Source organism: Streptomyces africanus (assembly GCF_030816955.1).
Taxonomy (GTDB): Bacteria; Actinomycetota; Actinomycetes; order Streptomycetales; family Streptomycetaceae; genus Streptomyces; species Streptomyces africanus.
This window is the reverse complement of sequence record NZ_JAUSYP010000001.1, coordinates 1,700,946-1,807,500: the sequence shown is the minus strand read 5'-3', so window position 1 is coordinate 1,807,500 and position 106,555 is coordinate 1,700,946. Positions and strand designations below refer to the sequence as shown.

The 106,555-nt window shown below is 72.0% G+C and carries 90 protein-coding genes, 2 rRNA genes and 3 pseudogenes (2 of these 95 only partly in view); 60 read left to right on the top strand and 35 right to left on the bottom strand.

Annotated elements, in window-relative coordinates; genetic code table 11:
- The 4 genes from QF034_RS08480 to QF034_RS08465 form a co-directional block, all read left to right on the top strand.
- Positions 1-2,487 (top strand): 23S ribosomal RNA (locus QF034_RS08480) (it extends 638 nt beyond the left edge of the window).
- A 105-nt stretch (positions 2,488-2,592) separates the two neighbouring features.
- Positions 2,593-2,709: ribosomal RNA gene (gene rrf / locus QF034_RS08475) — 5S ribosomal RNA — on the top strand.
- Positions 2,710-2,933: 224 nt separating this feature from the next.
- The gene (locus QF034_RS08470) at positions 2,934-4,085 is read left to right on the top strand and encodes a hypothetical protein (protein WP_307180116.1); all 1,152 of its coding nucleotides are present in this window, start codon (positions 2,934-2,936) and stop codon (positions 4,083-4,085) included.
- Positions 3,977-4,732 carry a tetratricopeptide repeat protein gene (locus tag QF034_RS08465; RefSeq protein ID WP_307179833.1) on the top strand — a complete coding sequence of 252 codons (756 nt, stop codon included), beginning with the start codon at positions 3,977-3,979 and terminating at the stop codon, positions 4,730-4,732. The genes QF034_RS08470 and QF034_RS08465 overlap by 109 nt, the downstream gene beginning before the upstream one ends.
- 63 nt (positions 4,733-4,795) lie before the next feature.
- Here the strand turns inward: QF034_RS08465 and QF034_RS08460 are convergent, their stop codons facing one another.
- On the bottom strand, positions 4,796-6,088 hold the full coding sequence (locus QF034_RS08460) for a DUF1015 family protein (RefSeq protein WP_307174338.1): 1,293 nt from the start codon (positions 6,086-6,088) through the stop codon (positions 4,796-4,798).
- Between the two features lie 72 nt (positions 6,089-6,160).
- On the opposite strand from QF034_RS08460, the gene QF034_RS08455 reads away from it, so the two are divergent.
- The 4 genes from QF034_RS08455 (at position 6,161) to QF034_RS08440 (ending at position 10,273) form a co-directional block, all read left to right on the top strand.
- A complete protein-coding gene (locus QF034_RS08455) occupies positions 6,161-7,192 on the top strand; it encodes an HAD hydrolase-like protein (RefSeq protein WP_307174337.1) in 1,032 nt (343 codons plus the stop codon).
- A 131-nt stretch (positions 7,193-7,323) separates the two neighbouring features.
- Positions 7,324-8,367: a FecCD family ABC transporter permease gene (locus tag QF034_RS08450; protein WP_307174336.1), complete on the top strand. Its 1,044-nt coding sequence runs from the start codon at positions 7,324-7,326 to the stop codon at positions 8,365-8,367.
- Positions 8,364-9,404: a FecCD family ABC transporter permease gene (locus tag QF034_RS08445; RefSeq protein WP_307174334.1), complete on the top strand. Its 1,041-nt coding sequence runs from the start codon at positions 8,364-8,366 to the stop codon at positions 9,402-9,404. Before QF034_RS08450 ends, QF034_RS08445 begins: the two co-directional genes overlap by 4 nt.
- On the top strand, positions 9,401-10,273 hold the full coding sequence (locus QF034_RS08440) for an ABC transporter ATP-binding protein (RefSeq protein ID WP_307174333.1): 873 nt from the start codon (positions 9,401-9,403) through the stop codon (positions 10,271-10,273). Before QF034_RS08445 ends, QF034_RS08440 begins: the two co-directional genes overlap by 4 nt.
- Here QF034_RS08440 and QF034_RS08435 read toward each other — a convergent pair.
- On the bottom strand, positions 10,257-10,604 hold the full coding sequence (locus QF034_RS08435; RefSeq protein WP_307174332.1) for a sterol-binding protein: 348 nt from the start codon (positions 10,602-10,604) through the stop codon (positions 10,257-10,259). The two genes, QF034_RS08440 and QF034_RS08435, sit on opposite strands and share 17 nt — an antisense overlap.
- Positions 10,605-10,646: 42 nt before the next feature.
- Between QF034_RS08435 and QF034_RS08430 the strand changes: the two genes are divergently transcribed.
- The 5 genes from QF034_RS08430 to QF034_RS08410 all read left to right on the top strand — a co-directional run bounded on the left by QF034_RS08430 (position 10,647) and on the right by QF034_RS08410 (position 15,932).
- Positions 10,647-10,943 carry a hypothetical protein gene (locus tag QF034_RS08430; protein WP_307174331.1) on the top strand — a complete coding sequence of 99 codons (297 nt, stop codon included), beginning with the start codon at positions 10,647-10,649 and terminating at the stop codon, positions 10,941-10,943.
- Between the two features lie 7 nt (positions 10,944-10,950).
- The gene (locus QF034_RS08425) at positions 10,951-11,766 is read left to right on the top strand and encodes a TlyA family RNA methyltransferase (RefSeq protein ID WP_307174330.1); all 816 of its coding nucleotides are present in this window, start codon (positions 10,951-10,953) and stop codon (positions 11,764-11,766) included.
- Entirely contained in the window at positions 11,763-12,668 is a 906-nt protein-coding gene (locus tag QF034_RS08420; RefSeq protein ID WP_086562948.1) for an NAD kinase, read from the top strand. Before QF034_RS08425 ends, QF034_RS08420 begins: the two co-directional genes overlap by 4 nt.
- A gap of 168 nt (positions 12,669-12,836) precedes the next feature.
- Entirely contained in the window at positions 12,837-14,555 is a 1,719-nt protein-coding gene (gene recN / locus QF034_RS08415; RefSeq protein ID WP_307179832.1) for a DNA repair protein RecN, read from the top strand.
- A gap of 231 nt (positions 14,556-14,786) precedes the next feature.
- Complete coding sequence (locus QF034_RS08410; RefSeq protein ID WP_307174329.1) at positions 14,787-15,932, top strand: glycosyltransferase family 4 protein; 1,146 nt, start codon at positions 14,787-14,789, stop codon at positions 15,930-15,932.
- A 16-nt stretch (positions 15,933-15,948) separates the two neighbouring features.
- Here the strand turns inward: QF034_RS08410 and QF034_RS08405 are convergent, their stop codons facing one another.
- The gene (locus tag QF034_RS08405; protein ID WP_307174328.1) at positions 15,949-17,592 is read right to left on the bottom strand and encodes a PucR family transcriptional regulator; all 1,644 of its coding nucleotides are present in this window, start codon (positions 17,590-17,592) and stop codon (positions 15,949-15,951) included.
- A gap of 92 nt (positions 17,593-17,684) precedes the next feature.
- On the opposite strand from QF034_RS08405, the gene QF034_RS08400 reads away from it, so the two are divergent.
- Positions 17,685-18,641, top strand: coding sequence for an LLM class F420-dependent oxidoreductase (locus tag QF034_RS08400; RefSeq protein ID WP_307174327.1), 957 nt, complete (start codon positions 17,685-17,687; stop codon positions 18,639-18,641).
- Here the strand turns inward: QF034_RS08400 and QF034_RS08395 are convergent.
- On the bottom strand, positions 18,628-20,010 hold the full coding sequence (locus QF034_RS08395; RefSeq protein ID WP_307174326.1) for an FAD-binding oxidoreductase: 1,383 nt from the start codon (positions 20,008-20,010) through the stop codon (positions 18,628-18,630). The two genes, QF034_RS08400 and QF034_RS08395, sit on opposite strands and share 14 nt — an antisense overlap.
- A 69-nt stretch (positions 20,011-20,079) precedes the next feature.
- Positions 20,080-21,882, bottom strand: a complete 1,803-nt coding sequence (locus tag QF034_RS08390; RefSeq protein WP_020275048.1) for a glycoside hydrolase family 15 protein — start codon at positions 21,880-21,882, stop codon at positions 20,080-20,082.
- A 519-nt stretch (positions 21,883-22,401) separates the two neighbouring features.
- Between QF034_RS08390 and pyrG the strand changes: the two genes are divergently transcribed.
- The 10 genes from pyrG to QF034_RS08340 all read left to right on the top strand — a co-directional run bounded on the left by pyrG (position 22,402) and on the right by QF034_RS08340 (position 34,652).
- Positions 22,402-24,060: a CTP synthase gene (pyrG, locus tag QF034_RS08385; RefSeq protein WP_086562941.1), complete on the top strand. Its 1,659-nt coding sequence runs from the start codon at positions 22,402-22,404 to the stop codon at positions 24,058-24,060.
- A gap of 96 nt (positions 24,061-24,156) precedes the next feature.
- Positions 24,157-24,783, top strand: a complete 627-nt coding sequence (locus QF034_RS08380; RefSeq protein ID WP_307174325.1) for an NUDIX domain-containing protein — start codon at positions 24,157-24,159, stop codon at positions 24,781-24,783.
- A gap of 183 nt (positions 24,784-24,966) precedes the next feature.
- A complete protein-coding gene (locus tag QF034_RS08375; protein ID WP_307174324.1) occupies positions 24,967-27,051 on the top strand; it encodes a tetratricopeptide repeat protein in 2,085 nt (694 codons plus the stop codon).
- 136 nt (positions 27,052-27,187) lie between these two features.
- On the top strand, positions 27,188-28,312 hold the full coding sequence (gene ald / locus QF034_RS08370) for an alanine dehydrogenase (protein WP_307174323.1): 1,125 nt from the start codon (positions 27,188-27,190) through the stop codon (positions 28,310-28,312).
- Positions 28,313-28,725: 413 nt separating this feature from the next.
- Complete coding sequence (locus QF034_RS08365; protein WP_082319718.1) at positions 28,726-29,853, top strand: ParA family protein; 1,128 nt, start codon at positions 28,726-28,728, stop codon at positions 29,851-29,853.
- Positions 29,838-30,425, top strand: a complete 588-nt coding sequence (locus QF034_RS08360) for a hypothetical protein (protein ID WP_307174322.1) — start codon at positions 29,838-29,840, stop codon at positions 30,423-30,425. The genes QF034_RS08365 and QF034_RS08360 overlap by 16 nt, the downstream gene beginning before the upstream one ends.
- A 462-nt stretch (positions 30,426-30,887) precedes the next feature.
- Positions 30,888-31,814, top strand: coding sequence for a segregation and condensation protein A (locus QF034_RS08355; RefSeq protein ID WP_370880936.1), 927 nt, complete (start codon positions 30,888-30,890; stop codon positions 31,812-31,814).
- Positions 31,811-32,497: an SMC-Scp complex subunit ScpB gene (gene scpB / locus QF034_RS08350; RefSeq protein ID WP_307174321.1), complete on the top strand. Its 687-nt coding sequence runs from the start codon at positions 31,811-31,813 to the stop codon at positions 32,495-32,497. Before QF034_RS08355 ends, scpB begins: the two co-directional genes overlap by 4 nt.
- Positions 32,497-33,561 (top strand): pseudouridine synthase, encoded by a 1,065-nt coding sequence (locus QF034_RS08345; protein ID WP_307174320.1) that lies wholly within the window; start codon positions 32,497-32,499, stop codon positions 33,559-33,561. The genes scpB and QF034_RS08345 overlap by 1 nt, the downstream gene beginning before the upstream one ends.
- Positions 33,562-33,632: 71 nt before the next feature.
- The gene (locus tag QF034_RS08340) at positions 33,633-34,652 is read left to right on the top strand and encodes an ADP-ribosylglycohydrolase family protein (RefSeq protein WP_307174319.1); all 1,020 of its coding nucleotides are present in this window, start codon (positions 33,633-33,635) and stop codon (positions 34,650-34,652) included.
- A gap of 183 nt (positions 34,653-34,835) precedes the next feature.
- Here QF034_RS08340 and QF034_RS08335 read toward each other — a convergent pair.
- Positions 34,836-34,943, bottom strand: a pseudogene (locus QF034_RS08335) (nucleotidyltransferase); the annotation flags it as partial.
- Between the two features lie 16 nt (positions 34,944-34,959).
- A complete protein-coding gene (locus tag QF034_RS08330; RefSeq protein WP_307174318.1) occupies positions 34,960-35,373 on the bottom strand; it encodes a Rieske (2Fe-2S) protein in 414 nt (137 codons plus the stop codon).
- 188 nt (positions 35,374-35,561) lie between these two features.
- Between QF034_RS08330 and aroH the strand changes: the two genes are divergently transcribed.
- From aroH to der, 5 genes and pseudogenes are all read left to right on the top strand, one after another.
- Positions 35,562-35,924: a chorismate mutase gene (gene aroH, locus QF034_RS08325; protein WP_307174317.1), complete on the top strand. Its 363-nt coding sequence runs from the start codon at positions 35,562-35,564 to the stop codon at positions 35,922-35,924.
- Entirely contained in the window at positions 35,921-37,006 is a 1,086-nt protein-coding gene (locus QF034_RS08320; protein WP_307174316.1) for a prephenate dehydrogenase, read from the top strand. The genes aroH and QF034_RS08320 overlap by 4 nt, the downstream gene beginning before the upstream one ends.
- A 116-nt stretch (positions 37,007-37,122) precedes the next feature.
- Positions 37,123-37,804, top strand: a pseudogene (gene cmk / locus QF034_RS08315) ((d)CMP kinase).
- Positions 37,801-38,451, top strand: coding sequence for a lysophospholipid acyltransferase family protein (locus QF034_RS08310; protein ID WP_307174315.1), 651 nt, complete (start codon positions 37,801-37,803; stop codon positions 38,449-38,451). The pseudogene cmk and the gene QF034_RS08310 overlap by 4 nt, the downstream one beginning before the upstream one ends.
- Before the next feature lie 79 nt (positions 38,452-38,530).
- Positions 38,531-40,024 carry a ribosome biogenesis GTPase Der gene (gene der / locus QF034_RS08305; protein WP_307174314.1) on the top strand — a complete coding sequence of 498 codons (1,494 nt, stop codon included), beginning with the start codon at positions 38,531-38,533 and terminating at the stop codon, positions 40,022-40,024.
- Positions 40,025-40,095: 71 nt separating this feature from the next.
- Here der and QF034_RS08300 read toward each other — a convergent pair whose 3' ends face one another.
- Together QF034_RS08300 and QF034_RS08295 are read right to left on the bottom strand one after the other, a co-directional pair.
- Positions 40,096-40,482 (bottom strand): hypothetical protein, encoded by a 387-nt coding sequence (locus QF034_RS08300; protein ID WP_307174313.1) that lies wholly within the window; start codon positions 40,480-40,482, stop codon positions 40,096-40,098.
- 85 nt (positions 40,483-40,567) lie between these two features.
- Entirely contained in the window at positions 40,568-41,350 is a 783-nt protein-coding gene (locus tag QF034_RS08295) for a DUF8842 C-terminal domain-containing protein (RefSeq protein WP_307174312.1), read from the bottom strand.
- A 546-nt stretch (positions 41,351-41,896) separates the two neighbouring features.
- Between QF034_RS08295 and QF034_RS08290 the strand changes: the two genes are divergently transcribed.
- Entirely contained in the window at positions 41,897-42,544 is a 648-nt protein-coding gene (locus QF034_RS08290; protein ID WP_307174311.1) for a LysM peptidoglycan-binding domain-containing protein, read from the top strand.
- Positions 42,545-42,613: 69 nt separating this feature from the next.
- Here QF034_RS08290 and QF034_RS08285 read toward each other — a convergent pair whose 3' ends face one another.
- The 3 genes from QF034_RS08285 to QF034_RS08275 are packed head-to-tail and all read right to left on the bottom strand — an operon-like array spanning position 42,614 to position 46,413.
- Complete coding sequence (locus QF034_RS08285; protein ID WP_307174310.1) at positions 42,614-43,255, bottom strand: ATP-binding cassette domain-containing protein; 642 nt, start codon at positions 43,253-43,255, stop codon at positions 42,614-42,616.
- Positions 43,252-45,927, bottom strand: coding sequence for an ABC transporter permease subunit (locus QF034_RS08280; RefSeq protein WP_307174309.1), 2,676 nt, complete (start codon positions 45,925-45,927; stop codon positions 43,252-43,254). Before QF034_RS08280 ends, QF034_RS08285 begins: the two co-directional genes overlap by 4 nt.
- A 9-nt stretch (positions 45,928-45,936) precedes the next feature.
- Positions 45,937-46,413 (bottom strand): hypothetical protein, encoded by a 477-nt coding sequence (locus tag QF034_RS08275; RefSeq protein ID WP_307174308.1) that lies wholly within the window; start codon positions 46,411-46,413, stop codon positions 45,937-45,939.
- A 142-nt stretch (positions 46,414-46,555) separates the two neighbouring features.
- Between QF034_RS08275 and QF034_RS08270 the strand changes: the two genes are divergently transcribed.
- The 3 genes from QF034_RS08270 to QF034_RS08260 are packed head-to-tail and all read left to right on the top strand — an operon-like array spanning position 46,556 to position 49,498.
- Positions 46,556-47,122, top strand: coding sequence for an MTB12 C-terminal domain-containing protein (locus QF034_RS08270; RefSeq protein WP_307174307.1), 567 nt, complete (start codon positions 46,556-46,558; stop codon positions 47,120-47,122).
- Positions 47,097-48,383, top strand: coding sequence for an ABC transporter substrate-binding protein (locus QF034_RS08265; RefSeq protein ID WP_307174306.1), 1,287 nt, complete (start codon positions 47,097-47,099; stop codon positions 48,381-48,383). Before QF034_RS08270 ends, QF034_RS08265 begins: the two co-directional genes overlap by 26 nt.
- A 38-nt stretch (positions 48,384-48,421) precedes the next feature.
- Entirely contained in the window at positions 48,422-49,498 is a 1,077-nt protein-coding gene (locus tag QF034_RS08260; protein ID WP_307174305.1) for a helix-turn-helix transcriptional regulator, read from the top strand.
- Here the strand turns inward: QF034_RS08260 and ctaD are convergent.
- Positions 49,497-51,068: pseudogene (gene ctaD / locus QF034_RS08255) on the bottom strand (aa3-type cytochrome oxidase subunit I); the annotation flags it as partial. The gene QF034_RS08260 and the pseudogene ctaD sit on opposite strands and share 2 nt — an antisense overlap.
- Before the next feature lie 428 nt (positions 51,069-51,496).
- Between ctaD and QF034_RS08250 the strand changes: the two are divergent.
- The gene (locus QF034_RS08250; RefSeq protein ID WP_307174304.1) at positions 51,497-51,712 is read left to right on the top strand and encodes an I78 family peptidase inhibitor; all 216 of its coding nucleotides are present in this window, start codon (positions 51,497-51,499) and stop codon (positions 51,710-51,712) included.
- 99 nt (positions 51,713-51,811) lie between these two features.
- On the opposite strand, the gene QF034_RS08245 is transcribed toward QF034_RS08250, so the two are convergent.
- Together QF034_RS08245 and QF034_RS08240 are read right to left on the bottom strand one after the other, a co-directional pair.
- A complete protein-coding gene (locus QF034_RS08245) occupies positions 51,812-52,804 on the bottom strand; it encodes a phosphatase PAP2 family protein (protein WP_307174303.1) in 993 nt (330 codons plus the stop codon).
- A gap of 227 nt (positions 52,805-53,031) precedes the next feature.
- Positions 53,032-54,201, bottom strand: a complete 1,170-nt coding sequence (locus QF034_RS08240; RefSeq protein ID WP_307174302.1) for a putative hexosyltransferase — start codon at positions 54,199-54,201, stop codon at positions 53,032-53,034.
- A 263-nt stretch (positions 54,202-54,464) separates the two neighbouring features.
- On the opposite strand from QF034_RS08240, the gene QF034_RS08235 reads away from it, so the two are divergent.
- Both QF034_RS08235 and QF034_RS08230 read left to right on the top strand, forming a co-directional pair.
- Positions 54,465-56,069: an MFS transporter gene (locus QF034_RS08235; RefSeq protein WP_307174301.1), complete on the top strand. Its 1,605-nt coding sequence runs from the start codon at positions 54,465-54,467 to the stop codon at positions 56,067-56,069.
- Between the two features lie 332 nt (positions 56,070-56,401).
- Positions 56,402-57,592 (top strand): acyl-CoA dehydrogenase family protein, encoded by a 1,191-nt coding sequence (locus tag QF034_RS08230; protein WP_307174300.1) that lies wholly within the window; start codon positions 56,402-56,404, stop codon positions 57,590-57,592.
- Positions 57,593-57,629: 37 nt separating this feature from the next.
- On the opposite strand, the gene QF034_RS08225 is transcribed toward QF034_RS08230, so the two are convergent.
- Complete coding sequence (locus QF034_RS08225; RefSeq protein WP_114251168.1) at positions 57,630-58,067, bottom strand: cell division protein SepF; 438 nt, start codon at positions 58,065-58,067, stop codon at positions 57,630-57,632.
- Positions 58,068-58,356: 289 nt separating this feature from the next.
- Here QF034_RS08225 and QF034_RS08220 point away from each other — a divergent pair, with 289 nt between their 5' ends.
- From QF034_RS08220 to QF034_RS08200, 5 genes are all read left to right on the top strand, one after another.
- A complete protein-coding gene (locus QF034_RS08220) occupies positions 58,357-59,592 on the top strand; it encodes a DUF5685 family protein (protein WP_307174299.1) in 1,236 nt (411 codons plus the stop codon).
- A gap of 196 nt (positions 59,593-59,788) precedes the next feature.
- Positions 59,789-60,694 (top strand): S1 family peptidase, encoded by a 906-nt coding sequence (locus QF034_RS08215; protein WP_307174298.1) that lies wholly within the window; start codon positions 59,789-59,791, stop codon positions 60,692-60,694.
- A gap of 367 nt (positions 60,695-61,061) precedes the next feature.
- Positions 61,062-62,144 (top strand): S1 family peptidase, encoded by a 1,083-nt coding sequence (locus tag QF034_RS08210; protein ID WP_307174297.1) that lies wholly within the window; start codon positions 61,062-61,064, stop codon positions 62,142-62,144.
- 571 nt (positions 62,145-62,715) lie between these two features.
- Entirely contained in the window at positions 62,716-66,165 is a 3,450-nt protein-coding gene (locus tag QF034_RS08205; RefSeq protein WP_307174296.1) for a DNA polymerase III subunit alpha, read from the top strand.
- A complete protein-coding gene (locus tag QF034_RS08200) occupies positions 66,162-67,154 on the top strand; it encodes a DNA polymerase Y family protein (protein ID WP_307174295.1) in 993 nt (330 codons plus the stop codon). Before QF034_RS08205 ends, QF034_RS08200 begins: the two co-directional genes overlap by 4 nt.
- Positions 67,155-67,170: 16 nt before the next feature.
- Here the strand turns inward: QF034_RS08200 and QF034_RS08195 are convergent, their stop codons facing one another.
- Positions 67,171-67,545, bottom strand: a complete 375-nt coding sequence (locus QF034_RS08195; RefSeq protein WP_307174294.1) for a cupin domain-containing protein — start codon at positions 67,543-67,545, stop codon at positions 67,171-67,173.
- A 79-nt stretch (positions 67,546-67,624) separates the two neighbouring features.
- On the opposite strand from QF034_RS08195, the gene QF034_RS08190 reads away from it, so the two are divergent.
- The 3 genes from QF034_RS08190 to QF034_RS08180 all read left to right on the top strand — a co-directional run bounded on the left by QF034_RS08190 (position 67,625) and on the right by QF034_RS08180 (position 69,818).
- Positions 67,625-68,071 (top strand): MarR family winged helix-turn-helix transcriptional regulator, encoded by a 447-nt coding sequence (locus QF034_RS08190; protein ID WP_307174293.1) that lies wholly within the window; start codon positions 67,625-67,627, stop codon positions 68,069-68,071.
- A 171-nt stretch (positions 68,072-68,242) separates the two neighbouring features.
- Positions 68,243-69,103, top strand: a complete 861-nt coding sequence (locus QF034_RS08185) for an esterase/lipase family protein (protein WP_307174292.1) — start codon at positions 68,243-68,245, stop codon at positions 69,101-69,103.
- Between the two features lie 265 nt (positions 69,104-69,368).
- The gene (locus QF034_RS08180; protein WP_307174291.1) at positions 69,369-69,818 is read left to right on the top strand and encodes a GNAT family N-acetyltransferase; all 450 of its coding nucleotides are present in this window, start codon (positions 69,369-69,371) and stop codon (positions 69,816-69,818) included.
- 30 nt (positions 69,819-69,848) lie between these two features.
- Here the strand turns inward: QF034_RS08180 and QF034_RS08175 are convergent, their stop codons facing one another.
- Complete coding sequence (locus QF034_RS08175; RefSeq protein WP_307174290.1) at positions 69,849-69,983, bottom strand: hypothetical protein; 135 nt, start codon at positions 69,981-69,983, stop codon at positions 69,849-69,851.
- Between the two features lie 140 nt (positions 69,984-70,123).
- On the opposite strand from QF034_RS08175, the gene QF034_RS08170 reads away from it, so the two are divergent.
- A complete protein-coding gene (locus QF034_RS08170; RefSeq protein WP_307174289.1) occupies positions 70,124-70,795 on the top strand; it encodes a class I SAM-dependent methyltransferase in 672 nt (223 codons plus the stop codon).
- Here QF034_RS08170 and QF034_RS08165 read toward each other — a convergent pair.
- Together QF034_RS08165 and QF034_RS08160 are read right to left on the bottom strand one after the other, a co-directional pair.
- Positions 70,754-71,254, bottom strand: a complete 501-nt coding sequence (locus tag QF034_RS08165) for a ribonuclease FAU-1 family protein (RefSeq protein ID WP_307174288.1) — start codon at positions 71,252-71,254, stop codon at positions 70,754-70,756. The two genes, QF034_RS08170 and QF034_RS08165, sit on opposite strands and share 42 nt — an antisense overlap.
- Complete coding sequence (locus QF034_RS08160) at positions 71,235-72,161, bottom strand: GNAT family N-acetyltransferase (RefSeq protein WP_307174287.1); 927 nt, start codon at positions 72,159-72,161, stop codon at positions 71,235-71,237. Before QF034_RS08160 ends, QF034_RS08165 begins: the two co-directional genes overlap by 20 nt.
- A 71-nt stretch (positions 72,162-72,232) precedes the next feature.
- Between QF034_RS08160 and QF034_RS08155 the strand changes: the two genes are divergently transcribed.
- Entirely contained in the window at positions 72,233-72,601 is a 369-nt protein-coding gene (locus QF034_RS08155) for a GntR family transcriptional regulator (RefSeq protein ID WP_307174286.1), read from the top strand.
- Positions 72,602-72,612: 11 nt separating this feature from the next.
- On the opposite strand, the gene QF034_RS08150 is transcribed toward QF034_RS08155, so the two are convergent.
- The 6 genes from QF034_RS08150 to QF034_RS08125 form a co-directional block, all read right to left on the bottom strand.
- Positions 72,613-73,386 carry a DUF72 domain-containing protein gene (locus tag QF034_RS08150; RefSeq protein ID WP_307174285.1) on the bottom strand — a complete coding sequence of 258 codons (774 nt, stop codon included), beginning with the start codon at positions 73,384-73,386 and terminating at the stop codon, positions 72,613-72,615.
- A gap of 20 nt (positions 73,387-73,406) precedes the next feature.
- The gene (locus QF034_RS08145) at positions 73,407-74,501 is read right to left on the bottom strand and encodes a DUF5925 domain-containing protein (protein ID WP_307174284.1); all 1,095 of its coding nucleotides are present in this window, start codon (positions 74,499-74,501) and stop codon (positions 73,407-73,409) included.
- Between the two features lie 74 nt (positions 74,502-74,575).
- Positions 74,576-75,376 carry a polysaccharide deacetylase family protein gene (locus QF034_RS08140; RefSeq protein WP_307174283.1) on the bottom strand — a complete coding sequence of 267 codons (801 nt, stop codon included), beginning with the start codon at positions 75,374-75,376 and terminating at the stop codon, positions 74,576-74,578.
- Positions 75,369-76,358, bottom strand: a complete 990-nt coding sequence (locus QF034_RS08135; protein ID WP_307174282.1) for a glycosyltransferase family 2 protein — start codon at positions 76,356-76,358, stop codon at positions 75,369-75,371. Before QF034_RS08135 ends, QF034_RS08140 begins: the two co-directional genes overlap by 8 nt.
- Positions 76,355-77,176, bottom strand: coding sequence for a glycosyltransferase family 2 protein (locus QF034_RS08130; RefSeq protein WP_307174281.1), 822 nt, complete (start codon positions 77,174-77,176; stop codon positions 76,355-76,357). The genes QF034_RS08135 and QF034_RS08130 overlap by 4 nt, the downstream gene beginning before the upstream one ends.
- 477 nt (positions 77,177-77,653) lie before the next feature.
- Positions 77,654-78,862 (bottom strand): S8 family peptidase, encoded by a 1,209-nt coding sequence (locus QF034_RS08125; protein ID WP_307174280.1) that lies wholly within the window; start codon positions 78,860-78,862, stop codon positions 77,654-77,656.
- 336 nt (positions 78,863-79,198) lie between these two features.
- Between QF034_RS08125 and QF034_RS08120 the strand changes: the two genes are divergently transcribed.
- A complete protein-coding gene (locus tag QF034_RS08120; RefSeq protein ID WP_307174279.1) occupies positions 79,199-80,005 on the top strand; it encodes an SGNH/GDSL hydrolase family protein in 807 nt (268 codons plus the stop codon).
- 17 nt (positions 80,006-80,022) lie between these two features.
- Here QF034_RS08120 and QF034_RS08115 read toward each other — a convergent pair whose 3' ends face one another.
- From QF034_RS08115 to QF034_RS08100, 4 genes are all read right to left on the bottom strand, one after another.
- Positions 80,023-81,660, bottom strand: a complete 1,638-nt coding sequence (locus tag QF034_RS08115; RefSeq protein ID WP_307174278.1) for a serine/threonine-protein kinase — start codon at positions 81,658-81,660, stop codon at positions 80,023-80,025.
- 79 nt (positions 81,661-81,739) lie between these two features.
- Complete coding sequence (locus QF034_RS08110) at positions 81,740-83,320, bottom strand: HoxN/HupN/NixA family nickel/cobalt transporter (protein ID WP_307174277.1); 1,581 nt, start codon at positions 83,318-83,320, stop codon at positions 81,740-81,742.
- Complete coding sequence (locus tag QF034_RS08105; protein ID WP_307174276.1) at positions 83,317-85,149, bottom strand: tetratricopeptide repeat protein; 1,833 nt, start codon at positions 85,147-85,149, stop codon at positions 83,317-83,319. Before QF034_RS08105 ends, QF034_RS08110 begins: the two co-directional genes overlap by 4 nt.
- A gap of 101 nt (positions 85,150-85,250) precedes the next feature.
- Positions 85,251-86,819 carry a DUF4331 domain-containing protein gene (locus QF034_RS08100; RefSeq protein WP_307174275.1) on the bottom strand — a complete coding sequence of 523 codons (1,569 nt, stop codon included), beginning with the start codon at positions 86,817-86,819 and terminating at the stop codon, positions 85,251-85,253.
- Between the two features lie 227 nt (positions 86,820-87,046).
- On the opposite strand from QF034_RS08100, the gene QF034_RS08095 reads away from it, so the two are divergent.
- From QF034_RS08095 to QF034_RS08085, 3 genes are all read left to right on the top strand, one after another.
- Positions 87,047-87,589, top strand: coding sequence for a sigma-70 family RNA polymerase sigma factor (locus QF034_RS08095; RefSeq protein ID WP_307174274.1), 543 nt, complete (start codon positions 87,047-87,049; stop codon positions 87,587-87,589).
- Positions 87,586-88,398, top strand: a complete 813-nt coding sequence (locus QF034_RS08090; protein WP_307174273.1) for an anti-sigma factor — start codon at positions 87,586-87,588, stop codon at positions 88,396-88,398. The genes QF034_RS08095 and QF034_RS08090 overlap by 4 nt, the downstream gene beginning before the upstream one ends.
- Before the next feature lie 126 nt (positions 88,399-88,524).
- Positions 88,525-88,791: a hypothetical protein gene (locus QF034_RS08085; RefSeq protein WP_037671693.1), complete on the top strand. Its 267-nt coding sequence runs from the start codon at positions 88,525-88,527 to the stop codon at positions 88,789-88,791.
- Positions 88,792-88,946: 155 nt separating this feature from the next.
- Here QF034_RS08085 and QF034_RS08080 read toward each other — a convergent pair whose 3' ends face one another.
- Together QF034_RS08080 and QF034_RS08075 are read right to left on the bottom strand one after the other, a co-directional pair.
- The gene (locus tag QF034_RS08080) at positions 88,947-89,729 is read right to left on the bottom strand and encodes an ABC transporter permease (RefSeq protein ID WP_307174272.1); all 783 of its coding nucleotides are present in this window, start codon (positions 89,727-89,729) and stop codon (positions 88,947-88,949) included.
- A complete protein-coding gene (locus QF034_RS08075) occupies positions 89,726-90,706 on the bottom strand; it encodes an ATP-binding cassette domain-containing protein (protein ID WP_307174271.1) in 981 nt (326 codons plus the stop codon). Before QF034_RS08075 ends, QF034_RS08080 begins: the two co-directional genes overlap by 4 nt.
- 63 nt (positions 90,707-90,769) lie before the next feature.
- On the opposite strand from QF034_RS08075, the gene QF034_RS08070 reads away from it, so the two are divergent.
- A complete protein-coding gene (locus QF034_RS08070) occupies positions 90,770-91,486 on the top strand; it encodes a TetR/AcrR family transcriptional regulator (RefSeq protein ID WP_307174270.1) in 717 nt (238 codons plus the stop codon).
- Here QF034_RS08070 and QF034_RS08065 read toward each other — a convergent pair.
- From QF034_RS08065 to hmgA, 3 genes are read right to left on the bottom strand one after another with little or no spacing between them, the layout of a single operon-like run.
- Entirely contained in the window at positions 91,483-92,655 is a 1,173-nt protein-coding gene (locus tag QF034_RS08065) for a type ISP restriction/modification enzyme (protein ID WP_307174269.1), read from the bottom strand. The two genes, QF034_RS08070 and QF034_RS08065, sit on opposite strands and share 4 nt — an antisense overlap.
- Positions 92,656-92,681: 26 nt before the next feature.
- Complete coding sequence (locus QF034_RS08060) at positions 92,682-93,431, bottom strand: GntR family transcriptional regulator (protein ID WP_307174268.1); 750 nt, start codon at positions 93,429-93,431, stop codon at positions 92,682-92,684.
- A 26-nt stretch (positions 93,432-93,457) separates the two neighbouring features.
- Positions 93,458-94,774 (bottom strand): homogentisate 1,2-dioxygenase, encoded by a 1,317-nt coding sequence (gene hmgA / locus QF034_RS08055; RefSeq protein ID WP_307174267.1) that lies wholly within the window; start codon positions 94,772-94,774, stop codon positions 93,458-93,460.
- 182 nt (positions 94,775-94,956) lie between these two features.
- On the opposite strand from hmgA, the gene QF034_RS41435 reads away from it, so the two are divergent.
- From QF034_RS41435 to QF034_RS08010, 9 genes are all read left to right on the top strand, one after another.
- A complete protein-coding gene (locus tag QF034_RS41435; RefSeq protein ID WP_370880772.1) occupies positions 94,957-95,805 on the top strand; it encodes a hypothetical protein in 849 nt (282 codons plus the stop codon).
- The gene (locus QF034_RS08045; RefSeq protein WP_307174266.1) at positions 95,802-96,419 is read left to right on the top strand and encodes a TetR/AcrR family transcriptional regulator; all 618 of its coding nucleotides are present in this window, start codon (positions 95,802-95,804) and stop codon (positions 96,417-96,419) included. Before QF034_RS41435 ends, QF034_RS08045 begins: the two co-directional genes overlap by 4 nt.
- Positions 96,420-96,512: 93 nt before the next feature.
- Entirely contained in the window at positions 96,513-98,780 is a 2,268-nt protein-coding gene (locus tag QF034_RS08040; RefSeq protein WP_307174265.1) for a molybdopterin oxidoreductase family protein, read from the top strand.
- A gap of 135 nt (positions 98,781-98,915) precedes the next feature.
- The gene (locus tag QF034_RS08035; RefSeq protein WP_307174264.1) at positions 98,916-100,352 is read left to right on the top strand and encodes a CitMHS family transporter; all 1,437 of its coding nucleotides are present in this window, start codon (positions 98,916-98,918) and stop codon (positions 100,350-100,352) included.
- Positions 100,353-100,401: 49 nt separating this feature from the next.
- Positions 100,402-101,631: an MFS transporter gene (locus tag QF034_RS08030; protein WP_307174263.1), complete on the top strand. Its 1,230-nt coding sequence runs from the start codon at positions 100,402-100,404 to the stop codon at positions 101,629-101,631.
- Between the two features lie 92 nt (positions 101,632-101,723).
- Positions 101,724-102,314 (top strand): hypothetical protein, encoded by a 591-nt coding sequence (locus QF034_RS08025; protein WP_307174262.1) that lies wholly within the window; start codon positions 101,724-101,726, stop codon positions 102,312-102,314.
- The gene (locus QF034_RS08020) at positions 102,301-103,800 is read left to right on the top strand and encodes a class F sortase (protein WP_307174261.1); all 1,500 of its coding nucleotides are present in this window, start codon (positions 102,301-102,303) and stop codon (positions 103,798-103,800) included. Before QF034_RS08025 ends, QF034_RS08020 begins: the two co-directional genes overlap by 14 nt.
- A gap of 166 nt (positions 103,801-103,966) precedes the next feature.
- Positions 103,967-105,307: an ABC transporter ATP-binding protein gene (locus QF034_RS08015; protein WP_307174260.1), complete on the top strand. Its 1,341-nt coding sequence runs from the start codon at positions 103,967-103,969 to the stop codon at positions 105,305-105,307.
- Between the two features lie 142 nt (positions 105,308-105,449).
- Positions 105,450-106,555, top strand: partial view of an aldehyde dehydrogenase family protein gene (locus QF034_RS08010; RefSeq protein WP_307174259.1) — the 5' portion only. Its footprint extends 283 nt past the window's final position; 1,106 of the gene's 1,389 nt are visible here — the first part of the coding sequence; the start codon lies at positions 105,450-105,452; the stop codon falls past the right edge of the window.

The following is a 106,555-nucleotide window of genomic DNA, read 5'->3' as shown; positions in this document are numbered from 1 at the left end:
ACTTGTCTTCATTCTCGTGACTGCGTGCCTTTTGAAGAATGAGCCTGCGAGTTTGCGGTGTGTTGCGAGGTTAACCCGAGTGGGGAAGCCGTAGCGAAAGCGAGTCCGAATAGGGCGATTTTAGTAGCACGCTCAAGACCCGAAGCGGAGTGATCTAGCCATGGGCAGGTTGAAGCGGAGGTAAGACTTCGTGGAGGACCGAACCCACCAGGGTTGAAAACCTGGGGGATGACCTGTGGTTAGGGGTGAAAGGCCAATCAAACTCCGTGATAGCTGGTTCTCCCCGAAATGCATTTAGGTGCAGCGTCGTGTGTTTCTTGCCGGAGGTAGAGCACTGGATAGGCGATGGGCCCTACCGGGTTACTGACCTTAGCCAAACTCCGAATGCCGGTAAGTGAGAGCGCGGCAGTGAGACTGTGGGGGATAAGCTCCATGGTCGAGAGGGAAACAGCCCAGAGCATCGACTAAGGCCCCTAAGCGTACGCTAAGTGGGAAAGGATGTGGAGTCGCACAGACAACCAGGAGGTTGGCTTAGAAGCAGCCACCCTTGAAAGAGTGCGTAATAGCTCACTGGTCTAGTGATTCCGCGCCGACAATGTAGCGGGGCTCAAGCGTACCGCCGAAGTCGTGTCATTGCAGCAATACGGCCAACGCCGGCTGTGATGGGTAGGGGAGCGTCGTCTGCCGGGTGAAGCAGCACCGGAAGGTAGTTGTGGACGGTTGACGAGTGAGAATGCAGGCATGAGTAGCGATTCACACGTGAGAAACGTGTGCGCCGATTGACTAAGGGTTCCTGGGTCAAGCTGATCTGCCCAGGGTAAGTCGGGACCTAAGGCGAGGCCGACAGGCGTAGTCGATGGATAACCGGTTGATATTCCGGTACCCGCTGTGAAGCGTCAAACATCGAGCATCGTGATGCTAAGGCCGTGAAGCCGCCCCTGATCTCTTCGGAGTGAGGGGGAGTGGTGGAGCCGCCGAACCAAGCGGTTAGTAGGTGAGTGATGGGGTGACGCAGGAAGGTAGTCCAGCCCGGGCGGTGGTTGTCCCGGGGTAAGGGTGTAGCCCGTCATCTAGGTAAATCCGGATGACATGAGGGTGAGACCTGATGCCGAGCCGATTGTGGTGAAGTGGATGATCCTATGCTGTCGAGAAAAGCCTCTAGCGAGTTTCATGGCGGCCCGTACCCTAAACCGACTCAGGTGGTCAGGTAGAGAATACCGAGGCGTTCGGGTGAACTATGGTTAAGGAACTCGGCAAAATGCCCCCGTAACTTCGGGAGAAGGGGGGCCACATCCGGTGATGAGCTTTGCGCTCTGAGCTGGGGGTGGCCGCAGAGACCAGCGAGAAGCGACTGTTTACTAAAAACACAGGTCCGTGCGAAGCCGTAAGGCGATGTATACGGACTGACGCCTGCCCGGTGCTGGAACGTTAAGGGGACCGGTTAGTCACTCTTCGGGGTGGCGAAGCTGAGAACTTAAGCGCCAGTAAACGGCGGTGGTAACTATAACCATCCTAAGGTAGCGAAATTCCTTGTCGGGTAAGTTCCGACCTGCACGAATGGCGTAACGACTTCTCGACTGTCTCAACCATAGGCCCGGTGAAATTGCACTACGAGTAAAGATGCTCGTTTCGCGCAGCAGGACGGAAAGACCCCGGGACCTTTACTACAGTTTGATATTGGTGTTCGGTTCGGCTTGTGTAGGATAGCTGGGAGACTGTGAAGCGCTAACGCCAGTTAGTGTGGAGTCGTCGTTGAAATACCAGTCTGGTCGTGCTGGATGTCTAACCTGGGTCCGTGATCCGGATCAGGGACAGTGTCTGATGGGTAGTTTAACTGGGGCGGTTGCCTCCTAAAGAGTAACGGAGGCGCCCAAAGGTTCCCTCAGCCTGGTTGGCAATCAGGTGTTGAGTGTAAGTGCACAAGGGAGCTTGACTGTGAGACCGACGGGTCGAGCAGGGACGAAAGTCGGGACTAGTGATCCGGCGGTGGCTTGTGGAAGCGCCGTCGCTCAACGGATAAAAGGTACCCCGGGGATAACAGGCTGATCTTCCCCAAGAGTCCATATCGACGGGATGGTTTGGCACCTCGATGTCGGCTCGTCGCATCCTGGGGCTGGAGTCGGTCCCAAGGGTTGGGCTGTTCGCCCATTAAAGCGGTACGCGAGCTGGGTTTAGAACGTCGTGAGACAGTTCGGTCCCTATCCGCTGTGCGCGTAGGAGTCTTGAGAAGGGCTGTCCCTAGTACGAGAGGACCGGGACGGACGAACCTCTGGTGTGCCAGTTGTTCTGCCAAGGGCATGGCTGGTTGGCTACGTTCGGGAGGGATAACCGCTGAAAGCATCTAAGCGGGAAGCCTGCTTCGAGATGAGGACTCCCACCTCCTAGAGAGGGTAAGGCTCCCAGTAGACGACTGGGTTGATAGGCCGGATATGGAAGCACGGTAACGTGTGGAGTTGACCGGTACTAATAGGCCGAGGGCTTGTCCTCAGTTGCTCGCGTCCACTGTGTTAGTTCTGAGACAACGAACAGTTGTCGGCTTTGAGCAGAACAAACAATTGAAGAGTGTGCTTGTTCGCTCGAAACCATTAGGGTTTCGGTGGTTATAGCGTAGGGGAAACGCCCGGTTACATTCCGAACCCGGAAGCTAAGCCTTACAGCGCCGATGGTACTGCAGGGGGGACCCTGTGGGAGAGTAGGACGCCGCCGAACAATCTTTGGAAGGACCCCTGGTCACCAGCGTTCAGCTGGGACCAGGGGTCCTTTTTGTTTTGCACTGCGCGCTGGGCACCCGGCTGCGCGAGAATGACTTGCGGTACCGAAGACAGGAGTCACCATGTCCACCAACTCTCCCGACGACCGACCGGAGCGCGACCAGCAGCGACGGGAGGGGGACCGGAGCGACCGCGGCGGTCAGCGCGGGGACCGTGGAGACCGTGGCGGCTTCCGCCGAAGCGACCGAAGCGACCGAAGCGACCGAAGCGACCGAAGCGATCGCGGTGAGCGCGGTGAGCGGAGCGACCGCGGCGAGCGTGGTGGCTTCCGGCGTGATGACAACCGTGGTGGTGGGTACGGCCGGCGTGACGACCGCGACCGAGGGCCGCGCAGGGACGACCGTGATCGGGGCGGGTTCCGGCGGGACGACCGCGGTGACCGTCCGTCCTTCCGGCGTGATGACCGCGGAGAGCGTCGGGACGACCGGGACCGTGGCGGTTTCCGCCGTGACGACAACCGCCGCGACGACAACCGCAGCGGTGGCTACGGCCGGCGTGACGACGGCCGGCGTGATGACCGACGGGGCGATGACCGCGGCCAGCGCGGTGGTTTCCGACGGGACGACCGTCGGGACGACAGGCGCGAGGGAGACCGCGGCGGGTTCCCCCGGCGCGACGACCGTGCCCCCGAGCGCCGCGACAGCCGGGACCGTGATTTCCGCCGTGACGACCGGGACCGTGGCTTCCGTGGGGACGACCGTGACCGCGACCGCGGTTTCCGGCGTGACGACCGGGATCGCGGCCCCCGCGGCGACGACCGCGACCGTGGCTTCCGGCGTGACGACCGCGGTGGTTTCCGCGGCGGTGACGAGCGCCGTGACGACCGTCGCGGCGACGACCGCGACCGTGGCTTCCGGCGTGACGACCGCGGTGGTTTCCGCGGCCGTGACGAGCGCCGTGACGACCGTCGCGGGGACGACCGTGGGGAACGCGGTGGTTTCCGGCGCGACGACGCCCCCCGGGGCGGGCGCGGCGACTTCCGTCGGGACGACAGCCGTGACACCCGCGGCGATCGCGGCGGTTTCCGTGGGCGGGACGACCGCGGACGGGACGACCGTGGGCGTGGTCCGCGGCGGGACGATCGCGGTGGGCGGCCCGGGGGCTTCCGGGGCCGTGATGACCGGCGCGACGACCGTCGTGACGACCGGCGTGGCGGTGGCCGGTTCCGTGACGAGCGGGAGCGGGACAGGGAGCCGATCAAGCGGCTGCCGATCCCCGAGGACGTCACGGGCGAGGAGATCGACAAGGACGTACGGCAGGAGCTCCAGAGCCTGCCGAAGACGCTCGCGGAAGATGTCGCGAAGAACCTGGTGATGGTCGCGCGGCTCCTCGACGAGGACCCCGAGGGCGCGTACGGCTACTCCAGGGTGGCGCTGCGGCTGGCGTCGCGGGTCGCCGCCGTGCGGGAGGCCGCCGGGTTCGCCGCGTACGCCACCCAGAAGTACGGCGAGGCGCTGGCCGAGTTCCGGGCCGCCAAGCGGATGACCGGCAACATCGACCTGTGGCCTGTCATGGCCGACTGCGAGCGTGGGCTCGGGCGGCCGGAGAAGGCGCTGGACATGGCCGGGGCGCCCGAGGTGCACAAGCTCGACAAGGCCGGGCAGGTCGAGATGCGGCTCGTCGCGGCCGGTGCGCGGCGGGACATGGGGCAGCTGGACGCGGCCATCGTGACGTTGCAGAGCTCGGAGCTGGCTTCCAACTCCGTGCAGCCGTGGACCGCGCGGCTGCGGTACGCCTACGCCGACGCGCTGCTGGCGGCCGGGCGGGAGCCCGAGGCGCGGGAGTGGTTCGCGAAGGCCGTCGAGGCCGACCGGGACGGCAGCACGGACGCCTCGGACCGGCTCGCCGAGCTGGACGGGGTGGAGTTCGTGGACGCCCTGACCGAGGACGAGGCCGAGGACGAGGCCCAGGCCGAGGATGAGGGTGAGGGCGGCGACGCCACCGAGGAGCAGAAGGACTGACCTCGCGCAGAAGGGGCGGATTCCGGTCGGTATCCGCCCCTTTCGTGTGTCCGGACCACCGCGTCAGAGGTCCAGCGCGCGCAGCACCAGGCCCGAGGCCGGCTTCGGGCCGAACGACGTCGACTTGCGCGGCATGGTGACGCCCTGCCGTGCCAGGTCGCGGACGACCTCCTCGCGGACCGGGTGCATCAGCACGGCCGTACCGCCGTCGCGCTCCGCCTTCGCGACCGTGGCGGCCGTGTCGTGGATGTAGGCGATGTGCGCGGGGGAGTCCTCGGGGATGCGCCAGACGTGGTCGAGGAGCGTGGAGTGCAGGACCGTCGCGTCGAGGGTGCGCCAGGCGGTGGGGCGGTCGGCGGGGATGGTGCGGGCCAGGAGGTCCGGGTCGGGGTGGTCGACGAGGTGGAAGGCGCCGTCGCCGGCCAGCAGGAACGCGTTGCCCGCGCAGGCCGCGTCCGCCAGTGCCTCCAGGGCCTCGGGCAGCGGGACTTCGAGGCGGCGCACGCGGAAATGGCCGTCCAGGGCGGCCACGGCCTCGACGACCGGCAGGTCGTGCAGGAGGCGGTGAATGGCGCGGACGCGCAAGGGGTAGCGGGCCGTGTCGACCAGGAGGACCAGGCCGTGGTCCCAGGGGCTGGGGGAGGCGTGCTCCGTGCGGAGACGGCGGTAGGTCGCCCAGCGGTGGTGGCCGTCCGCGATGAGGGCCTGGTGACGGGCCAGGTCGCTCTGGATCGTCGTCAGGTCGGCGGGGGCGGTGACCGACCACAGGCGGTGGCTGAAGCCGTCCTCCGTGGTGGTCGCGAGGAGCGGTGGCTGTTCGGCGGTGCGCTCGATCAGGTCCGCCGTGGCGGTCGTCGAGTCGTCGCCGCGGTAGGTCAGCAGGAGGGGTTCGAGGTTCGCGGAGGTGGCCCGCATCAGGGCGGCGCGGTCGGCGACGATGTGCGGCATGACGTCCTCGTGCGGCAGCACCACCTGCTCGGCCGGGTCCGACACGCGCAGGGCGCCGATGATGCCGCGTTGCAGCATGCCGTCGCCGTCCCGCTGCTCGTAGACGTACAGGCCGGGGTCGGGGTCGGTGGTCAGGACGCCCTCGGACAGCCAGCGGCGCAGGGTCTGCGCGGCCTGGTCGTTGCGGGCGCTGGGAGTGGCGGCCTGGGGGAGGATCAGACGGACGATGTTGTACGGGTCGGCGGACTGCAGATGGTGCACTCCGTCGGGGCGGACGACGACGTCGTACGGCGGGGACGTCACTGCGGCCAGGCTGCCGACCCGGTCGGGGTCGTAGCGAAGGCCTCGGAACGGGGTGAGTTCCAGGCCTCGGCGCTCCGTTGCTTCCGAGTGACCTGCTGTGTTCATCCCGGCATCGTACGGCTGTCAGTGGCATGGGGGATGATCGGGGGAAAGCCGTCGAACGAGGAGCGATGCGGGATGAGCCGGAGCGTCAGGACGAGGCCCGAGGGCAGTGGGCAGGCCCTGAGCGAGGCGTACGACACGGCGCTGCTCGATCTGGACGGTGTCGTGTACGCGGGCGGGAGCGCGATCGCCTACGCCGTCGAGTCGCTGGCCACGGCCCGATCGGGCGGGATGCGCCTGGCGTACGTCACCAACAACGCGCTGCGGACTCCGGACACGGTGGCCGGGCATCTGACGGAGCTCGGCATACCGACGGGCGCGGACGACGTCATCACCTCGGCGCAGGCCGTCGCCCGGCTGATCAGCGAGCAGGTGCCGCGGCGCGCCCGCGTGCTGGTGATCGGCGGTGAGGGGCTCCGGGTGGCGCTGCGCGAGCGCGGGCTCGTGCCCGTGGAGTCGGCGGACGACGATCCGGCGGCGGTGGTGCAGGGGTACGGCGGTCCCGAGCTGCCGTGGGGCCGTTTCGCGGAGGCCAGTTACGCGGTCGCGCGCGGTGTGCCCTGGTTCGCCTCGAACACGGACCTGACGATTCCGAGCGGGCGTGGGATCGCGCCGGGCAACGGCGCGGCGGTGGAGGTCGTGCGGATCGCCACGGGCGCCGAGCCGCAGGTCGCGGGCAAGCCGCTGCCGCCGATGCACCGGGAGACCATCCTGCGGACGGGGGCCGAGCGGCCGCTGGTGGTGGGGGATCGGCTGGACACGGACATCGAGGGCGCGTTCAACGGGGACGTCGACTCGCTGCTCGTCCTGACCGGGGTGACGGACGGCGCACAGCTGCTGGCGGCGCCGCCGCAGCACCGGCCGACGTATGTGGACGCCGATCTGCGCGGGATGCTCAGCGGCCAGCCGGATGTCGTGGAGGCGGGCGACGGCGGGTTCCGGTGCGGTGGCTGGACGGCCATGGCCGGTGCGGACCGGCTGGAGCTCGACGGGGACGGCGAGGCGCTGGACGGGTTGCGCGCGTTGTGTGCCGCGGCGTGGACGGCCGCCGGTGCGGGGGTGTGCGAGTTGGACGGGGGGAAGTCGCTGGCGAGGCTGGGCCTTTGAGTGCCCGTTGGATCCGTGGTTCCGAGTCCGGCTTGGATCCGCGGTGCGCGGGCACACTCCGGCGGGTGTCCGTGGCGGCGGTCGGGCTCCGGAATCGAGATCGAATGGCAGGGTAGGCTAACCTAACCTGCGTGTTGGTCGACAGTCCCCCCGAACAGCGCGCGGAGACCGCCCCCGCGCCCCCGACCCGACGGGCGATACGTGCCTTCGGGCTCGTCCTGGCCGTCGCGATCCTGGTGCTCGTCGCGCTGGCGAGTATCGCGATCGGGGCGAAAGAACTGTCCCTGGGGCAGGTCTGGCACGGCTTGTTCGAGGACGCGGGGACGTACGGCGACGTCGTCGTCGCGGAGCGGCTGTCGCGGACCGTGCTCGGGCTGCTGGCCGGTGCCGCCCTCGGTCTGGCCGGAGCGGTTCTCCAGGCGCTCACCCGCAATCCGCTGGCCGACCCCGGACTGCTCGGCATCAACGCGGGCGCGTCCGCCGCGGTCGTCACGGCCATCACCTACCTCGGGGTCACCTCGCTCAGCGGCTACGTCTGGTTCGCGTTCCTCGGCGCGGCCGCGGTCGGGGCGCTGGTGTGGTTCCTCGGCGGCAGCCGGGGCGCGACGCCGGTGCGGCTCGCGCTCGCCGGTACGGCGATCAGCGCCGCGCTCTACGGCTACCTCCAGGCCGTGATGATCATGGACGACGCGGCGCTCGGCAAGATGCGGTTCTGGACGGTCGGTTCGCTGTCCTCGGCGAGCGACTCGACCATCCGGCAGGTCCTGCCGTTCCTGCTGGCCGGCGTGGTCCTGGCGCTGGCGCTGTCCCGGCCGCTCAACGCCATGGCCATGGGAGACGACACCGCCAAGGCGCTCGGCGCCAACCTGAACCGGACGCGGGCGCTGTCCATGCTGGCCGCGACCGTGCTGTGCGGGGCGGCGACCGCGGCCTGCGGGCCCATCGTGTTCGTCGGGCTGATGGTGCCGCACGTCGTGCGTTCCTTCACCGGGCCCGACCTGCGCTGGATCCTGCCGTACGCGGCGATCCTGTCGCCCGTGCTGCTGCTCGGCGCCGATGTCATCGGCCGGATGGTTGCCCGGCCGGCGGAACTCCAGGTGGGCATCGTCACCGCGATCCTCGGCGGACCGGTGTTCATCTATCTCGTACGACGGCGGAGGACGGCGCAGCTGTGAAGACCACCAACCGTGCTGTGCGGACCCCAGGCGGGCTCTCCGTGCGCCTGGACGTGCGGGCCTTGACCGTCGTGCTCCTGCTGCTCGTCGCGGCGCTCACGACGAGTGTCGTGCTCATCGGCACCGGCGACTTCCCGATCCCGGCCGCCGACGTGCTGCGGACGCTGTTCGGCGAGGGCAACGCGGGCCAGGAGTTCATCGTCAACGAACTGCGGCTGCCGCGGGTCCTGGTCGGACTGCTGGTCGGCGCCTCGCTCGGGCTCGGCGGCGCGTTGTTCCAGTCCATCTCCCGCAATCCGCTGGGCAGTCCGGACGTGCTGGGCCTCGGGCAGGGGGCGACGGCCGGCGCGCTCACCGTGATCGTGCTGTTCTCCGGGAGCGCCGACCAGGTCGCCGCCGGAGCGCTCGTGGGCGGCCTGGTGACCGGGCTCGCCATCTATGTGCTCGCCTGGAAACGGGGCGTGCACGGATACCGGCTGGTGCTCGTCGGCATCGGCGTCTCCGCGATCGTCACGGCGGTCAACGGCTATCTGCTCACCAAGTCCGACATCGTGGACGCGGCCCGCGCGGTCGTGTGGATGACCGGATCCCTCGACGGCCGTGACTGGGCCCAGGTCTGGCCGCTGCTCGGGCTGTGCGCCGTGCTGGTGCCGCTCGTCCTGTGCAACGCGCGCGGGCTGCGGATGATGGAGATGGGCGACGACGTGTCGTACGCCCTCGGGGTGCGGGTGGAGCGGGTGCGGCTGCTGCTGATGGTGGCGGCCGTGCTGCTGACCGCGTCCGCGACCGCCGCCGCCGGTCCCGTCAGCTTCGTCGCGCTCACCGCGCCGCAGCTGGCCCGGCGCCTGACCCGTGCGCCCGGCCCCAACCTGCTGGCCTCCCTGTGCATGGGCGCCGCCCTGCTGGTCATCGCCGACTGGCTCTCGCAGCGGGCGTTCGGCGCCGAGCAGTTGCCCGTGGGCGTGGTCACCGGCGTGCTCGGCGGTGTCTACCTGCTGTGGCTGCTGGTAACCGAACGCAAGGCGGGCCGGATATGAGCAAGAACCGAAGGAGCACCGTGAACCGTCTGTCCGCCGAGAACGTCACCCTCGCCTACGACCAGCGGGTGATCGCCGAGCAACTGTCGGTGGAGATACCCGACAACTCCTTCACCGTGATCGTCGGCCCGAACGCGTGCGGCAAGTCGACGCTCCTGCGGGCGCTGTCGCGGATGCTCAAGCCCAGTGCGGGCCGGGTGCTGCTCGACGGGCAGGTCATCCAGTCGATGCCCGCGAAGAAGGTGGCGCGCACGCTCGGTCTGCTGCCCCAGTCGTCCATCGCGCCCGACGGCATCACCGTCGGCGACCTGGTGGGCCGCGGCCGCTACCCGCACCAGGGCATCCTGCGCCAGTGGTCGACCGAGGACGAGCGGGTCGTTCAGGAGTCGATGCGGCAGACCGGTGTCGCCGAGCTGGCCGAGCGCTACGTCGACGAGCTGTCGGGCGGTCAGCGCCAGCGCGTGTGGATCGCCATGGCACTCGCCCAGCAGACGCCGCTGCTGCTCCTCGACGAGCCGACGACGTTCCTGGACATCCAGCACCAGATCGACGTGCTGGACCTGTGCGCGGAGCTGCACGAGGAACAGGGGCGCACGCTCGTCGCCGTGCTGCACGACCTGAACCACGCCGCCCGCTACGCCACGCACCTCATCGCGCTGCGCGAGGGCCGGGTCATCGCCGAGGGCGCGCCGAAGGACATCGTGACGGCCGGCCTGGTGGAGGAGGTCTTCGGCCTGCGCTGCCAGGTCATCGACGACCCGGAGACGGGCACGCCGCTGGTCGTGCCGGCGGCGCGGAAGGCACGCGTCGGGGCGGCAGCCGGGGCAGGGACCGGGGCCGAGAAGGCGGTCGCTACAGAAGCTTCCTGAGCTGGAGCAGGTCCCGCACGCCCGCGTGCAGTTTCACCCGGCCCGAGCCCCAGGCCTTGGCGAAGCTCAGCTCGCCGTCGACGAGGGCGGTCAGGTCGTCACCCGTCATGGCGAGCCTGATCTCGGCCTTGTCCGGCGGCGGTCCCTGCACGGTGTCGTGCACCTCGATCCGCCCGCCGCGCATACGGCCGACGAAGGTGACGTCCAGGTCTGTGATGTGGCAGCTCACCGAACGGTCCAGGGCCGCGGCGTCGCGGACATCCCCTTCGGCGCGCTGCATGTTGTCGGAGAGCTTGTCGAGTGCGCTGCGGCACTCCTCGATCGTGGCCATCGCGGTCGACGGTACCGCAGCGGTTCGCGGTAGCGTCGGGGCATGGAAGACGCAGTACCCGAAATGCCGGACGGGGAGGAAGCGCCCGCCCCCGCCCCCGAGCCGGAGCCGGCGGACGACCCGGCTGCCCCCGCCCCGCTGAACGTGCCCCGCACCCCCACGGGCGACGCCGACGTGGACGCGGCCCTGGACCGGCTCGGCGACGCGGACCACCTCGCCACGGACGGACATGTCGAGGTGTACGAGGATGTACACCGGGGGCTGCGCGACGCGCTCACCGCGCTCGACGCCCGCCCGGGACCCCCGGCGCCCCCGTCGCAGCACGGACCTAGGAGCTGAACCGAACGTGGCAGGAGTCGCACGCCGCCGTCTCGACGCGGAGCTGGTCCGCCGGAAGCTCGCGCGCTCGCGTGAGCATGCCGGCCAGCTGATCGCCGCCGGGCGGGTCTCCGTCGGCAAGACCGTCGCGACCAAACCCGCCACGCAGGTGGAGACCGCGGCCGCGATCGTCGTCGCGGCCGACGCGAACGATCCCGACTACGTGTCGCGCGGCGGCCACAAGCTCGCCGGCGCGCTGACGGCGTTCATGCCGCAGGGCCTGGTCGTCGAGGGGCGCAGGGCGCTCGACGCCGGCGCGTCCACCGGTGGTTTCACCGATGTCCTGCTGCGGGCGGGTGCCGCCCATGTCGTCGCCGTGGACGTCGGATACGGACAACTCGCCTGGTCTCTTCAGAACGATGAACGCGTCACCGTCAAGGACCGTACGAACGTTCGCGAATTGACACTTGAAGAGATCGATGGGGAGCCTGTGGATCTTGTCGTGGGGGATCTGTCCTTCATCCCGCTCGGGCTGGTCCTGCCCGCCCTGGTGCGGTGCGTGAAGCCGGACGCGGACCTGGTGATGATGGTCAAGCCGCAGTTCGAGGTGGGGAAGGAGCGGCTGGGCAGCGGGGGAGTCGTACGCAGCCCCCAGCTGCGGGCCGAAGCGGTGACGGGGGTGGCCGGTAAGGCCTGGGGGCTGGGGCTCGGGGTGAAGGGCGTGACGGCCAGTCCGCTGCCCGGGCCGTCGGGGAATGTCGAATACTTTCTGTGGCTGCGGGCCGGGGCACCGGAACTGGACCCGGCCGATGTCGACCGTGCAGTGGCGGAGGGGCCGCGTTGACCGAGAACCGAGCTCGTACTGTTTTCCTGCTCGCCCACACGGGGCGGCCCGCCGCCGTGCGCAGTGCCGAGCTCGTCGTGAAGGGGCTGCTGCGCTCCGGTCTGGGCGTGCGCGTCCTGGAGGCCGAGGCGTGCGACCTGCCGCTGCCGGACGAGGTGGAGCTGGTCAAGGAGGCCACTCCGCAGTGCCTCGACGGGTGTGAGCTGCTCATAGTGCTGGGCGGTGACGGCACGCTGCTGCGCGGTGCCGAGTTCGCGCGGGCGTCGGGCGTGCCGATGCTCGGCGTCAACCTCGGCCGGGTCGGCTTCCTCGCGGAGGCCGAGCGGGACGACCTCGACAAGGTCGTCGACCGGGTGGTGTCCAAGGCGTACGAGGTCGAGGAGCGGATGACCGTCGACGTCGTGGTGCACCGCAACGGGGACATCGTGCACACGGACTGGGCACTGAACGAGGCGGCCGTGCAGAAGGTGTCCGCCGAGCGGATGCTGGAGGTCGTCCTGGAGATCGACGGGCGGCCGGTGACCGGGTTCGGCTGTGACGGGATCGTGTGTGCGACGCCCACGGGGTCGACGGCGTACGCGTTCTCCGCGGGCGGGCCCGTGGTGTGGCCGGAGGTCGAGGCGTTGCTGATGGTGCCGATCTCGGCCCATGCCTTGTTCGCGAAGCCGTTGGTGACATCGCCGGATTCTGTGTTGGCTGTGGAGGTTCTGCCACACATTCCGCCGGGGGTTCTGTGGTGCGACGGGCGGCGGACCGTGGAGTTGCCGCCCGGTGCGAGGGTGGAGGTGCGGCGGGGGGCTGTGCCCGTGCGGCTGGCTCGGCTGCATCATGCGTCGTTCACGGATCGGCTGGTGGCCAAGTTCGCGCTGCCTGTTTCCGGGTGGCGGGGGGCTCCTCACTAGCCGTTCGTGGGGGGTGGTTCCGTTTCGTCGGCGGGTGCGGGTCAGCTGTGCCTGGTCGCGCAGTTCCCCGCGCCCCTGGAGGTCGGTATCCACCCGCGTGGGTGACAGAGACGGGCCAGTCGCAATTGGTTGCCCGGACCTCGTAAGGTCGTGTCCGTGTTGGAGGAGATGCGGATACGGTCGCTCGGTGTGATCGACGACGCCGTTGTCGAGCTGTCGCCCGGGTTCACCGCGGTCACCGGTGAGACGGGTGCGGGCAAGACCATGGTGGTCACCAGCCTCGGGCTGCTGCTGGGCGGGCGCGCGGACCCGGCGCTCGTGCGGATCGGGGCCGGGAAGGCCGTCGTGGAGGGGCGGATCACCGTCCCGGACGACGCCACGGCCGCCGTACGCGCCGAGGAGGCCGGGGCCGAGCTCGACGACGGGGCGTTGCTGATCAGCCGTACCGTTTCCGCCGAGGGGCGCTCGCGGGCGCACCTGGGCGGGCGCAGCGTGCCCGTGGGGGTGCTCGCCGAGCTCGCCGACGAGCTGGTGGCCGTGCACGGGCAGACCGACCAGCAGGGGCTGCTCAAGCTGTCCCGGCAGCGGCAGGCGCTCGACCGGTACGCCGGGGACGCGGTCGCGGTGCCGCTGGCCAAGTACGGCGAGGCGTACAAGCGGCTGCGGGCCGTCTCCGCCGAGCTCGACGAGATCACCACGCGCGCGCGTGAACGGGCCCAGGAGGCCGACATGCTGCGCTACGGGCTCGACGAGATCGCCGTCGTCGAGCCCCGGGCCGGCGAGGACGTGGAGCTGGCCGAGGAGGCCGAGCGGCTCGGGCACGCCGAGGCGCTGGCGTCCGCCGCCGCGGTCGCGCACGCCGCGCTCGCGGGCAATCCGGAGGACCCGGAGGGCGTCGACGCCGGGACGCTCGTCGCGGGCGCGCAGCGGGCCCTGGACGCCGTACGGTCGCACGACCCGGCGCTGGCCGCGCTCGCCGACCGTATCGGGGAGATCGGGATCCTGCTGCGCGACGCGGCCGGGGACCTCGCCGGGTACGCCGACGATCTGGACGCCGATCCGCTGCGGCTGGCGGCCGTCGAGGAGCGGCGCGCCGCGCTCACCGGGCTGACCCGGAAGTACGGCGAGGACATCGCCGCCGTGCTGGCCTGGGCCGAGCGGAGTGCCGCCCGGCTGACCGAACTCGACGGCGACGACGAGCGGATCGGGGAACTGACCGCCGAGCGGGACGCGCTGCGGGCCGAACTGGGCGGGCTGGCACAGGCGTTGACGGACGCGCGGACGGAGGCCGCCGAGCGGTTCGCTGCCGCCGTGACCGCCGAGCTGGCCTCGCTGGCCATGCCGCACGCGCGGGTGTCCTTCGACATCCGGCAGACCGAGGATCCGGAGGGCGTCGAGGTCGGCGGCCGTCCGGTCGCGTACGGGCCCGCGGGTGCCGACGAGGTGGAGCTGCTGCTGGCCCCGCACCCGGGCGCGCCGGCGCGGCCGATCGCCAAGGGGGCGTCCGGCGGCGAGCTGTCTCGCGTGATGCTGGCCGTGGAGGTCGTGTTCGCGGGGACGGATCCCGTGCCGACGTATCTCTTCGACGAGGTCGACGCCGGTGTCGGTGGCAAGGCGGCGGTCGAGATCGGCCGGCGGCTCGCGCGGCTGGCGAAGAGCGCGCAGGTCGTGGTCGTGACCCATCTCCCGCAGGTCGCCGCCTTCGCCGACCGGCAGTTGCTGGTCGAGAAGACGAACGACGGCTCGGTCACCCGTTCCGGTGTGAAGGTGCTGGAAGGCGAGGAGCGGGTCCGGGAGCTGTCCCGGATGCTCGCCGGCCAGGAGGACTCGGAGACGGCCCGGGCGCACGCGGAAGAGCTGCTGGCGACGGCTCGGGCGGATCTGTAGTGGAGGAGCGTTTCTGTAGCGGAGGAGCGGTCGCGTAGTTGACGGGAGGTGCGCCGATCTTCACTCGTGTGGGTGACCCGGCCCGGCGCGTCTCCCCGATGCCGCGCCCCGCTGTCGCGCCGCCGGGCTTCGGGGCGTTCCCGGAACCCGCATATGGCCTGGCATCCTTGGCGGAGTACGCGTGGGAATCCTGCGCGGTGATCGCCCGACCCGAACCAGGAGCCCGGCCACGTGACCCCCGTGAGCAGCCACTCACCGCATGGCCAGCCGCCGTTGCGCACCGTGCAGGTGCTGGGCGGAGGCAATGCGGCCAGCAGTGCGCATGTGCGCTCCCTGACTGCGGGGCTCGTCGCGCGGGGCGTGAAAGTCACGGTGTGCGCCCCTTATGAGGCGGATCGCGCCTATGACTTCAGCGGTGTCGGGGCCGACCACGTGCATGTGCCGCGCAGCAGTGACCCGGTGTCGGTCGCGGCCCTGCGGGCGGCCTGTGCCGACGCCGATCTGGTGCACGCGCACGGGCTGCACGCCTCGTTCCGCACCGTGCTCGCCCTCAGTGGGAGGCGCGTGCGCACTCCGCTCGTCGTGACGTGGCACGACCGGGCGCATGGCGACGGGGCCCGCGCCCATCTGCTGCGGGTGCTGGAGCGGCGGGTCGTGAAGGCGGCCACCGTGGTGCTGGGGACGACCTCGGCCCTCGTGGACCGGGCACGGCGGACCGGCGCGCGGGACGCGCGGCTCGCGGCCGTCGCGCTGCCCGGCCCGCGCAGGCCCGTGGAGCCCGACGATCCCGACCGGCTGCGGCCCAAGGTGCGTGCCGAACTCGGCGCCATCGGACGGCCGTTGCTGATCGCCGTCGGCTCCCTGGAGCGGCACCGCGGGTACGACGTGCTGCTGGACGCCGCGCGCGCCTGGCGCCGGCTCGATCCCGTGCCCCTGGTCGTGATCGCGGGCGAGGGGCCGCTGCGCGGCGAACTCCAGGAGCGGATCGAGGGCGAGGGCCTGCCCGTCCGGCTCATCGGGCGGCGCGACGACATCACCGACCTGCTCGCCGCCGCCGACCTCGCCCTGCTGCCGAGCCGGTGGGAGGAGGCGCGCTCCGTCCTCGCCCAGGAGGCCCTCCACGCGCGTGTGCCGCTCGTCGCGACCGATGGCGGCGGCATCCCGGAACTTGTCGGCGACGCGGCCGAACTCGTCCCGCGCGGCGACGCGGGGGCGCTCGCCGACACCGTCGTACGCCTGCTCGGCGACCCCGAGCGCCGGGAGCTGCTCAAGGCCAAGGGCCTGCGGCAGGCGGCGACCTGGCCGACCGAGGACGAGACGGTCGCCCAAGTGCTCAGCGTCTACGACGAGTTGACCCAGCCCCGACCCCTCGCATAGACACCCCGGACACGCCCTAGGGAACGTGCCTGCGGGCCCGGAGCGCCAGGCTCAGGGCCAGGACCGTCTGCGGGTCGTCGAGGTCCGAGCCCAGCAACTCCCCGATGCGCGCCAGGCGGTTGTACAGGGTCTGCCGGTTGAGGTGGAGCTCCCGGGCCGTCTCCGCCTTGCGTCCCGCGTGGGCGAGGTAGGTCGACAGGGTGGGCAGCAGCGGCGGCCGGGAGCGCCGGTCGTGCTCCAGGAGCGGACCGAGGGCCCGGTCGACGAAGGCGGCCAGGTCCGGATGGTCGCGCAGCCGCCACAGCAGCAGGTCGATGTCCAGGCGCCGGGCGTCGTACCAGGGCCGGTCCGGCAGGCCCTGGGCCGCCGTGGCCGTCTCGGCCGCGTGCCGCAGGCCCGATGCCGCAGCCGTCCAGCCGCCCGCCACCCCCACGACCACCACCGGCGGCGGACCGCCCGGCCGCAGCATCCCGGCCCGGCCCACCCCGGCCCGCAGCGCCGCCGCGACCCGGTCCGCCACCGTCGCCCGCTCCGGCTCCGAGCGCAGCCCCAGCAGCACCAGTACCCGGCCCTCCACCGGCCGTACCCCGAGCAGCACCGGCACGCCCACCGAGGCCAGTTCCTCGGAGACCACCCGGGCCAGCACGGCCCAGCCTCCCCCCGGGGACAGGGTGTCCCCGAGCCGCATGACGACCGGCAGCAGCGGGCCGTCGCCCGGCCGGAAGCCCAGCACGCGCGCCTGCGCCGGGGCGTTTTGCGCCGTGACCCGGCCCTCGGCGAGGTCCGTGAGGAAGTCGCCGCGCCCGCGCGCCGCCAGCTCCTCTTCCTGCCGTGCCTGCATCAGCACCACGGCCAGGATGCCCGCGGCCCGCTCCGCCGCCATCCGGTGCACCGGCTCCAGGGACGCCCGCACGGGCAGCAGCACGAGCCGCGCGCGGACGCCCCCGCTGCCGGGCCCGCCGCCCGGCACGTCCACCAGGACCGAGCCCGTAAGCGGCGGCTCGTCCTTGTGCTGGCCGCGCAGCCCCTCCCACACCTGGAGCGGGTCCGCGCCCTCGGGACCGGCCCCTGCGGCGTACAGCAACTGCCCGTCCGCCGTCTCCAGGAAGACGGGGTTGCCGCCGAAGTCGGCCAGGATGCCGAGGACTTGAGGTACCCCGCCGCCGCCCAGCAGGGCCTCGGTACACCGCCGGTGCACCTCCTCGGCCCGCTGGAGCAGCGCGTAGTGGCCGTTGACGATCTCGGTGTGGATCTCCTCCGTGACCGTGACGAACGGCACCTCGCGGTGCAGCTGGACGAGCGGCAGCCCGGCCGAGCGGGCCGTGTCGACGAGGGCGGCGGGCAGCCGTGTGAAGCGCGGGCCGAGCTCCACGACCAGGGCGGCGATGCCGCGCTCGGCCAGTGTCCGTACGAACGCCCGCTGTTCGGCCGGGCGGGTGCCGAGGCCGTAGCCCGTGGTCAGCAGCAGCTCGCCGCCCTTGAGCAGCGAGGCGATGTGCGGCACCTCACCGGCGTGCACCCAGCGCACGGTCCGCCCCAGCCGGTCGGCGCCCGCCAGCACCTCGGGCAGCCCGCTGCGCAGCCCCGGCAGCTCCAGTGCCCGCTGCACGGTGATCCCGGCGCCCTGGGTGCCGTAGCCGCTGTCCGTCGCGCTGTCCATGAGCCGGACGCTACCCGCGCGGGTGCCTCCCGGACATCTCATGGACGACGGAGCCGGGATTGCGCCGGAGACGACCGGGTACGGGCGCGGTCATGGACATCAGCGTGGTCGCCGTGGGGCGGGAGGACGACAGTCCGGTCGAGGAGCCGTTGCGGGTGGCGGTGCTCGCCGACCGGCTCGGGTACCGGGAGGTGTGGGCGGGCGAGGGACCGACGTGGGACTCGTTCGTCCTGGCGACGGCGATCGGTGCGGCCACCGGGCAGGCCGCGCTGACGGCCGGGCCCGTGCCGGTCTCGGTGCGCGACCCGCTCACCATCGTCCGGGGCGCCGCGTCCACCGCGGCCGTCACCGGCCGGCCCGTCGGCGTGGCCCTGGGCACGTCCAGCAAGCGGGTCGTCGAGGGCGTGCACGGCCGGCCGCGGACCCGGCCCGCCGCCGCGCTCGCGGAGTCGGCGGCGGCCGTGCGCGCGCTGATGGACAGCCGGCCGGGCGAGCCGATCGTGCCCGGCAGCGGCTTCCCGCGCAGGCTTCCGCCGCCCGGAGGCATGCTCACCGTCGCGGCGTTCGGCGAACGCGCGGTCGCCGCGGCCGTCGGGCACGCCGACCGGATGCTGCTCGACCTCGTCTCCCCCGAGCAGGTCCGCATGCTGCGGGCCCGGATGCTCGCCGCCGCCGAGCGGGCCGGGCGTACGCCGCCCCGGCTGGCCGCCTGGCTGCCCGCCGCCGTGGACCCGCAGCCGGAGACGCTCACGCAGGTCCTGCGCAGTGTCGTCGGCTATCTCGCCGTGCCGGGCTACAGCGACATGTTCGTCGAGGCGGGGTTCGCCGAGGTCGTGGAACTGGCCGCCAAGGGAGCCGACCCGGACACCCTGCTGCGGGCCCTGCCGCCCCGGGCAGCGGACACCGTCGCCCTCGTCGGCGACGCCGGCACCGTCCGCGCCCGCATCGACGCCTACGCCGAGGCCGGCCTCGACGAGATCGCCCTCGTCCCCGCCACGGCGGGCGACCCGGCGGGGGAGCGGACGCTCACGGCCCTCAGGCCGGCGTGATGTTGTGGTTGAAGCGGAACACGTTGTCCGGGTCGTAACGCCGCTTCAGCTCCGCCAGCCGCCGGGTGTTCTCGGCGCCCAGTCCCGCGACCACCCGGTCGGTGCCCTCGTCGCCGATGAAGTTCAGGTAGACGGCGCCGGTGCTCCACGGCCGCACGTCGGCGCGCACGTCCCGCACCCACCGCACGCACCGCTCGTCGTCCGCCGGGTCCTCCCACATGCCGTAGGGGTGCACCGCCCAGGGAGCGTCCCGGTAGGGCACCGGGTACTCATGCGGGCCGGCGGCGATGGCGCCCCCCTGCGGGAGCAGCACGTACTGGGTCCCGGTGGGCACGGGCAGGGCCTCGGCGCTCGCGCAGTAGACGTCCACGAAGTCGTCGGGCGCACCCGTCAGGTACTCGGCCGACCAGTAGTGCCGCATGCCGGGCGGGTCGTCGATCATGCACTGGACGTCGGCGTACGGCATCGCACCGACGATTTCGGTCTCGTGCGGCAGCGCCAGCAGGGGCTGGGCGACCTTGCGCAGGTCGTCCTCGCCGCCGGCGTAGGTCAGCAGCATGGCGCACACGAGCGTGCCCACGAGGTGCCCGGGGACGAACTCCGCCGGCGGGCCGGTGAAGTAGAGGACGCCGCCGCCCGCCTCGTCGGGCGCGTGCGCGATCACCTCGCGGAAGGTGCGCACCACGTCCGGGCCGTGTTCCGGCAGGAACAGCGCCAGCGCGATGGAGAACTCGGGCAGTTCGTGCAGCCGCAGCGTCATCGCCGTGGCGACGCCGAAGTTCCCGCCGCCGCCGTGCAGCGCCCAGAACAGGTCCGGGTTCTCGTCGGCGCTCGCGTGGACCCGGGCGCCGTCGGCGGTGACGAGTTCGACGCCGAGCAGGTTGTCGACGGCGAGCCCGCACCAGCGGTCGAGCCAGCCGGTGCCCCCGCCCAGCACGAAACCGCCGACACCCGTGGTGGAGGCACGGCCGCCGGTCGTCGCCAGTCCGTACGGCTCGGTGGCCCGGTCCAGGTGGCTCATCGTGGCCCCGCCGGCGACCCGGACCGCCTGCGCCGCCGGATCCACGGTCACCTCGTGCATCCGGCGCAGATCGACCACCACGCCGCCCTCGGCCACGGCCATGCCCGCCACGCTGTGGCCGCCGCCCCGGACCGCGACCGGCAGATCCAGCTCCCTGGCGAACCGCACGGCCCGTACGACGTCGTCCTCGTCGGCGCACTGCGCGAGCACGGCGGGCCGTCGGTCGATCATGGCGTTGAAGACGGCCCGGGCCTCGTCGTAGCCCGGGTCCTCCGGGGCGAACACGTCGCCGGTGAGATCCTCGCGCAGCGCGGTGAGGGCCGCGCCCGCCTTCGAGAGGGAAGCCATGGCCGCCCCCTTCCGAAAAGGGGCAATCGTCCGCTTCCAGCCTAGGCGGGGCCTGCCGTTCGGGCCTGTTCAGCCCCCGTACGCCCCCGAAGCCGTCAGACGCAGTGCCGTGTCGATCAGCGGCACGTGGCTGAACGCCTGCGGGAAGTTGCCCACCTGGCGCTGGAGGTGCGGGTCCCACTCCTCCGCCAGCAGGCCGAGGTCGTTGCGCAGGGACAGCAGCTTCTCGAACAGCTTGCGGGCCTCGTCCACGCGGCCGATCATCGCCAGGTCGTCGGCCATCCAGAACGAGCAGGCGAGGAACGCGCCCTCGTCGCCCGGCAGGCCGTCGACGCCCTCGTTGTCGCCCTGCGTCGGGTAGCGCAGGATGAAGCCGTCCGGCGTGGACAGCTCTCGCTGGATCGCCTCGATGGTGCCGATGACGCGCTTGTCGTCCGGCGGCAGGAAGCCCATCTGCGGGATCAGCAGCAGCGACGCGTCCAGCTCCTTCGAGCCGTACGACTGCGTGAAGGTGTTGCGTTCCTTGTCGTAGCCCTTCTCGCACACGTCCCGGTGGATGTCGTCGCGCAGTTCCTTCCACCGCTCCAGCGGGCCGTCCGCGTCGCCGGACTCGATCAGCTTGATCGTGCGGTCGACGGCGACCCAGGCCATCACCTTGGAGTGCACGAAGTGGCGGCGCGGGCCGCGCACCTCCCAGATGCCCTCGTCCGGCTCCTGCCAGTGGTCCTCCAGGTAGCGGATCAGCTTCAGCTGGAGGAGCGAGGCGTAGTCGTTGCGCGCGAGGCCCGTCATGTGGGCCAGGTGCAGGGCCTCGGTGACCTCGCCGTAGACGTCCAGCTGGAGCTGGTGCGCGGCGCCGTTGCCGACCCGGACCGGGGTGGAGTTCTCGAAGCCCGGCAGCCAGTCCAGCTCCGCCTCGCCGAGCTCGCGCTCACCGGCGATGCCGTACATGATCTGCAGGTTCTCCGGGTCGCCGGCCACGGCCCGCAGCAGCCACTCGCGCCAGGCGCGGGCCTCCTCGCGGTAGCCGGTGCGCAGCAGCGAGGACAGTGTGATCGCCGCGTCGCGCAGCCACGTGTAGCGGTAGTCCCAGTTGCGGACACCCCCGATGTCCTCCGGCAGGGAGGTGGTCGGCGCGGCGACGATGCCGCCGGTCGGGGCGTACGTCAGGGCCTTCAGCGTGATCAGCGAGCGGACCACTGCCTCGCGATAGGGGCCGTGGTACGTACAGTGATCGACCCACTCGCGCCAGAAGTCCTCCGTCGCCTCCAGCGACTGCTCCGGCTCGGGCAGCGGCGGCGGCTCCTTGTGCGAGGGCTGCCAGGAGATCGTGAACGCGATCCGGTCACCCGGAGCGACCGTGAAATCCGCGTACGTCGTCAGGGACTTGCCGTACGTCTCCGCGGATGTGTCGAACCACACGGAGTCGGGACCCGCCACGGCCACCGTGCGCCCGTCGTGCTTGTGCACCCACGGCACCACCCGCCCGTAGGAGAACCGCATCCGCAGCGCCGAGCGCATCGGCACGCGGCCCGAGACGCCCTCCACGATCCGGATCAGCTGCGGGGCGCCGTCACGAGGCGGCATGAAATCGGTCACCCGGACCGTGCCCCGCTGGGTGTCCCACTCGGACTCCAGGATCAGCGAGTCACCGCGGTAGCTGCGCCGGGCCGCGGTGGGCGGCTGCTGGTCGGAGGCGTACGCCGGGCCGAGCCGCCAGAAGCCGTGCTCCTCGTTGCCCAGCAGGCCGGCGAAGATGGCGTGCGAGTCGAAGCGGGGCAGGCACAGCCAGTCCACTGTGCCGTCCCGGCAGACCAGGGCAGCGGTCTGCATGTCTCCGATGAGTGCGTAATCTTCGATGCGCCCGGCCACGTGCAACTCCAGTCGAACGGCCACGTCACCCCGCAAGGGGGCTGTCGCTAGTGCGGTCAAGGGGGATTTTCAGCAAGTCTTGCAATGCATCGTTGAGCGACGAAGCAAAACAGGTCGCTCTGCCGTGATGCAAAGCGCCAATTGTTGCTCAACGAACTGACGAGCTCACGTTGTTCCGGTACTTACGGGCGGGGGGTGGTGCCGTTGGGCCGGCGGGCTCGGCAGCGAGTGTCCGAGCAGGATACGACGCACGCCGATGTTCCGGGTGCCCCTCCAGGCAAGGTGAGTACGCCGAACGAGTGAGCAAGGGGTGAGAGACCGGTGACGGTGACCGTCTCCGTGTCGGCCTGTGCGCGGAGCGTGGCCGGAAGCCATCGCGCCGCGGCGCTGATACGCTGGTAGCCCGTGGACCGGTGGGCAGCAAACCCCCGAACCGCAGCGACGGCAACCCCCCGGAAACCTCCGGCAGGCAGCCGCACCGCACCCCCAGACCGCGACCACGGGAGCCCCGTCTTGGCCATGCCGCCCGCCGCTTTTCGTAATTCGACGACCAAGCACATCTTCGTCACCGGGGGTGTCGCCTCCTCGCTCGGCAAGGGCCTGACGGCCTCCAGCCTCGGCATGCTGCTCAAGGCCCGGGGCCTGCGCGTCGTGATGCAGAAGCTCGACCCGTACCTCAACGTCGACCCCGGCACGATGAACCCCTTCCAGCACGGTGAGGTGTTCGTCACCAACGACGGCGCCGAGACCGACCTGGACATCGGCCACTACGAGCGTTTCCTCGACCGCGACCTCGACGGTTCCGCGAACGTCACCACCGGCCAGGTGTACAACACCGTGATCGCCAAGGAGCGGCGCGGCGAGTACCTGGGCGACACCGTGCAGGTCATCCCGCACATCACCAACGAGATCAAGCACCGCATCCGCCGCATGGCGACGGACGAGGTCGACGTCGTGATCACCGAGGTCGGCGGCACGGTCGGCGACATCGAGTCGCTGCCGTTCCTGGAGACCGTCCGCCAGGTCCGGCACGAGGTCGGCCGGGACAACGTCTTCGTGGTGCATATCTCGCTCCTGCCGTACATCGGCCCCTCGGGTGAGCTGAAGACGAAGCCCACCCAGCACTCGGTTGCGGCCCTGCGCAACATCGGTATCCAGCCGGACGCGATCGTGCTGCGCTGCGACCGCGAGGTGCCGACCGCGATCAAGCGGAAGATCTCGCTGATGTGCGACGTCGACGAGGCCGCCGTCGTCGCCTGCCCCGACGCCCGCTCGATCTACGACATCCCGAAGACCGTGCACGGCGAGGGCCTCGACGCCTACGTGGTCCGCAAGCTGGACCTGCCCTTCCGCGACGTCGACTGGACGACCTGGGACGACCTGCTCGACCGCGTCCACAACCCCGACCACGAGATCACCCTCGCGCTGGTCGGCAAGTACATCGACCTGCCCGACGCCTACCTGTCGGTCACCGAGGCGCTGCGCGCCGGCGGCTTCGCCAACCGGGCCCGCGTGAAGATCAAGTGGGTCACCTCGGACGACTGCAAGACCCCGGCGGGCGCCGCCGCACAGCTCGGCGACGTCGACGCCATCTGCATCCCCGGCGGCTTCGGCGACCGCGGGGTGCTCGGCAAGGTCGGCGCGATCAAGTACGCCCGCGAGAACAAGATCCCGCTGCTCGGCCTCTGTCTCGGCCTGCAGTGCATCGTGATCGAGGCCGCGCGCAACCTGGCCGAGATCTCGGACGCGAACTCCACCGAGTTCGACCCGGCCACCGCCCACCCGGTCATCTCCACGATGGCCGAGCAGCTCGACATCGTCGCCGGTGAGGGCGACATGGGCGGCACCATGCGGCTCGGCATGTACCCGGCGAAGCTGGCCGAGGGCTCGATCGTGCGTGAGGTGTACGACGGCAAGGAGTACGTCGAGGAGCGGCACCGGCACCGCTACGAGGTGAACAACGCCTACCGCGCCGAGCTGGAGAAGAGGGCGGGCATCCTGTTCTCCGGCACGTCCCCGGACGGCAAGCTCGTCGAGTACGTCGAGTACCCGCGCGACGTCCACCCGTACCTGGTCGCCACCCAGGCGCACCCGGAGCTGCGCTCGCGGCCGACCCGCCCGCACCCGCTGTTCGCCGGGCTCGTCAAGGCCGCGGTCGAGCGGAAGACTTCCAAGTAACACACCAGTTGTACGGTGGCCGGGGTGCATTCCTTCAAAGGGTGTGCACCCCGGTTTCTTTTCGGCAGGTCGTGCGGGGCACGTGGAAGGACAGGCATGACGATCAAGGACACCCCGGAGGAGTGGGAGATCCGGGCGACGGCCACTCCCTTCGTGGGCAACAAGACCTCCGTCCGCACCGATGACGTGGTCATGCCCGACGGCACCGTGGTCGGCCGTGACTACCAGGTCCACCCCGGCTCCGTGGCCGTCCTCGCCCTCGACGAGGCCGACCGCGTCCTGGTCCTGCGGCAGTACCGTCACCCCGTGCGTCACAAGCTGTGGGAGATCCCGGCCGGTCTGCTCGATGTCCCCGGCGAGAACCCGCTGCACGCCGCGCAGCGCGAGCTGTACGAGGAGGCGCACGTCAAGGCCGAGGACTGGCGGGTGCTGACCGACGTCTACACCACCCCCGGCGGCTGCGACGAGGCCGTCCGGATCTTCCTCGCCCGTGGTCTGTCCGAGGCCGAGGGCGAGCGTTTCGCGGTCGAGGAGGAAGAGGCCGACATGGAGCTCGACCGGGTGCCGGTCGAGGAGCTCGTCCGGGGCGTGCTGGCCGGGGAGCTGCACAACAACTGCCTCGTCGTGGGCGTCCTCTCCCTGGTGGCCGCGCGCGCCGGCGAGGGTCTGGACGCGCTGCGCCCGGCCCAGGCACCGTGGCCGGCGCGTCCCTTCGAGGCGTGAAGGGGACCTGAATCCCGCCCTGGATCCTTGCCGGTGTGAAGATCGGTTGATCCGATCGGGGGATGTGCCCGCCGTGCCCGTCGTGCTCCGGCCGGGGCGTTGCAGAGCGTGAACTAGGCTCTGTTCACGCCCGGACCGGAGTCCCGGCGGGCTTGTGTGTGTGGTGGGACGGGAGTGTGGCCCGTGACGGATCAGGTCGTGGAGACAGGCGACGTGCGGCTGACCGGACACGCTTGCCGGGAGAGCCGATTCCTGGGCCGCACACGGGAGTTGAAGGAACTGCGTGCCGACATCGAGCGCGCCGGCCTCGACACCCTCGCCGGCCGTAAGCCCCCACGCGCGCGCGTGCTGCTCATCGCCGGCCGGCCCGGCTCGGGGCGCACCGCACTCGCCGAGGAGCTGGTCCGGCAGATCGCGGACCGCTACCCGGACGGGGTCCTGCGCGCCCGTCTGAGCGAGTCCGACGGCACCCCCGTGCCGGTCGGGCGCACCGCCCGGGACCTACTCCGCGCCCTGGACCAGGAGGCCCCGGCAGGCGCCTGCGAAGACGACCTCACCGACGCCCTGTGCACCGCCCTGGCCGACCGCCGGGTGCTGCTCCTGCTGGACGACGCGGCCGACGCCGAGCAGGTCGACGCCCTGCTGCCCGACACTCCGGAGTGCCTGGTCGTCGCGGTCTCCGAGGGCCCGCTGACCGGCATCTCGGACGTCCGCCCGTGCACCCTGGGCGGCCTGGACGCCAAGTCCGGGGTGGAGCTGCTGTCCCGGCACACCGGCTCGGTCCGCATCACCGTCGACCCCCGGGCCGCCGAGGGCCTCGCCGAGGAGTGCCAGGGGCAGCCGGCCGCGCTGATGCTGGCGGGCGGCTGGCTCGCCGCCCGCCCCAAGGCGGCCGTCTCCGACCTCGCCAAGCAACTGCGCGCCGAAGACGGCGAGGGCACCGCGCTGAGCCGGGTCTTCCGTCTCGCCTACGCCGCCCTGCCCGCCACCCCCGCCCGGATGCTGCGCCTGCTCGCCCTCGCCCCGGCCGGACTCGTCGACCCGCAGACCGCCTCCGCGCTCGTCGGCTGCTCGGTCGACAGCGCCCGCAGCACCCTCGACGACTTCGTCGCCCTCGGCTTCCTGCACGCGGTGGACTCGCCGCTGCCGCAGTACGAGGTGCCGGGCTGTCTGCACGACCGGCTCCGGGTCCTCGCCGAGCGCCACGAGCGCCCGGCCGAGCTCCAGCTGGCCCGCGCCCGCATGCTGGAGCGGACGGTACGGCTGCTCCAGGCCTGCAGGGCGATCACCGAGACCGACAGCCCCCAGGCCCGCCAGAAGCTCCTCGACCTGCCGCGCGCCCTGCGCTTTGCCACGCCGCGGGCGGCCGCCGACTGGCTGCGCGTGACCCGGCCGGCGCTACTGGCCTCGGCCCGGCTCGCGGTCGCCGACGGGCAGCTGGACACCCTGGCGCGGCGGCTGATGTCCCAGCTGGTACGGGCCATGGTGGCGCATGTCGGCACGCGGGCGGCGGCGCCCGACCTGTACGACATCCACAGCCTGGTCCTCGACGTGGCCGAGCGCCGGAACCTGCCCCGCGAGCGGGCCGCCGCCCTGCTCAACCTCGGCGACCTGGACGCCCGGACCGGCCGCACGGCCGACGCGCTGGCCCGCTACCGGGCCGCGCTGGACGCCGGACGCGAGGTGAACGATCCGTACGCGACCGGGCGCGCGATGGAATCCGTAGGGGGTGCGCACCTGGAGCTCGGTGACTTCGACCGGGCCGCCGACTGGTTCGGCCGGGCCCTGGTCGAGCGGCTCGCCCGGGACGAGCGCGCCGAGGCCGCCCGGCTGTACGGGCGGATCGCCGCCGCGCACACCTACGCCGGCCGCTACGGCGAGGCCCTGCGGAACTGGCGCGCGGCGATCGCCGGGCACCGCAAGAACGGTGACCTGGCCGCCCAGGCGCGGGCGCTGAGCGAGTTGGCGCGGGTCCAGGAGTACGCGGGCCGGCCCGAGGAGTCGCTGCGCACCTGCCGGGAGGCCGTGGAATGGGCGCGGCGGGCCGGGGACACGCGGTTGCAGGCGGCGCTGCATCTGCGGGTCGCCGACACCCTCGAGCACCTCGGCGACCCCGCGTCGGCCCGGCTGCACCGGGGGGCCGCCGAGCGGATTCTCGGGGAGTACGAGGAGGACGACGAGGAGCCCGTGACGGCCTCCGACGCCGACTCACATCGGAAACCGGAGCCTCACGCCTGCGAAATCCGTGGCACATCCGCTGAAGATTGATGTAATGAAAGGCTAGACAGCGGGAACACCTTCATTAGACTGGCTCTGCCGCACGTTCTCCTGCGGTCTCTCCCGGTGTGCCCGTGTGCGCCCGGGTATGTCTAGTAATGCGCCCATACCCTCTGAGTCAAGGACCGTGATCGACGTGAAGGTCGGCATCCCCCGCGAGGTCAAGAACAACGAGTTCCGGGTGGCCATCACCCCCGCCGGCGTGCACGAGCTGGTGCGTCATGGCCACCAGGTCGTCATCGAGCGCGGCGCCGGCGTCGGCTCCTCGATCACGGACGAGGAGTACGTCGCCGCCGGCGCGCGGATCCTGGACACCGCCGACGAGGTCTGGGCCGCCGCCGACCTGCTGCTGAAGGTCAAGGAGCCCATCGCCGAGGAGTACCACCGCCTCCGCAAGGACCAGACGCTCTTCACCTACCTGCACCTGGCCGCCTCCAAGGAGTGCACGGACGCCCTGCTGGAGTCCGGCACCACGGCGATCGCCTACGAGACGGTCGAGCTGCCCGGCCGCGCGCTGCCGCTGCTCGCCCCGATGTCCGAGGTCGCGGGCCGGCTGGCCCCGCAGGTCGGCGCCTACCACCTGATGCGGGCCAACGGCGGCCGCGGCGTGCTGCCCGGCGGCGTCCCCGGCGTCCTGGCCGGCCGGGCCGTCGTCATCGGCGGCGGCGTCTCCGGCTGGCAGGCGGCGCAGATCGCCATCGGCCTGGGTTTCCACGTGACCCTGCTCGACAAGGACGTCAACAAGCTCCGCGAGGCCGACAAGATCTTCGGCACGAAGATCCAGACCGTCGTCTCCAACGCCCTGGAGCTGGAGAAGGCCTGCCTGGAGGCCGACCTCGTCATCGGCGCGGTGCTGGTCCCCGGCGCGAAGGCCCCGAAGCTGGTCACCAACGAGCTCGTCTCGCGGATGAAGCCCGGAAGTGTCCTTGTCGACATCGCGATCGACCAGGGCGGCTGCTTCGAGGACTCCCGTCCGACCACCCACGCCGAGCCGACCTTCCGGGTCCACAACTCGGTCTTCTACTGCGTCGCCAACATGCCCGGCGCGGTGCCGAACACCTCCACCTACGCGCTGACCAACGCCACGCTGCCCTACATCGTGGAACTCGCCGACCACGGCTGGGCGGACGCGCTGCGCCGTGACCCGGCGCTGGCCAAGGGTCTCAACACCCACGACGGCAAGGTCGTTTACAAGGAGGTCGCCGAGGCGCACGACGTGGAGCACGTCGAGCTGTCCTCGCTGCTCGGCTGAGCCCCGCGGGCCGCAGAGTCGACCAAGTGACCAACACGTAAAGGCGATACGTCAACACAGGTCGTCAACGCCGCGCACCAGGCCGGACCTTGCCCGACAAGGTCCGGCCGGATGTGTGTATGGTCACTTCGCGATTCTCGGGCAACTCGCCTCGAACGTAACCCTTCAACCGATTCGCACACCGGTGAAACCTGCCGTGCGACGGCCGTACGCCCTTGACAGAGGGATGTTTCATTGCCGACACATCGGGCCGGGTCCGGCGGATTGTGTTGCTGCGGACGCCCGACACGCCATAGAGTCGCCAACCGTCGGCATGGTGCCACGCTGACCTGTCTAGAAGTTTCCTGGTCACCAAGGAGGTAAGACGACTTGTGAATGAGTCGACATTTACTCCCGGGGGTGGTCAACCAGGAATGCCTGCACGGGGCCAGGGTCCCGCGGGGTTCGCTGCTGTCGGCTCCGTCGCTGTGCGCACCTTCGCAGCCCACCAGAGTCAGCAGGCGACTCACACTGCACACCAGAAGATGGATGGCCATCACGTGAACGCCATGGCCGGCGACGGAAGTGGCGCGCCCCACAACCACTTCGCCGACTACGACGAACTGCCCGAGGGGCACTTCTACGACCCCGACGCGGAGTACGAGCCCGACCCCGAGTACGCGGCCACTCTCGCGCCCGACGCGGCCAGACAGCGCAGGGAGCGCATCGGCCCGACCGGGCGCCCGCTGCCGTACTTCCCGATCCCGGGTCCGCTGACCGACCACGGACCCGCGAAGATCATCGCGATGTGCAACCAGAAGGGCGGCGTCGGCAAGACCACGTCGACCATCAACCTGGGTGCCGCGCTCGCGGAGTACGGACGCCGGGTCCTGCTCGTGGACTTCGACCCGCAGGGCGCGCTGTCGGTCGGACTCGGCGTCAACCCGATGGAACTCGACCTCACCGTCTACAACCTGCTCATGGAGCGGGGGATGGCGGCCGACGAGGTGCTGCTGAAGACGGCGGTCCCCAACATGGACCTGCTGCCCAGCAACATCGACCTGTCGGCGGCCGAGGTCCAGCTGGTCTCCGAGGTCGCCCGCGAGTCGACCCTGCAGCGCGCGCTGAAGCCGCTGCTGGACGACTACGACTTCATCGTCATCGACTGCCAGCCCTCGCTCGGCCTGCTCACGGTCAACGCCCTGACGGCCGCGCACAAGGTGATCGTGCCGCTGGAGTGCGAGTTCTTCGCCCTCCGTGGTGTGGCCCTGCTGACGGAGACCATCGAGAAGGTCCAGGAGCGGCTCAACCCCGACCTGGAGCTCGACGGGATCCTCGCCACGATGTACGACTCGCGCACGGTGCACAGCCGTGAGGTGCTCGCGCGTGTCGTCGAGGCGTTCGACGATCACGTCTACCACACGGTCATCGGGCGCACGGTCCGCTTCCCGGAGACCACGGTCGCCGGTGAGCCGATCACCACGTACGCCTCCAACTCCGTCGGTGCCGCCGCCTACCGCCAGCTCGCCAGGGAGGTGCTCGCCCGGTGTCACGCCGAGTGAGTCTGCCGGGGGCCGACGAACTCTTCCGTACGACAGGGGGGATGGGGCTTCAGTCGTCCCAGCCCAGGCGTCAGGCCAACGGCGACGCCCGGGTGCCCGCTCCGGCGGGGGAGGGCGACGCGGTGGCGGCAGCGGCCACGGCCGCGGAGGACGCGCCGCAGTCGGTGCCCGCGCAGGGCGGTGACGGCGAGGGCGCGGAGCATGTCGCGGCGGACGCGGAGTCGGCCGAGGCCGGGGAGTCCCGCAGCCGCTCCGGCTCCGCCCGTCGGCAGGCGGCGCAGGAAGGTTCTGCCGCGGGTGCGGCCGGTGCCGCCGCGGCGGCACCCCGCAAGCGCGGGCGGGCCGCCGCACGCCGTCCCAGCGGCCGTGAGCGGCACGACGAGAAGATCACGGTCTACGTGTCGGCCGAGGAGCTCATGGACCTGGAGCACGCCCGTCTCGTGCTCCGCGGCGAGCACGGCCTGGCCGTCGACCGAGGCCGTATCGTCCGCGAGGCGGTCGCCGTGGTCCTCGCCGACCTGGAGACCCGCGGGGACGCCAGCATCCTCGTACGACGGCTGCGCGGGCGGTAGCGGTAGCCTGCGGGGGCCATGACCTCGAACGCCTCCCCACCACCGCCCAGCGGCCCGTCCGGGCGTCGGCGTGCGCTGGGTCGGGGGCCGGGGGCTTCGCCGGTCGAGCCGGTGGACGCGGTCGAGCCCGGTGAGTCGCTTGCGGGTACGGCCGAGTCGGGCGTGACCTCCGAGGACGCCGGGGCGCAGGGGTTGGTCGCCGAGGAGTCGCCCGCGGTTGTGGAGCGGCAGGTCCCTGCCGAGCCGGGGACGGCGGCCGGAACGACTCGACCGGAGCGTGCGGCCGGGCCCGCCCCGGCGGACCCCGCGGCTGCCGCCGCCACCGGGGCGGGCCGTGGCGGCGTTTCCCCGGAGGGGGACGACGCGTCCGGGCCCGAGGCCGGTCATCCGGCGGCGGAGCGTGCGCATCCCGCCCCCGGGCCGGTGGCTGCGACCGAGGCCGCGGCCCTGGCCGCCGAGTCCGTGGAGACCGGGTCCCGGCGCCAGGCGCTCGCTTCCGCCCCTGCGGCCGGTACCGACGCCGAGGTCGCCGTTCCGGCGCCGGGAGCCGAGGGCGTCCCGGGCGTTCCCGGCGGCGACGACGGGGTCTTCAAGGTCCGGCTCGCCAACTTCGAGGGGCCCTTCGATCTGCTGCTCCAGCTGATCTCCCGGCACAAGCTGGACGTCACCGAGGTCGCGCTGTCGAAGGTGACCGATGAGTTCATGGCGTACATCCGGGCGATGGGGCCGGACTGGGATCTGGACGAGACGACCGAGTTCCTCGTCGTCGCGGCCACGCTGCTCGATCTGAAGGCGGCACGGCTGCTGCCCGCCGCCGAGGTGGAGGACGAGGCCGACCTCGCGCTGCTCGAGGCCCGGGACCTGCTCTTCGCCCGGCTGCTCCAGTACCGCGCGTACAAGCAGATCGCAGACATCTTCAGCGGGCGGCTCGACGACGAGGCCCGGCGCTGTCCGCGTACCGTCGGCCTCGAACCCCACCATGCCGAGCTGCTGCCCGAGGTGGTCATCAGCATCGGCGCGGAGGGGTTCGCCAGGCTCGCCGTGAAGGCGATGCAGCCCAAGCCCAAGCCGCAGGTGTACGTCGACCACATCCACGCCCCGCTGGTCAGCGTGCAGGAGCAGGCCGCGATCGTCGTCGCCCGGCTCCGGGAGCTCGGGGAGGCCGGCTTCCGGGAGCTCGTGGCGGACACCGACGACACACTGACCGTCGTGGCCCGGTTCCTGGCGCTGCTGGAGCTGTATCGCGAGAAGGCCGTCGCGCTGGAGCAGGAGACCGCGCTCGGCGAGCTGCTCGTGCGGTGGACCGGTGGGGACGGGGACGAGACACCGACCGTCACCGACGAGTTCGACCGGCCGCCCGAGCCGCCGAAGGAGGAGAAGAAGGCATGAGCCAGGAAGCCACCGACGTCCCGGCCGGGCTGCGTGCCGTCGCCGGCCTCGATCTCAAGCCCGCGCTGGAGGCCGTCCTGATGGTCGTGGACGAGCCGGCGACCGAGGAGCACCTCGCGAAGATACTGGAGCGGCCCAGGCGCCAGATCGCGGACGCCCTGCGCGAGCTGGCCGACGAGTACACCGTCCAGGGCCGCGGCTTCGAACTGCGGTTCGTGGCGGGCGGCTGGCGGTTCTACACCCGCGCCGAGTACGCCCCGGCCGTCGAGCGGTTCGTGCTGGACGGCCAGCAGGCCCGCCTCACCCAGGCCGCCCTGGAGACCCTGGCCGTCGTCGCGTACCGGCAGCCGGTCAGCCGCAGCCGGGTCTCCGCCGTACGCGGAGTCAACTGCGACGGCGTCATGCGCACCCTCCTCCAGCGGGGTCTGATCGAGGAGGCGGGCACGGAACCCGAAACAGGTGCGATCCTGTACACGACGACGAACTACTTTCTGGAGCGGATGGGCCTGCGCGGTCTGGACGAGCTCCCGGAACTCGCGCCCTTCCTCCCGGAGGCGGAGGCGATCGAGGCCGAGACCCAGGAAGGCGTACCGTCGTTCGACCCGGACGCGCCTGATGGCGACGTGCCGGGCCGCCCGGTCACCCCGGGTACCGACGACGAAGACGACCAGACGGAACTTTGATGCGAAGCAGCGGCAGCGGCAAGAGCGGCGGACGCGGTAACCACCGCGGCGCCGGTAACGACAGGGACCAGAAGCAGCAGGGGCAGGGCCGCCCCCGCAAGCCCCGCCCCGAGGAGCGCCGCTACGACGTGGGCCCCGGAGCGACGAAGGAGGGACCCAAGTCCGGGCGCGGCGGTGCGGCGCGCGGCGGCGCCAAGGGCGGGCCCAAGCAGCCCCAGCAGCGCGGGCGTACGGCCCCGGCACGCCCCCGCGAGTACGAGGCGCAGATCGAGGAGCGCAACCGCGACCGGTACGCCGGGAAGAAGGACGTCAAGCTGCCCAAGACCTTCCCGGGCGCCGAGCAGGAGGGCGAGCGGATCCAGAAGGTCCTCGCCCGCGCGGGCTTCGGCTCCCGGCGCGCCTGCGAGGAGCTGATCGAACAGGCCCGGGTCGAGGTCAACGGCGAGATCGTGCTGGAGCAGGGGCGGCGGGTCGACCCGGAGAAGGACGAGATCAAGGTCGACGGGCTGACCGTCGCCACGCAGGCCTACCAGTTCTTCGCGCTGAACAAGCCCGCCGGGGTCGTCTCCACCATGGAGGACCCGGAGGGCCGGCAGTGCCTCGGTGACTACGTCACCAACCGCGAGACCAGGCTCTTCCACGTCGGCCGGCTCGACACCGAGACCGAGGGTGTCATCCTGCTCACCAACCACGGCGAGCTGGCCCACCGGCTGACCCACCCCAAGTACGGCGTGAAGAAGACCTACCTCGCGCACATCGTGGGCCCGATCCCGCGTGACCTGGGCAAGCAGCTCAAGGACGGCATCCAGCTGGAGGACGGCTACGCGCGCGCGGACCACTTCCGGGTCGTCCAGCAGACCGGCAAGAACTACCTCGTCGAGGTCACGCTCCACGAGGGCCGCAAGCACATCGTGCGCCGGATGCTCGCGGAGGCCGGCTTCCCGGTCGACAAGCTGGTGCGCACCGCCTTCGGCCCGATCACCCTCGGCGACCAGAAGTCCGGCTGGCTGCGGCGGCTGTCCAACACGGAGGTCGGCATGCTGATGCAGGAAGTCGATCTCTAGGCTTACGGGACACCCCGAGCGCCGTGAGTTCCCCGTGTCCTTCAGGGCGCGGGGACGGAAGGACTTCTGACATGACCACGCTCGTCTACAAGCAAGCCGCCACCGGAGCGCTCACCGGCCTCGCCCTGGGGGACGCGCTGGGGTATCCGACCGAGTTCAGTGATGTGGCGTCGATCGTCGCCAAGCACGGACCGTGGCGCGAGCTGGCGTTGCCGAAGAGGGCTTATGTCTCCGACGACACGCAGATGACGCTGGCCCTCGGACGGGCGGTGCGGACGGCGATGGACCGGGGGCTGCTCACGCCCTTGCGACTGGTCCGTCCCCTGCGTGAGGAGTTCGTGGACTGGTATCAGTCGCCGGAGAACAACCGGGCTCCCGGGCGCACCTGCCTGAAGGCCTGCTCGCTGCTGAAGGACGAATCCCGCCTCTGGCAGGACGCCAGTCAGATCCACTCCAAGGGCTGCGGCGCCAACATGCGGGTCGCGCCCCTGGGGCTGGTCCCCGGCCTGAGCGACGAACAGCGCGCGGGCGCCGCCCAGTTGCAGTCCGCCCTCACCCACGGGCACCCCACCGCGCTCGCCGCGTCCGACCTCACCGCGCACGCCGTACGGCTGCTCGCGCAGGGCGCCGAGCCGGCCGGGCTGATCGGTCTGCTCCGCTCGTACGCCCTGGAGAACCGCAGCCACTACCACGAGCGCTGGCTCGGCGACCTGTGGCGCCGCGCCCAGGACCCGAGCCCCGAGCAGTTCATCGCGCGCGGCTGGGACGAGTGCCTGGCGATCCTCGACCGGCTCCAGCACGCCGTCCGCACGGTCTCGCCCGAGGACGACCCGTGCCTGGCCACCGGCGAGGGCTGGATCGCCGAGGAGGCCCTGGCGACCGGGCTGCTGTGCTTCCTGCTCTTCGCCGACGAGCCGCTCACGGCCCTGCGCCGCGCCGCCTGCACCGCCGGCGACTCGGACTCGATCGCCTGCCTGGCCGGTGCTTTCGCCGGCGCGTACCTGGGCGCGGAGGCCTGGCCGGGCGAGTGGGCCGACCGGATCGAGTACCGGAGCGACCTGCTGACCCTCGGCGCGCTCTGGGACGCGTGAGGGCAACTGTTCGCGACCTCTCCGGCGCCCGCCACTACCGCGCAGCGGCGAGGTGCAGGCAGGAGGCCTCAGTCCTGCCGCCGGCTCCGGTCGTCCACGACGCCCTGGTCGACCTCGTCGTACGGTCCGCCTGCAGGGCGAGGCGCGGCGGGCGCGGGCGAGGAAGTCCTCCACGTGCCGCCGGTGCATCGCGTGCTTCCTGAGTGGGGCGCCGTTGGTGCGGACGTCGGCTTCCAGCTTGCGGCGCTGGCCGTACGCGCACCGAATGAACGTCTCATGGACCCGCCGGGACGGGGACCCTCCACCCTCACGTCAGGCGAACCGAGTTTCCCTCCACGGTGATCTGCTCGGCGGGCAGCGGCCGTGTCGCCGGGCCGTGGGCCACCGAGCCGTCGGCGACGTGGAACTTGCTGCCGTGACAGGGGCAGTTGATGGTGCCGTCGGAGACGGTCGTCACCGTGCAGCCCATGTGGGTGCAGATCGCGGAGAAGGCCTTGAACCGGCCCTGGTCGGGCTGGGTCACCACGACTTTCTCTTCCTCGAAGATCTTGCCGCCGCCCACGGGGATCTTGTTGGTGGAGGTCAGTGCCTTACCGGCCGGGGCGCTCGTCGACGTGGAGCCGTTGTCGTCGCCGCCCCCGCCGCAGGCCGCGACGAGCACCACCGCGCCCGTCGCGCCCGTCGCGAGGAGGACCGTGCGGCGTGTGGTCTCGTAAGTCATGTCGTCACTCCGAAGGTGCCAAAGATGAGTAAATCGGAATTCTCTGCATCTTTGCACCGAAAATACCCAAGGATCGGCAAGTCCGGTGTCTCATCGGATGGGCGCCGCGCACCCCGGCCGCGCGGGCTGACTAGGCTTGACACACAGAGCGACACGCAGTGACACGCACGTCAGCAAGGAGCATCGCCGTGGCGGTACGAGCGGTCCGGGGCGCCGTCCAACTCGAACGGGACGAGGCCGGGCACATGGACGAGCAGGTCGGAGCCCTGCTCGCGGCCATCCTGGAGCGCAACGGCCTCACCGCCGAGGACCTGATCAGCATCTGGTTCACGGCCACGCCCGACCTGCACAGCGATTTCCCGGCGGCCGCCGCCCGCAAGCTCGGCATCGTCGACGTCCCGCTGATCTGCGCCCAGGAACTGGACATCGAGGGCGCCATGCCGCGTGTCGTCCGCGTCCTCGCGCACATCGAGTCCGACAAGCCCCGTGCCGACATCGCGCACGTCTACCTCGGCGCCGCGGGCGCCCTGCGCAAGGACATCGCCCAGTGAGGACCGCACTCGTCATCGGAACCGGGCTCATCGGCACGTCCGCCGCCCTCGCCCTGTCCCAGCGGGGCGTCACCGTGCACCTCGCCGACCACGACCCGGAGCAGGCCCATACGGCCGTCGCGCTCGGCGCAGGCACGGACGAGGCGCCGGACGGGCCCGTCGACCTCGCGATCGTCGCCGCCCCGCCCGCCCATGTGGCCGACGTGCTCGCCGACGCCATGCGCCGCGGTGTGGCACGCGGCTACCTCGACGTCGCCAGCGTCAAGGGCGGGCCGCGCCGCGAACTGGAGGCCCGGGGTCTCGACCTGACGGCGTACCTGGGCACGCACCCCATGTCGGGCCGGGAGAAGTCCGGCCCGCTGGCCGCCACCGGCGACCTCTTCGAGGGCCGCCCCTGGGTGCTCACCCCGACCCGGGACACCGACACCGAGGTGCTGAACCTCGCCCTGGAGCTGGTCTCGCACTGCCGTGCCGTGCCGGTCGTGATGGACGCCGACGCCCACGACCGTGCCGTCGCCCTCGTCTCCCACATGCCCCACCTGGTCTCCAGCCTGGTCGCCGCGCGCCTGGAGCACGCCGAGGAGGCCGCCGTACGGCTGTGCGGGCAGGGCATCCGGGACGTGACGCGGATCGCCGCCTCCGATCCGGGGATGTGGATCGACATCCTCTCCGCGAACCCCGGGCCGGTCGCCGACCTGCTCACGGACGTCGCCGCCGACCTGGAGGAGACCTTGCGGGCCCTGCGCGCCCTGCAGTCCTCCGACGAGGACAAGCGCCGTGACGGCACCACCGGCATCGAGGACGTCCTGCGGCGCGGCAACGCCGGGCAGGTCAGGGTCCCCGGCAAGCACGGATCCGCTCCGCGGGTCTACGAGACCGTGGCCGTGCTCATCGACGACCAGCCCGGACAGCTGGCCCGGATCTTCGCGGACGCGGGCAGGGCCGGCGTCAACATCGAGGACGTGCGCATCGAGCACGCGACCGGGCAGCAGGCCGGTCTGGTGCAGCTGATGGTGGAGCCGAAGGCGGCACCCGTACTGAGTGCCGCGCTGCGGGAGCGGGGCTGGGCGATCCGGCAGTAGGGCATGCTGGACGTGGCTGACCGACGCGCGGCCGGACGAGTGACCCGCACCCAGTAACCTTGTGCGGGGCAGTCGCGCCCTCACCCCCGCCAGCCCGGTTCAGGAAGGTCCCCACAGTGGAAAGCGCCACGCCAGTGATTGTCGCCATCGACGGCCCCGCCGGCACGGGCAAGTCGAGCACCTCGAAGGCCGTGGCGGCACAGCTCGGGCTGAGCTACCTGGACACCGGCGCCCAGTACCGGGCGATCACCTGGTGGATGGTGAACAACGGCATCGACATCGACGACCCCGCCGCGATCGCCGCCGCGGCCGGCAAGCCGGAGATCGTCTCCGGCACCGACCCGCAGGCCCCCGCCATCTCCGTCGACGGCGTCGACGTGGCCGGCCCGATCCGCACCCAGGAGGTCTCCTCCAAGGTCAGCGCCGTCAGCGCGGTGCCCGAGGTGCGCGCCCGGATCACCGAGCTCCAGCGCTCGATCGCGGCCTCCCGCGGCGAACGGCATCGTGGTGGAGGGCCGCGACATCGGCACGACCGTGCTGCCGGACGCCGACCTGAAGATCTTCCTCACCGCCTCCCCGGAGGCGCGGGCCGCCCGCCGCAGCGGTGAGCTGAAGGGCGCCGACGTGCACTCCACCCGGGAGGCCCTGATCAAGCGGGACGCGGCCGACTCCAGCCGCAAGACCTCGCCGCTCGCCAAGGCGGACGACGCGGTCGAGGTGGACACCACCGAGCTCACGCTGGCCCAGGTCATCGAGTGCGTCGTCACCCTCGTCGAGGAGAAGCGGGCCGGGAAGTGACCGACCAGCTGCCTTCCCCGCGGGCCGCCGACGTCGGGCGGCGCATCGGCGTCGGCCTGATGTACGGGCTGTGGAAGCCGCGCGTGCTCGGCGCCTGGCGGGTGCCCACGACCGGCCCGGTGATCTTCGCCGTCAACCACTCCCACAACATCGACGGCCCGATGGTCATGGGCGTGGCGCCCCGGCCGACGCACTTCCTGATCAAGAAGGAGGCGTTCATCGGCCCGCTCGACCCGTTCCTGACCGGCATCGGCCAGCTGAAGGTGGACCGCGACACCACCGACCGCACGGCGATCACCCGGGCGCTCGGCGTGCTGCAGAACGGCGGCGCGCTCGGCATCTTCCCGGAGGGCACCCGGGGCGAGGGCGACTTCGCCTCGCTGCGCGCCGGGCTCGCGTACTTCGCGGTGCGCAGCGGTGCCCCGATCGTGCCGGTCGCCGTGCTGGGAAGTTCCGACCGGCGGGGACGGTTGATAAAGGCGCTGCCTCCGCTGCGGTCTCGCGTCGACGTCGTCTTCGGGGAGCCCTTCGCGGCGGGCGACGGCAGCGGGCGGCGTACGCGCAAGGCGCTGGACGAGGCGACCGGACGCATCCAGAAGCAGCTCGCCGCCCACCTGGAAAACGCCAGGCGCCTCACCGGGCGCTAGGCAACACTGAGTAGTGGATCAGCCGCAGGACAGCGGGTACTCCACCGACCACCACGATGAACGACGAGGTACGGACTTCATGAACGACCACACCCAGCCCGACGGCTCGGACGCCTACGAAGGCGCGCCCGAGCGCGACCACGGGGCGCTCGGCGACGCCGAGTACGCGGAGTTCATGGAGCTCGCCGCGGAGGAGGGCTTCGACCTCGAGGACGTCGAGGGCGCGATCGAGGCGGCCGGGCACGGCCCGCTGCCCGTCCTCGCCGTGATCGGCCGCCCCAATGTCGGCAAGTCGACCCTGGTGAACCGCATCATCGGCCGCCGCGAGGCCGTCGTCGAGGACAAGCCCGGTGTCACCCGCGACCGTGTGACCTACGAGGCCGAGTGGGCGGGCCGCCGCTTCAAGGTCGTCGACACCGGCGGCTGGGAGCAGGACGTCCTCGGCATCGACGCCTCCGTCGCCGCCCAGGCCGAGTACGCCATCGACGCGGCCGACGCCGTCGTCTTCGTCGTCGACGCCAAGGTCGGCGCCACGGACACCGACGAGGCCGTCGTACGGCTGCTGCGCAAGGCCGGCAAGCCGGTCGTGCTGTGCGCCAACAAGGTGGACGGCCCGAGCGGCGAGGCCGACGCGGCCTATCTGTGGTCCCTGGGACTGGGGGAGCCGTACCCCGTCTCGGCGCTGCACGGCCGGGGCACCGGCGACATGCTCGACCAGGTCCTGGAGGTGCTGCCGGAGGCGCCGCGCGAGACGTTCGGCGGGGGCGGCATCGGCGGACCGCGCCGCATCGCCCTGATCGGCCGCCCGAACGTGGGCAAGTCCTCGCTGCTGAACAAGGTGGCGGGCGAGGAGCGCGTCGTCGTCAACGAGCTGGCGGGCACCACCCGGGACCCGGTCGACGAACTGATCGAACTCGGCGGCGTCACCTGGAAGTTCGTCGACACGGCGGGCATCCGCAAGCGTGTCCACCTCCAGCAGGGCGCCGACTACTACGCCTCGCTGCGCACCGCCGCCGCCGTCGAGAAGGCGGAGGTCGCGGTCATCCTGATCGACGCCTCCGAGTCCATCTCGGTGCAGGACCAGCGGATCGTCACCATGGCCGTCGAGGCGGGCCGCGCGGTCGTCCTCGCCTTCAACAAGTGGGACACGCTCGACGAGGAGCGCCGCTACTACCTGGAGCGGGAGATCGAGACCGAGCTGGGCCAGGTGGCGTGGGCCCCGCGGGTCAACGTCTCGGCGCGCACCGGCCGCCACATGGAGAAGCTGGTCCCGGCGATCGAGACGGCCCTGGCGGGCTGGGAGACCCGGGTCCCGACCGGCAGGCTGAACGCGTTCCTCGGTGAGTTGGTCGCCGCTCACCCGCACCCGATCCGGGGCGGCAAGCAGCCGCGCATCCTGTTCGGCACGCAGGCGGGCACCAAGCCGCCGCGGTTCGTGTTCTTCGCCTCCGGCTTCATCGAGGCGGGCTACCGGCGTTTCATCGAGCGCCGCCTGCGCGAGGAGTTCGGCTTCGAGGGGACGCCGATCCACATCTCGGTGCGGGTCCGCGAGAAGCGCGGCAGGAAGAAGTAGGACGAAGCGGGCGCGAAACAGCGGAAGGGCGGCCCCGGGTGGGGCCGTCCTTCCGCTGTACGGTGCTCGCTTCAGACGCCGCGCCGACCCGGCGGCAGTGCGGCCGGCACGTGGTGCATCCCGGTGCCATGCGAGCCGACGGTCCCGACGCGCTGCCACTGCGGCTGCTGTCCGGCGGCATGGCGGGCGCTCTGGGCCCCCGCGCTGTAGGCACTGTACGAGTTGCTGTGCGGACTGCCGTACGAGCCTGTGCTGTGCGGGAGGTTCCCGAAGGCGGTGAAGCCGAGTTTCTCCTCGCCGCTGCGGTCGCCGGGAAGTGCGCGGAAGGACTTGACGTACTCGGCGTAGAGCGCGTCGTAGATCGGCGTGGCCGATGGGCCGCCCTGGGAGTCCTGAGCCGACCGTGCGGAGGGGATCGACGAGTAGGACTGGCGGCGGGGAACGTCGTATGCGTGCACGTATGTCCAAACGACCCCGCGGGTCAGGGGATGCGGCCCCGGTACGGCTTTCGCGTGGGTGCGGTCTGTCCGGGTGACGCGCCGCTCAGGTGCCGGCCAGCGGCAGCGCGGCGCCGACGAGCTTTCCGGTCGCCGCCGCCTTGTCCAGCGCGTCCCGCATCAGGTCCTCGCGCGGCTGCCGGCCGATCGAGCCGACCGGCGCGGCGAACATCAGTACCTGCTGGTGCTTGTTGGCGGCCGCGCGCCAGCCCTCGGTGACCTGGAGCGGCTGGTGGGCCTGCCACCAGGCCACCGGCTGGCCGCCGTTGCTGCCGGGCTGGAGCACCGCGTGCAGCCGGCCCACGGCGAGCAGCACCGACCAGCCGTGCAGCACGGGCGGTACGGCGGCCAGCTCGGTCATCGGCATGAAGCCCTGCTCGATCAGCAACGGCAGGAAGTCGTCGCCGGAGCCCGTGGTGCCCGGCCGGGCGATGGGCGCGGTCGGCTCCACCACCAGCGCCGGGTGCAGCTCCCCGGCGATCAGCACGAGTCCGCTGGTCACGCCGAGCACCGCCTGCTCGGGCACCACCTTGTCGGGCTCCAGGTCGACGGTGTCGCCGGTGATGGACTTCACGGCGCCCCGGAGCTGTTCCTCGGTGACCTGGACGACCTGCGAGGGCAGACAGCCGGCGTGGGCGAAGGCGAGGACGGCGGTCTCGTCCCCGATGAACAGGACGGTGCTGGTGCGCTCCTGCGCGGAGTCGCCCGGAGTGCGGCAGGACGTGCAGTCGTAACTGCCCGGGGCGGTCTCTCCGGCGAGCAGGCGGTCGGCTTCTTCGTCGCCGATCTCGGCGCGTACCTCGTCGCTGACGTCGAGCATGCGCGGCACGGGTGGCTCCCTCGGGGATGCGGTGCGTGGCAGGACCGGGGGTGGCTCCCGGTCCGTGGTCCGGGTGGGTCCCGGCTCATGAAGATGACAACGGGCGATCTGTGGCGGGAGTCACGCCCCAGGGCGAACGGAATCGAACCATCCAGCGCACAGGGTCACGCTCGGCGCGGAATCGCGCACTCACCGTCAAGTCGCGGGATTGTAAAGGGCGTTGAGAGGGTGAAGTGGGTCACAGGCCATCGGGCGCGTTGGTCGACATATCAGGAAATCCGGGAATGAAGTGGGTGTCCGGAAATGGCCGTTACCCGAGGTATCGGGGAACTGGCCTGGCATGACGGGCCACCGGTTGATGACGGCCCGTCAACTCCTTAGATTCCTCCGCCGTGTGCAGCGAGCACCGCTCGGGTACGTCCGCCGGCCGCGTGATTCTCCGGAACCACGCGCAGCACCACACCGGCGGACGGGGCGAGCGCGACCCACGCGCCCCATGGCGCGGGGAGTGGCGTTCCGCCTTGGGGGACCCCGGGTGTTTCGAGAGGGAACTACATGTCCGAATGTGCCGATACCACGCGCGACAACGCTCGGAAGAACCACGTTCGTACGACGGCGGTCCTCGCCGGCGCGGCACTGCTCGCGCCCCTCGGACTGCTCGCCGCGACCGGGAACGCCGCAGCGGCTGACAGCGGAGTGTGGGACCGCATCGCCCAGTGCGAGAGCGGCGGCAACTGGCACATCAACACCGGCAACGGCTACCACGGCGGACTCCAGTTCGCCCCCTCCACCTGGCGCGCCTACGGTGGCACGGCCTACGCGCCCACCGCCGACCGGGCGAGCAAGTCCCAGCAGATCGCCGTCGCCACCAAGGTCCAGCGCGCCCAGGGATGGGGCGCCTGGCCGACCTGCTCGGCACGCGCCGGGGCGAGCGGCAGCGCACCCGCTGCCTCCGCGGCGGCCGACCCGGTCACCTCCGTCAAGCCCGCTCCGGCGAAGCCCGCGAAGACGCCTGCGCGCTCCACGGCCGCACACCCGGACCGCGGCTCCTCCCGCGGCGACTACACCGTCCGCGCGGGCGACACCCTGAGCGGCGTCGCCGCCCGGCACGGCACCACCTGGCAGCACCTCTACGCCGCCAACAAGGCCGCCATCGGCGGTGATCCCGACATCATCGTGCCCGGCCTGCGCCTCGACATCTGAGGCGCTCCCCCTCGCCGGGACACGGGCCCCGTCCGGTCGGCCGACCGGACGGGGCCCTGGCGCGCCGGGTCAGTGGGGGAGCTCGCCCGCCTCGCCGGCGAACGCGACCGTCCCGCGCCGCAGTTCGTAGACGATCGCGGGCCGCTCCCGCAGGGCGGGCGGCAGGCGCTGCTCGGCGACCAGCACGCACGCGTCGAGCGCGCCCAGCAGCTCGTAGGTACGGGCCGCGACCGAGGGCGACATGCCCTGGGCGGGCTCGTCGACGAGCACCACGCGCGCGTGTGCCAGCAGCGCCCGGGACAGGGCGAGCATGCGCTGCTCCCCGCCGGAGAGCGTGCCGGCGCGCCGCTCCAGCAGGGGCCGCAGCTGCGGATAGGCGTCGAGGGCCGGGGCATGGTCGGGGGCGGCGAGTCCGAGGTTCTCGCGCACGGTGAGCGAGCCGAACACGGCCTGCCGTTCCGGGACCAGGCACAGCCCGCGCCGGGCCCGCTCGTACGCGGGTACGCGGGTCACGTCGGCGCCGTCCCACACCACGGCGCCGCCCGACAGGGGCACCGTGCCGGCCAGGGCGCGCAGGGCGGTGCTGCGGCCGGAGCCGTTGCGGCCCAGCAGCACGGTCAGGCCCGGACCGGGGGCGGCGAGGGTGATGCCGTGCAGGGCCTCCAGGGGGCCGTAGCGCACGCGCGCGTGGCGCAGGGAGACGGTGGTCATCGCCCGGCCGCCGATCCCAGGGCGTCCAGGACCCGGCCGGGCGGGCCGGAGGCGACGATCCGGCCCGCCGTCATCACGTGCACGACGTCGGCGAGGCCGGCGACGAGGTCCAGGTCGTGCTCGACGACGAGCAGGGCCGTGCCGTCGGCGGCCAGGGCCTTCAGCACCCGGGCGAGGGCGGCGACTTCGGTGGAGTCGAGGCCGGCGGCGGGCTCGTCGAGCAGCAGGACGCGCGGGGCGCCCGCGAGGGCCCGGGCCAGTTCGACGCGGCGCAGCGTCCCCGTGGGCAGCCCGGCGGCGGGCAGCGCCCGTACCGGCCCGTCGAGACCGAGCAGCCTGAGCGTCCGCTCCACGGCACCCGGATCGGTCACCCGGCCCTGTTCGGCGCCCACCCGGACGTTCTCGGCCACGGTCAGCGACGGGAAGACGGCCAGTCGCTGGAAGGTCCGCGCGACACCGAGCCGGGTGCGGGCGTGCGCGGGCAGGGCGGTGATGTCCCGCCCGCCGAGGCGCACCTCGCCGCCCGCGGGCCGCAGTGTGCCGGCCAGACAGTGGAACAGGGTGCTCTTTCCGGCCCCGTTGGGGCCCACGATCGCGGTGATCCGACCGGGGGAGACGTCCAGGCCGACCCCGTCGAGGGCGGTGAAGCCGCCGTAGTGGGCGTGGAGGCGGCGGGCCGTGAGGAGGGGGGAGGCGGGAGCCGACGGTGTCGAGGTGCCCCGGAAGGCCGGTGGCCGGCTGCTCCGGTGGTATGCCGCAGGTGCTGTCGCCCCTGTCGCTGTCGCGCCCGCCGGCGCCGTCCGGGCCGCCCGCCGCTCCACCGGGCGCAGCAGCCCGCGGGCCCGGGCTCCCGCCGGTGTGAGGGCCGGTGCGCGGCGCGGGCGCAGGCGGTCCGCCGCCGTTCGCAGGGCCTCGTACGGGCCGCCGGGGAAGCGGCCCACGAGGACCGCCAGGACGCCGATCAGGGCCGCCGCCACGCCGCCCCGCGCGCCCGCGTCCAGACCGACCAGGAGAGCCGCGGCGCCGAGGGCGCCGAGGGCGCTGTCGGCGCCCAGCACCACGACCGCCGCGAACCACAGCAGACCGCGCACGGGGTCGTAGGCGGCGGGGTCGAAGGCGCGCAGGCCCATGCCGAGCATGCCGCCGCCCAGCGCGGCGAGCGCGGCCCCCGCGACGAAGGCGAGCAGCTTGAGGGACGGCACCGGGACGCCCGCCGCCTGCGCCCCCGCCTCGTGGTCCCGCATGGCCGCGAGGGCCCGGCCCGTCCGCCCCCGGCGCAGCGCGTGCGCCGCCGGCAGCGCGAGCGCCAGCAGGAGCAACTCCAGGACGTAGTACGCGCGGTCCCCCTCGAAACCCGCCGGGCGGCCCAGCGACAGGCCCGACGTGGCGTACGGCTGGTCGAAGACGAAGCGGCTCACGCCCACGCCGACGGCGAACGTCGCCAGCGCCAGCGCCAGGCCCCGACGGCCGATCGCCGGCCAGCCCGTGAGCAGGCCGAGCGGCGCCACCAGGACGACCGCCAGCGCGAGGGCCGCCAGCTCCGGCACGGCCGGCAGGCCCGGGAAGCGGCCCGCCGCCAGCAGCGCGGTGAACAGGGCGCCCAGCCCCGCGTACGCCGCCTGCCCCAGGGAGATCTGGCCACCGCGGCCGGTGACCACCACCAGGGACAGCAGGACGACGGCCAGCGCCGGCACCTGGATCGACGTGTGCAGGTCCCGGCCGGCGAGGCCCAGCGGGAGCAGGAACAGCACGGCCGCCACGATCCACGCGCCGGGCGGGGTCGCAACCCGGGCGGTGGCCGTGCGCGGCAACGCGTCACGCGTGCCCACGCCCGGCAGGACCAGGGCCGCGACCAGCAGGGCGACGACGAACAGGTTCGTGCCGGCCGTCTGCAGCAGCGGCGCGCCCCACCCGGACGGGTGCAGCCGCGTGAGCTGGCTCTGCGCCACCCCGATGCCCAGCGCCACCACCACGGCGACCGGCAGGCTCCGCATCCGCGCGGCGACCGCGACCGCCACGACCTCCATCACGAGCAGCGACAGCCCGTACGGGTCGAGCCGCACGTACGGCGCCAGCAGGACGCCGGTCAGGCCCGCCGTGAAGGAGCCGAACGCCCAGCCCGCCGCCGCGACCCGGTCCGCGTCGATGCCGCCCAGCACGGCGAGCTGCCGGTCGTCGACCACGGCCCGCAGCTCCCGCCCGAACCGCGTCCAGCGGACGACCGCCGCGACCCCGGCGGCCAGCACCAGCACCACCGCCAGCTGCCCCCACGGCTCGTCCGGCACCAGCTCCGGCGCGTCGTCCCGCGCCCCCTGCCCCCACAGCAGCGCCGCCCCGCCCACCAGCAGCACGAACACCCCGATGGACGCCACCAGCGTCTGCGCCGGGTCACCGCCGAGGACCGCCAGGGGCCGGAAGACGAACCGTTCCAGTACGACACCCAGCCCCGGCGCCAGCACGAGCAGCGTCACCGCGGCCGCGAGCCACAGCGGCCAGCCCCACTCGACCACGCACTGCCGCAGCACGTAGGCGCACACCATGGCGATCGCGCCGTGCGCGAAGTTCAGCACCCCGGTCGCGCGGTACGTCACGATCAGGCCGATCCCGGTCAGCGCCGCCGCGCTGCCCACCGACAGGCCGGCCAGGGTGAGCTCGTACGTCAGCGAGGACATGGCCCGGGCTCAGTCGGTCTCTTCGGCGGGCTCGCAGATCGGGCACGGGCCCAGCTCGCCGCTCGCCACCAGCTTGGAGTCCACCGGAACCGCCTCCGCCTTCCCCGCCACCAGCGGGCAGTCCGCGCGGTGCCACAGCGTGCCGCCCGGCACCATCAGCAGCTCGCCGCTGACCGCGAGGGGCGCGAGCGCGGCCTGCCCGGTCTCGTCCTCATCCGCCGGCTGGGCCGCCACCAGCAGGCCGTACAGCTCCTCCACGCGCGCGGCGGCGATCGAGTCCCGGCCGCGGGCCAGCAGCACCGCCCCGGAGACGATCAGGGCAGCGCCGGGGACCGTGCAGGAAGCGAGGTAGGGCAGCTGCCGTTCGGCGAAGCGCTCCCCGGAGACGCCGTACCAGCCGACGACGCACAGTACGGCGCCGGCGGCCAGCGCCGCCCAGCCGGCCCACAGGACGGGATGCACGGTCCGCAGTCGGCTTGTCCGCATCGCTGCTCCCACACGTCGGTTGTCCGGGCACGCGCCTGGCCGCCTGTTCAAGTCCGCCGCTCGCTTGCACTATGCCCCTTGGAAGCTGACCCTGAAAGAACCGGGCGCTCTTGGCCCGGACCGACACCCGGTGGTGAGCCAGATGGTTCTCGGCAGCGACCTCAGGCGGGGGAAAGCGACACGGGTCCCACGAGCCGCCGGACGGGGTACGGCGATCGCGGCCGCCCTGATCCTGGCCCTCGCCCCGGTCCTCGCGGCATGCAGCGACGACAACGGCGGCGGCAGCAGCGGGAGCACGCCGCCCACACCGACCGCGGAGCGGACCACGAGCGCACCGGCCAGCGCACCGGCGGACCGGGCCGCGGCCGAGACCGAGATCAGGCAGAACTGGCAGAAGTTCTTCGACCCGAAGACCTCGACCGAGGACAAGCAGGCCGTCCTGGAGAACGGCGACCGGATGGGCCCCGTCCTCAAGGCCTTCAGCGGTGACGAGCGCGGCGGGCAGGTCCAGGCGAAGGTCACCGGGATCGAGTTCACCTCGGCGACCGAGGCGGACGTGACGTACACGCTCACCCTGAAGGGCGCCACCGTCCTGCCGGACGCCTCCGGGACGGCCGTCGAGCAGAACGGCACCTGGAAGCTGTCCGCCAAGACGCTGTGCGCGCTGGTGCAACTGAGCGGCAATGCGTCGCCGGTCCCGGGCTGCTGAGGCCCTCGCCGCGGCGCTGCTGCTCGCCCTGAGCGCGGCCTGCGGCAGCCGGCTCCCGGAGAGCGACTTCGAGCACGACGACCGCAGCTCCGCGCCCCGCGACTCCGCGCCCCTGCGGGTCGGCATCATCACCAGCGCCACCAGCCCGGTCGGCGGCAACGCCTTCACCGGCCCGCGCGACGGCGCCGGGGCCTGGTTCGACCGGCTCAACGCGCGCGGGGGCATCGACGGCCGCCGCGTGGAGGTACGCCGGTGCGACGACGGCGGCAGCGGCGTCGGCAACAACGAGTGCGTGCACCGGCTGGTCGAGGAGGACGAGGTCGTCGCCCTGGTCGCCACCACCGCCCTGGACTACGCGGGCGCCTCCCGCGTCTCCCGCGCGCGCGTGCCCGACATCGGCGGCCAGCCCATCGGCAGCGCCTACGACACCTACCCGCACCTCTACGGCATCTACGGCAGCCGCGCCCCGCGGGACGGCACCACCGGCTGGGACGGCAAGCTGTACGGCGGCACGGAGGTCTACCGCTACTTCAAGCGCGAGCACGGCGCCCGGACCGCCGCCGTCGTCTCCTACAACCAGTCCGCGTCCGCCGCCTACGCCCGGCTCGTCGAACGGGGCCTGCGCGTCGAGGGCTACAAGGTCGTCACCGAGCAGGTCGACTTCGCCCTGCCCAACTTCCGCGCCGTCGCGGCCGACCTGAAGGAACAGGGCGCCGACCTCGTCTTCGACGCCATCGACAGCCACGGCAACGCCCGGCTGTGCCAGGCCATGGACGAGGTCGGCGCCCACGTCACCGCCAAGGTGACCAACGTGCAGAACTGGGCGTCCACCGTCGCCGACGACTACAAGGCCGCCCCGCGCTGCCGCAACGCCCTCTGGGCGACCGGCTCCAGCCGCAACTACGACGACACCGGCCACCCGGCCGTACGGGAGTTCCGCGAGGCGACCAAGGACCTGAAGACGCACTCGCAGTGGCAACTGGAGGGCTGGGCGGCCGCCCGCTGGGTCACGGACGCCGCGCGGTCCTGCGCGAGGACGGGCATCACGCGCGCGTGCGTCGACGCCTACATGAACCGCAGCGAGGGATACACCGCGGGCGGACTGCTCCTGCCCGTCGAGTTCGAGCGGCGCGCCGAGCCGCCGAGGACCGTCCGGACCTGCCTGTCGGTGGCCCGCTGGCAGGACGGCAGGGGCTGGGTCGGCCAGGGGGACATGAACCGCACCTGCTTCGACGTCCCCCAGTTGGCGTACGCGCCTTGAGGACAGCGGCTGACCGCAAGGGCTGGCAGACTCGCCCCATGTTGGAGACCTCGGCACGCCTGCTGCGCCTGCTGTCCCTGCTCCAGGCCCACCGCGAGTGGTCCGGCCCCGACCTGGCCGAGCGGCTCGGCGTCAGCGCCCGCACCCTGCGCCGGGACGTGGACCGGCTGCGCGAACTCGGCTACCCGGTCAACGCCAGCCCCGGCACGGGCGGCGGCTACCAGCTGGGCGCGGGCGCCGAGCTGCCGCCGCTGCTCCTGGACGACGACGAGGCCGTCGCCGTGGCGGTCGGGCTGCGCACGGCGGCCGGGCAGGGCATCGAGGGCATCGGAGAGACCTCGGTCCGGGCCCTCGCCAAACTGGAACAGGTGCTGCCCGGCCGGCTGCGCCGCCGCGTGGGAGCCCTCAACGCCTTCACCGTGCCGATGCTGCGCGGTCCCGTACCCGACGCCGTCGACCCGGCCGTGCTGACCGAGCTCGCCCACTTGTGCCGGGACGCCGAGCGCTTGCGCTTCGAGTACCGCGGCCTCCCCCACTCTCGAACAGACTCGAGCGGGGGGACCCCCATCGGCACCCACAGCCGCCGCAGTGTCGAACCGCACCGCCTGGTGTGCACCGAGCGCCGCTGGTACCTCGTCGCCTGGGACCTCGACCGGCAGGACTGGCGCACCTTCCGCGTGGACCGCATCACGCCCCGGCCGCCGCACGGCCCGCGCTTCGAGCCGCGCGAGGCGCCCGCCGAGGACCTCGCCGCCTACGTCTCCCAGGGCGTCTCCACGCGCGCGTACGCCACCCACGCCGTCGTGCGGCTCCTGGCGCCCCTGGAGGAGGCCGCCGCGCACATCTCGCCCAGCGCCGGGGTTCTGGAGGCGGAGGGCCCGGACAGCTGCCTGCTGCGCTGCGGGGCCGGGAGCCTCGACGTGATGGTGATCCACGTGATGATGCTGGGCTTCGAGTTCGAGGTGCTCGAACCCGACGAGCTGATCGGGGCGATCAGGAAGGTTCGCGACCGGCTTGATGGCGCTCTGGCTCGGGCTGCGCAGTCACCGCCGCGTACCGCGGATGGTGCAGGTCGAACGCCGGCGACTCCGACCGGATCCGGGGCAGCACCGTGAAGTTGTGCCGGGGCGGCGGGCAGGAGGTCGCCCACTCCAGGGAACGGCCGTAGCCCCAGGGATCGTCGACCTCGACCTTCTCGCCGTACCTGGCGGTCTTCCACACGTTGTAGAGGAACGGCAGCGTCGACATGCCGAGCAGGAACGCGCCGATCGTCGACACGGTGTTGAGCGCGGTGAACCCGTCCACGGCGAGGTAGTCGGCGTACCGGCGGGGCATGCCCTCGGCGCCCAGCCAGTGCTGCACCAGGAACGTGGTGTGGAAGCCGGTGAAGAGCGTCCAGAACTGGATCTTGCCGAGCCGCTCGTCGAGCATCTTGCCGGTGAACTTCGGCCACCAGAAGTAGAAGCCGGCGAAGATCGCGAAGACGACCGTGCCGAAGACGACGTAGTGGAAGTGCGCCACCACGAAGTACGTGTCCGTCACGTGGAAGTCCATCGGCGGCGACGCCAGGATCACCCCGGTCAGCCCGCCGAACAGGAACGTCACCAGGAAGCCCGTCGCCCACAGCATCGGCGTCTCGAAGGACAGCGAGCCCTTGAGCATCGTGCCGGTCCAGTTGAAGAACTTCACGCCCGTCGGTACCGCGATCAGGAAGCTCATGAACGAGAAGAACGGCAGCAGCACCGCGCCCGTCGCGAACATGTGATGCGCCCACACCACCATCGACAGGCCGGTGATCGCCATCGTCGCGCCCACCAGCGTCAGATAGCCGAACATCGGCTTGCGGCTGAAGACCGGGATGATCTCCGTGATGATGCCGAAGAACGGCAGCGCGATGATGTACACCTCGGGATGGCCGAAGAACCAGAACAGGTGCTGCCACAGGATCGCCCCGCCGTTGGTCGCGTCGAAGACCTGCGCGCCGAACCGCCGGTCCGCCTCCAGCACCAGCAGCGCCGCCGCCAGCACCGGGAACGCCATCAGGATCAGGATCGACGTGAACAGCGTGTTCCAGACGAAGATCGGCATCCGGAACATGGTCATGCCGGGCGCGCGCATCCCGATGATGGTGGTGATGAAGTTGACCGCGCCGAGGATCGTGCCGAAGCCGGACAGCGCCAGCCCCATGATCCACAGGTCGGCGCCGATGCCGGGTGTGCGCTCCGCGCTGTTGAGCGGGGCGTAGGCGAACCAGCCGAAGTCGGCCGGTCCGGAGGGCACCACCAGCGAGCCCAGCACGATCAGACCGCCGAACAGGAACAGCCAGTACGAGAACATGTTCAGCCGCGGGAAGGCCACGTCGGGCGCGCCGATCTGCAAGGGCATCAGCTCGTTCGCGAAGCCGGCGAAGGTCGGCGTCGCGAACAGCAGCAGCATGATCGTGCCGTGCAGCGTGAAGGCCTGGTTGTACTGCTCGTTGTTGATGATCTGCAGTCCGGGGCGGGCCAGCTCGGCGCGCATCAGCAGCGCCATCACCCCGGCGATCAGGAAGAACACGAACGACGTGATCAGGTAGAGGTGACCGATCTTCTTGTGGTCCGTCGTGGTCAGCCAGTCGACCACCACCCGCCCGTGCTGCTTCCTCGGCACGGGCCGCGCCGTCGCCTGTACGGTCTGTGTCCCCATCGCTCGCTCGCCCCTTCGCTCATCGCGTGCCGGGCCCGCCGAAGCCCGCGTCGCGTACCCGCGAGCTCACGCCATGATGCGCGCGTCACCGAGCGCTCCGACAGGGGGCGTACCGGCCTCTGCGTGCCGAAGCCAGGCATTTCCTGTGCGGCGGCGGCTGAGCCGGCCCGGTGCGGCGCCGGAATGGAATGGGGTCCCGAGGTCACTTCTCCCGGAACTTTCCGCCGGGCCTTTCCATGGGCTCATGTGACACGCGGAAATTTCCGATCGAATACCTGCGGAAGGCCTACGGAACCGCTCGTCCGTGTGACGGACAGCATCCGAAACACCTGTCGTGATCTTGTGACAGAAGCGTGACAGCGGAGGGACAGGGACCGGGTCACGGGCCCGGACTTCCGCGGTCGCCGGGCACGGCATAGCGTGGCGGCATGGCACCGATTCCGACACCTTCCGCGGAACCCGACGACAGCCCGGACACCTATGTCGGCCTGGAGGCCGACCGGGCCGAGAGCCTCGCGCGTGAGCGCGGCTGGCCGACGGTGCGTGCGCTGCCGCCGGGGGCGATCATCACGATGGAGTACCGCGTGGGCCGGCTGAACTTCGAGGTGAAGGGCGGCCGGGTGGCGCGGGCCTGGAAGGGCTGAGACACCCCGAGGCCCCGGTTCCGGAGCGGAACCGGGGCCTTCGCCGTGCCCGGACGGGGTGTGCGCACCGGGCCGCCGTCCGTCGTGGCCGGCCATCCGTCAGGGGCGGGCCGAGGAGGAGGCCGAGCCGCGCGGGTGCCGCTCCGTGTGCGGCGGGCGGCGGCTGCCCGCGGGGGTGATCGGCGTGCGCTCCGAGCGGGTCGTGTGCGGTCCCGGCGCCAGGTAGGCCGGGGCCCGGGGGGAGCGGGCCGCGACGTCGTCCCGGTCGGCGGGCAGCGGCGTGACCACCACGGGCGGCGCGTCGGCCGGGACGGCGTCCGGCGCCATAGGGCGCCGGCGGGCCCGCCAGCGGTCGCGCAGGTCGAAGATCTTCGCCTCGGAACGGGCGATCAGCGGCTCGAACCACGGCAGGCCGAGCAGGATCAGCAGCCCCGCGACCCAGCCCAGCAGTACATCGCTCAGCCAGTGCGTACCGAGGTAGACGGTGGCCATCCCGACGCCGAGCGAGGTCACCGCGGACACGGCGGACAGCCAGCGCTGCGCTCTCGCGCTGGAGGCCAGGTAGGCCAGGATCCCCCAGGTCACCACGGCATTGGCGGTGTGACCGCTCGGAAATATATCGCCGCCGCGCCACATCTCGTTCGAGCCGATCACGGTCGCGTAGTGCGGTCCCAGGCGGCCCATGCCGTACTTGGCGGCGCCCACCGTGATGTTCAGCAGGAGCAGCGAGACGCCGAGGGCGAGGAGCGGACGCAGGGTGTGCTGCCGCCAGGAGCGCCAGCCCAGCCAGGCCGCGACCATCACGGCGGTCGGGCCGCGCTGGCCGAGGACCACGTAGTAGTCGACGAACCAGTGGATCTCCGACCACTGCTGATACGGCCGGAAGAACATGACCTGCCAGTCGAGCCGCACCAGCCAGGACGTGATGATCACGGCCCACACGATCGCGCCGTAGAAGGCCAGGGTCGCCGCGAAGAGCACGATGCGGTGCCTGCTCATCTTCGGCACATCGATGTGGGCCGGTCGTTCCGGCTCACGGTCCAGCCGGGCGAACACCCGGTCCAGACGGGTGAGCTTCGGTTCGGTACGCACCCAATCGACGTTACAGCGAGTGAGCTCGGATCCCCGTCGAATCAACGGCTTTGTGATGACGATGTGATGTGGGATTCCTCTCAGGAGGAGGTTTATTTCCAGCGAATCCGTAATCGCCGGGCGCTGCGACCTTCAATTCCTTTGATCATTCCGGATGGGGGTTTTATTGGGCTTTTGAATTCGTTCACCGGGGCCTGGCGTGGAATTCTCCGGGCGCTCACAGCGGGTCAGGGGGGACCCGAACCGTTCAGCCAGAACGCCCCGTACACCGCCGAGGCGACGGCCACCGACCCGAGCACCAGCGCTGACCTGCGGATACGCAGCCGGGCCAGGGCCAGGGCGAGAGGCAGCAGCAGCGGGAAGGCGGGCATCAGCAGCCGCGGTTTCGAGCCGAAGTAGCTCGACGCGCACAGGGCGAGCACGGTGACCACTCCGGTGTAGACCAGCAGCGGCAGCGGCTGGCGTCCACGTACTCCGGCCACATACAGCCAGACGACTGACACGACCCCGGCGATCAGCCCGGCACCGGCCAGGGCCGAGGGAAACGACGTGAACTTTTCGGCGACGAACCGGGCGAAGGCGTAACCCCCGTCGAAGCCGTTGCGCCACCCCGCCTGCACGTCGAGATAGCCGAGCATCCCCTTGCCGGTGTGGTGGCCGACCCACAGCACGTATCCGGCGGTGCCGAGGGGGGCGAGCAGCATGCCGAGGGCGCGGCGGGTGCGGGGGCCGACGTCGTGGGCGTCGCCCGACCGCCGCTCCCCGGCGAAGGAGGCGATCGCCGCCACCCACACGGCGGCCACCACGGCCATCCCGACCGGACGGGTCAGCCCCGCCGGCAGGGCCAGCGTGCCCGCGGTCACCCAGCGGCCCGTCAGCACCGCGTACAGCGACCACGCGGCGAGCGCCGTGAACAGCGACTCGCTGTACGCCATCGACTGCACGATCCCGACCGGGAGCACGGCCCACAGCAGCACCGCGCACACCCCGGCCCGGCGGCCGTACACATGGTCCGCGACGGCGAAGATCCCCCAGGCCGCGGCGACCGAGGCGAACAGGCTGACCAGGAAACCGCCGTCCGCGTACGACAGCGGGGACACGGCTGCCACCAGCCGCTCCAGCCAGGGCAGCAGCGGGAAGAACGCGAGGTTCGAGTGCACGTCCCCGTTCGCCAGACGCACCTCGTAGCCGTAGCCGAGCTCGGCGACCCTGGTGTACCAGAGCGCGTCCCAGCGAGCGGTCAGCAGCGTGTACGCGCTCTTGTCGCGCGCCGCGCTCCACAGGGCCAGGGCGACGAGGCCCAGGACACGGACGGCCGCGTACCCGAGGAGCGCCGGGGCCGCCCGGCGCAGCGCCCCGGCGCGGGACGGGGCCGCGCGCGTCTCGAGATCGGTCACGGGCCCGATTATCGACCGGGGCCGGAACCGGCCGGCCGCCCGGGGCGTGGTCGACGGTGGGGGGAGTGGCGTACGCCACATCTTTCCGCCGGACGGGTGAGAGGTCCGCCACTCGGCTCCCGCGCGGACTCGCGTACTCTGACGTGTCACTCGCTGTTCGTTTGCGCGGGCCGGAGACCACCGCTCCTCTCCGGCCGAGTCGCGGGGGCGTCCCCCACCCCGTGAGCCCGCCGATCGCGAGGGAACATCTGGGAGGTACGTACATGTCCGGGACGACCACGGCCGCTGCGCTGCGCCGTCGGGCGGCCGGGGCCGGTGCCAACCGCTGGGTGGTTCTCGTCGTCCTCTGCGTCAGCCTGCTGCTGGTCGCCGTCGACGCCACCGTGCTGCACGTGGCGGTCCCCGCCGTCACCGAGGACCTCAAGCCCGGCGGGATCGAGCTGCTCTGGATCGTCGACGTCTATCCGCTCGTCTGCGCCTCGCTGCTGATCCTGTTCGGCACGCTGGGCGACCGCGTCGGCCGCCGAAGGGTGCTGCTCCTCGGGTACGCGCTGTTCGGCGTCGCCTCCGGCCTCGCGGCCCTGGCGGACAACGCCCAGGTACTGATCGTGGCGCGGGCGCTGCTCGGCGTCGGCGGCGCGATGATCATGCCCGCGACCCTGTCCATCCTGCGGCAGGTCTTCCCGGACCGGCGCGAGCGGGCGCTCGCGATCGGCGTCTGGAGCGCCGTGGCCGCGGTGGGCGCGGCGGTCGGACCGCTGCTCGGCGGCTTCCTGCTGGAGCACTTCTGGTGGGGCTCGGTGTTCCTCGTCAACATCCCGTTGATGCTGGTCAGTCTCCCGGTCGGGCGACTGCTGCTGCCCGAGTCCAAGGGTGACGGCGAAGGACCCTGGGACGTGGTCGGCGCGCTGATGGCGGCGATCGGGCTGTTCGGGGTGGTGCTGGGCGTCAAGCGGCTCGGCGGCGGGGAGTCGGTGGGGAGCCTGCTCACCGTGCTGCCGCTGGTGGTGGGCGCGGCGCTGCTGGTCGCGTTCGTACGGCGGCAGCGGCGGCGGACGCATCCGCTGGTCGACCTCGGGATGTTCGCGCGGCCGGCGTTCAGCACGGCCGTCGGGTGCATCGTGCTGGCGATGCTCGCGCTGGTCGGACTCGAACTGATCGCCGCGCAGTACCTCCAGCTGGTGCTCGGGCTGTCGCCGCTGGAGACGGGGCTGCGGCTGCTGCCGCTGACGTTCGCCGCGATGGCGGCCGGGCTGGCCGGGGCGCGGATGCTGCGGCGGTTCGGGCCGCGGCGGATGGTGTGCTTCGGGTTCTGTCTGACGGCGTTCGCGGTGGTGCTGCTGACGGGGCTGGGCCGGACGGACGACTGCGCGCTGATGCTGACCGGCTTCGTGCTGCTCGGCTTCGGGCTGGAGACGACGCTGTTCGGGGCGTACGAGTCGATGCTGAGCGAGGCGCCGCAGAACCAGGCCGGTGGGGCGGCGGCGATCGGGGAGACGTCGTACCAGCTGGGGGCGGGGATCGGGATCGCGCTGCTCGGCACGGTGATGAACGCGGCGTACGCGCCCGGGCTGTCGGGTGTGCCGGGGGTGCCGGAGTCGGCGTCCTCCTCGGCGGGGCATTCGCTGGGGGAGGCCTACGACGTTGCCGCGCAGCTGGGCGGGGTGGCGGGGGTTGCCCTGCGTCATGCCGCCCGGGACGCTTTCGTGCACGGGCTGCATGTGACGTTGCTGGTGAGTGCGGGGTTGTTGGTGCTCGGGGCGGTGATGGCGTTGCGGTTGCCGCGGGTCATGCAGTGTGAGGGTGGTGCTGGTGCGGTGGAGGTGCCCGCGCCCAGGGACGCCGCGGAGTCGCGCGTCTCGGTGTGACGCCCTTTTTGCCCACCCACGCGCCACCTGTGTCTGCCGACTGAGGGGTGGAGGTCGCCCGTGGGGGCGGGGCGCCGTCGGCGGCTTGCGGTGGCGGGGGTCCGGGGCCTGAAGCCCTGCGGGGCTGCGCCGGGAGGGAGTGGGCACGCGCGTCGCAGTCCGCCGGGCGCTCGGCGCTGTTCGTGGGATGAGGCCCGCGGGCGCCGACGGCGAGGGACCGCCCGCGGGCGACCTCTGCTCCTCAGTTCGCAGCTACGGGTGGTGCATGGGTGGGCAGGCGTCGTAGCGTCTTGGTTAGCAGTGCTAGTTAAAGAGCTTCGGAGGGTGTCCGCATGTCCGAGTCGTCCAAGCTTCCTCCCTTCGACCCCGCCGATCCCCTCGGCCTCGACGACCTCCTGGAGCCGGAGGACCTCGGGATCAGGGACACCGTGCGGGCCTGGGCCGCGGACCGGGTGCTGCCGCAGGTCGCCGAGTGGTACGAGAAGGGGGAGCTGCCGGAGATCCGGGAGCTCGCGCGGGAGCTGGGGGAGCTCGGCGCCCTGGGGATGTCCCTCGACGGGTACGGGTGCGCCGGGGCGTCCGCCGTGCAGTACGGACTGGCGTGCCTGGAGCTGGAGGCCGCCGACTCCGGGATCCGGTCCCTCGTCTCCGTGCAGGGCTCCCTCGCCATGTACGCGATCCACCGGTTCGGCAGCGAAGCGCAGAAGCGGCAGTGGCTGCCCCGCATGGCCGCCGGCGAGGTCATCGGGTGCTTCGGGCTGACCGAGCCCGACCACGGATCCGACCCGGCCTCCATGCGGACGTACGCCGAGCGCGACGGCACCGACTGGGTTCTCAACGGCCGCAAGATGTGGATCACCAACGGTTCGGTCGCCGGCGTCGCCGTCGTGTGGGCGCAGACGGACGACGGGATCCGCGGGTTCGTCGTACCGACGGACAGCGCCGGGTTCTCCGCCCCCGAGATCAAGCACAAGTGGTCCCTCAGAGCCTCCGTCACCAGCGAACTCGTCCTCGACGACGTACGGCTGCCCGCCGACGCCGTCCTCCCGGAGGGCACCGGCCTGCGCGGACCGCTCAGCTGTCTGTCGCACGCCCGGTACGGAATCGTCTGGGGTGCCATGGGCGCGGCCCGCAGTTGTTTCGAGGCCGCGGTCGACTACGCGAAGTCGCGGGAGCAGTTCGGACGGCCCATCGGCGGCTTCCAGCTCACCCAGGCCAAACTCGCCGACATGGCGGTCGAACTGCACAAGGGAATTCTGCTCGCCCATCACCTGGGGCGGCGTATGGACGCCGGCCGCCTGCGTCCCGAGCAGGTCAGCTTCGGCAAGCTCAACAACGTACGAGAAGCGATCGAGATCTGCCGCACGGCCCGCACCGTTCTCGGCGCCAACGGGATCTCGCTCGAATACCCCGTGATGCGGCACGCGACCAACCTCGAGTCGGTGCTCACCTACGAGGGCACCGTCGAGATGCACCAGCTCGTGCTGGGCAAGGCGCTCACCGGACTCGACGCCTTCCGGTGAACCCCGCGCGGGGGCAGGGCCGGTGAGCGGCCCTGCCTCAGCTCTGGTTGAAGAAGCCGTCCGTGCGGTGCGCGGCCGGGTCGCCGTTCACGATCTCCGTGTTGGCGGGGGTCAGCAGGAACACGCGGGTCGACACCCGCTCGATCGAACCGCGCAGGCCGAAGATCAGCCCGGCCGCGAAGTCGACCACGCGCTTGGCGTCGCCGGCGTCCATGGCCGTGAGGTTCATGATGACCGGCACGCCCTCCCGGAACAGCTCGCCGATGGCGCGCGCGTCCCGGAAGCTGTCCGGGGTCACCGTGCCGATGCGGCGCCCCTTCTCCTCGGCGACGTCCGAGGCCACCTTGACGCGCGGATCGGTGACCCAGGCCTCCCCGGGCTCGGTCCCGTCGGAGTAGTCGTCGTCGTAGTAACGCTCGTCTTCGTTGTCGTCGACGAGGCCAAGCCAGGCACTTGCCTTGCGTACCGATCCCATGGACGCCTCCTCTCACAGCGGTCTTTCTGCTTTCCGCATCCCTATGGTCGTCCATGATGCGGATGGCGCGCCAAGTGGATAGACGCCGCACGGGGGGTTTGTGACGGTACTGGTGCACAGCGAATCCGTCGAGAGTCCGTGTTTCCCAAGGGCCTTGTCGTAAACGACTGCTGACTGTGAGTGAAATATGATTCTTCGCGGCGTACGGGTGATGAGCGGGCCGTACGGGTGAACGCGATGGCCGATATCATGCGGCGCCAAACGTCGTACGGAGCACGGGGGGACATCGATGTTCGGAATGGTCAGGCCCTGTCGGCACCGGCTCGGGGAGAGCCTCACGGCCCAGTGGATGGCGCATTTGTGTGGGCTGTGTCTCGCGTTGCGCCGGGACCACGGGCAGCTCGCGCGCATCGTGACGAACTACGACGGGCTTCTCGTCTCGGTGTTGACGGAGGCTCAGGCGGGCCCGGCGAGCGGCACGTCGGGCGGTGTGGGCCGGCGTACGGCGGGGCCCTGTCCGCTGCGCGGGATGCGCACCGCCTCCGTCGCGCACGGTGAGGGAGCGCGGCTCGCGGCGGCCGTGTCGCTGGTGCTCGCCTCCGCCAAGGTGCGCGACCACGTCGCCGACGGTGATGGACTGCTGGCCCGCGCGCCGGTCGCGCGCGCCGCGCGCCGGATCGCCGTGGGCTGGGACCGCGCCGGGGCGCGCACCGGCTCCGCCGTCGGCTTCGACACGGCGGTCCTGGTCGACGCCGTGGACCGGCAGAGCGGTATCGAGGCGCTCGCCGGGCCCGGTACGCCGATCCTGACGGTCACCGAACCGACCGAGACCGCGACCGCCGCCGCCTTCGCCCACACGGCGGTCCTCGCCGGCCGGCCGCACAACGCCGGGCCGCTCGCCGAGGCCGGACGGCTCTTCGGACGGCTGGCCCATCTGCTGGATGCCGTGGAGGACCTGCACGCTGATGCCGCGTCAGGTGCCTGGAACCCGATCGCCGCGACCGGCACGTCCCTCGCGGAGGCCCGGCGGCTCGCCGACGACGCGGTGCACGGGGTGCGGCTCGCGCTGCGCGACGCCGAGTTCGCCGACGCGAAGCTCGTGCACCTGCTGTTCGTGCACGAACTGCGGCGCTCGGTCGACCGGGCGTTCGGCACGGTGCCGGTGTGCGCGTCGCACCAGGGCGGGCCGTACGGACAGCAGCCGCCCCAGGGGCCGCACGGCTCTGGGCAGGACCCGTACGCGGGTGGTGGCGGAAACCCGTACGCGGGTGGGGGCGGCAACCCGTTCGCAGGTGGGGGAGGAGGGTATGGCGGCGGTCTCGGCGGTGGCGCGCCGGTGCCCCAGCCGCCCCAGGGCCGGCGCGGGTTCTGGGCCGGCTGCGGGATGTTCTGGCTGCTGTGCTGCACCTGCAAGCTGTGCTGTGCCAAGGAGTACGAGGGGCCGTGGTCCCGCAAGAAGCGCGAGGGCTGCTGCCGGGATTGCGACTGCGACGGGTGCGACTGCTGCTGCCCCTGCGACTGCTGACCCCGCCGTGACCGGGGTGCGGAAGGGCCCGGCCGAAAGGCCCTCTTGCGCCTACCGGCCGTTCGGCCGAATACTCCCCCACAGCGCTTGTCAGGGGCACGGCGGATTCGGAATCCGGCCCGCCTCGCCCCGGACTGCGCCTCACGGGCCCGAAACCCCACGAGGGCCCCCGACTTCCTTTGTGGAGGAACGAAAAGTGAGGATCAAGCGCACCACCCCCCGCAGCGGCATTTCGAGACGGACCCGGCTGATCGCCGTTTCCACCGGCCTCGTTGCCGCCGCAGCGATCGCGATCCCCAGCGCGAACGCCTCCGACACCCCCACCACCTTCAGCGCCGCCGAGCTCAAGAGCGCCAGCGGCTCCTTGCTGAAGGCCGACATCCCGGGCACCGCCTGGGCCGTCGACAGCAAGACCAACCGTGTGCTCCTGACCGTCGACAGCACGGTCAGCCAGGCCGAGATAGCGAAGATCAAGCAGCAGGCCGGCGCCAACGCCGACGCACTCACGATCAAGCGCACCCCCGGCAAGTTCAACAAGCTGATCCAGGGCGGCGACGCCATCTATGCGAGTAGCTGGCGCTGCTCCCTCGGCTTCAACGTCCGTGCCAGCAACGGCACCGAATACTTCCTGACCGCCGGTCACTGCACCGACGGCGCGGGCACCTGGTACTCCAACTCCGGCCGCACCACGGTCATCGGCTCGACCGCCGGCTCCAGCTTCCCGGGCAACGACTACGGCCTCGTCCGCTACAGCGGCTCCGTCAGCCGTCCCGGCACCGCGAACGGCGTGGACATCACGCGCGCGGCCACCCCGAGTGTGGGCACCACCGTCATCCGCGACGGCTCCACGACCGGTACGCACAGCGGCCGTGTCACCGCCCTCAACGCCACCGTGAACTACGGCGGCGGGGACGTCGTCTCCGGCCTGATCCAGACCACCGTCTGTGCCGAGCCCGGTGACTCCGGCGGGTCGCTCTACGGCAGCAACGGTGTCGCGTACGGTCTGACCTCCGGCGGCAGCGGTAACTGCTCCTCCGGTGGTACGACGTTCTTCCAGCCCGTCACGGAGGCCCTGAGCGCCTACGGGGTCAGCGTGTACTAGGCCCCCCGCGGCAGTTCGCAGCACTTCGTAGCCCCCGCACGCTACGCGTGCGGGGGCTTTCGTGTGGAGCTCGGGCGCCCCTCCGAACCGGCTGCCGTAGGGGCGAAATTCAGCCACGCGTGAACCCCGAAGAGTGCCCGCACATTACTCACGCGTAATGTTTGCACTGTGAACACAGGGGAGTTGGGTCCGATTTGATCGTGGACGGTCAAAATGGGGGGCGTACGAAGCGCTGTCTACGCGCGTCTCGAACTCACCCTTGTGTGCCCCCCGTTGTCCTCGGAATAGTGGGCGCTCGTCAACAAAGCCTTCCGGTTCGCGAGGTCCCCACAACCTCCCGGACCGACCCCCCACAGGAGGACGTGAGTTGAAGCACCGACGCATACCCAAGCGGCGTGCAGCCGTGGCAGGTGCGGGTATCGCCGCACTGGTCGCCGCGGGAGTCACCTTCCAGACTGCGAACGCGAGCGAGACCCCGGAGGCCTCCGCGCCCCGGACCCTGTCGGTCACGGCGGCCGGAAAGCTCGCCTCGACGCTGGCCCAGGACCTGGGTGCCGACGCGGCGGGCACGTACTACGACACGAAGAGCAAGAGCCTCGTGGTGAACGTGCTCGACGAGGCCGCGGCCAAGGCCGTCGAGAAGGCCGGAGCCAAGGCGAGAGTCGTGGCGAACTCTCTCGCCGAACTGAAGAGCGCCCGCGGCACGCTGAAGCAGGACGCGACGATTCCGGGCACCTCCTGGGTGACCGACCCGACGAGCAACAAGATCGTCGTCACCGCCGACCGTACGGTGTCCAAGGCCGAGTGGACGAAGCTGGCGAAGGTCGTCGACGGGCTCGGCGCGAAGGCCGAGCTCCAGCGGACCAAGGGCGAGTACAAGCCCTTCGTCGCCGGTGGCGACGCGATCACCGGTGGCAGTGGCCGCTGCTCGCTCGGCTTCAACGTGGTCAAGGGCGGCGAGCCGTTCTTCCTGACCGCCGGGCACTGCACCGAGGGCATCTCGACGTGGTCGGACTCCAGCGGCAAGGAGATCGGCACCAACGCGGACTCCAGCTTCCCGGGCAACGACTACGGGCTGGTCAAGTACACGGCGGAGGTGGCTCACCCGAGTGAGGTGAACCTCTACAACGGCTCGACGCAGAAGATCACGGGTGCCGCCGAGGCGACGGTCGGCATGCAGGTCACGCGGAGCGGTTCGACGACCCAGGTGCACGACGGGAAGGTCACGGGGCTGGACGCCACCGTGAACTACGGCAACGGCGACATCGTGAACGGTCTGATCCAGACCGACGTGTGCGCGGAGCCCGGTGACAGTGGTGGCTCGCTCTTCTCGGGCAGCAACGCGATCGGGCTGACGTCCGGTGGCAGTGGTGACTGCACGTCCGGTGGGGAGACGTTCTTCCAGCCGGTGACGGAGGCGCTGTCGGCGACCGGGACCGAGATCGGCTGAGTTCCGGGTCCAGGTTTGTGGAGTCCCGCCCCTTGTGTGAGGGGCGGGGCTTTTTGCGTGCGCCGCCGGCGGTTGGGCGGGGTGCCTGCGGCGGCCTGTGGCTGCTTCGGTGGGGGTGTGCGTAGCGCCTTCGCGGTGGTGGTGGGTCGGGGCCGCGCCGGGGGGTGTCCGTCCTCGGAACGGCGCGATGGGGTCGGACACCGACTGGCTGTCCGTTGACGCGCCAACCGCTGCGGGCGGACACCCCCCGACACGTCCCCTTCTCGCCGTGCGCGGGTGCGGGTGCGTCGGGGACGCGTTACCGCGCCTTGCCCAGGTCCCAGAGGGCTGCCGTGCTGCCGGATCGCGGCGTCGGGCAGGGCGCGGGGGTCAAGTGAGGGCGTCGCTCGCCTCGTCGCGGAACGAGCGGTGCTGCATGCCTCCACGGTCGGGGGCTTTTTGGTGTTTTCGCAGGTGGGGCGGGGCCGAGCGGATGTCGCACATGTATTCGAGAATTGGTCTATGGTGGGGGTGAGGTAGCTGGGAACAAATGTTCGAGAACCGGTGTGGTTCACGAGTGCGGGAGGTGCGTGTGCCGGGGTTCACGCATCTGCACACCGTCTCCGGGTTCTCGTTGCGGTATGGAGCCTCGCACCCGGAGCGGCTGGCCGAGCGTGCCTCCGAGCGGGGCATGGACGCCCTGGCTCTCACTGATCGCGACACGCTCGCCGGTGCCGTCCGGTTCGCCAAGGCCTGTGCGAAGGCGGGGGTCCGTCCGGTGTTCGGGGCGGATCTGGCGGTGGCGGGGGCGGAGCGCCCCGAGCCCGGGCGGGGGCGGCGCCGGACTCCTGTGCGCGGTGGCGCCTTCGTCGACGAGTCCGCCCCCCGGGTGGCCTTCCTCGCCCGCGACGGTGCCCGTGGATGGGCCGGGCTGTGCCGGCTGGTCTCGGCGGTGCACGAGGGGGAGGGGACGCCGTTGCTGCCCTGGGAGCGCAATCACGCCGAGGGTGTGACCGTGCTGCTCGGGCCTGATTCGGATGTGGGGCGTGCCCTGGCCGCCGGGCGTCCCGACCGTGCGGCGCGGCTGCTCGTGCCCTGGCGGGAGGTCTACGGCGACGCCCTGCGGCTGGAGGCCGTCTGGCATGGCCGGAAAGGTACGGGGCCCGGTTCCCTGCGGCTGGCCGCCCGGACCGTCGGGTTCGCCGCCGAGCAGCGGATCCGGCCCGTGCTCAGCAACGCCGTACGGTACGCCGACCCGGGGCTGGGGCCGGTCGCCGACGTGCTGGACGCCGCCCGGCGTCTGGTGCCCGTCGACCCGACCAAGGAGCTGGACTCCGGTGAGGCCTGGCTCAAGGGGGCCGGGGCCATGGTCGGTGTGGCGGAGCGGGTCGTGGAGGCCGCGGGGTTCCGGCGGGACACCGCTCATCGGCTGGTGGAGCAGACCGAGGCCACCGCCGCCGAGTGCCTGGTCGATCCCGAGGACGATCTCGGGATCGGTACCGTGCACTTCCCCGAGCCGCATCTGGTCGGTGCCGACCGTCGTACCGCCCAGCGGACGCTGGCTTCGCGGGCGGCGGCGGGGATGGTGCTGCGCGGGTACGACCGGCGCCGGGAGTACTGGGAGCGGATGCACCATGAGCTGGACATCATCGCCCACCACGGCTTTGCTTCTTATTTTTTGACCGTCGCCCAAGTGGTCGACGACGTGCGGGAGATGGGCATCCGGGTCGCCGCCCGGGGGTCCGGTGCGGGGTCGCTCGTCAACCATCTGCTCGGGATCGCGCACGCCGATCCGATCGAGCACCGGCTGCTGATGGAGCGGTTCCTGTCGAAGGAGCGGGTCGTGCTGCCCGACATCGACATCGACGTGGAGTCCGCGCGCCGGCTGGAGGTCTACCGCGCGATCATCGACCGGTTCGGCACCGAGCGGGTCGCGACGGTCGCGATGCCCGAGACGTATCGCGTACGGCATGCGATCCGTGACGTGGGGGCCGCCCTGTCCATGGACCCGGCCGAGATCGACCGGGTGGCCAAGTCCTTTCCCCATATCCGGGCGCGGGACGCCCGCGCGGCGCTGGAGGAACTGCCCGAACTGCGTGCGCTGGCGGGGGAGAAGGAGAAGTACGGGAGGCTGTGGGAACTGGTCGAGGCGCTGGACGCGCTGCCGCGCGGGGTGGCCATGCACCCGTGCGGGGTGCTGCTGTCGGATGCCTCGCTGCTCGCGCGTACGCCGGTCATGCCGACCAGCGGCGAGGGCTTTCCGATGTCGCAGTTCGACAAGGACGACGTCGAGGATCTCGGGTTGCTGAAGCTCGACGTGCTGGGTGTGCGGATGCAGTCGGCGATGGCGCACGCCGTGGCGGAAGTGGAGCGGGTGTCGGGGGTGAGGGTCGATCTGGACGGGGTGTCGCCGGGGGATCCGGAGACGTACCGGTTGATCCGGTCCACCGAGACGCTCGGCTGCTTCCAGATCGAGTCGCCGGGACAGCGCGACCTGGTCGGGCGGCTCCAGCCGGCCGGCTTCCACGATCTCGTCGTCGACATCTCGCTGTTCCGGCCCGGGCCGGTCGCCGCCGACATGGTGCGGCCGTTCATCGAGGCGCGGCACGGGCGGGCGCCGATCCGCTATCCGCACCCGGATCTGGAGGAGCCGCTGAAGGAGACGTACGGGGTCGTCGTCTTCCACGAGCAGATCATCGACATTGTCGACATCATGACCGGCTGCGGGCGCGGTGAGGCGGACCGGGTGCGGCGCGGGCTGTCGGATCCGGAGTCGCAGGGGCGGATCAAGGTGTGGTTCGCGCAGCACGCGGCGGCGAACGGGTATGACGCGGAAACGATTCAGCGGACCTGGGAGATCATCGAGGCCTTCGGGTCGTACGGCTTCTGCAAGGCGCACGCGGTCGCCTTCGCCGTGCCGACGTACCAGTCGGCGTGGCTGAAAGCGCATCATCCGGCCGCCTTCTACGCGGGGTTGCTGACGCACGACCCCGGCATGTACCCGAAGCGGCTGCTGCTGGCGGACGCGCGGCGGCGCGGGGTGCCCGTGCTGCCGCTGGACGTGAACAAGTCGGGCGTCGCACACCGTATCGAACTGGTGTCCGGTAAGTGGGGGCTGCGACTGGCGCTCTCCGATGTGCACGGCATCAGTGAGGCGGAGGCGGCGCGGATCGCCGAGGGGCAGCCGTACGCCTCGCTGGTCGACTTCTGGGAGCGGGGCCGGCCCAGTCGTCCGCTGGCCCAGCGGCTCGCGCAGGTGGGAGCGCTGGACGCGTTCGGCGCCAACCGCCGTGATCTGCAACTGCATCTGACCGAGCTGCACCGGGGCGCGCGGGGCGCGGGCGGGGGCCAGCTTCCGCTGGCGGGAGGGCGGAAGACCGCACCGGCCGGGTTGCCCGATCTCACCTCGTCGGAGCGGCTCAGTGCCGAGCTGGGCGTGCTGTCCATGGACGCCTCGCGCAACCTGATGGACGATCACCGGGCGTTCCTCGACGAGCTCGGCGTGGTGTCCGCGCGCCGGCTGCGTGAGGCCCGGCACGGGGAGACGGTGCTGGTCGCGGGAGCCAAGGCGGCCACCCAGACGCCGCCGATCCGGTCCGGCAAGCGGGTCATCTTCTCCACCCTGGACGACGGCACGGGCCTGGTCGACCTCGCCTTCTTCGACGACTCCCACGACGCCTGCGCCCACACCGTCTTCCACTCCTGGCTGCTGCTGGTGCGCGGGGTGGTGCAGCGGCGCGGCCCGCGCAGCCTCAGCGTGGTGGGCGCCGCCGCCTGGAACCTCGCGGAACTGCTGGAGGTGCGCCGGGAGGAAGGGCTGGAGGGGGTCGCGGCCCGGTTGGCCGGTGCCGGTGCCGGTTCCGGTGGCGACGGCGACGGCGAGGGGCCTGAGGGCTCCGCGGACCAGGATCCGGCGGAGCAGCGGAAGATCCGTATGCCCACGGGGTACGAGATGCACCCCTGGGCCGATCTGCGTCCCGCGGGCGAAGGGCCCGCGGTGGGAAGAAAGTTGTGGCACCAGAGTCCGGGGAGTGCGGGATGACCATCCTCTGCGTACGTTTCCAGCTGCCTCCGACACGCGAGGCCGACCTGCCCCGACTGCTCGGGATGCTCGAGGAGTTCACCCCCGTCGTCCAGGCCCTGCCACCGGACGGGGCGCTGGCCGACCTGCGGGGCGCCGAGCGGTACTTCGGGCGGAACGCCGTCGAACTGGCCTCGGTGATCCGGGTGCGCTCGCTCGCGCTGTACGGCGTCGACTGCGTGATCGGAGCCGGGCCCGGGCCGATGCTGGCCCGCGTGGCGCTGCGCGACGCCGTGCCCGGGGTGACGTGTGCGGTGCCCGAGGAGCGGGACGCCATCGCGGAGTTCCTCGCGGACAAACCCGTCGCCGCGCTGCCCGGCGTGGGCGCCGCGACCGCCCGTACGCTGGGCGACTACGGCCTCGACACCCTCGGCCGGGTCGCCGCCGCGCCGCTGTCCACGCTCCAGCGGCTGATCGGCGCGAAGGCCGGCCGCGAGCTGCACGAGAAGGCGAACGGCGTCGACCGCGGACGGGTCGTCCCCAACGCCGTCTCCCGCTCCCTCGCCACGGAACGCCCCTTCGGCCGCGATGAACTGGACCCGGACCGGCACCGCCGCGCCCTGCTCTCGGCCGCCGAGGAGATCGGCGCCCGGCTGCGTGCCCTGGAGAAGGTGTGCCGCACGCTCACCCTCACCGTGCGCTACGCCGACCGCTCCGCCACCACCCGCAGCCGCAAGCTGAACGAACCGACCGCGCACTCGCCGGACCTGACCAGGGCCGCGTACGGCATGTACGAGGCGCTCGGGCTGCAACGGGCCCGGGTCCGTGCGATCACCCTGCGCGCCGAGGGGCTCGACCCCGCCGACCAGGCCTCCCACCAGCTGACCTTCGACCCCGTGGACGAGAAGGTCCGCCGTATCGAGGAGGTCGCGGACCGCGCCCGGGCGAAGTTCGGCCCGCGGGCGGTGATGCCCGGGGGACTAGGGGGACCGGGGCGACTGGCGGCGTAGATCCTTCCACGTGACGTCAGTTGGCCCACGGCGGCACGATGCGTGTGCCGTCGGCGAGCCGTCCCTCCAGGCCGATCGAGGTGGTGACCCAGGAGTACGCGGTCCGGTCGGTGGGGTTCTCGACGGTCAGGGTGGCGCCGGGGTTGATGATCACCGTGTCGCCCGCGGTGATCCGCTCGGTGCGGCCGTCGAGGGTGATCAGCAGCTCGCCGTCGAGCAGATGGAAGATCTCCTCCCGGCTGACGGTGTGCGCGGGCGCCTTGAGGCCGGCGGGGATCTCGCCGCGCCAGGCGCACAGCTCCTTGCTGCCGCTGAGTGGTGTGGCGTACGAGACGAAGCGGGCGCCGTGGATCTCATGGATGACGGCTTCGGACGAGCGGACGATGGGCATGACGCCTCCAAGTGGTCAAGCTGCTTGACTATATGGTCAAGCAGCTTGACCATCACGTCAAGAGTGTTTCAATGCATGCGTGCAGAACTCCGAGGCCATGGCCCTGTCCGCCGCCCTGCTCGCCGCCGCCGGTGGGCTCACGCAACGCATCCATGAGGGCGTGGTCGCGCGCGGTTTCGAGGGAGTGCGGCCCGCACACGGCTTCGCCTTCGCCCGGCTCGCCCCGGACGGCGCGACGGTCACCGACCTGGCCGCCCACCTCGGGGTGACCAAGCAGGCGGCCAGTCAGCTCGTCGACGAGATGGTGCGCAAGGGATACGCCGAGCGGCGGCCGCACCCGGAGGATGCCCGGGCGCGGCTGGTGGTGCTGACCGGGCGGGGGTGGGAGTGCACGCGGGCTGCGGAGGAGGCGGCCGCGGAGGCCGTGCGGGAGTGGGCGGACGTGCTGGGGGAGAGGGAAGTGCGGGCGCTCGGGGAGCAGTTGCTGCGGATCGCTCCGCTCGGGCCCATCCGGCCTGCCTGGTGAAGGGGCGTCAGGTGGGTCCACCGTCGTCGGTTACCACTGGAAGTTTTTACTGACGCGTAACTTCCCAGTTTGACTACTGACTCGTAACTTGACGAGTGAACAGCATCCCGTGATCCGGATCACAGGGCATCGTGCCGTCGCACCTCCCTTGAGCCGCAAGGAGATCACCCGATGCTGCCCTGGAAACGAGTGCTCAGACCCCTGGCCGCGCTGCTGCTGACCGCCGCGGCCGTCACCGTCCCCGCCACCTCCGCCCAGGCCGCGGGCGCCCCGAGCTCCGGCTGGAACGACTACTCCTGCAAGCCGTCCACCGCCCACCCCCGCCCCGTCGTCCTCGTCCACGGCACCCTCGGGAACTCCGTCGACAACTGGCTGGGACTCGCCCCCTACCTGGAGGTCCGGGGCTACTGCGTCTTCTCCCTCGACTACGGACAGCTCGAAGGCGTCCCCTTCTTCCACGGCCTCGGATCCGTCGAGAAGTCCGCCGCCCAGCTGAGGGACTTCGTCGACCGGGTGCTCGCCGCCACCGGCGCCGCCGAGACCGACATCGTCGGACACTCGCAGGGCGGCATGATGCCCCGCTGGTACCTGCGGTTCCTCGGTGGCGCCGCCAAGGTCAACGCCCTGGTCGGCATCGCGCCCAGCAACCACGGCACCGACCTGAACGGCTTCACCCACCTGCTGCCGTACTTCCCGGGCGCCGGGGACCTGTTGGCGAAGTCCACGCCCGCCCTCGCCGACCAGGTCACCGGATCCGACTTCCTCAAGCGACTCAACGCGGGCGGCGACACCGTGCCCGGCGTGCGCTACACCGTCATCGCCACCCGGTACGACGAGGTGGTCACGCCGTGGCGCAGCCAGTACCTGAACGGGCCGGACGTGCGCAACGTCCTGCTCCAGGACCTGTGCCCGGTCGACCTGTCCGAGCACGTGGCCGTCGGGCTGCTGGACCGGGTCGCCTTCCACGAGGTGGCGGGCGCGCTCGACCCGGCGCGGGCCAGGCCCACCACCTGTGCTTCGGCGTTCGACTGACACGTGTACACGCACAGGGGAAACGTTTCGGGGTCTGTCCGGCCTGAGCCGCCGAACAGACCCCGAGTCCTGGCTCGGCGGCTGTGCCGCCCGCCGGGCTGTCGCCGAAGGTGACGTCCGAGCAGGAGTAGAACGCCTCCGGGCTGGCCGGTCGTGCGGCGTGCGGGCATGCGGGAACTCCTTGCGACGGTACCGGGGAACAGGGCAGGGCTCATGGCCGCTCGAGGGAGTGCTCGGACCGGCATCAGGTAGGTACCGTCGCGGCATGGCAGACGAGGAGATCCGGCCGGCCGGAGCCGCCGACGTACCGGTCGTCGTGGATGTGATCGACGCGGCCTTCCGCCCCTACATCGAGCGCATCGGACGGTTGCCGCAGCCCATGGAGGAGGACCACGCGGCCAATGTGGCCGCGGGCAAGGTGTTCGTGACGGGCGATCCCGTGACCGGCCTCGTCGTGGTCGAGGCGTTCGAGGACCATCTCTTCCTCGACATCATCGCCGTCCACCCCACCGCGCACGGCAGGGGAGTGGGGCGGCGGCTGCTGCGGTTCGTGGACGCACGCGCGCGTGCGCTGGGACTGTCCGAGGTCAGGCTCTACACGAACGCGCTGATGTGGGAGAACCAGGAGATCTATCCCAAGTACGGCTACGAACTGGTGGAGCGACGACTGGACGGGCCCTACGACCGCGTCCACTACCGCAAGCGGCTGCTCTGACGTGTGCGTCTCATGATCGGCATCGGCCGCTCAGGCGTCCGGCCACCACGTGCGTGCGATGTCCTTGCGGACTTCCGGGCGTCCCGCGGGGCGCTCGTCGGCCTCCTCGCGGGCCCGGCGCAGGTCCGTCTTCTTCAGGGGCTTCTGCACGGTCACACGGCGCATGGCTGCCTCCTTAAAGGGTCTACCGGGTTCCGCGTTCTCACGGAGGTAGACCTTTCGGGGGAGAGTTCCTCATCGCTCGTGGTCTGTCAGTGGCGGGTGTCACGATTCGAGTGTCAGTGGCGGGTGTCACTCTTGGGCCCATGGCGAACGACAGTGACGGCATGACCTCGGCGAACACCGGCGCCGACGTGGACTGGGACGCGCGGGCGGCCTCCTTCGACGAGGAGCCGGACCACGGGCTGCGCGACCCGGAGGTGCGCCGGGCCTGGGCCGAGCGGCTGCGCTCCTGGCTGCCCCGGCGCGCGGGCGACGTCCTCGATCTCGGCTGCGGCACCGGCAGTCTGTCGCTCCTCGCGTCCGAGCAGGGGCACCGGGTGACGGGTGTGGATCGCTCCCCGGCGATGGTGGGGCTCGCCAGAGAGAAGCTGGCCGGGCGTGACGCGGTGTTCCTCGTCGGTGACGCGGCGGCACCGCCGGTGGCGGAACAGCGCTTCGACGCCGTACTCGTACGGCACGTCCTGTGGGCCCTGCCCGACCCCGGCCGCGCCCTGCGGCACTGGGCCGGGCTGCTGCGGCCGGGAGGGCGGCTCGTGCTGGTCGAGGGCGTGTGGGGGACGACCGTGCCGGTCGGGATACCGGCGGAGCGGCTCACTGGGCTGCTCGCGCCGATCGCCGGGCAGGTGCGCGTGGAGCGGCTGTCCGGCGATCCGCTGCTGTGGGGCGGGGAGGTTACCGACGAGCGGTACGCGGTGGTGGCCGTGTGCGGCGCTTCAGGCCAGGAGCGCGGTGAAGCCGTCGCCGCGGGCGAGTGACTCCAGTTCGTCGAGGGCGGCCAGGGCGGCTCGTGCCGCACCGGGGTCCGACTCGGTGAGGCCGCTGTCGGCGAACTCGTCCTCGTCCAGGCGCAGTATGTCCGTGCCGTCCGCGGAGACCCACAGGTCCAGGTCGAGGTCCTCCACGACCAGCTCCGGGCCGGAGCGTGCGGCGGGACGGGTGATGTCGCAGTACCAGCCCTTCAGCGCGCCCGAGGCGGAGCGGACCTCCTTCACCGCGTACCAGCGGTCACGCCAGTAGTACTCCGTGAAGACGTCCCCGGGCTCGAAGCGGACGAAGCCGAAGTCGCGGACGCCGCTGCCCGCCCACGGGGCGCGGACCGCGACGCGGGTGCCGTCGTCCGTCAGGAGCTCTCCGGCGTAGCGGATCTTCGTACGGCCCGCCTTGACGAGCACGACGTCGACCTGGCCGGACCCGTCAGCCGAGTTCGCGGACATAACGCACTTCCTTCGCACAGATCTCGTAGCCGAACCACTTGTTGATGGCGATCATCGGTTCGTTGCCGGTGTCGTTGCCGGTGAACGCCTCCGTGTACCCCGCCGCCAGGGCCCGGTGCAGGGAGTCGTTCTTGGCCAGCTTCGCCAGGCCCCGGCCGCGGAACGCCCGGGCGGTGCCGGTCATGGCCGTGCCGTAGCGGGTGCCGTCCGTGTACGCCACGCTGAAGGCGGCCGGGCGGCCGTCGACGACCGCGACCGTGGTCAGGTCCCGGTTGAGGAGCGGGTGCTTCCAGGTCTCCTCCAGCCAGGCCTCGTAGTCCGTGAACTCGGCCTCGATGTCGCTCGGTTCGTCCGACACCGTCTCCGCGTCCAGTGCGAACATCGGACGCGGGTCGTCCACGAAGTCGGCGGCCGTGCGCAGTTCGACGCCCGCCGGCGGGTCCTGGCGGGGCGGCAGCGTGCCGGCCGCCAGGTCCAGGCGCATGAAGTAGGCGGAACGGCTGGCCCGGAAGCCGTGCCGCTCGGCGAAGGCCAGGTTGTCCGGCTCGTCCAGCACCCAGGCGAACAGCTTCCGGACGCCCAGCGAGGCCAGACGCTCCTCGGCCGTGCGCAGCAGCAGCGAACCGGCCCCGCGCTGCCTGCGGTCGGGGCGCACGTAGATGTTGGCGGAGCCCTGGCCGGGTTCCGGGCTCTCGTGGGCGACGCTGATCTGGGCCGTGCCGATGATCTCGCCGTCCTCCTCGGCGACGAGCTGCCCGAAGTGGGCGTCCGGGTGGGCATGGGTCAGGGTGTGCACCACGGACTCGGGGGTGGACAGCATGTACGGCAGGGCGAGGCGGCGGGTGTGGGAGAACCCCTCGGCGTCGGCTCGGACATCGGGTCGCAGGTCGCGCACGATCACGGTCATGGAGGCGCACGCTACGCGGGAGCGCACCCGGGGTGCCTCCCATTTTCCGTCGGGTACGGGACAATCGGCCTGTGACGTTGAAGATCGACATCGATGACAGTGCTCCGCCGTACGAGCAGGTGCGGGCGCGGATCTCCGAGCAGGCGCGGTCGGGTGAGCTGCCGGTGGGGTACCGGCTGCCGACCGTGCGGGGCCTGGCCGAGTCGCTGGGGCTCGCCGCGAACACGGTCGCCAAGGCGTACCGCGCGCTGGAGGCGGACGGCGTGATCGAGACGCGGGGCCGCCACGGCACGTTCGTGGCCGCCGCCGGCTCGGCGGCGGACCGGGAACTGGCGGCCGCCGCCCAGGCGTATGCGGAGCGGGCCCGACGGCTCGGGCAGGGGGAGGACGCGGCGCTCGCCGCGGTACGGGATGCCCTGCGGGCGGCTCAGGGGGAGTAGGGCGGCATGGTTCAGCCGGTCCGCGCCGGCCGGTCGGGTGTCCGGGTGAGCTCCAGGCCCGCCGACCGCCCCAGCCGCGCGAACGTCATCGCGTCCTCCACCGCCGCGCCCCCCGGGTCGTTGTTGAAGTACGCGTAGACGTCCTCGCCGTCGGGCCAGGTCGTGGCGATGCGGTCGAGCCAGGTGGCCAGCGAGCGGCGGCCGTAGTGCGGCCAGGGCCGGGCGCGGCCCTGGTGGAAGCGGACGTAGCCCCAGTCGGTGGTGCGCCACAGCGGCGTCGCCGGGCGGGCCAGGACGTCGGCCCAGCACAGGGCCGCGCGCCGGGACTCCAGGACCCTGCGGACCTGAGGCGTCCACCACGAGTCGTGGCGGGGCTCGACCGCGACCCGGGTCGAGGCGGGGAAGCAGGCCAGGCAGGCGTCCAGGAGGCCCGGGTCGGCGCGCAGGTTGGGCGGGAGCTGGAGCAGCACCGGGCCGAGCCGGTCACCGAGGCCCGCCGCGTGGCTCATCAGGCGGCCGACCGGCTCCTCGGGGTCCTTGAGCCGTTTGATGTGGGTCAGATAGCGGCTCGCCTTGACCGCGACCACGAAGTCCGCGGGCACCCGGCCGCGCCAGTCCTCGAAGGTCTCCCTGGCCGGCAGCCGGTAGAAGGCGTTGTTGATCTCGACGGTGGCGAAGTGCCCCGCGTACTCCTCCAGCCAGAGCCGCATCGGCAGCCCGGGCGGGTACAGGACGTCCCGCCAGTCCTTGTACTGCCACCCGGACGTGCCGACGAACAGGGTCATACACCCATCAAAACACCGCCCTACAGATACAGCCCCGCGTCGGCGTCCCCGCGCGGCTCCGGCAGGGCCGTCGGGGACGTGCCCCGGCGCAGTGCGTACAGCTCGGCCAGCGTCGCGCCCTCGCGGCCGACGCCGTCCTCGCGGCCCAGCCAGTTCACCGCCTCCGCGCGGGTCAGCGGGCCCACCTCGATCCGGGCCAGGCAGCGGCCGGGCCGGACGACGGCGGGGTGCAGGCGCTCCAGGTCCTCGTTGGTCGTGACCCCGACCAGGACGTTGCGGCCCTGTCCGAGCAGGCCGTCCGTCAGGTTCAGCAGCCGTGACAGCGCCTGGCCCGCCGTGTGCTTGGCCTCGCCGCGGATCAGCTCGTCGCAGTCCTCCAGGAGCAGCAGCCGCCAGCGGCCCTTGCCCGCGGCGTCCTCCTCGCCGATCGCGATGTCCATCAGATAGCCGACGTCACTGAACAGCCGCTCGGGGTCCAGGACGCAGTCCACCTGGCACCAGTCCCGCCAGGAACGCGCGAGCGTGCGCAGCGCCGACGTCTTGCCGGTGCCCGGCGGGCCGTGCAGGAGGAGGAGCCGGCCCGAGATGTCCTCGGGGGTCGTCTTCATCAGGCGGTCCATGGCGTCCGCCACCGGCGCCGTGTAGTTGGGCCGGACCTCGTCCCAGGTGCCCGCGGCGATCTGGCGCGTGGTGCGGTGCGGGCCGCGGCGCGGGGAGACGTACCAGAAGCCCATCGTGACGTTCTCCGGCTGCGGTTCGGGTTCGTCCGCCGCGCCGTCCGTGGCCTGGTCGAGGATCTTCTTGGCCAGCTCGGCACTGGTCGCCGTCACCGTGACGTCGGCGCCCCGGTTCCAGCGGGAGATCAGCAGCGTCCAGCCGTCGCCCTCGGCGAGCGTCGCGCTGCGGTCGTCGTCCCGGGCGGCGCGCAGCACGCGGGCGCCGGGCGGCATCAGCGTCGCCCCGGACCGTACGCGGTCGATGTTCACCGCGTGGGAGTACGGCTGCTCGCCCGTCGCGAAGCGGCCGAGGAACAGCGCGTCGACGACATCGGACGGGGAGTCGGAGTCGTCGACGTTGAGCCGGATCGGCAGCGCCTCGTGCGGGTTTCCAGACATGCCGCCATGATCCGGCACGAGGGCGCCGCGTGCACCCGGTTTCCCGGTGCACGCGGCGTGTTCCCGGGCGCGGGTCAGCCCCCGGAGCGGGACACCAGCCGGCGTGCCCGGCGGGCCCTGCGGACCACGGCGTACCCCTTGGTCAGGGCGCGGTCCCCGGCGAACGTACGGGCGATCGCCCGGCCTTCGACCAGCCGCTCGAACTCCTCGGTGCCCGTGCTGCGGCGCACGGTCACGCGCCGCAGGGCGTACGGCCCCTGCGTCCGGCGCGCGAGGCCGTTGCCGACGGCGAGGGCCTGTGCGTACCCCGTCTCGCGCACCGCCTGCCGGACCCGGCGGCTGGAGTAGCCGTAGGGATAGGCGAACGAGACCGGCGTGGTGCCCAGTTGGTCGGCGACGATCTCCTTGCAGTGGATCAGCTCGAACCGCAGCGTGGCGTCGGAGACCTGGTCGAGCTGCGGGTGGCTGTGGCTGTGCCCGCCGATCTCGACGCCCGCCGCCGCGAGCGCCCGGACCTGGTCCCAGTCCAGCATGGTGTCCAGGCCGCCGCCGGTGTCGTACGGCCCCCGGATCCACCCGGTCGAGACGAACAGGGTGGCCGGGAAGCCGTGCTTGGCGAGCACGGGCAGGGCGTGCCGGTGCACGCCCTCGTAGCCGTCGTCGAACGTGATGAGGACCGGCCGCTCGGGCAGCGCGCGCCCGGAGCGCCAGCACGCCGCCAGCTCGGCGGTGGTGACGGGGCTGAGCCCCCGGTCCGCGAGCACCGCCATCTGCCCGGCGAACGCCTCGGGGGTCACGGACAGGGCGCGGGTCGCGTCGTTCGGGTCGGTCGCGACCGCGTGGTACATGAGGATCGGTACGCGGACGTCACTCACGGACCGCCACCTCCACCTCCGGCACCGAGAACGTGGTCCCGCCCCGGCGGGACCGCACGCTGCCCACCAGGTATCCGCCCGCCGCCGTCAGCACCCCGGCGACGATCGCCCCCGCCCGCCCGGCACCGCCCGGCCGGGCCAGCAGGGCGTCGCGCAGCCCCCGGGCCACCCCGGCCGGCAGGACCCGGGTGGCGTACCGGCGTTCGGACTCCAGTCCCTTCTCGGCGCCGACGCTGCGGGCCACCAGGGCCTTGGAGAGGCCCTCGGCGTACGTGCGCGTCCGGAAGTAGCGGAAGTGCTCACGGGCCTCGGGCACCCGGTGGTGGATCACCGCCCGGTCGTCGATGAGCAGGACCGCGTCGGGCCGGGCCCGGCTGAGGCGGATGCACAGCTCCGTCTCCTCGCAGCCCAGTGGGCGTTTGTCGCCGTCCCGGCCGATGCCGGTGGCGAAGCCGCCCGCCGCGTCGAAGGCGCTGCGGCGGAACGAGGCGTTGCCGCCGAGCACGTTGCGCACCCGGACCCGGCCGCGCGGCAGGCCCCGGTAGGTGCAGCCCACCACCCAGTCGAACTCCTCGGGGAACCAGGCGGGCCGCCGCCCCGACGCCCAGACCGGTTCCGTACGCCCGCCGACCGCCATCACACGCGGGTCGGCGTACGCCTCGGCGAAGTGCAGGAGCCAGTCGCGCTCGGCCACGGCGTCGTCGTCGAGGAAGGCGACGACCTCGCCGCGCGCGGCGGCGATCCCGGTGTTGCGGCCCGCGGACAGGCCGCGGGGGCCCGCGTTGGCGAGCACCCGCACGTCGTCGACCTCCTTGTACTCCTTGCCGAGACGGTCCAGAAGGGCCAGGTTGTGGTCGACGACCAGCAGTGTCTCCAGGGCGGGCCGTGACTGCGCCCGCACCGAGGAGACCGCCGCGAGGATGTCCTCCCAGCGGTCCTCGGTGTACGCGCAGATCACGACGGAGATGCCGGGACCGCTCAAGACACCTCTCCCCGGACCGGGTCGGGCATCGGCGACCGGGGCGAACGGCGGCGCAGCGCCCGGCGGTTGGAGCGCTCCTGGAGGATCACCCTGAGCACGCGCAGCCCGTCGCGCACGGCCCGCAGATTGCTGGTGCCGTGGATGCGCAGGTACTCGTGGCTCGGGATCTCCTGCACCTTGAGCCCGGCCTTGACGACCCGGATGTTCATCAGGGTCTCGACCTCGAACCCGGTGCAGTCGAGGTCGATCTTGTCCAGGCAGTGCCGCCAGAACGCGTTGTAGCCGTAGCACAGGTCGGTGTAGCGGGCGCCGAACTTGCGGTTGACGACCGTGCACAGCGCCCAGTTGCCGAGCTTGCGGATGAAGGTCATGTCGTCCGTGCCGCCGCCGTTGGCGAAGCGGGAGCCCTTGGCGAAGTCCGCGCCGGAGACCAGGGCGGAGACGTAGGACACGATCTCGTTGCCGTCCGCCGAGCCGTCCGCGTCGACCATCACGATGATGTCGCCGGTGCACGCCTGGAACCCGGTGATCAGGGCGTCGCCCTTGCCCTTGCCGCGCTGTGCGACGACCTTGACCTCGGGCCACAGCTCGCGGGCCACCCGGACGGTGTCGTCGGTGGAGTTGCCGTCGACCAGGACCACTTCGTGGATCCAGTCGGGCAGGGTCTTGAAGACGTACGGAAGGTTCTCCGCCTCGTTCATGGCCGGGATGACCACGCTCACCGGCGGCGCAATGGCCAGGTGAGAGGAGACGGGCCGGTACTTCCCGGCGGTCGGCGGATACGGGTCCGTCGCGGCCGGCTGCAGAACTGAGCTCATGAGTCTGGTCCCTCTCGTCCGGTGGACCGCCCCCCCAGGGCAGTCCGGATCCAATCCGGTTCGAAAGGGGGGTTCTCACCCGCGGCACGCCGAGGTGGAGCTTCGGCACACCGGGTGAGCTGGCAAAGCTGGCCGACGGCGGAAAACGGCAGCCGACCGCGCGGCACGGCCCGGTCACCTCGCGGTCACCGAGCACGGCACCCCCCTACCGCGCCCCGCGCCGGTTCGTCGCGGTCCTTGAGCCCTCCCCTAGAGCCGCGTGCTGACGGACCGATGCGGGTGAGATGTATGACGGTATTGACGATTGAACCCGTATGGCAAGACCTGGAACGGCCGCTCACGTTTTTGCTGGTTTTGTCGTTGCGGGGGGCGTTTTGTGAGGCGCAAGTTGACAGGTCCGGTGACGGAAACAACCGTTCCCCGGAGGCTCAACCCGCCTCCGGGGAACGGTTGTTCAGGTTCCGGTTACGGCACGCGTCACGGTACGAGCTTCAGCAGCCGGTTCGGCGAGCCCGAACCCGCGCTGGTGACCTTGCCGGTGGTGGCGCCGCCGACCAGGGCCGAGGCGACCTGGGCCGGGGTGGAGGAGGTGTGGCCCGCCAGGTAGACCGCCGCCGCGCCCGCGACGTGCGGGGTCGCCATCGAGGTGCCGGAGATGGTGTTGGTCGCGGTGTCGCTGGTGTGCCAGCCGGCCGTGATGGAGGAGCCGGGCGCGAAGATGTCCAGGGCCGAGCCGTAGTTGGAGTAGCTCGCCTTGGCGTCGGTGCTGGTGGTGGCGCCGACGGTGATCGCCTCGGCGACCCGGGCCGGGGAGGACGAGGAGGCGGTGGTGCTGCTGTTGCCCGCGGCGACGGCGTACGTGACGCCGCTGGCTATGGAGTTGCGGACCGCCGTGTCCAGCGCGGCGGAGGCGCCGCCGCCGAGCGACATGTTGGCGACCGAGGGGCCGGAGTGGTTCTTCGTCACCCAGTCGATGCCCGCGATCACACCGGCCGTGGTGCCGGAGCCGCTGTTGTTCAGCACGCGCACGGCCACGATCTTCGCCTTCTTGGCGACACCGTAGGTCGAGCCCGCGATCGTGGTGGCCACGTGGGTGCCGTGGCCGTTGCCGTCGGAGGCGGTGGTGTCGCCGTCGACGGCGTCGTAGCCGTAGGAGGCGCGCCCGCTGATCTGCTGGTGGGTGATGCGCACGCCGGTGTCGATGACGTAGGCCGTCACGCCGCTGCCCGCGCTGTCCGGGTAGGTGTAGGTGCCGGAGAGCGGGAGCGAGGTCTGGTCGATGCGGTCCAGACCCCAGGGGGCGTTGTTCTGGGTGGCGGAGAGCCGCACGCGCTGGTTCTGCTCGACCGAGGCCACCGCCGGGTCGGCGGCGAGGCGCCTGGCCTCGGTGGCGGACAGGGTGGCGGAGTAGCCGTTCAGCGCCTTGCCGAAGGTCTTGCGCACGGACCCGCCGTACTCCTCGACGAGGTCCTTGCCCGCGGCCGAGGACGCCTTCAGACCGGCGCTCTTCTTGAGCGTGACGATGTAGCTGTCCTTGATCGCGTCCGGGGAGTCCGCGGCGAGCACCCGGCCCTCGGCGGGAGCGGCGGCCTGGGCGGGGAGGGCGGTGAGCCCGCCCACGAGGGCGGCGGTCGCCGACAGGGTGATCGCGGCGAACCCGAGTCTCTTGCTACGCAGTTGTGCCATTACGAGGGATTCCTCCTCTAGGCGGCGCGCGCCTGGGTGGGGCGCGCGTCATGTGGGGGTTGTGCGCGTGCTCACGCACACGGCCGGGAGCGTCGCGTTCCGCTCTCGACCGAAGTAAAGCGTCGGCCAACTACCGGCGTAGAGCAAGGGAGTTGAGCACTAGTCGCCAAATCTGTCATGGGCGCGTAACAAGAGGCGCGCGGGGCGTAACAAAACGTGAGCCGAATGCGCCGTGTGTGCCCCGCAAACGACCCGAAAGACTTGGCATGGACACTTCCTGTCAACACGCGTAGCTGCTACGACGGTTGTGGCAGAGATCCTGCTAAGGGAGGTTCCATGAGACGTTCCCGACTTGTCGTCTTCGTGAGCTCGCTCCTCCTCGCCGCCGGCACCGCCCTCACCGGGGCAGCCACGGCGCAGGCGTCCTCACTCGCCGCAACCGGCGGCTATGCAGCGCTCGGTGACTCCTACTCCTCCGGAGTGGGCGCCGGCAGCTACATCAGCTCCAGCGGCGACTGCAAGCGCAGCACGAAGGCCTACCCCTACCTCTGGGCCGCCGCCCATTCACCCTCGACCTTCGACTTCACGGCCTGCTCCGGCGCCCGAACGGGTGATGTTCTGTCCGGACAGCTCGGCCCGCTCAGCAGCGCCACCGCCCTCGTCTCCCTCAGTGTCGGCGGCAACGACGCCGGATTCGCCGACGTCATGACGACCTGTGTGACCCAGTCCGACAGCGCCTGTGTCTCCCGCATCAACACCGCACGCGCGTACGTCGACTCCACGCTGCCCGGCAAGCTCGACAGCGTGTACTCGGCGATCCGCTCCAAGGCCCCCAACGCCCACGTCGTCGTCCTCGGCTACCCCCGCTTCTACCAGCTCGGCACCACCTGCCTCGGCCTCTCCGAGACCAAGCGCAAGGCCATCAACGACGCCTCCGACCACCTCAACACCGCCATCGCCAAGCGCGCCGCGAACCACGGCTTCACCTTCGGCGACGTACGCGGCACCTTCACCGGCCACGAGATCTGCTCCGGCGACTCCTGGCTGCACAGCGTCAACTGGCTCAACATCGGCGAGTCGTACCACCCGAAGGCACCCGGTCAGTCGGGCGGTTATCTGCCCGTGCTCAACGCCAACGACTGACCGCGGCCGGCGACCGCTCAGCCGGAGTCCGTGTCCGACTCCGTGTCCGAACCCGTGCCGGAGTCCGTGTCCGAGTCCGAAGGAGAAGGGGAGGCCCCGCCCGTCGGGGTCTCCGTCTCGCACGTGATCGAGAACGGTACCGACTCGGACGTCGTGCGCACCGGCTCCCGCACCTCGACACTGATCTCGTTCTCGAACGTCCCGCTCTCCGCCTCGGTCGTCACGGTCACCGCGTCCTGCCGCGTACGGCCGTCGCCCTCCGGGAACGACAGCGTCTTCCAGCCACCGTCGAGCTCCGAGCCGTCCCGCGTCACCCAGCGGTAGCGCACCTCGGCCGGCAGCCGCCCCACCGTGAACGTCGCCGTGAACCTCGGCGCCCGGGCACCCGGTGGCGGACACGCGCCCGAGTAGTCCGTGCGGGTGCCGTCCAGACCGACCCGCACCGACTGCGGCGGCGGACTGCTCCGTTCGCTCTCGCTCTCGCTCGGTGTCGGAGAAGGACTGGACTTCTCGCTCGCGGTGTTCTGCGGTTCGGTCTCCGCGGGCGTACTCGCCCCGGCACCCCGGTCGTTGTTCCCGGAGCCGTCCCCGCGGTTCAGCAGCGCGTACGTCAGCCCGCCCACCGCGAGCGCCAGCGCGACCACGCCCGCGACCAGCACCCGGCCCGCCCGGCGGTCGCGGTCCCGGCCGGTGGCCGTCGTCGTCCCGCGCGAGCCGGACGGCGCCGGCTGCCCCGGGAAGGGCATCGGCGGCGTGGGCGAGGGCTCGGGACGGCCCGGGAGCGTCGGCGGGAACGGGACGGCCCGTACGGTGTCCGCGCTCGGCGAGCCGCCCGCGCCGATGGCCCGCAGGTCCCGCTCGACCTGCTCGGCCGGCAGCCGCTGCGCGGGGTCCTTGCGCAGCAGCCCCTCGATGACCGGGGCGAGCGGACCGGCCCGGTACGGCGGCGGCAGCTCCTCGTCGACGATCGCGCGCAGCGTGCTCAGCGGGGTGTCGTGACGGAACGGGGAGTGGCCCTCGACCGCCGCGTACAGCAGCACGCCGAGCGACCACAGGTCGGACTCCGGGCCCGGCGTACGGCCGAGCGCCCGCTCCGGGGCGAGGAACTCGGGCGAGCCGATGACCTCCCCGGTCATGGTCAGCGCGGAGCTGCCCTCGACCATGGCGATCCCGAAGTCGGTGAGCACGATCCGGCCGTCGTTCGCGATCAGCACATTGGCCGGTTTCACGTCCCGGTGCAGCACCCCGGCCTCGTGCGCGGCCCGCAGCGCGGCCAGCACCTCGGCGCCGATGTGCGCGGCACGCTGCGGCGGCACGGGGCCCTCGGCGTCCAGGACCTCGGCCAGGGAGAGCCCGCGGACCAGCTCCATGACGATCCACGGCCGGCCCTCGTCCGTCGCCACGTCGTACACCATGACCACGTTCCGGTTGGCGACCCGGGCCGCCGCCCACGCCTCCCGCTCCAGCCGGGCGTACATCCGCCGCACGTCGTCGCCCGCGAGCCCCGCCGGGGCGCGCACCTCCTTGACGGCGACCTCGCGGTGCAGCACCTCGTCGCGGGCGCGCCACACCGTCCCCATACCGCCCTCGCCGAGCGGTGCCAGGAGCCGGTAGCGGCCCGCGATCACCCGCTCATGGCCCGGTTCTTCGGACACGGCGCCCCCATTCGCAGCCGGGCGAAATCTCCATGAGGTCTGTTTTCCCCATGACGTCGGTTTTCCTCACGAACGTAACTCAGCCCAGTGCGGATGCGGCCCCCTTGAACACCAGTCCGGCCCCGAGGACGACGACGGCGAAGGCCGAGCCGAGCGGCGCGGTCCGGCGCACCAGGGCCGCCAGCGGGCCCGCCGTCCAGCGGGGGCGCCGGTCCAGGAGCCGGGTCATGCCGCTGCCCGCCTTGACGACGGCGTACCCGGCGGCCGTCAGGGTGAGCGCGAGCCCGACGCCGTAGGCGACGACCAGCAGCAGACCGAACCAGGCCTGCCCGAGGGCCGCGGCGCCGACGAGCACCACCACGGCGGACGGGCTGGGCACGAGCCCGCCCGCGAAGCCCATGAGGATCGTGCCGCGGAGGGTGGGGGCGACCGGGTGGGAGTGGGTGAAGCCGCCGTGGGTGTGCTCGACCGTGTGGGGGTGCGAGTGGGGGCGGTTGTGGTCGTGCGGGTGGTCGTGATCGTGATCGTGGTGGTGGTGATCGTGGTCGTGCGCGTGGCTGTGGCCGTGGCTCTCGTCGTCGTGTGTGTGGGTGTGGCCGCCGGGGCCGTGGTGGTGGGTGTGCGCGCGGTTGCGCAGGGCGCGGCGGAGCAGGCTCGCGCCCGCCAGGGTCACCAGGAGGCCGCTCGCGACGCCCAGCCAGGCGATCACCGAGGGGGCCGCCGCCGAACCGGCCGTGACCAGGAGGCCCAGGGCGACCACGCCCAGGGTGTGCGTGACCGTCACCGAGGCGGCCATCGGCAGGACGTCCTTCATCCGGGCCCGGCCGCCCCGGGCCGCCGCCGTCGCGGCCATGATGGTCTTGCCGTGGCCCGGGGCGAGCGCGTGCATCGCTCCGAGGACGACGGCGATGAGGAGGGCCAGCGCGGCGAAGCCCGGGGTGAGGTCGTGCCGGGCGACCAGGTCGTCCAGAGCCCGTGTCCAGCGGTCGGCGCCGCGCGGCAGGACGGAGGCGGCGGGAGCGTCCGACTCCTCCTCGGCCAGGGCCGCACCGCCGGGGCGCACGCGCAGGGCGGCGGCCGCGGTGTCGGCCGGGGAGGAGAGCAACTCCGCCGGGTAGCGAGTCAGTTCGGCCGAGATCGACTTCTCCGGGACGTCCGACTCGGTGAGCGTCATACGGTCGCCCCGCGCCGTGATCTCCCGCCAGCCCGGGCCGGAGGAGTCGCCCGCGCCACGGAAGCCGACGGACACGCTCCCCTTGTCCGACGGCAGGGGAGCGGCCAGCTCGCATTCCACGCGGAGGGTGTCGAGCCCCGCCTGCCCGGGCCGCACGCGCGCGTGGCTGCGCTCGGCGGTGAGCGGGGTGCCGCGGCCGTCGACCGTGACCCTGCTGTCGGCGGCGGCCGTGGCGCACCGCTCGCGGGCCCACATGGCGATGCCCAGCCGCTCGATGTCCGGTCCCGCCTGGGTGGCCGGGATCTCGGCGAGGTCCTCGACGTGGTGGACGCGGAGTTCGCCCGGGGCGGCGACCAGGCCGTCGTAGCGGTTGACGGTGAAGTTGCCCAGCGGGTGGGCGCTCGCCGCGCCGGCGGGCAGCAGGGTGAGCGCGCAGGCGGCCGTGAGGACGGCGGCGCCGGACGCGAACAGGCGGCGCAGGGTCACCGGGCCCCCTCCAGGTCCTTGAGCGCGGTACGGGCCTCGCGGGCGCCGAGCGGGGAGAAGCCGGGGTTCAGGTCGAGCGCGGCCGTCAGGTGGTCGCGGGCCTCGCGGTCGTTCCCGGTGGCGCGTTCGATGATGCCCCGGTGGTAGAGGAAGCCGGCGTTGCGGTAGCCGGTGGCGGTGGCGCGGCGGGCGTACGGCAGGGCTTCCTCGTCGCGGCCGTTGACGTGCAGGGCCCAGGCGAGGGCGTCGGCGGTGTGCACGCTGTGCCGGCGGTTCCACTCGGCGCGGGCGGCGCGCAGGGCCTCCTTCTTGTCGCCGTGGTCGGCGGCGGCCATGGCCGAGTCGAGGTCGGCGTTGACACCGCCCGCGCGGGCGAGGGACGTCCAGGCGTCCACGAGGGCGTACTGGTCGCCGGCCTTCGCCCGGTCGCCGTCGGCGCCCCGGTCCTCGTACAGCTCGCCGAGGGCGACGAGCGGGCCGGGCAGCGGGAAGCGGGCGACGACCTGCTCCAGTCCCTCGACGGCGGCGGCCCGGTCGCCGTTCGCGGCCTGGGCGCGGGCGCGGCCCTCCAGGGCGGGGAGGTAGTCCTCGTCCGCGGCGAGGGCACGGGCGTAGTGGCCGAGCGCCGTCTTGTACTCGCCCTGGTTCCAGGCGAGCTGCCCGAGGGCGGTGGCGACGTACGCGATGTCGCCGGGCGAGTCGGCGGCCTCCAGGGCGCGCTCCAGGACGTCACGCGCCGTACGGACGTCGCCGCGCAGCTCCTTCACGTACGCGTACCGCGTGAAGACGGGCACCCCGGGCCGCCTGTCGTCGGCGGTGCGGGCGGCCTCGGCGGCGTCCTCGTACCGGCCGAGTTCGACGAGGGCGTCGATACGCGTGCACAGGGCGCGTTCGTTGTAGGGGTTCTGCTTCAGGGCCCGGTCGGCGTCCCGCAGCGCGCCGGTGAAGTCGTGCCGGGCGGCGGCGAGGGCGGCACGGCCGGCCAGAGCCTGGTCGTTGCCGGGGTCCAGCTCCAGGGACCGCTTCAGCGCGCGCTCGGCCTGCGGATAGCGCGAGGGGTCGCCTTTCGTCCGGGCCTGTTCGACGTACGCCGTCCCGAGGGTGGCCCAGCTGCCGAAGTCCCTGGGCTGGGCACGCAGATGCTTCTGCAGGGCCCCGATCCCCGCGTCGAGGTCCCCCTGGGCCAGGACACCGGCCGGCGGCGCCCCGGCCGCGGACACGGCCTCGGCACCGGCCCCCGCACGGCCGTCCCCCGTACCCCCGAAGGCGATGGCCCCACCGGTCAGCGCGACCGCCAACAGCGCGGCACATCCCGCCAGATGAGCGGCCCGCCAGCGCCGCCCCCCGGCAGCGGCCCGCCGCATCGCGACCGTGCGCGGCTCGGCACCGGCGTCGTTCCCGGAGGGAGGATGGGGGCCGGACGCGCCTTCCGCGCCGGTGTCGCCCTCGTTCCCGGAGGGAGGGCTGCTGTGCCCGTCACGCTCGCCTTCGGCGCCGGTTTCGCTCTCGGCGCGGAGACGGTCATGGGTGCCGTGCGCGGCGCGAGCCACCCTGCTGGGTGCGTCCGCACCTCCCGTGCCCCCCGCCCCGGGGACCGGGTCGGCGCCGTGCCCGCGTCCTGCCCCGCCGGCCGGGTCCGGGCGCGAGCCGTCGCCCGCCTCGGCAGCCGCCTCCCCGCCCGGCCCCGCTTCCGCCCCGGCGCCGTCGGAGTCCAGGCCGGCTCGGTCCGAACCCCGCTCCGCCGACCGCTCTCCGTCGGTCTCCTGGTCCGGGCGTGGGTGGTCGTCGTCGCGCCTCTCCGGTGCGCTGTCCGTCGTACGCGGAGGCATGGCCTCTCCTCGGTCGGCTGTGCGGGTGTGGTGGGACAGAGGCGCGGCCCGTGCCGTGGGGGACGGGAGACGGGCCGCGCCGGTCGGTGGAGCGGAGCGGGTCAGTACGCCCGGTTCCGCATGCGGCGCCACCACATGAGGGCCGCGCCGATCAGGACGATGCCGCCCGCGCCGGCCCCGGCGGACGTGGCGATCAGGCGCATGTCGTCCGAGCTCTGTGCCTCGGCCGGCTGGAGCGCGTCGCCGAGCTGGCTGCGGACGTCGTTGCCGCCGTCCACGCCCTTGGCGAGCGGCCCGCGCGACCCCTCCGTCGGCAGGGCGACGTACGGGAAGGCCTTCTCGAAGTCCTTGTCGTTCTTGTCGACCGCGTCACCCAGGTCGTTCTTCGCGCCCAGCAGCTCGCCCTCGACGACCTGGAGCGAGGCGTCGATCACGTCGTCGGTGAGGCGACGGCCGTTGGGGAAGCCGGCGGTGTCACCGTCGAGGACACCCAGCCGCTTCGGCTTCGCGGCCGGCTTGATCGAGGTGTTGAGGCGCAGCTGCTCCGACGGCGTCACGTGCGGCGGCTGGTTGAGGTCCTTGACGCCCTTGAGGAAGACGTCGACGAGGTCGTTGCGCGGCTCCTTCGGCGCCGGGATCTTGTAGATCGCCTCGATGAGCTTGGGCAGCTCCGGGTTGGTGACGTTCTTCAGGAACTGCGCGTCGTCCCGGGGCGCGGACGCGTTGAACGTGTCCTTGTCCTTCAGCGGGTTGACGACCTCGTTCACCAGCGGGTTGCCGAGGCGCGAGACCTGGGAGAAGTAACCCTGGGCGTTCTTGCGCTGCGTCGTCGACCAGATGCCGACGACCGGCTGGTGGTGCGACTCGGTGATGAAGCTGTTGGGGACCTGGAGGGCGATCGTGTTGACGTTGTAGCCCTTGAGCGTGTCGTTGCCGACCTCGGAGAGGTTCCCGCCGTACAGCAGGTCGAAGACCCTGAGGTCCAGGAAGAACGGGTCGTCGGCCTGCCCGGCGAACGTCTGGGCGCCCCCGGCGAGCTTGTGGATCGCCTGCTCGCGCAGCGTGTTGTAGTCCGGCATCGACGCCTTGCCGACGTTCGACGGCGCCACGGGCACGTCGTCGGCGACCTTGGTCTTCGACACCGCCTTCAGGTGCTTCAGCTTGATCAGTTCGAGGTCGTACGTCTGCGTGATGTTGAGGTCGGGGTCGTCGAGGCTCTCGACGGGACCCGTGTTGTACAGGAACGTCTTGTCGTTCTTCGTGTGCGTCTTGAACGTGTACCGGAACAGCAGGTCTTCCTGCGCGTCACCGTTGCTGTCGATGCGCAGGTCGTACTGGGCGTCCTCGGCGAAGGGGAAGAAGTTGGGCCCGCCGGCGGGTTCCTCGAACGGGATCCAGTTCGCGACGATGGTCGTCGTGTCCGGCTTGTCCGGGCTGACGAACGCGTACACGTCGGTGTTGTCGTACTGCGGGGTCCCCGAGATCAGCGGGGCCTCGCGGTGACTGGAGGCGGAGGCCGCCTCGGGTTCCAGCGCGGTCACACCGGCGGCCGCGAGCCCGCCGGCGGCCAGCGCACCACAGATCGCGGTCGCGATGCTCCTGCGTCCCGCACCGGTCGCACCGGTCGCACCGGTCGCACCGGTCACACCGGTCCTGGAGAAAGGTGTCATGCCGTCCGTCCTCAGTGCCAACTTGCCTGACACACGCCATTCGGAGCGGTCGGCAGAGCGGATTGGTCGAATCTCAAACGTTCTTACGGCGCGTCGGGAAAGTTGTTTCATCGCCGGGCGACTCGCGTTTTCGGCGCGCTGATCCGTAACCCCCTCCGGAGGTGTGTGCGTTGCGAATGCCTCGTATGAGGGGACAGGCCCCATGCGGCCTGGGAGAGGGGGACCGAGTGGAGGCGGACGAGCTGCTGCTGCGCGTGGCGGGCGGCGACCAGCAGGCCTTCGAGAACTTGTACGGGCTGGTGTCCGGCCCGGTGTTCGGGCTCGTGCGGCGCGTGGTGCGCGACCCCGCCCAGTCGGAGGAGGTGGCTCAGGAGGTGCTGCTCGAACTGTGGCGCTCGGCGGCGAAGTTCGACCCGGGGCGGGGCAGCGCGATGTCGTGGATCCTCACCCTCGCCCACCGCCGTGCCGTCGACCGGGTGCGCAGCGCCCGCGCCGCCGGCGAGCGGGAGCAGCGGGAGGCATGGCGCGCCCATCACCCGGCCTTCGACCAGGTCACCGAGGAGGTCGAGGCGGGACTCGAACGCGAGTGGGTACGCGTCTGCCTGGACCGCCTCACCGAACTGCAGCGCCAGTCCGTCACCCTCGCCTACTACGAGGGCTACACGTACCGTGAGGTGGCCGAGCGGCTCTCCCTGCCGCTGGGCACGGTCAAGACGCGGATGCGCGACGGGCTGACCCGGATGCGCGAGTGCCTGGGAGGCGTGGCATGAGTCTCTTCCGCCGCGAGGACCCGCACTCGCTCGCCGCGCCCTACGCGCTCGACGCCCTGGAACCCCCGGAGCGGGTCCGCTTCGAGAAGCACCTCAGGGACTGCGGCCGCTGCGCCGCCGAGGTGCGCGCCCTGTCCGAGGACGCCGTCCGGCTCGCCTGGTCCGCGGCCGCACCGGCCCCCGCCGCCCTGCGCGACCGGGTCATGGCCGCCGTACGGACCACTCCGCAGGACCCGGCGCCGCAGAACGCGGCGCGCGAGCCGGCCCGCGCGCGAACGCCGCAGCTGCCGCCGCACGTGTGGGGGACCCAGCCGCCGCCGCGGCAGCGGCGCCGGATGCCGCTGTTCGTGCCCTTCGCGACGGCCACCGCCGCCGCGGCCCTCGTCGTCGCCTCGCTGTTCGCGGTGCAGGCGGACCGGACCCAGGACCAGCTGACCGCCGAGCGGGACCGCTCACGTGAGATCGCCCACGTTCTCGCGGCTCCGGACGCCCGTGCGAGCAGCGGCCGGGACGGGCGGGGCCGAACCATCGGAGTGATCGCTTCCGCCTCGGAGGGGAGCGCGGTGGTCACCCTCGGCGGATACGGTGCTCCGCCCGGCGGCCGAGTACACCAGTTGTGGCTCATGCGCCCGGGCGCGCAACCACGCTCCCTGGGCCTCTTCGAGGGCGACACGCCCTTGGTCGCGACGGGTCTGGGCACCTCCGCGACGTCACTGGCCGTAACCGTCGAGCCCGGCGGCGGATCGCCGCAGCCCACTACCCAGCCGATCGTCCAACTCGCCCTGAAATCTGTTGGATTCGGAGAGTAATCGGGGATACATCGTCAACGCCCTTATGGGGAAGGTGAATCCTGTGACCGCGATACACGAGTGCCCGGACGGGGCGATAGGGTTAACCTGCCCGGGCCGGGTGGACTCGTACGGGTGGGGAGTGACATGGAACAGATAACAGTGCGCAGCAGGGCCAGGGTCCCTGCGATCACCTGCGGGAGCAGCGCGACCAGTTCGCGCCTCGACCGCCACCTCTCGGTGCTGGGTGGCCCTGCCGTCCCGCAGCGGGAGACGGTCGAGGCGACCTCTCTGATGCGTGAACTGACCGCGCGTCAGCCGCATGACCGCAGTGGCCGGGGAGCGCGCGTGCGCCGCGTCTCGCTCTTCGCACCGCTGCGCCGGCTGCGCCGCTCGCTGTTCGGCGGCAAGTAGGGGCCCGCGCTCGGGCGGTCACACCGCGCCAGGCGCCACGCTGCGCCCACGTCGTCCGTCATCCCCACGGCACGCAGCGGCGCCAGGTGTGTACCCGAGCGCGGCCCGCCCCCGGTCGGTGCCTCATCCCCGCCCGGCAGTGACCGGCCGCCCCTTCACCGCTCCCCATGCGCGTACTGACGCACGGCCAGCGGCACGAACACCCCGAGCAGCACGGCGCACCACATCAACGACCCCGCGACGGGGTGGGCCACCGGCCAGGCCGCTCCGGCGGGCACCGGCGCGTTGCCGAACAGGTCCCGCAGAGCCGTCGCCACCGCGCTGATCGGATTCCACTCGGCGACCGTCCGCAGCCACCCCGGCAGCCCGCTCGTCGGGATGTACGCGCTGGACAGCAGCGGCAGCAGGAACGTCGCCCCGCCCAGCTGACCGGCCGCCTCCTCGTTCCGGGTGAGCAGGCCGAGGAAGATCCCGGCCCACACGCAGGCGAAGCGGAACAGCATCAACAGCCCGACGGCCCCGAGCGCGGCGAGCAGGCCGCCCTCGATCCGCCAGCCCACCGCGAGCCCCACCAGCAGGAACGGCACCGTTCCCACGGCCGTGGCCACCAAGTCCGCGGCGGCCTGCCCCAGCGGTACGGCCGCCCGGCTCATCGGCAGCGTCCGGAAGCGGTCCGTCACGCCCCGGTGCGTGTCCTGGGCCGCCTGGAACATGCCGGTCATGATCCCGCCCGAGGCGGTCGCCACCAGCAGGCCCGGTACCAGGAACGACCGGTACGCCTCGCCCGGCATCACCAGCGCGCTGCCGAAGACGTAGCCGAAGAACAGCAGCATGCTGACCGGCATCGTCTGGGTGAGGATCAGCAGCCCCGGGTTGTTCCGCATCCGCAGCAGCTGGCGGCCCAGCATCGCGGTTCCGTCGTACGCCAGCATGCTCATGCGGCACGCTCCTTGTCGTCGGTCGTGGTGGTGGTCGTGGCCTGGGTCGTGGTGTCCGTGAGGCGCAGGAAGACGTCGTCGAGGGTCGGCGGCCGCAGGCTCACGTCGAGCAGCGGCACGCCCGCCGCGTCCAGCGTGCGCACGAGCAGCGGGAGGGTGAGCGTCGGGTCCTTGCTGACCGCGCCGACGGCGCCGCGTTCGTGGTCGAACGACGGCTGCGCGCCCGTGAGCCGGTCGAGGACGGCGGCCGCCTTCGTGAGCGCGTCCGGGTCCGTCACGACGACCTCGGCGTGCGCCCCGACGAGCGCCTTGAGCTGCGCCGGCGACCCGGTGTGCGCGACCCGGCCGCGGTCCACCAGGGCGATGTCGTCGGCGAGCTGGTCGGCCTCCTCCAGGTACTGGGTGGTGAGGAGCACGGTCGTGCCCTCGGCGGTCAGGTCGCGCACCGCGTCCCAGATGAGGGTGCGGCTGACCGGGTCGAGGCCGGTCGTCGGCTCGTCCAGGAACAGCACCTCGGGGCGGCGGATCAGGCTCGCCGCCAGGTCCAGCCGGCGCAGCATGCCGCCGGAGTAGGTGGAGGCGGGCCGGTCGGCGGCCTCGGCCAGTCCGAAGCGGTCCAGGAGGTCCGCGGCCCGGCCGGCGGGGCCGCGCACCCGGTGCAGCCGGCCGAACAGCAGCAGGTTCTGACGCCCGGTGAGATCCCCGTCGACCGAGGTGTCCTGCCCGGTGACGCTGATCCGGTTCCGGACGGCGGCGGCCTCCCGGGCGAGGTCGTGCCCGGCGATCCGGGCGGAGCCCGCGTCCGGCCGCAGCAGCGTGGTCAGCAGCCGTACGGCCGTCGTCTTGCCCGCCCCGTTCGGCCCGAGGACCCCGCACACCGTCCCCTCCGCCACCGCGAGATCCAGCCCGCGCAAGGCATGGACCTTCCCGAACCGCTTCTCCAGACCCTCACTAAGTACAGCGTACGTAGAAGTCATGGCATGACCATAGCGCACTACGTACGCTGTACGTAACTAGGATGGTGGCCGAGGTGATGATCGATGGCGGGCCGTGCTGCCGTACCCGAAGTGATCTGGGCGCGCCCCGAGCGCACCGGCCGTGGGCCGAAACCGGCGTTCACCCGCGCCGACATCGCGGCGGCGGCGGTGCGGATCGCCGACGCGGAGGGGCTGGACGCGGTGTCCATGCGGCATGTCGCCGCGGAACTGGGCTGCGGCACGATGTCGCTGTACAACTACGTCCCCCGCAAGGAGGACCTGTACGAGCTGATGATCGACGCCATCGGTGCCGAGCACGAGTTGTTCGAGCCCACCGGCGACTGGCGCGCCGACATGCTCCGCAACGCCGAGGAGACGCGCGCCATCATGCGCCGTCACACCTGGGTGCCGCGCCTGATGCCCGGGGTGTTCGCCTTCGGCCCCAACTCCCTGCGCTACCTGGAGCACTGCCTGGCCTGCCTCGAACCGCTCGACGTCCCGGGCGGCACGAAGACGGAGCTGATCGCGCTGCTCAACGGCGTCGTGACGACGTACAGCGCGAACGACATCGCGACCGTCGAGCGCACGCGCTCCATGCCGTGGACCGTGGAGGAGGAGAACGCGGTGCGGATGGCCTATCTGGGCAGCCGGGTGGCCACCGGCGCGTATCCGCGCCTGGCCGCGGCCTTCATGGAGCAGAGCGGGCCGGTCGATCTGGAGGCGGTGTTCAGACGGGCCCTCGAACGCGTCCTGGACGCCTACGACCCCGAGCCGCGCTAGAGCAGGGCGAGCTGGCCTTCCGGTCCTTCCTCGGGGCCGTCCAGTACCGAGGCCGGGCGGCGGGCCGACGCCGGCACCGGGAGGACACCGGCCTCGCGCAGCTCGGTCGCCGTGACCGGGTCGGGGACCGCAGGCTCCTCCAGTGGGCGCAGTTCGGTCAGCAGGGCCAGGACCGTGATCAGTTCCAGCAGCTCCGACGTCCAGGTCTGGGGCCAGGTCGCGGGGCGGATCGCGGCGAGTGTGCCCGGTTCGGCCTCGGCGACGCGCGCCGTGAACCACTGCTCCAGGACGCGCACCCCGCCCACCTCGAAGTCCCAGGCCTCGGGCGGCACCGGGGAGACGCGGCCCTCGTCCAGCAGCAGAGCCTCCTCGTCCCGGTCGTAGCGCAGGGTCAGGGGGCGGGAGGGCAGCGGGGCGCGGACGTAGGGGCGGCGGCCGCCGGGGAGCTTGGGGCGTTCGCCGTCGCGGCGCATCAGCCACAGCAGCCGGTGGCCCACCTCCAGGCCCCGCGCCCAGGCGTCGGCGTCCCCGGTGAGCGGGACGGAGAGGTCGGGGCGTGCTGTCGCCGTGATCCAGGCCAGCACGTCCAGCGGCGTGGGGGCGCTGCCCAGACGGGTGCCCAGGTGCTCCAGCAGGCCGGGCGCCAGATTCGGCTCCTGCCCGTCCGGCCGCCGGAACAGCGGGCGGATCCGGCCGGGGCGCAGCAGCGGGAGCAGTGAGGTGACGAGCAGGCGCGGGACTTCGCGGGCACTCCCTGGGGCCTCGGGCGTCTCCAGGACGAAGGCCTGCCGTTCGTCCGCCACCCGCCACAGCTCCGGGCGGGCCGCGTCGATCAGCCGCTGGTCGGGGATCAGCCACTGCTCGTCGAAGGGGGCGTACAGCACGCGCACCGGCTCCGGGCACGGACCCGAGGCGCGCGCCAGCTTCTGCGTGCCGCTGCCGGCCTGGCCGGGCAACTGGCCGACCGCCGTGTGCGGCGTGCGTGAGCGGGTCGGCTCGAACAGGGTCTCGCGGTCGGGTCCCTCGGCCTTCAGCAGGGCGTCCCAGCGGGCCTTCAGGGACGCCGCGTCGGGTCCCGCCGGCCAGCCCCGGCCGAGCCGCGGCGGTGCGACGGACCACGGCATGAGGTCCGCCAGCAGCGGAGCGTCGTCGTGCGTCACGCAGGGCATCGTACGGTGTGGCTCCGACACCCGGGTCAGGTCGCCTCCAGGGTCACCGTGAAGGAGAAGCGGTCCCCCCGGTACTGGATGACGGCCACGTCCAGAGGCCGCCCGCCGGCGTCGTACGTGATGCCCGTGTAGTGCAGGATCGGGCTGAGCAGCGGGACGTTGAGCAGTTTCGCCGTCTCCGGGTCGGCCAACCGGGCCTCCACCGTGTCCGTGATGCGGCTGATGTCCGCCCCGACGACGTCCCGCAGCACCTTGGTCATGGGCCAGCGGACCAGGTCGTCCAGGTCCATGCGCGCGGCCAGTTCGGGACGCACGTAGTTGCGGGCGTGGTTGGTCGGCTCGCCGGTCTTCTCGTCGCTGCGCAGCCGGTGGTACGTCGCCACCTCCGGCAGATCCGGGAAGAATTCGGCGAGTTCGGCCGGCACCGGGGCCGTGCCGTGGTCCAGCAGCTCGGTCGTCATGCCGGACTGCTGGGCCACGATCGCGTCCACCGAGCCCAGCAGCCGGACCGGGGAGCCCCGGCGCGCGTGCGGCTCGATGAACGTGCCGCGCCGGCGGTGGCGCGTGATGAGCCCCTCGTCCTCCAGCTCCTTCAGCGCCTGCCGCATGGTCAGCACGCTCACGCCGTAGTGCCCGGCCAGCTGCTCCTCGGTGGGCAGGCGCAGCGGGTCCTGGGGCGAGCGGCCGAGGATCGAGGCGCGCAGCGACTGCGACACCTGGTACCAGAGCGGCAGCTTGCGGTTCAGGACGATCGAGTCCGGAGCGAAGGAGGTCACGGGCCATCCGTACCGGTCGGGGGTGTTCAGTGCAAGGGACGGAAGTGCCGCTCCAGGCCCTGCCAGACGTCGTCGTAGCGCTGCTGGAGGTGTTCGGCGCGGGCCGCCTGCGGGGTGAGGGTGATCGGCCAGCGGGTCTCGAACATGAACGCCAGGCCGTCGTCGATCTTCTGCGGCCTCAGCTCCGCGGCGCTCGCACGATCGAAGGTCTCCCGGTCCGGGCCGTGCGCCGACATCATGGTGTGCAGCGAGCCGCCGCCCGGCACGAAGCCTTCCGCTTTCGCGTCGTACGCGCCCTCGATCAGGCCCATGTACTCGGTCATCACGTTCCGGTGGAAGTACGGCGGCCGGAACGTGTCCTCGCCCACCAGCCAGCGCGGGGCGAACACCACGAAGTCGACCCCGGCCAGGCCCGGGGTGTCCGACGGGGACGTCAGCACCGTGAAGATCGACGGATCCGGGTGGTCGTACGTGATGGTGCCGAGCACATTGAAACGGCGAAGGTCATAGCTGTACGGCACATGGTTGCCGTGCCAGGCGACGACATCGAGCGGGGAGTGGTCGTAGGTGGCCGTCCAGAGGTTGCCGCAGAACTTGTTCACCACCTCCACCGGGCCCTCGACGTCCTCGTACGCGGCGACCGGGCCGCGGAAGTCCCGGGGATTGGCGAGGCCGTTCGCGCCGATAGGGCCCAGGTCGGGGAGGCGGAAGGGCGCGCCGTAGTTCTCGCACACATAGCCGCGGGCGGACTCGTCGAGCAGCTCCACACGGAAGCGGACCCCACGAGGGATGAGCGCCACATGTCCCGGCTCCACATGGAGCAGACCGAACTCCGTGCGCAGCAGCAGTCCGCCGCGCTCCGGGACGATCAGCAGCTCACCGTCAGCGTCGCTGAACACCCGGTCCATCGAAGCGTTGGCGGTGTAGAGGTGGACGGCGATGCCCGTGCGCTGGGTGGCGTCGCCGTTCCCGCCCAGGGTCCACAGGCCGGCCAGGAAGTCGGTCTCCGGCGCCGGGTCGGGCAGCGGGTTCCAGCGCAGGCGGTTGGGGTCGGGCACGGTCTGGGTGAAGGGGGCGGTGCGGATCGAGCCGTTGTGCGTGCGGGTGAACGCCGGGTGCGCGGCCGACGGGCGGATCCGGTACAGCCACGAGCGGCGGTTGTGCGCCCGGGGCTCGGTGAAGGCCGTACCGCTCAGCTGTTCCGCGTACAGCCCGAGCGGGGCCCGCTGGGGGGAGTTTCGGCCCTCCGGCAATGCGCCAGGGACGGCCTCGGAGCTGTGCTCGTTGCCGAAGCCGGAGAGGTAGGTCAGCCCTTCGGCGGTCTTCCGCGCGTCCGCGCCCATGATCGCTGCTCCCTTGCGGTCCGATTCCTGCGTCCCACCCGATTCCTATGCGACACCGTAGGATTGCGATTTCCCCGGCGCAAGGGGGACGCGCGGCACTGCGGGACTCCTCTCCGGGGAGGAGGGTGAACCCGACTCCAGGACGATCCGCCGGCCCGGACGCCTGTCCTACGCTCCCCGGCATGTCGTGGACACGGGGATCTCGCGCCGTGCTCGTGATCTGTGTCCTGCTGCTGACCGGATCCGCGGGCCGCGGCTCCGATGAGGCACGGGGGAGCGGAGCGTCGCCCACGCCGGTGGGCAGCCTCCTGGGGGACCGGGACCAGGGCGGGCGGCCCTACCGCGAGGTGGCGCGGCAGGGCGCTCCCGACATCGGCGTCGAGGTGCAGCCCGGCGCGGCCGGAGGCTGGGACGTCCGTCTGACCGTGCGGAACTTCCGCTTCTCCCCGGCGGGCACGGCGGCCCGGGCGGTGGCCGGGCGCGGACTCGCGCGGCTGTACGTGGACGGCCGCCTCGTCGCCCGGCTCCGGGCGCCCGGGTACCGTCTCGCCGGCCGACTCGTGCCGCGCGGCACGCACCACGTCACGGCCCGTCTCTACGCCGACGACGGCACGGTGTGGGCGGTGGACGGCACACCCGTGGAGAGCACGGCCGACATCACCGCGTCCGAGCCAGGCCCCGGCGCTGGCGCTGGCGCTGAGTCGGAGCCCGGCCCCGGCGCTGGCGCTGAGTCGGAGTCCGGCCCTGGCGCCGGCCTCGCGTCGGAGTCCGGCCCCGGCGTTGGCGCTGAGTCGGAGTCCGGCCCCGGCCTCGCGTCGGAGTCCGGCCCCGGTGTTGGCGCTGAGTCGGAGCCCGGCCCTGGCGCCGGCCTCGCGTCGGAGTCCGGCCCTGGCGCCGGCCTCGCGTCGGAGTCCGGCCCCGGCCCGACGCCGGGCGTGGGTGACCGGCTGACGGTGCGGACGCACGCGTCGGACCCGCGGATCCGGATCGGGGGGCGAGGTTCACCGGAGCGTGCCGGAAAGGCATCATGAAGCCCGTGCCCCATGCGACCTCGCTCCGTCGTGCGCCCGTCCAGCGGCGCAGTGCCGAACGCCTGGCCAGGATCCTCGACGCCTGCGCCGACCTCCTCGACGAGGTCGGCTACGACGACCTGAGCACCCGGGCCGTCGCCCAGCGGGCCGGAGTCCCCATCGGCTCGGTCTACCGCTTCTTCGGCAACAAGCGCCAGATGGTCGACGCGCTGGCCCAGCGCAACCTGGAGCGCTACTCGGAGCGGGTCACCCAGCGTCTGCGGACGGCGGGCGACGGGGGCTGGCGCGAGGCCATGGACGCCGTGCTCGACGAGTACCTGGAGATGAAGCGCACCGCGCCCGGCTTCTCCTTCGTCGACTTCGGCAACCAGATCCCGGTCGGCGCCCGCGACACCGAACCCAACCACCGCGTCGCCGACCGCCTCACCGGCCTCCTCTCCGGTTATCTCGACCGCGAGCCCGACGAGGAGCTGCGCCGGGTCTTCCTCGTCGCCGTCGAGACCGCCGACACCCTCGTCCACCTGGCCTTCCGGGTCGCGCCGGAAGGAGACCCGAAGATCATCGAGGAGATGCGGCAGATGCTGAGGGCCTATCTGGCCCGGGTGCTCGACTGACCTCGTCCCGGCCAGGGCCTCCCCTCCATGCATACCGGTCGGTATGCTCGGGCCGTCCGTGCGTCACCGTAGCCGCCGCCCCCGGGAGGACCCGTGTCCCGCACCGCCCTGCGTATCTGTCCCCTGTGCGAGGCCACCTGCGGCCTGACCCTCACCATCGAGGGGACGCGCGTCACCCATGCCCGGGGTGACCGCGACGACGTCTTCAGCAAGGGGTTCATCTGCCCCAAGGGCGCCTCCTTCGGGGCCGTCGACGCCGATCCCGACCGGCTGCGCACGCCGCTCGTGCGCAGGGACGGCGAGCTGCGCGAGGCCACCTGGGAGGAGGCCTTCGACGCGGTCGCCGCCGGTATCCGGCCCGTCGTCGAGCGGTACGGCCCGAACTCCGTCGGTGTCGTCCTCGGCAACCCCAACGTGCACACCATGGCCGGCGCCCTCTACCCGGCGGTACTGCTCGCCGGGCTCGGCACGCGCAGCGTGTTCACCGCCTCCACGGTCGACCAGATGCCCAAGCACGTCTCCAGCGGACTGCTCTACGGCGACGCGAACGCCATCCCCGTGCCCGACCTGGACCACACCGACCATCTGCTGCTCATCGGCGCCAACCCGCTGGAGTCCAACGGCAGTCTGTGCACGGCCCCCGACTTCCCCGGCAAACTCAAGGCCCTCAAGGCCCGGGGCGGCACGCTCGTCGTGATCGACCCGCGGCGCACCCGCACCGCCAAGCTCGCCGACCGGCACATCGCCGTGCGGCCCGGCACCGACGCGCTGCTGCTGGCGGCGATGGCCCAGGTGCTCTTCGCCGAGGACCTCACCGAGCCGACCCCGCACGTGCAGGGTGTCGAGGACGTGGCCGACGCCCTGCGGGAGTTCACCCCCGAAGCCGTCGCCGCCGCCTGCGACGTCGAGGCCGGTGTCATCCGCACCCTCGCCCGCGAGCTCGCCGCCGCCCCCACCGCCGCCGTCTACGGCCGCATCGGCAGCTGCACCGTCCCGCACGGCACCCTGGCCAGCTGGCTCGTCGACGTGCTGAACATCCTCACCGGCAATCTCGACCGGCCCGGCGGCGCGCTCTTCCCACAGGCCGCCACCGACAGGACCCCGCGCCCCGCCGGACCCGGCCGCGGCTTCGCCCTCGGGCGCTGGCACTCCCGCGTGAGCCGGCACCCGGAGGCCAAGGGCGAGCTGCCCCTCTCCGCCCTCGCGGAGGAGATCGACACCGCCACCGAGGAGGGCGAGCCGGTGCGCGCGCTCCTCGCCGTCGCCGCCAACCCCGTGCTGTCCGCGCCCGACGGCGACCGGCTCGACAAAGCGCTCGACTCGCTCGACTTCATGGTCAGCGTCGACCCGTACCTCAACGAGACCTCCCGGCACGCCGACGTGGTCCTGCCTCCGCCGCCGCCCTCCCAGAGCCCGCACCACGACTTCGCCTTCAACACCCTCGCCGTCCGCAACCAGGTCCGCTACACCCGCCCCGCGGTCCCGCTGGAGTCCGGCCGCATGGCCGAGACGGAGATCCTGGCCCGGCTGATCCTCGCCGTGACCGGCATGCACGGGGCCGACCCCGCAGCCGTCGACCAGATGGTCATCGACCAGACCCTCGGCAAGGCCGTCAAGGAGCCGCACTCGCCCGTCCACGGCCGTGACCCCCGCGAGCTCGCCGCACAGCTCACCGGCGACACCGGCCCCGAGCGACGCCTGGACATGATGCTGCGCCTCGGCCCCTACGGCGACGGCTTCGGCGTACGACCCGACGGACTGACCTTGGAGCAGTTGCTCGCGCACCCGCACGGCGTCGACCTCGGCCCGCTGCGCCCCCGTCTGCCGCAGCCGCTGAAGACCAGGAGCGGCAAGGTCGAGTTGCTGCCGCAGCCGATCGCGGACGACCTGCCGCGCCTGAAGCGCGCCCTGGCGGAGCGCCCCGACGGGCTCGTCCTGGTCGGCCGCCGGCACCTCCGCTCGAACAACAGCTGGATGCACAACGTGCCGGCCCTCACCGGCGGCTCCAACCGCTGCACCCTGCACATCCACCCGGAGGACGCCGAACGGCTGGGCGTGCGCGACGGGGCGCCGGTGCGCGTGAAGGGCGCCGGGGGAGAGGTGACCGCACCCGCCGAGGTCACCGACGACGTACGCCGGGGTGTGGTGAGCCTGCCGCACGGCTGGGGTCACAACCGCCCCGGCACCCGGCTCAGCCACGCCGCGACCGACCCCGGCGTCAACGTCAACCAGCTCCTCGACGGCCGCCTGCTCGACCCGCTGTCGGGCAACGCGGTCCTCAACGGAGTGCCCGTCGTAGTCGCCCCCGAGACGGCCCCCGGATGCGCATCCGTGACCGAAAAGCTCACCGCTCTGACCTGAGCAAAGCTGTGACCAGCAGTTTTGCGCTTATTGCTCGCACGTCAACGTCTTGTTAACGCTGCTTGAACGGACCTAACGTCTCGGACACCGCCGGCCCTGGTGGGATGTTCAAGGGCGAACGTTAGGTATCCACTCATGCTGACCATCCTCGGCTTCGCCATGATCGCGACCTTCCTGGTCCTGATCATGATGAAGAAGATGTCGCCGATCGCGGCGCTCGTGCTGATTCCCGCGCTGTTCTGCGTGTTCGTCGGCAAGGGCGCCAAGCTCGGCGACTATGTCCTCGACGGCGTGACCGACCTCGCCCCCACCGCGGCGATGCTCATGTTCGCGATCGTCTACTTCGGTGTGATGATCGATGTCGGTCTCTTCGACCCGGTCGTCCGCGGCATCCTCAAGTTCTGCAAAGCCGACCCGATGCGGATCGTCGTCGGCACCGCCGTGCTCGCCGCGATCGTGTCGCTGGACGGCGACGGCTCCACCACCTTCATGATCACCGTCTCGGCGATGTACCCGCTGTACAAGCGCCTGAAGATGAGCCTGGTCGTGATGACCGGTGTCGCCGCCATGGCCAACGGCGTGATGAACACCCTCCCGTGGGGCGGCCCGACCGCCCGCGCCGCGACCGCGCTCAAGCTCGACGCCAGCGACATCTTCGTCCCGATGATCCCGGCGCTCCTGGTGGGTCTGCTCTTCGTCTTCGTCCTCTCCTACGTCCTCGGTGTGCGCGAGCGCCGGCGGCTGGGCGTGCTGACGCTGGACGAGGTGCTGGTCGACGAGAAGGCCGAGGTGAAGGTCGAGGAGAAGGAGACCGAGACCGTCCTGGTCGGCGCCGGCTCCGGCAACGGCAAGAACGCCGGCAACGGCAAGAGCACGCTCCCCACGGGCGGTGCCGGCTCCGGCACGGACGCCGACGAGCAGGACGACGACTTCCAGGGCCTCGACCCCCACCGCGCCACGCTGCGTCCCAAGCTGTACTGGTTCAACGCGCTGCTCACGGTCGGTCTGCTCACCGCCATGATCATGGAGCTGCTGCCGATCCCGGTGCTGTTCCTGCTCGGCGCCGCACTCGTGCTCACCGTCAACTTCCCGCACATCCCGGACCAGAAGGCCCGCATCGCCGCCCACGCCGAGAACGTCCTGAACGTCTCCGGCATGGTCTTCGCCGCCGCCGTCTTCACCGGCGTCCTGCAGGGCACCGGCATGGTCGACCACATGGCCAAGTGGATGGTGGACGTCATCCCCGGCAGCATGGGCCCGCACATGGCCCTGGTCACCGGCGTCCTCAGCCTTCCGCTGACGTACTTCATGTCGAACGACGGCTTCTACTTCGGTGTCCTGCCCGTCCTCGCCGAGGCGGGCGCCGCACACGGTGTCTCCCCGCTGGAGATGGCCCGCGCCTCGCTGGTCGGCCAGCCGCTGCACATGTCCAGCCCGCTCGTCCCGGCCGTCTACGTCCTGGTCGGCATGGCCAAGGTGGAGTTCGGCGACCACACGAAGTTCGTCGTGAAGTGGGCCGCCCTCACCTGCCTGGTCATCCTCGGGGCGGGCATGCTGTTCGGCATCATCTGACCCCCGTGGTCATCCGGCCCGTGGTCATCCGATCCGCATGGAGGACATCGTGAGGCCCGGTGGGAACCGCGGCTGGCTGCTCCGCCTCGTCATCGCCTTCAGCTTCGCGCAGGGGGCGGTGTCGATGGCCCGGCCCGCCGTCTCCTACCGGGCCCTCGCGCTGGGCGCGGACGAGCGGGCGGTCGGTGTGATCGCCGGTGTGTACGCGCTGCTGCCGCTGTTCGCCGCCGTGCCCCTGGGGCGCCGCACCGACCACGGCCGCTGCGCGCCCCTGCTGCCCGTCGGCGTGGTTCTCATATCCGGCGGCTGCGCGCTCAGCGGCCTCGCGGACTCCCTGTGGGCGATGGCCCTGTGGAGCGGGGTGATGGGCCTCGGCCACCTCTGCTTCGTCATCGGCTCCCAGTCCCTCGTCGCCCGCCAGTCCGCGCCGGACGAACAGGACCGCAACTTCGGCCACTTCACCATCGGCGCCGCGCTCGGCCAGCTGGTCGGTCCCGTCGCCGCGGGCGCGGTGATCGGCGGCGACGACATGACGGGCACGAGCGCGCTCGCCCTGATCATGGCGGGCGCGATCGGGGCGGTCGCGTTCACCTCCCTGTGGCGCATCGAGCACCGCCGCACGGCGGACACGTCCCGTGCGCGGAAGGGCGACCGTGTCCCGGTCCGGCACATCCTGCGCACCCGGGGGGTGCCGGCCGGCATCCTCATCAGCCTCGCCGTGCTGTCCGCGACCGACATCCTCACCGCGTACCTTCCGGTGGTCGGCGAGCACCGGGGCATCGCGCCGTCCGTGATCGGGATCCTGCTCAGCCTGCGCGCGGCGGCCACCATCGCCTGCCGCCTGGTGCTGACGCCCTTGCTGCGGCTGCTCGGCCGCACCCTGCTGCTCACGGTGACCTGTCTGCTGGCGGCCCTGCTGTGCGCGGGCATCGCCCTGCCGGTGCCGGTGTGGGCGCTCGGGCTGCTGCTGGTGCTGCTCGGCTTCTGCCTCGGTGTGGGGCAGCCGCTGTCCATGACGACGGTCGTCCAGGCCGCCCCCGACGAGGCCCGTTCCACGGCCCTGGCACTGCGCCTGACCGGCAACCGGCTCGGCCAGGTCGCCGCGCCCGCCGCGGCCGGGCTGATCGCCGGGGTCGCGGGGGTGGCGGCGCCGTTCGTGATGCTCGGGGTGCTGTTGCTGCTGTCCTCCGGCGTCGCCCTGCGGTCGCCGGTGGAGCGGAAGGACACGGGTGAGGCCCGCCGGCCGCGGGTACGGCTGCGCCGGAAGAGCGATATCTGACGCGTCGCAGGGCGCAGTTGCCGCCCTTCGACGGTCTTGTGACAGAGAGTCAGGTGACGAGGTATTTGTATGACAATCATCTGACTGGAGGCATGTTCATGCCCGTCGTACCCCCCGCGTGCCGTGCCGGCACCCGCACCGCCGTCCTCGCCGCCCTCACCCTCGCAGGGACCACCCTGAGCGGAGTGCCCGCTGTCGCCGCTCCGGGGGACAACGGGGACGTCAAGATCCACGCGACCGACACGATGGCCAGTGATCGACGCAACGACCCGAAGGTCTGCGACTTCTACCTCGCCGCGTTCGACTTCGAGGGTGGCGAGACGGTCAACTGGACCATCCAGACCCTGCCCGAGGTGCCGGCCAAGAGCGGTTCCGTCACCCTCGACGCGGCGGGCGCGGGCCGCACTCCGCGCATCGACCTGCCCAACGGGCAGTACAAGCTGACGTGGCTCACCGACCGGGCCCACGGCGCGGGCAAGTTCAAGGTGTTCCAGGTCGACTGCCCGGCCTCCAAAGCCACGCCCACCGCCATCACTCCCAACGGTGGCCCGCCGGCGGGTGGCGGCGGCATCGCCCGCGCCGAGGCCTTCACGCCGGTCGCCGGCGCAGCCGCCGTCGGGCTGGCCGCCGTTGCCGGGACGGTCTGGTTCCGGCTCCGTCGCCGCCCCGATGGCGCGGCGTAGGCCGCGTTCCGCGTATCGCGCCGGTCCGGTGGAGCGGCGTGGGGCCGGGGAGGCCATGGGTGCGGGGTCCGTGGGGTGGGGTGAGGGAGGGGCTGGTCCCGACACCGGTTCGGAGGTTCGGGGCGGGGCCGGCTACCGGTCTGAGTCCGGCTCGGTGGTTCGAGGTGGGGCCGGCTACCGGTCTGAGTCCGGCTCGGCGGTCCGGGGTGGGGCCGGCTACCGGTCCGAGTCCGGCTCGGCGGTTCGGCGTGGGGCGGGGTCCCGTTCTGCCGTCGTGCCGACGGTCCGGCGTGGCGGTGGGGCAGGTTCCGGCGGGGCTCCTGTGGGGCGGCGTGGGGTCGCGTCGGCTCCTTCCGCTGATCCGGGGACGCTGCGGGGGGCCGGGCCCGGTTCCGGTGCTGCTCTCGCGGTGCGGCGGGGACCGGGCTACGGGGGCGCGGCGGTTCGGCGTGGGGCCGGAAACGGTGTCGTCGCCGTTCCGGCGGGGCGGCGCAGGGCTGGTTCCGGATACGTCCCTGCTCCGGTGGCGCGGCGCCGGCGGTACCGCAGGCCCTGGTACCGGACGCGTGCCTACCGCCTGACGCGGACGATCGTGGTGACCGTCTTCCTGCTCGTGTGCGGTGTCTGCCTGGACCGGGGTGGAGAGCCAGGCAGGTCGGCCACGGCCCTCCCGCCGGCCTCCGCCGCTGCCGTGCCGGGCGGATCGGACGACGCCCCGGCCGCCCGGCCCCGCCCCTCCCGGGAACCCGGCCCTCACACCGGCCCGTCCCGGGCACCCGCATCCCGTACGGCCGCGGGCCCCACCCCCCGGTCCGATGCCCCCGGGTCCCACACCGCCGGGCGCCCGCCCCTCGGATCCGATGCCCCGCCCCACGCCTCCGGTCGACGGCCCCTCGGATCCCCCACCCCCGGGCCCTCCACCGACGCCCCCCGGGCACGGCACCAGCGGCCCGCCGCCGACCCCGGCCCGAACCACACCTCCACCCCCACCGCACGACGGCCCCGCCCCCCGGCATCCCCCCGGCCCCTGCCCCCCTCCCGAGCCACCCGCCTGCTCATCCCCTACCTCCGTCTCGACGCCCCCGTCATGGACCTGGGCCTCGACCGCGAACACCGCCTCACCGCACCCCCGGAGGACGATCCGAAGCTGGTCGGCTGGTACCGGAACGGCGCCTCACCGGGCGAGCGGGGCACCGCCGTGGCCGTCGGGCATCTCGACACGGACAGCGGTCCCGCCGTCTTCGCGGGACTGCCCGAGCTCACCCGCGGCCGCATCGTCAAGGCCCGCCGCGCCGACGGGCGGATCGCCGTCTACACCGTGGACCGGGTCAAGTCGTACGAGAAGGCGCACTTCCCGAGCCAGGAGGTGTACGGCGCCCGGGGCCGCCCCGAGCTGCGCCTGATCACCTGCGGCGGCAGCTACGACCGCAGGAAGGGCTACTCCGGCAACGTCGTGATCTTCGCCCACCTCACCGGCGTCCAGTGACCCCGTCCGCCTTCTCACCAGCTGGACCGAAAGCCCGGATTCCGCCAAGTGTCTTCCCCAGGCCGGGCACATTCCGTTAACTTCCGTGACCCACAGCCCCGTACGACCCGCACGGGGCTTCCGACCGCGGAGCACCAGCGCCCTGATGACCCCTCGGGGGCACCCCATGACACGCGCCATCTCCCTGCACGACGTGAGCAAGGCCTACACCCGAGGCGCCCGCGTGGTGGACCGGCTGTCGCTGGACATCACGCCGGGCGAGTTCCTCGTGCTGCTCGGCCCGTCCGGCTGCGGCAAGTCGACCGTGCTCCGCATGATCGCCGGCCTGGAGGAGATCGACGAGGGCGAGCTGCTGCTCGACGGCGAGTACGCCAACGACCTGCCGCCCGCCGGGCGGGACATGGCGATGGTCTTCCAGAACTTCGCCCTGTACCCGAACATGACCAGCCGCGCCAACATCGGCTTCCCCCTGCGGATCGAGGCCCCGGGCACGGACCCCGGGCCGCGCGTGGACGCCACCGCCCGGATGCTGGGCATCGAGGACCTCCTCGACCGCCTGCCCGGCCAGCTCTCCGGCGGCGAACGCCAGCGGGTCGCCATGGGCCGGGCCATCGCCCGCCACCCCTCCGCCTTCCTGATGGACGAGCCGCTGTCCAACCTGGACGCCAAGCTCCGCACCCATCTGCGCGCCGAGATCTCCCAGCTGACCAAGGAGCTGGGCGTCACCACGATCTACGTCACCCACGATCAGGCCGAGGCCATGTCGCTCGGCGACCGGGTCGCGGTGCTGCGCGGCGGCGTGCTCCAGCAGGTCGACAGCCCGCGGGCCGTCTACGCGCTGCCCAGCAACGTCTTCGTCGCCGCCTTCATCGGCACCCCGCGCATCAACCTGCTGCGCGGCCTGGTGCGTGCCCCGCTGGACGGCGCGATGACCATCAGCCTGGGCAAGCAGTTCCTGCGTCTGCCCGAGCCGCTCTCGCTGGACCACCAGCTGCTGCGCGTCGAGCAGGGCCGCGAGGTGATCGTGGGCCTGCGCTCGGAGGCCGTCCGGATTGCCAAGCACTCGGCGGCCCGCCCCGGCGAGGTGCCGATCACCGGCCTGGTCGAGCACGTGGAGTTCCAGGGGCACGAGATCCTCGTCCACTTCAACACCGGCTCCAGCCCCGCCGTCGTCCCCGAGCTGGAGGCCCCGCGCCCCCGCCCCGGCCGCCCCGCCCGGCGCCGCCGCCGCGAGGCCTCGGTCCTCACCCGCCTGCGGGAGCGGACCGGAGCCGGACGGGCGGGCCCTGTCGTGACCCTGGACGACCCCGGGGACGCCGAAGTCCGTCCGTCGTCCGCCGAGGCCCGCCTGCCCGGCGACCTCATCGTCCGCACCACGCCCGACCTCGCCCTCCGCCACGGCATGCAGGTGCCGCTCCTGGTCGACCTCGCCCACCTCTTCGTCTTCGACCGGCACGGCGACCGCATCTGTCCCCACCCCGCGCGCCTGCCCGACCTGGGGGAGTGAGGAGCCGCACACCCGGGCGGGGCCCCGGCCGTGCTGTGATGACCCGGGATCCGGGGCCCGGCACCCGTGACGTCTGGCGTCGGAAAACTATCGCCGCTAGTTTATGTGTCGGACGACGACGCCCCGCCCCGGAGGAAGCGCGATGAAGGCATACGACGGCATGTACATCGGGGGCGCCTGGCGCCCCGCCGCCGGCCAGGACGTGATCGAGGTCGTGAACCCGGCCGACGAGCAGGTCATCGGCACGGTCCCGGCCGGTACCGCCGAGGACGTCGACACCGCCGTACGGGCCGCCCGTGCCGCCCTCCCGGACTGGGCCGCGACCCCGCCCGCCGAGCGTGCGGCGCGCCTGGCCGCCCTGCGGGACGTGCTCACCGCCCGCGCGGACGAGATCGCCGAGACCGTCACCGCCGAACTCGGCTCGCCCCTGAAGTTCTCCCAGGCCGTCCACGCGGCCGTGCCGATCGCGGTCGCGGGCTCCTACGCCGAGCTGGCGGCCACGTATGCCTTCGAGGAGAAGACCGGCAACTCGGTCGTGCACCACGAGCCGATCGGTGTCGTGGCCGCGATCACCCCGTGGAACTACCCGCTGCACCAGATCGTCGCCAAGGTCGCCCCGGCCCTCGCGGCCGGCTGCACCATCGTCGTGAAGCCCGCCGAGGACACCCCGCTGGTCGCCCGCCTGTTCGCGGACGCCGTGCACGAGGCCGGCCTCCCGGCGGGCGTCTTCAACCTGGTCACCGGCCTCGGCCCGGTCGCCGGGCAAGCACTCGCCGAGCACCCCGGCGTCGACCTGATCTCCTTCACCGGCTCCACCGCCGTCGGCCGGCACATCGCCGCGATCGCCGCCGGGCAGGTCAAGAAGGTCGCCCTCGAACTCGGCGGCAAGTCCGCCAACGTCATACTCCCGACCGCCGACCTCGCCAAGGCGGTCAACGTCGGCGTCGCCAACGTCATGTCCAACTCCGGGCAGACGTGCAGCGCCTGGACGCGGATGCTGGTCCACCGCGGCCAGTACGACGAGGCGGTGGAACTCGCCGCGACGGCCGCCGCCAAGTACGGCGAGCGCATCGGCCCGGTCGTCAACGCCAAGCAGCAGGCGCGGGTGCGCGGCTACATCGCGAAGGGCGTCGCGGAAGGCGCCCGGCTCGTCGCCGGCGGTCCCGAAGCCCCGCGCGAGAAGGGCTACTTCGTCAGCCCGACCGTCTTCGCCGACGTCACCCCGGACATGACCATCGCGCAGGAGGA

What these genes read in the sequence shown, in the direction of transcription:
- QF034_RS08035 (WP_307174264.1), top strand. Translation starts at nt 98,916, where the DNA reads ATGCTGACCATCCTCGGCTTCGCCATGATCGCGACCTTCCTGGTCCTG.
- QF034_RS41435 (WP_370880772.1), top strand. Translation starts at nt 94,957, where the DNA reads ATGTCGTGGACACGGGGATCTCGCGCCGTGCTCGTGATCTGTGTCCTG.
- QF034_RS08285 (WP_307174310.1), bottom strand. Translation starts at nt 43,255, where the DNA reads ATGACCACCGTCTCCCTGCGCCACGCGCGCGTGCGCTACGGCCCCCTG.
- QF034_RS08435 (WP_307174332.1), bottom strand. Translation starts at nt 10,604, where the DNA reads ATGGCCACGATCGAGGAGTGCCGCAGCGCACTCGACAAGCTCTCCGAC.
- QF034_RS08180 (WP_307174291.1), top strand. Translation starts at nt 69,369, where the DNA reads ATGGCAGACGAGGAGATCCGGCCGGCCGGAGCCGCCGACGTACCGGTC.
- QF034_RS08365 (WP_082319718.1), top strand. Translation starts at nt 28,726, where the DNA reads ATGCCTGCACGGGGCCAGGGTCCCGCGGGGTTCGCTGCTGTCGGCTCC.
- QF034_RS08145 (WP_307174284.1), bottom strand. Translation starts at nt 74,501, where the DNA reads ATGTCTGGAAACCCGCACGAGGCGCTGCCGATCCGGCTCAACGTCGAC.
- QF034_RS08175 (WP_307174290.1), bottom strand. Translation starts at nt 69,983, where the DNA reads ATGCGCCGTGTGACCGTGCAGAAGCCCCTGAAGAAGACGGACCTGCGC.
- QF034_RS08290 (WP_307174311.1), top strand. Translation starts at nt 41,897, where the DNA reads ATGTCCGAATGTGCCGATACCACGCGCGACAACGCTCGGAAGAACCAC.
- QF034_RS08345 (WP_307174320.1), top strand. Translation starts at nt 32,497, where the DNA reads ATGCGAAGCAGCGGCAGCGGCAAGAGCGGCGGACGCGGTAACCACCGC.
- QF034_RS08015 (WP_307174260.1), top strand. Translation starts at nt 103,967, where the DNA reads ATGACACGCGCCATCTCCCTGCACGACGTGAGCAAGGCCTACACCCGA.
- scpB (WP_307174321.1), top strand. Translation starts at nt 31,811, where the DNA reads ATGAGCCAGGAAGCCACCGACGTCCCGGCCGGGCTGCGTGCCGTCGCC.
- QF034_RS08080 (WP_307174272.1), bottom strand. Translation starts at nt 89,729, where the DNA reads ATGAGCATGCTGGCGTACGACGGAACCGCGATGCTGGGCCGCCAGCTG.
- QF034_RS08265 (WP_307174306.1), top strand. Translation starts at nt 47,097, where the DNA reads ATGCGTCGCCGGTCCCGGGCTGCTGAGGCCCTCGCCGCGGCGCTGCTG.
- QF034_RS08400 (WP_307174327.1), top strand. Translation starts at nt 17,685, where the DNA reads ATGGACATCAGCGTGGTCGCCGTGGGGCGGGAGGACGACAGTCCGGTC.
- QF034_RS08330 (WP_307174318.1), bottom strand. Translation starts at nt 35,373, where the DNA reads ATGACTTACGAGACCACACGCCGCACGGTCCTCCTCGCGACGGGCGCG.
- der (WP_307174314.1), top strand. Translation starts at nt 38,531, where the DNA reads ATGAACGACCACACCCAGCCCGACGGCTCGGACGCCTACGAAGGCGCG.
- QF034_RS08020 (WP_307174261.1), top strand. Translation starts at nt 102,301, where the DNA reads ATGGCGCGGCGTAGGCCGCGTTCCGCGTATCGCGCCGGTCCGGTGGAG.
- QF034_RS08200 (WP_307174295.1), top strand. Translation starts at nt 66,162, where the DNA reads ATGACCATCCTCTGCGTACGTTTCCAGCTGCCTCCGACACGCGAGGCC.
- QF034_RS08405 (WP_307174328.1), bottom strand. Translation starts at nt 17,592, where the DNA reads ATGGACAGCGCGACGGACAGCGGCTACGGCACCCAGGGCGCCGGGATC.
- QF034_RS08170 (WP_307174289.1), top strand. Translation starts at nt 70,124, where the DNA reads ATGGCGAACGACAGTGACGGCATGACCTCGGCGAACACCGGCGCCGAC.
- QF034_RS08220 (WP_307174299.1), top strand. Translation starts at nt 58,357, where the DNA reads ATGTTCGGAATGGTCAGGCCCTGTCGGCACCGGCTCGGGGAGAGCCTC.
- QF034_RS08025 (WP_307174262.1), top strand. Translation starts at nt 101,724, where the DNA reads ATGTTCATGCCCGTCGTACCCCCCGCGTGCCGTGCCGGCACCCGCACC.
- QF034_RS08125 (WP_307174280.1), bottom strand. Translation starts at nt 78,862, where the DNA reads ATGGCACAACTGCGTAGCAAGAGACTCGGGTTCGCCGCGATCACCCTG.
- QF034_RS08380 (WP_307174325.1), top strand. Translation starts at nt 24,157, where the DNA reads ATGACGATCAAGGACACCCCGGAGGAGTGGGAGATCCGGGCGACGGCC.
- QF034_RS08460 (WP_307174338.1), bottom strand. Translation starts at nt 6,088, where the DNA reads ATGAACACAGCAGGTCACTCGGAAGCAACGGAGCGCCGAGGCCTGGAA.
- QF034_RS08075 (WP_307174271.1), bottom strand. Translation starts at nt 90,706, where the DNA reads ATGACTTCTACGTACGCTGTACTTAGTGAGGGTCTGGAGAAGCGGTTC.
- QF034_RS08280 (WP_307174309.1), bottom strand. Translation starts at nt 45,927, where the DNA reads ATGTCCTCGCTGACGTACGAGCTCACCCTGGCCGGCCTGTCGGTGGGC.
- QF034_RS08230 (WP_307174300.1), top strand. Translation starts at nt 56,402, where the DNA reads ATGTCCGAGTCGTCCAAGCTTCCTCCCTTCGACCCCGCCGATCCCCTC.
- QF034_RS08100 (WP_307174275.1), bottom strand. Translation starts at nt 86,819, where the DNA reads ATGACACCTTTCTCCAGGACCGGTGTGACCGGTGCGACCGGTGCGACC.
- QF034_RS08045 (WP_307174266.1), top strand. Translation starts at nt 95,802, where the DNA reads ATGAAGCCCGTGCCCCATGCGACCTCGCTCCGTCGTGCGCCCGTCCAG.
- QF034_RS08160 (WP_307174287.1), bottom strand. Translation starts at nt 72,161, where the DNA reads ATGACCGTGATCGTGCGCGACCTGCGACCCGATGTCCGAGCCGACGCC.
- QF034_RS08340 (WP_307174319.1), top strand. Translation starts at nt 33,633, where the DNA reads ATGACCACGCTCGTCTACAAGCAAGCCGCCACCGGAGCGCTCACCGGC.
- QF034_RS08430 (WP_307174331.1), top strand. Translation starts at nt 10,647, where the DNA reads ATGGAAGACGCAGTACCCGAAATGCCGGACGGGGAGGAAGCGCCCGCC.
- QF034_RS08225 (WP_114251168.1), bottom strand. Translation starts at nt 58,067, where the DNA reads ATGGGATCGGTACGCAAGGCAAGTGCCTGGCTTGGCCTCGTCGACGAC.
- QF034_RS08395 (WP_307174326.1), bottom strand. Translation starts at nt 20,010, where the DNA reads ATGGCTTCCCTCTCGAAGGCGGGCGCGGCCCTCACCGCGCTGCGCGAG.
- QF034_RS08235 (WP_307174301.1), top strand. Translation starts at nt 54,465, where the DNA reads ATGTCCGGGACGACCACGGCCGCTGCGCTGCGCCGTCGGGCGGCCGGG.
- QF034_RS08270 (WP_307174307.1), top strand. Translation starts at nt 46,556, where the DNA reads ATGGTTCTCGGCAGCGACCTCAGGCGGGGGAAAGCGACACGGGTCCCA.
- QF034_RS08070 (WP_307174270.1), top strand. Translation starts at nt 90,770, where the DNA reads ATGGCGGGCCGTGCTGCCGTACCCGAAGTGATCTGGGCGCGCCCCGAG.
- QF034_RS08105 (WP_307174276.1), bottom strand. Translation starts at nt 85,149, where the DNA reads ATGCCTCCGCGTACGACGGACAGCGCACCGGAGAGGCGCGACGACGAC.
- QF034_RS08275 (WP_307174308.1), bottom strand. Translation starts at nt 46,413, where the DNA reads ATGCGGACAAGCCGACTGCGGACCGTGCATCCCGTCCTGTGGGCCGGC.
- QF034_RS08260 (WP_307174305.1), top strand. Translation starts at nt 48,422, where the DNA reads ATGTTGGAGACCTCGGCACGCCTGCTGCGCCTGCTGTCCCTGCTCCAG.
- QF034_RS08165 (WP_307174288.1), bottom strand. Translation starts at nt 71,254, where the DNA reads ATGTCCGCGAACTCGGCTGACGGGTCCGGCCAGGTCGACGTCGTGCTC.
- QF034_RS08120 (WP_307174279.1), top strand. Translation starts at nt 79,199, where the DNA reads ATGAGACGTTCCCGACTTGTCGTCTTCGTGAGCTCGCTCCTCCTCGCC.
- QF034_RS08185 (WP_307174292.1), top strand. Translation starts at nt 68,243, where the DNA reads ATGCTGCCCTGGAAACGAGTGCTCAGACCCCTGGCCGCGCTGCTGCTG.
- QF034_RS08065 (WP_307174269.1), bottom strand. Translation starts at nt 92,655, where the DNA reads ATGCCCTGCGTGACGCACGACGACGCTCCGCTGCTGGCGGACCTCATG.
- hmgA (WP_307174267.1), bottom strand. Translation starts at nt 94,774, where the DNA reads ATGGGCGCGGACGCGCGGAAGACCGCCGAAGGGCTGACCTACCTCTCC.
- QF034_RS08150 (WP_307174285.1), bottom strand. Translation starts at nt 73,386, where the DNA reads ATGACCCTGTTCGTCGGCACGTCCGGGTGGCAGTACAAGGACTGGCGG.
- recN (WP_307179832.1), top strand. Translation starts at nt 12,837, where the DNA reads ATGCGGATACGGTCGCTCGGTGTGATCGACGACGCCGTTGTCGAGCTG.
- QF034_RS08195 (WP_307174294.1), bottom strand. Translation starts at nt 67,545, where the DNA reads ATGCCCATCGTCCGCTCGTCCGAAGCCGTCATCCATGAGATCCACGGC.
- QF034_RS08130 (WP_307174281.1), bottom strand. Translation starts at nt 77,176, where the DNA reads ATGAGCTCAGTTCTGCAGCCGGCCGCGACGGACCCGTATCCGCCGACC.
- QF034_RS08455 (WP_307174337.1), top strand. Translation starts at nt 6,161, where the DNA reads ATGAGCCGGAGCGTCAGGACGAGGCCCGAGGGCAGTGGGCAGGCCCTG.
- QF034_RS08085 (WP_037671693.1), top strand. Translation starts at nt 88,525, where the DNA reads ATGGAACAGATAACAGTGCGCAGCAGGGCCAGGGTCCCTGCGATCACC.
- QF034_RS08250 (WP_307174304.1), top strand. Translation starts at nt 51,497, where the DNA reads ATGGCACCGATTCCGACACCTTCCGCGGAACCCGACGACAGCCCGGAC.
- pyrG (WP_086562941.1), top strand. Translation starts at nt 22,402, where the DNA reads ATGCCGCCCGCCGCTTTTCGTAATTCGACGACCAAGCACATCTTCGTC.
- QF034_RS08090 (WP_307174273.1), top strand. Translation starts at nt 87,586, where the DNA reads ATGAGTCTCTTCCGCCGCGAGGACCCGCACTCGCTCGCCGCGCCCTAC.
- QF034_RS08440 (WP_307174333.1), top strand. Translation starts at nt 9,401, where the DNA reads ATGAGCAAGAACCGAAGGAGCACCGTGAACCGTCTGTCCGCCGAGAAC.